At 60.4% G+C, this 114520-nt stretch carries 98 protein-coding genes, 3 pseudogenes and 1 other annotated feature (1 of these 102 only partly in view); of the genes and pseudogenes, 66 read left to right on the plus strand and 35 right to left on the minus strand.

The window, feature by feature from the left end:
* Positions 1-115 precede the first annotated feature (115 nt).
* From fabB to ACZ5WQ_RS03555, 6 genes are all read right to left on the minus strand, one after another.
* The gene (fabB, locus tag ACZ5WQ_RS03530; protein ID WP_464383141.1) at positions 116-1333 is read right to left on the minus strand and encodes a beta-ketoacyl-ACP synthase I; all 1218 of its coding nucleotides are present in this window, start codon (positions 1331-1333) and stop codon (positions 116-118) included.
* Between the two features lie 11 nt (positions 1334-1344).
* Positions 1345-1860, minus strand: coding sequence for a 3-hydroxyacyl-[acyl-carrier-protein] dehydratase FabA (gene fabA / locus ACZ5WQ_RS03535; protein ID WP_338213719.1), 516 nt, complete (start codon positions 1858-1860; stop codon positions 1345-1347).
* A 343-nt stretch (positions 1861-2203) separates the two neighbouring features.
* Positions 2204-3763, minus strand: a complete 1560-nt coding sequence (locus tag ACZ5WQ_RS03540; RefSeq protein ID WP_464383142.1) for a class I adenylate-forming enzyme family protein — start codon at positions 3761-3763, stop codon at positions 2204-2206.
* A 146-nt stretch (positions 3764-3909) separates the two neighbouring features.
* Positions 3910-5838: an ATP-binding protein gene (locus ACZ5WQ_RS03545; RefSeq protein ID WP_338213718.1), complete on the minus strand. Its 1929-nt coding sequence runs from the start codon at positions 5836-5838 to the stop codon at positions 3910-3912.
* The gene (locus ACZ5WQ_RS03550) at positions 5835-6707 is read right to left on the minus strand and encodes a hypothetical protein (protein WP_088275267.1); all 873 of its coding nucleotides are present in this window, start codon (positions 6705-6707) and stop codon (positions 5835-5837) included. The genes ACZ5WQ_RS03545 and ACZ5WQ_RS03550 overlap by 4 nt, the downstream gene beginning before the upstream one ends.
* Before the next feature lie 79 nt (positions 6708-6786).
* A complete protein-coding gene (locus tag ACZ5WQ_RS03555) occupies positions 6787-8979 on the minus strand; it encodes a TonB-dependent receptor plug domain-containing protein (RefSeq protein WP_464383143.1) in 2193 nt (730 codons plus the stop codon).
* Between the two features lie 135 nt (positions 8980-9114).
* Between ACZ5WQ_RS03555 and ACZ5WQ_RS03560 the strand changes: the two genes are divergently transcribed.
* The 7 genes from ACZ5WQ_RS03560 (at position 9115) to ACZ5WQ_RS03590 (ending at position 15092) form a co-directional block, all read left to right on the plus strand.
* On the plus strand, positions 9115-10167 hold the full coding sequence (locus tag ACZ5WQ_RS03560) for an NAD(P)H-dependent glycerol-3-phosphate dehydrogenase (RefSeq protein ID WP_088275263.1): 1053 nt from the start codon (positions 9115-9117) through the stop codon (positions 10165-10167).
* On the plus strand, positions 10164-10475 hold the full coding sequence (locus ACZ5WQ_RS03565; RefSeq protein ID WP_464383144.1) for a DUF4389 domain-containing protein: 312 nt from the start codon (positions 10164-10166) through the stop codon (positions 10473-10475). The genes ACZ5WQ_RS03560 and ACZ5WQ_RS03565 overlap by 4 nt, the downstream gene beginning before the upstream one ends.
* Complete coding sequence (gene sixA / locus ACZ5WQ_RS03570) at positions 10472-10942, plus strand: phosphohistidine phosphatase SixA (RefSeq protein WP_464383145.1); 471 nt, start codon at positions 10472-10474, stop codon at positions 10940-10942. The genes ACZ5WQ_RS03565 and sixA overlap by 4 nt, the downstream gene beginning before the upstream one ends.
* 111 nt (positions 10943-11053) lie before the next feature.
* Positions 11054-12742, plus strand: coding sequence for an AMP-binding protein (locus tag ACZ5WQ_RS03575; RefSeq protein WP_464383146.1), 1689 nt, complete (start codon positions 11054-11056; stop codon positions 12740-12742).
* Positions 12739-13170: a hotdog fold thioesterase gene (locus ACZ5WQ_RS03580; protein ID WP_228246260.1), complete on the plus strand. Its 432-nt coding sequence runs from the start codon at positions 12739-12741 to the stop codon at positions 13168-13170. The genes ACZ5WQ_RS03575 and ACZ5WQ_RS03580 overlap by 4 nt, the downstream gene beginning before the upstream one ends.
* Positions 13171-13288: 118 nt before the next feature.
* The gene (locus ACZ5WQ_RS03585; RefSeq protein ID WP_088275254.1) at positions 13289-14152 is read left to right on the plus strand and encodes an alpha/beta fold hydrolase; all 864 of its coding nucleotides are present in this window, start codon (positions 13289-13291) and stop codon (positions 14150-14152) included.
* 112 nt (positions 14153-14264) lie between these two features.
* Positions 14265-15092, plus strand: a complete 828-nt coding sequence (locus ACZ5WQ_RS03590; protein ID WP_464383147.1) for a DUF4892 domain-containing protein — start codon at positions 14265-14267, stop codon at positions 15090-15092.
* 5 nt (positions 15093-15097) lie between these two features.
* Here ACZ5WQ_RS03590 and ACZ5WQ_RS03595 read toward each other — a convergent pair whose 3' ends face one another.
* Positions 15098-17518, minus strand: coding sequence for a penicillin acylase family protein (locus ACZ5WQ_RS03595; protein ID WP_464383148.1), 2421 nt, complete (start codon positions 17516-17518; stop codon positions 15098-15100).
* 99 nt (positions 17519-17617) lie between these two features.
* Between ACZ5WQ_RS03595 and ACZ5WQ_RS03600 the strand changes: the two genes are divergently transcribed.
* From ACZ5WQ_RS03600 to ACZ5WQ_RS03640, 9 genes are all read left to right on the plus strand, one after another.
* A complete protein-coding gene (locus ACZ5WQ_RS03600; protein ID WP_464383149.1) occupies positions 17618-18610 on the plus strand; it encodes a patatin-like phospholipase family protein in 993 nt (330 codons plus the stop codon).
* 81 nt (positions 18611-18691) lie between these two features.
* Complete coding sequence (gene selD / locus ACZ5WQ_RS03605; protein WP_464383150.1) at positions 18692-19729, plus strand: selenide, water dikinase SelD; 1038 nt, start codon at positions 18692-18694, stop codon at positions 19727-19729.
* Entirely contained in the window at positions 19729-20838 is a 1110-nt protein-coding gene (mnmH, locus tag ACZ5WQ_RS03610; protein WP_269687591.1) for a tRNA 2-selenouridine(34) synthase MnmH, read from the plus strand. The genes selD and mnmH overlap by 1 nt, the downstream gene beginning before the upstream one ends.
* Positions 20839-20945: 107 nt before the next feature.
* Complete coding sequence (locus tag ACZ5WQ_RS03615; RefSeq protein ID WP_335598852.1) at positions 20946-21707, plus strand: SDR family oxidoreductase; 762 nt, start codon at positions 20946-20948, stop codon at positions 21705-21707.
* A gap of 167 nt (positions 21708-21874) precedes the next feature.
* Positions 21875-22342: a DUF4190 domain-containing protein gene (locus ACZ5WQ_RS03620; RefSeq protein ID WP_285676664.1), complete on the plus strand. Its 468-nt coding sequence runs from the start codon at positions 21875-21877 to the stop codon at positions 22340-22342.
* A 165-nt stretch (positions 22343-22507) separates the two neighbouring features.
* Entirely contained in the window at positions 22508-22795 is a 288-nt protein-coding gene (locus ACZ5WQ_RS03625; RefSeq protein WP_464383151.1) for a hypothetical protein, read from the plus strand.
* A gap of 23 nt (positions 22796-22818) precedes the next feature.
* Positions 22819-24249, plus strand: coding sequence for an IS1182 family transposase (locus ACZ5WQ_RS03630; protein ID WP_042858281.1), 1431 nt, complete (start codon positions 22819-22821; stop codon positions 24247-24249).
* Between the two features lie 282 nt (positions 24250-24531).
* Entirely contained in the window at positions 24532-24867 is a 336-nt protein-coding gene (locus tag ACZ5WQ_RS03635; RefSeq protein WP_464383152.1) for a carboxymuconolactone decarboxylase family protein, read from the plus strand.
* An 81-nt stretch (positions 24868-24948) separates the two neighbouring features.
* Complete coding sequence (locus ACZ5WQ_RS03640) at positions 24949-25950, plus strand: hypothetical protein (protein ID WP_335598850.1); 1002 nt, start codon at positions 24949-24951, stop codon at positions 25948-25950.
* A gap of 676 nt (positions 25951-26626) precedes the next feature.
* Here ACZ5WQ_RS03640 and ACZ5WQ_RS03645 read toward each other — a convergent pair.
* The 3 genes and pseudogenes from ACZ5WQ_RS03645 to ACZ5WQ_RS03655 all read right to left on the minus strand — a co-directional run.
* Positions 26627-27615, minus strand: a pseudogene (locus ACZ5WQ_RS03645) (IS3 family transposase); the annotation flags it as partial.
* A gap of 7 nt (positions 27616-27622) precedes the next feature.
* Positions 27623-28785, minus strand: a protein-coding gene (locus tag ACZ5WQ_RS03650; RefSeq protein WP_464383047.1) for an IS3 family transposase whose coding sequence is annotated in 2 segments (ribosomal slippage) — positions 27623-28530 and positions 28530-28785 — 1164 coding nt in all. Because the reading frame shifts where the segments join, the coding sequence is not laid out codon by codon here.
* Positions 28786-28849: 64 nt separating this feature from the next.
* A pseudogene (locus ACZ5WQ_RS03655) lies at positions 28850-28951 on the minus strand (transposase); the annotation flags it as partial.
* A gap of 70 nt (positions 28952-29021) precedes the next feature.
* On the opposite strand from ACZ5WQ_RS03655, the pseudogene ACZ5WQ_RS03660 reads away from it, so the two are divergent.
* Positions 29022-29471, plus strand: a pseudogene (locus ACZ5WQ_RS03660) (DUF6680 family protein).
* Here ACZ5WQ_RS03660 and ACZ5WQ_RS03665 read toward each other — a convergent pair.
* Positions 29453-30675 (minus strand): IS3 family transposase gene (locus tag ACZ5WQ_RS03665; RefSeq protein WP_228246832.1). Its coding sequence is split into 2 segments (ribosomal slippage): positions 29453-30390 and positions 30390-30675, totalling 1224 coding nucleotides; the frame shifts between segments, so codons are not numbered across the junction. The pseudogene ACZ5WQ_RS03660 and the gene ACZ5WQ_RS03665 sit on opposite strands and share 19 nt — an antisense overlap.
* Positions 30281-30397: a sequence feature (AL1L pseudoknot), on the minus strand. (Overlaps the previous gene by 117 nt.)
* A gap of 121 nt (positions 30676-30796) precedes the next feature.
* Positions 30797-32020 carry an IS256 family transposase gene (locus ACZ5WQ_RS03670; RefSeq protein WP_233048513.1) on the minus strand — a complete coding sequence of 408 codons (1224 nt, stop codon included), beginning with the start codon at positions 32018-32020 and terminating at the stop codon, positions 30797-30799.
* A gap of 87 nt (positions 32021-32107) precedes the next feature.
* On the opposite strand from ACZ5WQ_RS03670, the gene ACZ5WQ_RS03675 reads away from it, so the two are divergent.
* Complete coding sequence (locus ACZ5WQ_RS03675) at positions 32108-32980, plus strand: diguanylate cyclase (protein ID WP_464383153.1); 873 nt, start codon at positions 32108-32110, stop codon at positions 32978-32980.
* 28 nt (positions 32981-33008) lie between these two features.
* On the opposite strand, the gene ACZ5WQ_RS03680 is transcribed toward ACZ5WQ_RS03675, so the two are convergent.
* On the minus strand, positions 33009-33380 hold the full coding sequence (locus ACZ5WQ_RS03680) for a hypothetical protein (RefSeq protein WP_464383154.1): 372 nt from the start codon (positions 33378-33380) through the stop codon (positions 33009-33011).
* 128 nt (positions 33381-33508) lie between these two features.
* Between ACZ5WQ_RS03680 and ACZ5WQ_RS03685 the strand changes: the two genes are divergently transcribed.
* Positions 33509-33781, plus strand: a complete 273-nt coding sequence (locus tag ACZ5WQ_RS03685) for a hypothetical protein (RefSeq protein WP_338213705.1) — start codon at positions 33509-33511, stop codon at positions 33779-33781.
* Positions 33782-33947: 166 nt separating this feature from the next.
* Positions 33948-34625 carry a nitroreductase gene (locus tag ACZ5WQ_RS03690; protein WP_464383155.1) on the plus strand — a complete coding sequence of 226 codons (678 nt, stop codon included), beginning with the start codon at positions 33948-33950 and terminating at the stop codon, positions 34623-34625.
* A gap of 164 nt (positions 34626-34789) precedes the next feature.
* Here the strand turns inward: ACZ5WQ_RS03690 and ACZ5WQ_RS03695 are convergent, their stop codons facing one another.
* The gene (locus ACZ5WQ_RS03695) at positions 34790-35362 is read right to left on the minus strand and encodes a Smr/MutS family protein (RefSeq protein WP_088275421.1); all 573 of its coding nucleotides are present in this window, start codon (positions 35360-35362) and stop codon (positions 34790-34792) included.
* Here ACZ5WQ_RS03695 and ACZ5WQ_RS03700 point away from each other — a divergent pair.
* Together ACZ5WQ_RS03700 and prmB are read left to right on the plus strand one after the other, a co-directional pair.
* Complete coding sequence (locus ACZ5WQ_RS03700) at positions 35361-35504, plus strand: hypothetical protein (RefSeq protein WP_228247692.1); 144 nt, start codon at positions 35361-35363, stop codon at positions 35502-35504. The two genes, ACZ5WQ_RS03695 and ACZ5WQ_RS03700, sit on opposite strands and share 2 nt — an antisense overlap.
* Positions 35505-35507: 3 nt before the next feature.
* Positions 35508-36419 (plus strand): 50S ribosomal protein L3 N(5)-glutamine methyltransferase, encoded by a 912-nt coding sequence (gene prmB, locus ACZ5WQ_RS03705; protein WP_464383156.1) that lies wholly within the window; start codon positions 35508-35510, stop codon positions 36417-36419.
* Positions 36420-36437: 18 nt separating this feature from the next.
* Here the strand turns inward: prmB and ACZ5WQ_RS03710 are convergent, their stop codons facing one another.
* Complete coding sequence (locus tag ACZ5WQ_RS03710) at positions 36438-37217, minus strand: hypothetical protein (RefSeq protein ID WP_464383157.1); 780 nt, start codon at positions 37215-37217, stop codon at positions 36438-36440.
* Between the two features lie 102 nt (positions 37218-37319).
* Positions 37320-38093: a sulfite exporter TauE/SafE family protein gene (locus ACZ5WQ_RS03715; RefSeq protein ID WP_464383158.1), complete on the minus strand. Its 774-nt coding sequence runs from the start codon at positions 38091-38093 to the stop codon at positions 37320-37322.
* A 110-nt stretch (positions 38094-38203) separates the two neighbouring features.
* Between ACZ5WQ_RS03715 and aroC the strand changes: the two genes are divergently transcribed.
* From aroC to ACZ5WQ_RS03735, 4 genes are read left to right on the plus strand one after another with little or no spacing between them, the layout of a single operon-like run.
* Positions 38204-39295, plus strand: a complete 1092-nt coding sequence (gene aroC / locus ACZ5WQ_RS03720) for a chorismate synthase (protein ID WP_464383159.1) — start codon at positions 38204-38206, stop codon at positions 39293-39295.
* A 16-nt stretch (positions 39296-39311) separates the two neighbouring features.
* Positions 39312-40472, plus strand: coding sequence for an MFS transporter (locus ACZ5WQ_RS03725; protein ID WP_088275211.1), 1161 nt, complete (start codon positions 39312-39314; stop codon positions 40470-40472).
* Positions 40473-40485: 13 nt separating this feature from the next.
* Complete coding sequence (locus tag ACZ5WQ_RS03730; protein ID WP_464383160.1) at positions 40486-40956, plus strand: hypothetical protein; 471 nt, start codon at positions 40486-40488, stop codon at positions 40954-40956.
* A 60-nt stretch (positions 40957-41016) separates the two neighbouring features.
* On the plus strand, positions 41017-41202 hold the full coding sequence (locus ACZ5WQ_RS03735) for a PLDc N-terminal domain-containing protein (protein WP_088275208.1): 186 nt from the start codon (positions 41017-41019) through the stop codon (positions 41200-41202).
* A 51-nt stretch (positions 41203-41253) separates the two neighbouring features.
* Here ACZ5WQ_RS03735 and ACZ5WQ_RS03740 read toward each other — a convergent pair whose 3' ends face one another.
* Positions 41254-42027, minus strand: coding sequence for a ferredoxin--NADP reductase (locus tag ACZ5WQ_RS03740; protein ID WP_088275206.1), 774 nt, complete (start codon positions 42025-42027; stop codon positions 41254-41256).
* Between the two features lie 101 nt (positions 42028-42128).
* Here ACZ5WQ_RS03740 and ACZ5WQ_RS03745 point away from each other — a divergent pair, with 101 nt between their 5' ends.
* A complete protein-coding gene (locus ACZ5WQ_RS03745; RefSeq protein ID WP_464383161.1) occupies positions 42129-43022 on the plus strand; it encodes a LysR family transcriptional regulator in 894 nt (297 codons plus the stop codon).
* Positions 43023-43162: 140 nt separating this feature from the next.
* Here the strand turns inward: ACZ5WQ_RS03745 and ACZ5WQ_RS03750 are convergent, their stop codons facing one another.
* The 3 genes from ACZ5WQ_RS03750 to ACZ5WQ_RS03760 form a co-directional block, all read right to left on the minus strand.
* Entirely contained in the window at positions 43163-43699 is a 537-nt protein-coding gene (locus ACZ5WQ_RS03750) for a glycine zipper 2TM domain-containing protein (protein ID WP_088275202.1), read from the minus strand.
* 129 nt (positions 43700-43828) lie between these two features.
* Complete coding sequence (locus tag ACZ5WQ_RS03755; protein ID WP_464383162.1) at positions 43829-47050, minus strand: sensor domain-containing protein; 3222 nt, start codon at positions 47048-47050, stop codon at positions 43829-43831.
* A gap of 139 nt (positions 47051-47189) precedes the next feature.
* Positions 47190-48071 (minus strand): LysR family transcriptional regulator, encoded by an 882-nt coding sequence (locus ACZ5WQ_RS03760; protein WP_088275198.1) that lies wholly within the window; start codon positions 48069-48071, stop codon positions 47190-47192.
* A 148-nt stretch (positions 48072-48219) separates the two neighbouring features.
* Between ACZ5WQ_RS03760 and leuC the strand changes: the two genes are divergently transcribed.
* From leuC to ACZ5WQ_RS03845, 17 genes are all read left to right on the plus strand, one after another.
* Positions 48220-49647 (plus strand): 3-isopropylmalate dehydratase large subunit, encoded by a 1428-nt coding sequence (gene leuC, locus ACZ5WQ_RS03765; protein ID WP_464383163.1) that lies wholly within the window; start codon positions 48220-48222, stop codon positions 49645-49647.
* Positions 49648-49658: 11 nt separating this feature from the next.
* A complete protein-coding gene (gene leuD / locus ACZ5WQ_RS03770; RefSeq protein ID WP_285676645.1) occupies positions 49659-50303 on the plus strand; it encodes a 3-isopropylmalate dehydratase small subunit in 645 nt (214 codons plus the stop codon).
* 71 nt (positions 50304-50374) lie between these two features.
* Positions 50375-51457, plus strand: a complete 1083-nt coding sequence (gene leuB / locus ACZ5WQ_RS03775) for a 3-isopropylmalate dehydrogenase (protein ID WP_088275192.1) — start codon at positions 50375-50377, stop codon at positions 51455-51457.
* 80 nt (positions 51458-51537) lie between these two features.
* Positions 51538-52650 (plus strand): aspartate-semialdehyde dehydrogenase, encoded by a 1113-nt coding sequence (asd, locus tag ACZ5WQ_RS03780; RefSeq protein ID WP_088275190.1) that lies wholly within the window; start codon positions 51538-51540, stop codon positions 52648-52650.
* A gap of 102 nt (positions 52651-52752) precedes the next feature.
* Positions 52753-53772 (plus strand): aspartate-semialdehyde dehydrogenase, encoded by a 1020-nt coding sequence (locus ACZ5WQ_RS03785; RefSeq protein ID WP_160003155.1) that lies wholly within the window; start codon positions 52753-52755, stop codon positions 53770-53772.
* 178 nt (positions 53773-53950) lie between these two features.
* Complete coding sequence (locus ACZ5WQ_RS03790) at positions 53951-56896, plus strand: motility hub landmark protein FimV (protein ID WP_464383164.1); 2946 nt, start codon at positions 53951-53953, stop codon at positions 56894-56896.
* Positions 56896-57756 carry a tRNA pseudouridine(38-40) synthase TruA gene (gene truA / locus ACZ5WQ_RS03795; protein WP_464383165.1) on the plus strand — a complete coding sequence of 287 codons (861 nt, stop codon included), beginning with the start codon at positions 56896-56898 and terminating at the stop codon, positions 57754-57756. The genes ACZ5WQ_RS03790 and truA overlap by 1 nt, the downstream gene beginning before the upstream one ends.
* 60 nt (positions 57757-57816) lie before the next feature.
* Positions 57817-58431, plus strand: a complete 615-nt coding sequence (locus ACZ5WQ_RS03800) for a phosphoribosylanthranilate isomerase (protein WP_088275183.1) — start codon at positions 57817-57819, stop codon at positions 58429-58431.
* Complete coding sequence (gene trpB / locus ACZ5WQ_RS03805) at positions 58424-59641, plus strand: tryptophan synthase subunit beta (RefSeq protein ID WP_088275181.1); 1218 nt, start codon at positions 58424-58426, stop codon at positions 59639-59641. Before ACZ5WQ_RS03800 ends, trpB begins: the two co-directional genes overlap by 8 nt.
* 11 nt (positions 59642-59652) lie before the next feature.
* The gene (gene trpA, locus ACZ5WQ_RS03810; RefSeq protein ID WP_464383166.1) at positions 59653-60456 is read left to right on the plus strand and encodes a tryptophan synthase subunit alpha; all 804 of its coding nucleotides are present in this window, start codon (positions 59653-59655) and stop codon (positions 60454-60456) included.
* A gap of 66 nt (positions 60457-60522) precedes the next feature.
* Entirely contained in the window at positions 60523-61416 is an 894-nt protein-coding gene (gene accD, locus ACZ5WQ_RS03815; protein WP_464383167.1) for an acetyl-CoA carboxylase, carboxyltransferase subunit beta, read from the plus strand.
* A complete protein-coding gene (gene folC / locus ACZ5WQ_RS03820) occupies positions 61416-62708 on the plus strand; it encodes a bifunctional tetrahydrofolate synthase/dihydrofolate synthase (RefSeq protein WP_464383168.1) in 1293 nt (430 codons plus the stop codon). Before accD ends, folC begins: the two co-directional genes overlap by 1 nt.
* Positions 62701-63300, plus strand: coding sequence for an SPOR domain-containing protein (locus ACZ5WQ_RS03825; RefSeq protein WP_285676640.1), 600 nt, complete (start codon positions 62701-62703; stop codon positions 63298-63300). Before folC ends, ACZ5WQ_RS03825 begins: the two co-directional genes overlap by 8 nt.
* A gap of 68 nt (positions 63301-63368) precedes the next feature.
* Entirely contained in the window at positions 63369-63851 is a 483-nt protein-coding gene (locus ACZ5WQ_RS03830) for a CvpA family protein (protein ID WP_088275171.1), read from the plus strand.
* 48 nt (positions 63852-63899) lie between these two features.
* Complete coding sequence (purF, locus tag ACZ5WQ_RS03835; protein WP_269687568.1) at positions 63900-65405, plus strand: amidophosphoribosyltransferase; 1506 nt, start codon at positions 63900-63902, stop codon at positions 65403-65405.
* 47 nt (positions 65406-65452) lie between these two features.
* Complete coding sequence (locus ACZ5WQ_RS03840) at positions 65453-66667, plus strand: O-succinylhomoserine sulfhydrylase (RefSeq protein WP_088275419.1); 1215 nt, start codon at positions 65453-65455, stop codon at positions 66665-66667.
* 151 nt (positions 66668-66818) lie between these two features.
* Complete coding sequence (locus ACZ5WQ_RS03845; protein WP_088275167.1) at positions 66819-67097, plus strand: ComEA family DNA-binding protein; 279 nt, start codon at positions 66819-66821, stop codon at positions 67095-67097.
* 62 nt (positions 67098-67159) lie between these two features.
* Here ACZ5WQ_RS03845 and ACZ5WQ_RS03850 read toward each other — a convergent pair whose 3' ends face one another.
* On the minus strand, positions 67160-68578 hold the full coding sequence (locus tag ACZ5WQ_RS03850; RefSeq protein WP_285676639.1) for a methyl-accepting chemotaxis protein: 1419 nt from the start codon (positions 68576-68578) through the stop codon (positions 67160-67162).
* A 480-nt stretch (positions 68579-69058) separates the two neighbouring features.
* Here ACZ5WQ_RS03850 and rnd point away from each other — a divergent pair, with 480 nt between their 5' ends.
* Both rnd and ACZ5WQ_RS03860 read left to right on the plus strand, forming a co-directional pair.
* Positions 69059-70180, plus strand: a complete 1122-nt coding sequence (gene rnd, locus ACZ5WQ_RS03855) for a ribonuclease D (protein ID WP_464383169.1) — start codon at positions 69059-69061, stop codon at positions 70178-70180.
* Positions 70177-70470: a YcgL domain-containing protein gene (locus ACZ5WQ_RS03860; protein ID WP_228246520.1), complete on the plus strand. Its 294-nt coding sequence runs from the start codon at positions 70177-70179 to the stop codon at positions 70468-70470. The genes rnd and ACZ5WQ_RS03860 overlap by 4 nt, the downstream gene beginning before the upstream one ends.
* A gap of 162 nt (positions 70471-70632) precedes the next feature.
* Here ACZ5WQ_RS03860 and ACZ5WQ_RS03865 read toward each other — a convergent pair whose 3' ends face one another.
* Positions 70633-71034 (minus strand): NINE protein, encoded by a 402-nt coding sequence (locus tag ACZ5WQ_RS03865; RefSeq protein WP_088275153.1) that lies wholly within the window; start codon positions 71032-71034, stop codon positions 70633-70635.
* Positions 71035-71110: 76 nt separating this feature from the next.
* Here ACZ5WQ_RS03865 and ACZ5WQ_RS03870 point away from each other — a divergent pair, with 76 nt between their 5' ends.
* Genes ACZ5WQ_RS03870 through ACZ5WQ_RS03885 form a run of 4 tightly spaced genes read left to right on the plus strand, consistent with a single transcriptional unit; the run spans position 71111 to position 75035 of the window.
* The gene (locus ACZ5WQ_RS03870) at positions 71111-72472 is read left to right on the plus strand and encodes a YcjX family protein (protein WP_335599523.1); all 1362 of its coding nucleotides are present in this window, start codon (positions 71111-71113) and stop codon (positions 72470-72472) included.
* Positions 72469-73497 (plus strand): TIGR01620 family protein, encoded by a 1029-nt coding sequence (locus ACZ5WQ_RS03875; protein ID WP_464383170.1) that lies wholly within the window; start codon positions 72469-72471, stop codon positions 73495-73497. The genes ACZ5WQ_RS03870 and ACZ5WQ_RS03875 overlap by 4 nt, the downstream gene beginning before the upstream one ends.
* Complete coding sequence (locus ACZ5WQ_RS03880; protein WP_464383171.1) at positions 73484-74188, plus strand: hypothetical protein; 705 nt, start codon at positions 73484-73486, stop codon at positions 74186-74188. The genes ACZ5WQ_RS03875 and ACZ5WQ_RS03880 overlap by 14 nt, the downstream gene beginning before the upstream one ends.
* A 52-nt stretch (positions 74189-74240) precedes the next feature.
* The gene (locus ACZ5WQ_RS03885; protein WP_228246516.1) at positions 74241-75035 is read left to right on the plus strand and encodes an acyl-CoA thioesterase; all 795 of its coding nucleotides are present in this window, start codon (positions 74241-74243) and stop codon (positions 75033-75035) included.
* A 4-nt stretch (positions 75036-75039) separates the two neighbouring features.
* Here ACZ5WQ_RS03885 and cmoB read toward each other — a convergent pair whose 3' ends face one another.
* Both cmoB and cmoA read right to left on the minus strand, forming a co-directional pair.
* Positions 75040-76011, minus strand: a complete 972-nt coding sequence (gene cmoB / locus ACZ5WQ_RS03890; protein WP_338213555.1) for a tRNA 5-methoxyuridine(34)/uridine 5-oxyacetic acid(34) synthase CmoB — start codon at positions 76009-76011, stop codon at positions 75040-75042.
* A complete protein-coding gene (gene cmoA / locus ACZ5WQ_RS03895) occupies positions 76008-76748 on the minus strand; it encodes a carboxy-S-adenosyl-L-methionine synthase CmoA (RefSeq protein WP_285676632.1) in 741 nt (246 codons plus the stop codon). Before cmoA ends, cmoB begins: the two co-directional genes overlap by 4 nt.
* Positions 76749-77087: 339 nt before the next feature.
* Between cmoA and ACZ5WQ_RS03900 the strand changes: the two genes are divergently transcribed.
* Positions 77088-79076, plus strand: a complete 1989-nt coding sequence (locus tag ACZ5WQ_RS03900) for a type IV pilus assembly protein FimV (protein ID WP_464383172.1) — start codon at positions 77088-77090, stop codon at positions 79074-79076.
* Between the two features lie 230 nt (positions 79077-79306).
* On the opposite strand, the gene lon is transcribed toward ACZ5WQ_RS03900, so the two are convergent.
* The gene (gene lon, locus ACZ5WQ_RS03905) at positions 79307-81709 is read right to left on the minus strand and encodes an endopeptidase La (RefSeq protein WP_464383173.1); all 2403 of its coding nucleotides are present in this window, start codon (positions 81707-81709) and stop codon (positions 79307-79309) included.
* Positions 81710-81835: 126 nt separating this feature from the next.
* Here lon and ACZ5WQ_RS03910 point away from each other — a divergent pair, with 126 nt between their 5' ends.
* From ACZ5WQ_RS03910 to putP, 3 genes are all read left to right on the plus strand, one after another.
* Positions 81836-82603, plus strand: a complete 768-nt coding sequence (locus ACZ5WQ_RS03910; protein WP_464383174.1) for a helix-turn-helix domain-containing protein — start codon at positions 81836-81838, stop codon at positions 82601-82603.
* A gap of 347 nt (positions 82604-82950) precedes the next feature.
* Positions 82951-86106 carry a bifunctional proline dehydrogenase/L-glutamate gamma-semialdehyde dehydrogenase PutA gene (putA, locus tag ACZ5WQ_RS03915; protein WP_233049513.1) on the plus strand — a complete coding sequence of 1052 codons (3156 nt, stop codon included), beginning with the start codon at positions 82951-82953 and terminating at the stop codon, positions 86104-86106.
* A 171-nt stretch (positions 86107-86277) separates the two neighbouring features.
* Positions 86278-87753: a sodium/proline symporter PutP gene (gene putP, locus ACZ5WQ_RS03920; protein WP_228246509.1), complete on the plus strand. Its 1476-nt coding sequence runs from the start codon at positions 86278-86280 to the stop codon at positions 87751-87753.
* 68 nt (positions 87754-87821) lie between these two features.
* Here putP and ACZ5WQ_RS03925 read toward each other — a convergent pair whose 3' ends face one another.
* Positions 87822-89843, minus strand: a complete 2022-nt coding sequence (locus ACZ5WQ_RS03925; RefSeq protein WP_464383175.1) for a S9 family peptidase — start codon at positions 89841-89843, stop codon at positions 87822-87824.
* A 54-nt stretch (positions 89844-89897) separates the two neighbouring features.
* Between ACZ5WQ_RS03925 and ACZ5WQ_RS03930 the strand changes: the two genes are divergently transcribed.
* Entirely contained in the window at positions 89898-90284 is a 387-nt protein-coding gene (locus tag ACZ5WQ_RS03930; RefSeq protein ID WP_088275130.1) for an MFS transporter, read from the plus strand.
* Between the two features lie 4 nt (positions 90285-90288).
* On the opposite strand, the gene ACZ5WQ_RS03935 is transcribed toward ACZ5WQ_RS03930, so the two are convergent.
* From ACZ5WQ_RS03935 to cysK, 4 genes are all read right to left on the minus strand, one after another.
* Positions 90289-90870 (minus strand): TetR/AcrR family transcriptional regulator, encoded by a 582-nt coding sequence (locus ACZ5WQ_RS03935; RefSeq protein WP_088275128.1) that lies wholly within the window; start codon positions 90868-90870, stop codon positions 90289-90291.
* A 235-nt stretch (positions 90871-91105) separates the two neighbouring features.
* Complete coding sequence (locus ACZ5WQ_RS03940; RefSeq protein ID WP_083727464.1) at positions 91106-91312, minus strand: cold-shock protein; 207 nt, start codon at positions 91310-91312, stop codon at positions 91106-91108.
* A 283-nt stretch (positions 91313-91595) separates the two neighbouring features.
* Positions 91596-93311 (minus strand): bifunctional isocitrate dehydrogenase kinase/phosphatase, encoded by a 1716-nt coding sequence (gene aceK / locus ACZ5WQ_RS03945; protein ID WP_464383176.1) that lies wholly within the window; start codon positions 93309-93311, stop codon positions 91596-91598.
* A 113-nt stretch (positions 93312-93424) separates the two neighbouring features.
* The gene (cysK, locus tag ACZ5WQ_RS03950; protein WP_228246506.1) at positions 93425-94399 is read right to left on the minus strand and encodes a cysteine synthase A; all 975 of its coding nucleotides are present in this window, start codon (positions 94397-94399) and stop codon (positions 93425-93427) included.
* 274 nt (positions 94400-94673) lie between these two features.
* On the opposite strand from cysK, the gene ACZ5WQ_RS03955 reads away from it, so the two are divergent.
* Together ACZ5WQ_RS03955 and ACZ5WQ_RS03960 are read left to right on the plus strand one after the other, a co-directional pair.
* On the plus strand, positions 94674-95519 hold the full coding sequence (locus ACZ5WQ_RS03955; RefSeq protein WP_104739552.1) for an AAA family ATPase: 846 nt from the start codon (positions 94674-94676) through the stop codon (positions 95517-95519).
* 14 nt (positions 95520-95533) lie between these two features.
* Entirely contained in the window at positions 95534-96712 is a 1179-nt protein-coding gene (locus tag ACZ5WQ_RS03960; RefSeq protein WP_088275120.1) for a vWA domain-containing protein, read from the plus strand.
* Positions 96713-96904: 192 nt separating this feature from the next.
* Here ACZ5WQ_RS03960 and ACZ5WQ_RS03965 read toward each other — a convergent pair whose 3' ends face one another.
* Together ACZ5WQ_RS03965 and ACZ5WQ_RS03970 are read right to left on the minus strand one after the other, a co-directional pair.
* Positions 96905-97375 carry a MaoC/PaaZ C-terminal domain-containing protein gene (locus ACZ5WQ_RS03965; protein WP_088275118.1) on the minus strand — a complete coding sequence of 157 codons (471 nt, stop codon included), beginning with the start codon at positions 97373-97375 and terminating at the stop codon, positions 96905-96907.
* Positions 97362-98318, minus strand: a complete 957-nt coding sequence (locus tag ACZ5WQ_RS03970; RefSeq protein ID WP_464383177.1) for an alpha/beta fold hydrolase — start codon at positions 98316-98318, stop codon at positions 97362-97364. The genes ACZ5WQ_RS03965 and ACZ5WQ_RS03970 overlap by 14 nt, the downstream gene beginning before the upstream one ends.
* Before the next feature lie 245 nt (positions 98319-98563).
* Here ACZ5WQ_RS03970 and ACZ5WQ_RS03975 point away from each other — a divergent pair, with 245 nt between their 5' ends.
* The 9 genes from ACZ5WQ_RS03975 to ACZ5WQ_RS04015 all read left to right on the plus strand — a co-directional run bounded on the left by ACZ5WQ_RS03975 (position 98564) and on the right by ACZ5WQ_RS04015 (position 111366).
* Complete coding sequence (locus ACZ5WQ_RS03975; RefSeq protein ID WP_464383178.1) at positions 98564-100249, plus strand: long-chain-fatty-acid--CoA ligase; 1686 nt, start codon at positions 98564-98566, stop codon at positions 100247-100249.
* A gap of 259 nt (positions 100250-100508) precedes the next feature.
* On the plus strand, positions 100509-102197 hold the full coding sequence (gene fadD1 / locus ACZ5WQ_RS03980; RefSeq protein ID WP_338213563.1) for a long-chain-fatty-acid--CoA ligase FadD1: 1689 nt from the start codon (positions 100509-100511) through the stop codon (positions 102195-102197).
* An 83-nt stretch (positions 102198-102280) separates the two neighbouring features.
* Entirely contained in the window at positions 102281-106180 is a 3900-nt protein-coding gene (gene hrpA / locus ACZ5WQ_RS03985; RefSeq protein WP_464383179.1) for an ATP-dependent RNA helicase HrpA, read from the plus strand.
* 40 nt (positions 106181-106220) lie between these two features.
* Entirely contained in the window at positions 106221-107180 is a 960-nt protein-coding gene (locus tag ACZ5WQ_RS03990) for an alpha/beta fold hydrolase (RefSeq protein WP_269687548.1), read from the plus strand.
* Between the two features lie 14 nt (positions 107181-107194).
* Complete coding sequence (locus ACZ5WQ_RS03995; protein ID WP_088275107.1) at positions 107195-108316, plus strand: beta-ketoacyl-ACP synthase III; 1122 nt, start codon at positions 107195-107197, stop codon at positions 108314-108316.
* Complete coding sequence (locus ACZ5WQ_RS04000; protein ID WP_464383618.1) at positions 108316-108927, plus strand: RNA polymerase sigma factor; 612 nt, start codon at positions 108316-108318, stop codon at positions 108925-108927. Before ACZ5WQ_RS03995 ends, ACZ5WQ_RS04000 begins: the two co-directional genes overlap by 1 nt.
* A complete protein-coding gene (locus tag ACZ5WQ_RS04005; RefSeq protein WP_269687547.1) occupies positions 108921-109154 on the plus strand; it encodes an anti-sigma factor family protein in 234 nt (77 codons plus the stop codon). Before ACZ5WQ_RS04000 ends, ACZ5WQ_RS04005 begins: the two co-directional genes overlap by 7 nt.
* Before the next feature lie 284 nt (positions 109155-109438).
* A complete protein-coding gene (locus ACZ5WQ_RS04010; protein WP_233049525.1) occupies positions 109439-110488 on the plus strand; it encodes a porin in 1050 nt (349 codons plus the stop codon).
* 167 nt (positions 110489-110655) lie between these two features.
* The gene (locus tag ACZ5WQ_RS04015; RefSeq protein WP_228246498.1) at positions 110656-111366 is read left to right on the plus strand and encodes a DUF2057 family protein; all 711 of its coding nucleotides are present in this window, start codon (positions 110656-110658) and stop codon (positions 111364-111366) included.
* A gap of 334 nt (positions 111367-111700) precedes the next feature.
* On the opposite strand, the gene ACZ5WQ_RS04020 is transcribed toward ACZ5WQ_RS04015, so the two are convergent.
* From ACZ5WQ_RS04020 to ACZ5WQ_RS04030, 3 genes are all read right to left on the minus strand, one after another.
* Positions 111701-112897 carry a serine hydrolase domain-containing protein gene (locus ACZ5WQ_RS04020; RefSeq protein WP_464383180.1) on the minus strand — a complete coding sequence of 399 codons (1197 nt, stop codon included), beginning with the start codon at positions 112895-112897 and terminating at the stop codon, positions 111701-111703.
* Positions 112898-113046: 149 nt separating this feature from the next.
* Positions 113047-113952, minus strand: a complete 906-nt coding sequence (locus ACZ5WQ_RS04025; protein ID WP_233049528.1) for a YihY/virulence factor BrkB family protein — start codon at positions 113950-113952, stop codon at positions 113047-113049.
* A gap of 154 nt (positions 113953-114106) precedes the next feature.
* Positions 114107-114520, minus strand: the 3' end of a protein-coding gene (locus ACZ5WQ_RS04030) for a DNA-3-methyladenine glycosylase 2 (protein WP_464383181.1). It continues 498 nt past the right edge of the window; the window shows 414 of its 912 coding nt (coding positions 499-912); the start codon falls outside the window, past its right edge; the stop codon is at positions 114107-114109.

Below are 114520 nucleotides of genomic sequence, written 5' to 3' on the forward strand. Positions count from 1 at the left end.
CCGCTCCTGGCTGCGCAGCGTGCGTGGTTGTGGTGCAGAAGGTGGGGCAGGATGCCTGATCGGTGGGCAAAAAAAACCGCAGCGAAAGCTGCGGCTCTTTTTCAGCGGATCAGGATCACGCGTCGTTCCAGCGCTTGAGAATCAGGGTGGCGTTGGTACCACCGAAACCAAAGCTGTTGGACATGATCAGATCAACGGCTTGATCCAGACGCTCACGCAGAATCGGCAGATCGCCGGCGTTTTCGTCCAGTTCCTCGATGTTGGCCGAGGCGGTCAGGAAGTTGTCTCGCAGCATCAGCATGCAATAGATCGCTTCCTGTACGCCGGCAGCCCCCAGCGAGTGACCCGACAGGCTCTTGGTGGAGCTGATCTTGGGTGCCTTATCGCCAAATACCTCACGGATCGCCTTCAGTTCGGCAACGTCGCCGACTGGAGTAGAGGTGCCGTGGGTGTTCAGGTAATCGATAGTGCCTTCGACGGTCGCCAGCGCCTGCTGCATGCAGCGCACTGCGCCTTCGCCGCTCGGTGCGACCATGTCGTAACCGTCAGAGGTAGCACCGTAGCCAACCACTTCAGCGTAGATCTTGGCACCGCGGGCCAGAGCGTGTTCCAGCTCCTCAACAACGACCATGCCGCCGCCACCAGCGATGACGAAGCCGTCACGGTTGGCATCGTAGGCGCGGGACGCCTTTTCGGGCGTTTCGTTGTTCTGAGTGGAGAGGGCGCCCATGGCGTCGAACAGCATGGTCTGAGACCAGTGTTCCTCTTCACCACCGCCAGCGAAGACGATGTCCTGCTTGCCCAGCTGGATCAGTTCAGCTGCGTGGCCGATACAGTGCGCGCTGGTGGCGCAGGCAGAGGAGATGGAGTAGTTGACGCCCTTGATCTTGAACGGCGTCGCCAGACAGGCAGAAACGGTGCTGCCCATTGTGCGCGGCACGCGGTAGGGCCCGATCTTCTTGACGCCTTTCTCGCGCAGAATGTCGATGGCTTCCATCTGGTTCAGAGTGGAGGCGCCACCGCTGCCGGCAACCAGACCGGTGCGCACGTTGCTCACCTGATCGTCAGCCAGGCCTGCATCGGCGATGGCCTGCTGCATGGACAGGTAGGCGTAGGCGGCAGCATCACCCATGAAGCGCTTGACCTTGCGGTCGATGGCGGCATCAAGGTCGATGTCCACGGAGCCGGAAACGTGGCTGCGCAGACCCATCTCGGCGTACGAGGGATTGAAACGGATGCCGGATTTGCCCTCTTTCAGACTGGCAGAAACGGAGTCCAGGTCCTGGCCCAGGCAGGAAACGATGCCCATGCCGGTAATCACGACGCGACGCATAGTGATGATCCTCAGAAACTATCGGTAGAAGTGAACAGACCCACACGCAGACCTTCTGCGCTGTAGATCTCGCGACCATCGACGGCAACGCTGCCATCGGCGATGCCGAGGGTCAGGGCACGGTTCATGGTGCGCTTGATGTGGATGGTGTAGGTCACTTTCTTGGCGGTAGGCAGGACCTGACCGAAGAATTTCACCTCACCGGAGCCCAGTGCGCGACCGCGACCCTGGAAGCCCAGCCAGCCAAGGTGGAAGCCAACCAGCTGCCACATGGCATCGAGACCGAGGCAACCGGGCATGACCGGGTCACCTTCGAAGTGGCAGGCGAAAAACCACAGGTCAGGGATGATATCCAGCTCGGCAACGATTTCACCCTTGCCGTATTTACCGCCGGTCTCGCTGATGTGGGTAATACGGTCGATCATCAGCATGTTGGGGGCTGGAAGTTGTGCGTTTCCGGGGCCAAACATCTCGCCACGGCTGCATTTGAGCAGCTCTTCCCGGGTGTACGCATTCTGTCGTGTCATAGAGGCTCCTGCTCGTCCCCGTCTTCGGGGCACTATTGATTCGGCTTGTTCTGTGTCAGCAAGCATCCGAAAGTGCGCGCGGTCACTCATGATAAATGAGCTTGAAGGCGTTCGCTGTGCCATTGGCATGACCTGAGTCAAATCAATGCACGGTGTACGCTGCCTGCACTGCGCTTTCGGTTGGCTGCTGAGCGTTTTTTGCTCGCGTAAGCTCAGACTCAGCGCCTGCCAAGAAAGTCACAACATCCACGTTTTGCGTGTGATGAGGCGTTGAGGATACCCGCGAAGGCGGGTCAGGACAAAGTTTCTGTGTCCTGACCCGCCTGCGGGAGAGCAGGAAGGATCAGGCCAGAACGCCGTTCTCGGCCAGGAACTGGTCGCGCAGTTCGCGCTTGAGTACCTTGCCGATAGCGCTGCGTGGCAGCTCGTCGGTGATGATGACGCGGTTCAGGCGCTGGGTCTTGCCGACGCGCTCATTGAACCAGGCTTGCACTTGTTCGGCATCGACGTCACGGCCGGCAAAGGGCACGACGTAGGCCACCGGGGTTTCACCCCAACTGGTTGAGGCGACGCCGACCACGGTGACGTCTTGCAGGTCGGGATGTTTGCGCAGCTCGGCTTCCAGGTCGCTTGGGTAGATGTTGAAGCCGCCACTGATGATCATGTCCTTGCGGCGATCCATCAGGGTCAGAAAACCTTCTTCGTCGAAGCGGCCAACATCGCCGGTGCGGATGAAGCGCTTGCCGGTGCTGTCGTACCACTCGGCTTCTGCGGTTTTCTCCGGCTTGTTCAGGTAGCCGGCCATCATCGCCGGCGAGTGACCGACTACCTCGCCGATCTCGCCGCGCGGCAGCTCAACGCCGTCTTCATCGATAACCCGCATGTCGTGGCCGTCGAGTGGCATACCCACGGTGGCAAGCTTGTCAGGGTAGGTGTGGGCCGCCAGCATGCAGGAGCCACCACCTTCGGTCATGCCGTAGAACTCGATCAGGCCGCCCGGCCAGCGCTTGAGAATGTCGGCCTTGAGCTCGGCATGGAAGGGGGCGCTGGTGCTGAACTTCATGACGTAGCTGTCCAGGTCATAGCTGTCGAAGTCAGGGCGGGCCATGATGCGCTGATATTGAACCGGTACCAGCATGGTGTGGGTGATGCGGTGCTGTTCGGCCAGTTTCAGGTAGCGCTCGGCGTCAAACTTGGCCATCAGTACAACGGTGCCGCCCAGACCGATGCTCGGCAGGAAGGAGACCAGGGTAGTGTTGGAGTACAGCGGGGTGGAGATCAGGGTGCGGCAGTCCGGACCATAGCCGAACGGCAAGCCGCGCTGGATGTGCGACCAGCGCATGCCATGGGATTGCACGATGCCCTTCGGCTCGCCGGTGGTGCCGGAGGAGTAGATGACGTTGAAAGTCATCTCCGGTGTGATCTCTACCGCGGTCGGTACCGCCCCCGTTTCTGCCAGCCAGTCGCTGTAGTGCGTTTCACTGCCGCTGTTGTCCATGCTGATCAGCGGCATGCTGAGGCGATCCCGGACGCCGGCCATGGCGCTCTGGACGCTGGCATCGGCAAAATACAGTTTCGCGGCGGAGTCGGCGAGCATGCCCAGCAGGCTTTCCGGGGTGGATGAAGGCGCCAGCGGGGCGACGGTGACGCCGGCGCGCAGGGCGCCGACGAACAGCACCGCATAATTGATCGAGTTGCTGCCGCAGATGGCGATAGCATCGCCGGGCTCTACACCGTCGCGCTGCAATGCTGCCGCAACGCGGTTTGCTTCCGCGTCCAGCTGCCGATAAGTCATCCGTTGTTCGCCTTCGATCAGCGCGGGATGCTCTGCGCGATCCTTGCCATGAATGGCAATCAGGGCGGGAAGGGTGGTGTAGGGCGATTCAAGGGTAACGGTTGACATGATCTGGACGCTCGAGTTTGTTGGGTTTATTAGAGCAGACTGTCTGTGTCGGGATGAGACAGTCGTTTGCGTCAGCTAGTCTCCCGATTTGGTCAAGTCGAATCCAGCGTCCCGGGGCGCTTAATTGTTGATGAAATGTTAAGCGATCAGCTTGAATGATGGCTGTCGGTTTCTGTCCAGGCGGCCAATGCGCCAAGCAGCGCCGGGCGGCTGATCGGCTTGCTGAGAAAACCCTGCATGCCGGCGGCTTCGCAGTCCCGGCGGTCAATATCAAGGGCGCTGGCGGTCAGGGCAACACAGGGTGCAGCCATCCAGCCCTCGGCCCGGCAGTGGGCGTGATAGCGTCGGCAGACCTCCAGACCGTCGATGTCCGGCAGGTGAATGTCCATCAAGATGGCGGCGTAGCGCTCCGGGCGTTCGCAAAGCATCCGCAGGGCGCTTTCGCCGGTATCGGCGATGTCTAACAGGATATTCGTCTGCTTCAGCATGCCTTGGATGACCAGTTGGTTGACGGGGTTGTCTTCCACCAGAAGGACTGGGCGTTGATTGAAGGCTTGGCGGGGAAGTGCCGGTTCCAGCGATTGCCCTGTGGCGTGCCCGGTGGTTCTGAGCGGAATGCTGAACATGAAGGAAGAGCCTTCCCCATCGCGGCTTCTGGCCGTGAGGTCTCCCCCCATCTTGCGGGCGAAGGTACGGGCGATGGACAGCCCGAGGCCGGTGCCCCCAAAGCGCCGGGAGGTGCTGCTGTCGGCCTGCTGGAACGCGTCGAACATGCTTTCCAGACGGTCGGGTGAGATGCCGATACCGCTATCGATTACCGCATACTCCAGCCACAGTTCGTTGGTGCTGGTCATCCGCCAGCTGGCATTGACTTCAATTTGTCCCTGTTCGGTGAACTTCAGCGCGTTACCGACCAGGTTGACCAGAATCTGACGAATGCGTGTCGGATCGCCGATGACTTCCTCGCAGCTCTCGTGCCCGGTAAGGTTGCAGAGCAGGCGCAAGCCTTTCTGGCGCGCGGTGTGTTCGAAGACATTGATCGATGACGTGATCAGTTGGGGCAGGTTAAAGGCAATTTCTTCAAGTTCCAGCGCGCCGCGCTCAATGCGCGAGAAGTCGAGGATGTCGTTGATCACCTTGAGCAGATGGTCGGTCGACTCGCCGGCGATATGCACATACTCGCTCTGTTCGCTGTTCAGATCGGTGGTTTCCAATAACTGCAGCATGCCCAGAACTCCGTTCATGGGGGTTCGCAGCTCGTGGCTCATCATCGCCAGGAACTCGGATTTGGCGCGGTTGGCTGCTTCGGCTCCCTCGCGGGCGGTCACCAGATCCTGCATGGCCCGTTGCTGCTGGCTCTCGGCGCGCTCAAGGGTCGCTGCAAGGCTGTTGATGTTGTGCATCAAATGCCCGATCTCGTGTTCATCGGTAACGTCCAGACGGGTGTCCAGTTTGCCCTTGCGGAGTTGCGAGACGGCGTGCCCCATTCGCTCCATCGGGTCGGCCAGTACCTTGGCCAGACGGATGGCCAGCACCAGAGTTGCTGCCAGTACCAGTGCGGCAAGGGCGAGGGTTTTGAGCAGTATGCTTTGCTGGCGCTGGATGAAGGCTGCGTTGCTGAGGCCGACCTGTACCTGACCCAGGTAGCGTTGCTGTTCGTCCTGATACGCCGCCGGGGCATCAAGCAGGAACAGGTCGTTCTGCAGCGGGATGCGCTGGCGCATGATATCGGCGACAAATACCTGCAGCTCTGTCTCCTCGCTGTGGTCGCGGTTGAGTTTGAGCAGTTGCTTGCCTGAGCGGTCATAGACCGTTACTTCCCGTACATGCGGTACGTTCAGTGCGCCCGTCACCATACTTTCCAGCGTATCCAGGTTACCGCTGATCACACCGTACTCGGCCGCTGGGGCAAGCTGGTCGGCAATCAGCTGACCGGTCACCTGCAGCTCCCGGTTGACGTCGTCCAGGCGTGCGGTGGTGAAAAAGGTAAAACCGACCACGCCCATCAGCAGGGCGGGTAATGTCGCTATCAGGATCAGGCGACTGTATATGGTTCCACGTTGCAGAAAGCTCATTGCGCGTGCTCCAGCTCGGCCAGGCGTTGGGCGAGGGTGGCGTCGTCCGGCAGTGGGATACCCAGTGAGCGTGCTACCTGGGCATTACTGAGAACGGAGAAATGTTTTGGGTAGGAGCTGCCGCTGCCGGGCACTCCCTGCTTGATCAGCCAGGCGGTGCTGCGCGCCATGTCGTCGGGGCTGCTGTAAGTCGTGGTCAGGCTGCCCGCATCGATGAATGGTGCGCTGGGGCCGATCAGCACCTTGCTGCGTGAGTAACTTGTCAGCAGGATTGTCTTCAGGTTGTCTGCGTTGTAGATCAGCGAGTCATCGGTGCCGAGCAGGATGTCGCTGTCGGTAATGATGTCGACCAGCTTGCGGGTCAGATTCTGCTGGGGGTCAACCGTGACGCTTACCAGGTCGGTGTTCTGTTGCGCGGCGGCCTGGCGCCATTCTGGCAGCCCAGCCTGGGTTTGCTCGGTCAGCAGGATGCCGATGCGTCGTATACCGGGTACCAGCAGTTTGGCGAGAGCCACCTGGCGCGCGGGCTTGGGGTTGGCCAGCAGGGCGTGCATCGGCTTGTCTGCTGCGGCTGTGGCGAGCAGGCTTTCGGCAGTGACGTAGGTCGCAAGTGTAGGCAGCCCGTCGGGCTGCTGCAGGCGAGCCTCCAGGCCTTGCCGACCCATGGTGATGACGAGATCGGTACCTTCCGGTACCGCGTCGTTTACTGACAACTCGATGATTCGGTCTTCGGGCAGGGCATTGCCCAGTGACGCCATGAACTGCTGAGTCAGTGCCGAGGTGCCGGGCATGATCACGGCATACTGCTCGGCAATGGTAGCCTGCGCCGGCAGGCAACACACCAGCAGCGCCGCCAGCCAGCGTTTCACTCGCCTGCTCCTGAATGCACAAAAAAGCATGGTGACAGTCCGTGTCTTGTCAATCGGTAGGTTCGCTCCAAGCGCTTGCTCAAAACCTGAAGTCAGCTGTCAGATAAAACTGACTGGGGCTGTCGTACAGGTTCTCTGACCAGGTCAGTGCCTCGTCGTCCAGTCGATACTGCCAGTTTGCTGCAAGCTCCAGGCTGGTTCGGCCAATATCGAAACGCTTGCCGATTCGCCCATCAAGACGCTCGAAGCGGCGCTCATTGAGCATGTCTGACCCATAATAGATGAGGCTGGTGTCGATGCCGCCACCCCAGCTGCGCAGCCAGGCAGCTGACCCGCTGTTGCGGGCGGTAAGACGCTGGTCAAGGCGATTGCTGGCATAGAAGTCGACATAGGCATAGGTCAGGCGCAGGCGGTCCTGCCCGGTGAGGCGCCAGTCTGTCTGGGCTTCCACGCCGCTGAAGTGAGCGAAACTGCTGTTATCCGGCTGGAAGTTCACTACCTGCAGCGGCTGGCTGATCATGTTGTCGATTTCGTCGTAAAACGCCTTGATGTCGACGTTCAGGCCGATCCGGTGGAATGTGCCGTTATACCCCAGCTCCCAAGAGCGCATTTCCTCCTGCTCAAGGTCGCCCGGGCCTTTGGCCAGGGCGTAGTAGCTCTCACCGGTGGTTGGTGCGCCAGTCAGATTGCTGGGCTTATAGGTCCAGTAAGCGTTGTTTTCATACATGTCCGGTGAGCGCACTGCCTCGGAGTAGACAGCTCGCAGGCTGTGGGCCGGGGCGAGAAAGTAGTGCGCGGCCAGACGAGGGGAAAAGGAAAACCCGCTGAGTCGATCCTGCTCGGCCATGGCCCCGGCGTGCAGAAGCCAGCGCTCGCCCAGACGATATTCGAGGTTACCGAACAGCTGGCCAACCGAGTTTTCCACCTTGCCACCGAAGTAGGTTTCGGATTTTGCCTGATCGTAACGCAGGTTTGCCCCGAATACCGTTCGCAGGGCGTCGTTGATCTGCAGGGTGTTCTGAACCTCGGCCTCGTAGCGGGTTTCGCGCAGGTTTTCGTTCAGGTTGAAGCAGGTCGGAGGACCATTACGGATGGCGTTGTGCTGGGCAACGATGCTGTCGACCAGCGGCAGATAGGCCGGGTCCAGACCATCCCAATTGACCAGCCAGTCGCTATAATTTTCCCGAATGCCCCATACGCCGTTGCGGTTGCGCAGGATGTAGTTCATGCGCCGTGTATAGACATTGCCGATCAGATAGAGCTCACGCATTTCCGGCGAAAAAACAATGGGCGAGTCGCACGCCCGCATCTGGCTGAGCCGCTCCATATGCTGGGCGTAGGTGTTGACTTGAATCTGATGGTTCGGGCTGATGTCGTTTTTCCAGTTCAGCTGGACGAAATAGTCTTTGGCTGAAATATCGGAGTCGGTGCTCTGCTGCAGGTACATCTGCCGGTCGAACTCGTAGCTTGAGTCTATCGGCTCTGCCATCTCGGAGTAATCGTTGGCGCGCTGCTTGGTACCTTCCTTGGCGCCGAGTTGCCAGGTCAGGGTCTGGGTTGCGTTAAGGTTGGTGGTGCCGAGCAGATTTAAGGCGTCCAGCCGGCGCCCGTCGCGGTAGTCCGCGCCATCTTCATCAAAGTCAAAACCGTCATCCTGTTTGCCGAACAGGCTCAGACGCGCGTGCGATCCGGCAAAACTGAAGCCCTGGCTGGCGTAGACGTCGCTGACACCGCGGTTGCCGCGCGTGACTTTGATGCGGCTGCCCTGGCCGAACTCCGGTCGGCTGGACACGATGTTGATCACGCCCATCAGGGCATTGGCGCCATAGGCCGCGGTATTGGGGCCGCGGAACACCTCGATGCGCTCGATATCCTCAATAGCCAGCGGGATATCGGTCCAGTCAACAGTAGCCAGACCCGGGCGATAGACAGAGCGACCGTCTACCAGCACCTGCATGCGCCGGGCTTCGGTGATATTGGTGCCGTGATAATTGACGTTGACTACGTTGCCGCTGTTGTAGCCGACCATCATGCCTGGGACCAGGCGCATCAATTCAGGCACATCACGGGCTCCGGATGCGCGAATCAGTTGCTGGTCGATGACCGTCATGCTGCCGGGGACTTCGGCCGCGCTTTGCTTCAGGCGCGTCGCACTGAGTACCGTTGGCAGCTTCACCTCCCCCAGCAGCAGCGCGTCATCCAGCGCTTGAGCATGTAACGGGAGAATGGCACCCAGCAGGGCGATCGGAAGTGTTCGTCTGAAAGCAGGCATAGGTGGCGGCACTGTGCTCTTGTTGGTTTAAGCTCGCTCATATTACCCAGCCATCGCCCTTTTTACACAGCCAAATCGCGCGATCTGACGTGCTCGGCTTATACTGGCGCCAGATTCATTGTTCAAGGATGTTGCATGACCGACCGTAAAGCGCCCGTCTGCGTTCTGGGTGGCGGCAGTTTCGGCACCACGCTGGCCAATTTGATGGCTGCGGAAGGGGTGCCTGTCACACTTTGGCTGCGCGACCCGAATGTGGCCCGTCAGATTGTTGAAACCCATGAAAATCCGCGCTATCTGCCGGGCTATGTGCTTGACGACAGGTTGCAGGTTACCACCGACATTGAAGCAGCTATCGCTTCGGCGGACCTGGTATTTCTGGCTATCCCGTCCAGTGCGTTCCGCAGTGTGCTGCAGGACATCGGACCTCTGCTCGCCGGCAAACAGGTGGTCAGTACCACCAAGGGCATTGAGCAGCCCGGTTTTCTGATGATGAGTCAGATCGTCGAGCAGGAGGCGCCGCAGGCTCGGGTAGCTGTGCTGTCCGGTCCCAATCTGGCGAAGGAGATGGCGGCCGGAGAACTGACGGCTACCGTGGTGGCCAGTGAGGACGAGCAACTGTGCCGTGATGTGCAGGCGGTACTGGGTGGGCGCAACCTGCGGGTGTACGCCAGCCAGGACCGCTATGGCGTTGAACTGGGCGGCGCGCTGAAGAATGTCTATGCGATCATTGCCGGCATGGCATCGGCGCTCGGCCTGGGGGAAAACACCAAGGCCATGCTGATAACCCGGGCACTGGCCGAAATGACCCGCTTTGCCGTGCATATGGGTGCCAACCCGTTGACCTTCCTTGGTCTGGCGGGGGTGGGTGATCTGATTGTGACCTGCACCTCGCCGCAATCGCGCAACTTCCAGGTGGGCTTTGCCCTGGGCAAGGGCGAAACCCTTGAGCAGGGCGTGGCCCGGCTGGGGCAGGTGGCAGAGGGCGTCAATACCTTGAAGGTGCTGAAACAGAAATCGGAACAGGAGGGCGTCTACATGCCGCTGGTGGCCGGTCTGTACGCCATTGTCTTCGACAACCAGCCGTTGCCTGCCGTAATTGCCAAGCTGATGTCCGCCGAGCAGAAGAGTGATGTCGAGTTCGCTGCCGTGATGTCGACCGCGCCCATCAATCGTGAGGAAAATTCGTGAATTCGTTTATCGATAACCTGTGCAGCGCCGACCTCTGGTTGCGGCTGGTCTATGTGCTGTTTTTTGCTCTCGCCTGGCAGGTCGCCGAAGTGGCGATTGCGGTGATTGCGCTGGTCCAGATTGGCTACCGCCTGTTTACCGGAGCGCCCGACGCCGATTGTGCCGGCTGGGGCGACAGTTTTTCCCAGTATGCCTGGCAGACTGGGCGCTATCTGACTGGCGTGAGCGAGCAGAAACCCTGGCCGTTCAGTGACTGGCCTGCCTCAGGCGCGCGCTGGACGCGGCAGTCGGAGGATGAGGCTGAGTGAGAATCTGGATCATGCGCCACGGCCAGGCTGCGGCGCAGGCTGCCACCGACGCGGAACGTGCGCTGACGGTCGCCGGAGAAACTGAAGTGCGTCTGATGGCCTCGCTGCTTGAGGGGCAACCAGTGGACGGTATTCTCGCCAGCCCTTATGTGCGAGCCCAGCAGACCGCCGCACTGGTCCGCTCGGAGATTGGATTTGAGCGCGCAATAGCCACCGCACCCTGGCTGACGCCGGATGATGAGCCGAACGACGTGCTGCGCTATCTGGCCGAGCGACCGGAGCAGAACCTGCTGCTGGTCAGTCATCAGCCGCTCGTCAGTCAACTGGTAAGTCTGCTGTGCGAGGGGCATCGCCGTGCCCATGTGCCGATGCCCACCGCCGCGTTGGTCTGCATCGAAACCGACTTTGTTGCCGCCGGACTGGGATCACTGGTGCTGCAGCGCACACCGGCGGAGCAAGGCGCCTGATAAAGACGCTTGTAGGCCACCGCTTGCTGGGATAGTGTTCCCCCATTCGAGTGACGCACCGTCACCGCAATATGACGACCTATAACAATAACAATCCTCAAGGGACACGGCATGGGCGCACTGACAACGCAACCAGAGACCGCGCTGGAGTCTTTTTTCCGGCACGAAAGCCTGCGTCCGCGCAGCGACTTCCTTCTCGAGCCCGGGCGCGATGGCCAACTCGTCCGATACAGCTGGGCCGAGGTGGGCGATCAGGCCCGTCGCATTGCCCGCTATCTGCAATCGCTTGACCTGCCTGCGGCCAGCAACATCGGTCTGCTTTCAAAGAACTGCGCGCACTGGATCATCGCCGATCTGGCGATCTGGATGGCAGGGCATGTGTCGGTCCCGCTGCACCCTCACCTGACCCCCGATGCTGCCGGCAAGCTGATCGAGCACGCGGAGTTGCGCGCGCTGTTTATCGGGCCGCTTCCGGCCTGGTCAAAAATCGCCGATGCAGTACCAGACGGGGTTGCCTGTGTGAGCCTGCCAAACGGACCGAAAGGGCAGGGCCTGGCAGGCTGGGAGCAGCTGCTGACAACCTGCGAGCCACTTGCCGAGCCGGTTCTTCCGCGTCCGGAGCAACTGGCCACAATCATCTATACCTCCGGTACAACCGGCATGCCCAAGGGGGTTATGCTCAGCTTTGCCAGCATGTTTCTGGCGGCGACCAACTACCAGCGGCTTTTCGTCATTTCGGCAACTGACCGCATGCTCTCCTTTCAGTCTCTCAGCCACATTGGTGAGCGCCAGTTTATTGAACAGTCGTCGTTGCTGGGCGGGCAGCAGGTGTATTTTGTCGAATCCGCAGAGACCTTTGTCCGGGATGCCCGCTGTGCCCGGCCAACGCTGCTGTTTGGATCTCCTCGGGTATGGCAGCAATGCATGCGCGCGGTCGAACAGAGCGGGCGTGGGCGCTGGTTGAAGCTGGCTCTGCGCTTGCCTGTTATTGGCCCTTGGCAGGCGCGGCGCGTGCTGGCCTGGCTAGGATTGGACCAGGTTCGTTATGCCGTCAGCGGTGCGGCCCGCCTGGCGCCGGCGGTGCAGCAATGGTTTTCCCGTCTCGGTCTGGTCGTTGTCGAGGGCTATGGCATGACCGAAAACTGCGGCTATTCCCATCTGGGCCGGCCCGGCCGCCCCAAGGCCGGATATATCGGCTTGCCCAATCCCGGTGTCGAGTGCCGACTGGGTGAGCAGGGTGAGATTCTGGTGCGCAGCAAAACGCTGATGATGGGCTACTTCAAGGAGCCGGCGCGTACCGCCGAGGTGCTGAATGAACAGGGCTTCCTGCATACCGGAGATGTTGGTGAGATTGATCAGGAGGGGTTTCTGCGTCTTACCGGACGCGTCAAGGATATCTTCAAAACGTCTCGCGGACGCTACGTTGTGCCGGCACCGATCGAACAGGCGCTGATGGATCTGCCAGAGGTCGACGAAGCCTGTGTGGTCGGGCAGGATTTGCCGCAGCCGCTGGCATTGGTTCGGCTTGGCGACGGGCAATACGAGCGGGCTGATGTCGTACGACGCGCGCTGGCAGAGGCTTTGGAGCGTCTCAACGCAACACTGGCGAGCAGCGAGCGGTTGGGCTGCGTTGTCGTCGTTGATACCCCCTGGGATGTCGACGGCGGCTTTCGTACGCCAACGCACAAGCTGCGCCGGAACGTGGTGGAAGCCACCTGGCAGGCCCACTTTCACGATTGGCTGGTCAGCGGCCAGAGTGTTGTCTGGCATCAGTCTGAGCAGCGGCAGGAGACGACATGAGCAGTATCTGGAAAACCCCGATTGATCTTGAGCGGCTGAATGCGCCGTCACCCACCATCAACAGCCTGCTGGATATTCGTATCGAAGCTGCCGGCGACGACTGGCTCAGCGCCAGTATGCCGGTGGATGAGCGGACCCATCAGCCCTATGGCATTTTGCATGGCGGTGCCTCGGTAGTGCTGGCCGAGACCGTTGGCAGCATCGCGTCCTATCAGTGCATTGATACCAGCCGCTATTACTGCGTCGGCCTCGATATCAACGCCAATCATCTGCGCGCGGTGCGTTCCGGGCGTGTCACGGCGGTGGCCAAAGCCGTGCATCTGGGGCGAACCACGCATGTCTGGGACATTCGGCTGCATGACGATGCCGGCAATCAAACCTGTATTTCCCGCCTGACCATGGCCATTGTGCCGTTGAAAGCCGAGTAGCACAGGGCAAAAGTGCCAAATATGGGCATGCATTCACGCAGACGTGGGCGCTTGTCCGACGCGGTGCAGGCCGTTAGATTGCGTTCTGCTTAATTCCGCTACGGTCCCGGAGGCCCCCATGCCCATCAGCAGTCACGAAATTCGCTTCTCCCTGCCGCATATTGAAGTCGCCGGCAAGGTCTGGGGGGAGCCCGGCGGCCTGCCGGTGATCGCGCTGCATGGCTGGCTCGATAACGCGGCGACCTTTGATCGCATCGCACCGTCGCTGGAAGGGGTCTATCTGGTTGCGCTGGATCTGCCGGGCCACGGCCTCTCCGGACACATGCCGGCGACCGGCTACAGCCTCTGGCAGCAGGCTGCCACTGTGTTGCAGGTGGCTGAGGATCTGGGCTGGGAGCGCTTTGCCCTGCTTGGGCATTCAATGGGGGCGATTATCAGTGGCGTACTGGCCGGCAGTCTGCCGGACCGCATTATTGCCGCCGCGATGATTGACGGCCTGATGCCGTTTACCTCCGAAGCCGATGACGCTCCGCGGCAGATGGCGCGCTTCTTCAACTCCACGCTGCAGCTGGGCAACAAGCGCAAGCCGGTATACGACAGCGTCGAAAAGGCCGTGTCTGCCCGCGTGCTGGGCGGCACCACGCCGATCTCTAGGGATGCGGCCGCCGCGTTGGTCGAGCGTGGGCTGATGCCCCACGATGGCGGCTGGACCTGGCGTACCGATCCGCAGCTGATGCTGCCGTCGCCGCTGCGCTTTACCCAGCGTCATGCGTCTTCCTTCATCGAGAACATCACGGCGCCGACCTGTCTGGTACTCGCCAATCAGGGTGTCATGCACAAACACCCCGAGGTGCTGGCCCGCATTGATGCCTTCAAGCACCTGACCGTGCACCGGGTCGACGGCGGCCACCACCTGCATCTGGAAGAGCCGGCGCCGCAGGTCGCGGCGATTCTGAAAGACTTCTACACAAGCTTGAGCTGACCGCCAGGGCGTCACGCGCTATTCTCTGAGCAGGTTCATTGCGTTGCCGGCTTCTCGGCAACCAGTTCTGTGCGCTACGGCCGGGTGTGCCGGAGCGCGTCTAGGGAGACGCATGGCTTTATTGGTTCGTACTCTGCCGCTGTTGGTAGGTGGCTTCATGTTGGCGGGTGGCTCGGGGGCTCAGGCTGCGCAGGCGCTGGAGCAACTGGTGGTCAGTCCGTTTCCCCATTCCCGGATTGTCAGCGAAGGCCTCTCTGCACAGGTCGATCACCCGGTCGTGATCGGCAGTGTAAGGCGCATTAACAACCAGCTGCGCGCTGAACGTGAGATCCGCGTAAGCGGCGAGCTGGCGCAGGTCACCTGGGAGATCACCGACGGTTACCCACCCGAAGATGCATTTCGCCACGTTCTCGGTCAACTGGTCGAGCAACCCCACACCCTCCTTTACGCCTGCGACGGCCGTGAATGCGGCAGCAGCAGCCTGTGGGCCAATCAGGTTCTGCACAACTCGCAGTTATATGGTCCGGAGGACGGTCAGCGCTACCTGGCGCTGCGGCTGGATACCGAACCGCAGCGCTTTGTCTCGCTCTACTCTATTACCCGTGGCAACCGCCGCAGCTATCTGAATCTCGAGCAGACCACGCCGACTGCTGCGGTCGAACAGGCGCTGTATCCGACACCTTCGACGTTGCTCAAGGTGCTGCGCTCGGAAGAGCAGCTGACGCTGCCGGCGATGGCCGGAGACGCCGAGCTTATGGCCAGCTGGAGCCGTTTGCTGGTGCGCATGATGCGCCTGGACTCGCTGCTGCGGGTGCAGCTCGATGGCGCCGATGCGCCAGCGCTGGCAGAGGCCCTCAAGGCAGCGGGCGTGGCTGCGCAGCGCCTGACCCTGGGCAGCCCGGAACCGGCAGAGGGCGCGATTATCCGGCAGGTACGCTGAGCGTTTCAGCGCTGCCGGCTGGCAGGCTGCAGCAGCAGTCGATCCGGCAAGGCCTGAATCGACAGCCAATCGAACAACTGCGTGCGATAGCGGCCCTCATTGAACATCTCGGCCTGATCGTGTGCGTGATCATCCAGCGGGTTGCCGGCCTGCCCAAGCGGGTTGATGCCCAGGCTGGCATTGGGGTCCGACAGATCAATCAGGCGCCGGGTGGACGGGCCGGCCTTGATGCGGTAATGCTGTTCGCCGCGGTCGAAGGCCATGTTGTTGAGCGTCTCGTTGCCACCATTCACCGCTACCGGTTCGCTGTTCAGATAGCTGCCAAAGGGGAGGCGCTCGGCCAGTGCGTGCTGGTGCTGCAAACTGGCCAGGCGTGACCATTGCCACTGCCGGGGCTCCTTGCCAAAGTCGGCAACCAGACCCGCAATTGCGTTTTGCCAGGCGTGCTGAATAGCCGACTGGCGGCCATCAAGGCTTGGCTGCTGGCGGTTATCCCACCAGGGCGAGGTGGGTTTCCAGTACAGGCTGGCGAGGGTCTTCTCGGCCATGAAGGTGTTGCGGAAGAAGCTGTAGCGCGGCCCCAGTTCGTCGGCAAACAGAGCCTCCGAGAGCGCATCCTGCCAGCGCTGGAAGATGCTGGCCGCGGCGCTGTCCTGGGCGTAGCGCCCGTCCCAGCTGGCGAGCAGGGCGGCAGCAGCGGCTGCCGGTTCGCGCAGATCCTCGGGCAATTGCTCGGTGTCAAGCAGCGGCAAGGCATCGGCGACCATGCTCAGGGCAACCGGGCGTTGGTCGTCCAGCTGAAAGGCCTTGAAATCCGACAGGTCAAATTGATCCTTGCTCGCCAGTAGCTGCTCCAGCCGCTGGGCGCGATCAGTCGGGGCGTAATAACCGGGCAGCTTGCGCCGCGGATTGCGTTCCGGGTACGGGTTGTTGGTCGAGAACAGAATCCCGTCGCGCGGGTTGATGATCCGCGGGTTGTTTTCGAAAGGCTGATAGCCGAGGAAATCGTCACGGCCGGAGCCGCCATTGAGCAGCGAAAAGCCGTTGCTGCTCTGCGGCCAGCGTTTCAGTTTGCCGATCGCCCACATGGCAATGTTGTCGTCTACGTCGGCATACAGCAGGTTCAGGCCCGGCGCGCCGTGCAATGCCGCAGCCGCTTCAAACTCGCTCATGCTGGTGGCGCGGGTAAAGCCGTAAAAGGCGCGTGTCGAGTCGCTGTCGGGGTCGAGAAAACTCCAGAACAGGCTGACCGGCTGACGTTCCATACTGCCCGGCAGGTCGTTGATGATGGGGCCGTGGCGGCTGCTGCGAGTGCGGATCAGGCGATCTTCCTGACCCCGAATCTTGATCACTTCCTCATGAACCTTGAGCGGCTCCCAGTGATCAACCGCCCAGACCTGCTCGGGATTATCGGGGTTGGCGCGCTCGCGGTAGAAGTCGACGTCATCGTTCATCAGCATGGTCAGGCCCCAGGCGTGATGACGGGTCTGGCCGAGCAGCGGGAAGGGAATGCCTGCCAGAAAATGGCCATAGACCTCGCTGTCCGGCGTGCGGATGTGGGCCTCGTACCACACTGCCGGAGCGGCGAAGCCAATGTGCGGGTCGTTGGCCAGCAGCGGCGCACCGCTGGCACTGTGCTCGGCGTTGACGGCCCAGGCGTTGCTGCCAAGGAACTGGCCGCTCGGGAAGGTACGTTCGACCTGGCTGATCTGCTCCAGCATCGGTGTCAGCAGCTCGATATAGGGCTGACCCGAAGAGCGCACGGGCGGCAACTGGTCCGGCCAGCTGGGCACCAGATCGCGGTAATGGCGCTCGCTCAGAGTACCCCTGATACTGTCGACCAGGGCATCGGTCTTGAAGGCCTCGGCAAAGGAGTAGGCCATGTAGCCCATGGTGTTGGCGATGTCTTCGGTAGTGAAGTAGTCCGGTCGCGTCAGCAGCAGGCGGTACTCGACCGGCATGCCGCCGTGATCGATATATTGGTTGATGCCGTCCTGGTAGGCGTGAATCAGCCGAACGTGCGGGCTATCCGGCTCGGCGTCCAGGCGCGCCGCATAATCGCGCGCGTGGCGGCTGATGCCGAGTGAGCGGAAGAACCGATCGGTTTCGAATGAGTCGGCACCGAACAGTTCTGCCAGGCGCCCGCCACCGATGCGGCGCAACAGATCCATCTGGAACAGACGGTCCTGCGCGTGCACATAACCCAGCGCTCGGTAGGCATCTTCCTCGTTGGTCGCGTCGATATGCGGCACGCCCCAGGCGTCGTAAAACACCGCTACCGGCCCTTGCAGGCCCTCCAGTTGCAGCTCACCTTCGCGCTTTGCCTGAGCCGAATGCACTATCCAGAGCACCGTCAGTGCAGCTAAGGTCAACAGCACGACAAGACAGATCAGCAATTTCACAGAGCGGTTGGTACGAGCGTTCACGATGAGCCTTGTGCAGCAAAAAAGAGTTTCGGCATGATGATCACGCCGGTGGGCTGCGTCAATCAGGTTCAGCCGGGATTGTTAAGGAGTAACAGCAAGATGGCACAGAGAGTCGCCCTGGTTTTGGGCAGCGGCGGTGCGCGGGGCTATGCGCACATTGGCGTGATTGAAGAAATTGAACGCCGGGGTTACGAGATTGCCTGCGTTGCAGGCTGTTCGATGGGCGCGGTTGTGGGGGGGATCCATGCTGCCGGCCGGTTGGCCGACTACCGGGACTGGGTCTCCGGGCTGGATTATCTGGATGTGATTCGGTTGCTGGATATCGGCTTCGGCAATCTCGGCGCCATTCGCGGGGAAAGGGTATTCGGCCGTATTCGCGAGATTCTCGGCGAAATGGAAATCGAGGACCTGCGTATCCCGTTTACCGCGGTGGCGACCGACCTGACCAATCAGCAGGAAGTCTGGTTTCAAAGCGGCTGTCTGCATCAGGCGATGCGCGCATCGGCGGCGATTCCCAGCCTGTTCTCGCCGGTGAAGCAGGGCCATCGTGTGCTGGTTGACGGCGGTCTGCTCAACCCGCTGCCGATTGTCCCGGTTGTGTCGGCGCACTGCGATCTGATCATGGCGGTCAACCTCAACTCGATTGAAAGTACCCACTACCGCATGCCGGTCATCGAGCGCCCGGCGCCAATACGTCAGCAATGGGACCAGTGGATGGCGGCAATCAAGCCGTCCTGGCTGGGACGCAGGGTCGACGAGGCCGGTTCTGACGACGATCTCGCGCTGCTGGCGGCCGAAGGTGAAGCGTCGATGGAGCTGGTGCATTCACGCCGTCAGGATACGCGTGCGCCGGTGGAGGTGGAGCCACCACCGGGCCCGGCCAGCATGCTCGAGCTGGTGAACCTGTCGTTTGAGGCCATGCAGTCCTCGCTCACCCAATACAAGATTGCCGGCTATCCGCCAGATGTCATCTTCAATGTGCCCAAACGGCTGTGCCGGTTCTTCGAGTTCTACCGCGCGCCGGAGTTGATCGAACTGGGTCGCATGGTCGCCAGTGATACCCTGGACCAGTTCGAGCGTCGCCACTGCTGAGCGGCAGGAAAATAGGCTTGTGCCCCCTGTCGCTGCTAGAATCCGCCGATTGAGTTTGATGTCCCGTCGGTGGAGAGCAGCATGACCCAGACCATTCGTTTGACCGAGTACAGCCACGGCGCCGGTTGCGGCTGCAAGATTTCACCCAAGGTGCTGGACGAGATGCTCGCGGTCGGTCAGCCCGGCCCGGCGTTTGAGCGGCTCTGGGTGGGCAATGACAGCCGTGATGACGCTGCCGTATTCGGCCTTGACGCCGAGCAGGGCATTGTCAGCACCACCGATTTCTTCATGCCCATTGTTGATGACCCCTTCGATTTCGGCCGCATTGCAGCGACCAATGCGATCAGCGACATCTATGCCATGGGCGGCACGCCGATGATGGCCATTGCCATTCTGGGCTGGCCGGTCAATCTGCTGCCTGCCGCGGTTGCCGGCGAAGTACTGGCAGGTGCCCGCCAGGTGTGCGCCGAGGCCGGCATGCCGCTGGCGGGCGGTCACTCGATTGATGCCCCGGAGCCGATCTTTGGCCTGGCTGTGACCGGCCACGTGCTGCGCAGCCAGCTCAAGCGAAACGATCAGGCCAAAGCGGGCGCGCGGCTGTTTCTGACCAAACCGCTGGGCATCGGTATCCTGACCACCGCAGAAAAGCAGAAGAAACTGCGCCCCGAGGATGCCGGCGTAGCCCGTGATCTGATGTGCCGGCTGAACAGCCCGGGCCAGCGTTTTGCTGCACTGGAAGGGGTGCAGGCGATGACCGATGTCACCGGCTTTGGCTTGCTTGGCCACCTGACCGAAATGGCCGAAGGTGCCAACCTCAAGGCGCAGTTGCAGTTTGCCGCCGTACCCAGGCTGCCGGCGGTCGATTACTACCTTGAGCAGGGCTGTGTGCCCGGCGGCACGCTGCGCAATTTCGACAGCTACGGCCACAAGATCGGCGCCCTTGGCGAAGCCCAGAAGCAGTTGCTCTGTGATCCGCAGACCAGTGGCGGGCTGCTGGTCGCGGTTGCGCCTGACGGTGAAGCCGAGTTTCTGGCGCTGGCGGCTGATCTGGGGCTTGAGCTGGGCTGTATTGGTGAGCTGGTCGAGTACGATCAGGGCCCGCGCGTCGAGGTACTGTGATGCGCGACAACACCGAGGACTTTCGCTCACTGTTCCTCAACGATGTGCCGTTGATGGATGTGCGGGCGCCGGTCGAGTTTGATAAGGGAGCCTTTCCCCAGTCGGTCAACTTGCCGCTGATGGTCGACGTGGAGCGGCAGAAAGTCGGCACCATGTACAAGCAGCAGGGCCAGCAGGCCGCCATTGCGCTGGGTCACAGCCTGGTCTGCGGCAAGGTCAAGCAGGCGCGGGTCGACGCCTGGCTGGCGCATGTCAAGGCCAACCCCGAAGGCTACCTGTACTGCTTTCGCGGCGGCCTGCGTTCGCAACTGGTTCAGCAGTGGCTGGCCGACGCCGGCGTGCAGTATCCGCGGGTGGTTGGCGGCTACAAGGCCATGCGCCGCTTTCTGATCGACACCCTGGACGCTGCGGCGCTGGAATGCTCGCCGATTCTGGTGGCCGGCATGACCGGTACCGGTAAGACCGAAGTGATCACCGCGCTGGACAACAGCCTGGATCTGGAAGGGCGCGCCAATCATCGTGGTTCAAGCTTTGGCCGTCATGCCACGCCGCAGCCGGCGCAGATCGACTTTGAAAACCGGCTGGCGATTGACGCCCTCAAGCTGCGCGCCGCCGGCGTAACACAGATCGTGCTGGAAGACGAAGGCCGCATCGTCGGCAGTTGCTCGTTGCCGCTGACGCTCTACCGGGAAATGCAGGAAGCACCGCTGGTCTGGCTGGAAGACAGCTTTGAGAACCGCGTTACCCGTATCCTTGGCGACTATGTGGTCAACATGCTGGCCGAATACCGCGACCAGCAGCCGGACGACCCGGAAGCCGCCTTCGCTGCGTTTGAAACCTATCTGCTGGGCAGCTTGCAGCGCATCTACAAGCGGCTGGGCGGCGACCGCCACAGCGAGCTGAACGCGCTGATGGAAGCGGCGCTGGCCGAGCAGAAGCGCACCGGCGATGTGCATGCCCACCGCGGCTGGATCGAAGGGCTGCTGACCCACTACTACGACCCGATGTACGTCTATCAGCGCGAAAACAAGCGCTCCCGCGTGGTGTTCAGCGGTGATCAGGCGGAGATCGTCGCGTGGTTGCGTGACCAGCATCAGCGCCAGGCATGATGCATGAACAACAGGCCTGACTTTGGTCGAACCGTGACTCGCAGCGTTGCTACTATCCTGCGTGTCCGAGCGCCGGTGGGCGCTCTTCTAGAGTCAGGAGTTAACGTATGAGCATGGAGTTTTCCGGTAAGGTTGTTTTGATCACCGGCGCAGCTGCCGGCATCGGCAAGGCTACCGCTGAGGCCTTCGCCGCCGCAGGCGCGCGGGTCATCGCATCTGATATTGACGCTGAACAGGGCGAAGCCACCGCGCAAGCCATTCGCGCGGCCGGCGGTGATGCGCGCTTTGTTGCCTGCAACGTTGCCGATGCAGAACAGGTCAAAGCGCTGATCGCCGGAATCGAGGCCGATTACGGTCGTCTTGACTGCGCCTTCAACAACGCCGGTATCGAAATCGAACAGGGCAAGCTGGCCGATGGCGATGAAGCCGTGTTCGACCGCATCATGGACGTCAACGTCAAGGGCGTCTGGCAGTGCATGCGCTTCCAGATTCCGCTGATGCTGAAGAACGGTGGTGGCTCCATCGTCAATACCGCCTCTGTCGCTGCTCTGGGCGCGGCACCGAAGATGAGCATCTACGCTGCCAGCAAGCACGCAGTGCTGGGCCTGACCCGCTCCGTGGCTGTTGAATACGCCAAGCAGGGTATTCGCGTCAACGCCGTTTGCCCCGCGGTAATTGACACCGACATGTTCCGCCGCGCCGCTGCCATCGAACCGCGCAAGGCCGAGTTTGCTGCTGCCATGCACCCGGTTGGCCGCATTGGCCGCGCCGAGGAAATCGCGGCCGCCGTGATGTATCTGTGCGGCGCAAACTCCGGCTTCACTACGGGTATCGCGCTGCCGGTTGACGGCGGCAGTACCTGTATCTGAGCTGTCTGCTCTGCGTGGATGACAGCTACCAAGGTGGCTGTCATCGTATGCCTTCACCGTTCCATTCCTTATAATCGCCGAACGCGTCCGAGAGCATCAGGCGGATGCGGTGGTGGCGCCGTTGGTGTCGTACTCGACTTGGGTTTCAGGGGAAAGGTGTAAAGAATATGAAAGGGACAGTACTGGATTTCAATTCCATCAGTGGTGGCGGTGTGATCAGCTGCGAAGCAGGCAATCGATACACCTTTACGCGCCCCCAGTGGAAAAGCGCAGGTGTTCCAGTGCCCGGCGTCGCTGTCGACTTTGTCGCTGTTGGCAATGAAGCAACCGATGTGTACGGCGTTGCCAATGCTGCACCACAGGGCACGGCTGCACAGCCAGTGCAGCAGCCGCAGGTTGCGTCCACCTCCTCACTGGCTATCGTCAGCCTCATCGCGGGTATTGCCGGCTTGTTTATCTTCGGCTCGATCATCGCGATTATCTGCGGCCACATTGCGCGTTCGCAGATCAAAAGCAGCGGTGGTACCCAGACTGGTGACGGCATGGCGCTGACCGGCCTGATTCTGGGTTACATCGGCGTTGTGCTGTGGTTGCTTTGGTTTGTTGCTGTCGGGTTTATCGCCGCACTGTCCTGATGCTCTGATGCTGCCGGGTGCCTGCGTTTAAGTCCTTTCAAAGGTGTTGCGCGGGCATTAGGCTGGCAAGCAGACACTGGTCACGTGGTATTCCGGCTTGCCGCCTGCAGTCAACCCGACGCAAGATAGGGGTTCTGTCTCCAATCCCGATGCGAGTTCGAGCCCATGACTGCAAACCAGTATCTTTCCGAAATCGAACAACGCCTGCGCAAACACTTTTCAGCCTCACGTGATGGCTACAAACTTCCCGATCAGGACCGGCATCGCCTTGAAGGCTTTATGCAAGGCGCCATCTTTATGGGCTTTGCCAGCAGCCAGCAACTGGCCGACCTGATGGAGCGGGTGCACTTCTCGGTGTTCGGCAAAACCATCGCCGAGCGGCGAGAGGAAAGCGCTAGCCTCTGGCCCAGAGTGTGTAAAAACGCCCCGGTGAACCCTTGCTATGATTTCTGAAAATCTCATCGCAAGGGAAGCCCATGAAACGGTTTATCCAGGGTGAACACCGAGGTCAAAGCACCTTACTTCCCGAAAGCCTCGACGACTATGTCAGCGATACCAATCCGGTTCGGGTAGTCGACGTTTTCGTCGATGAACTCGACTTGGCCAAACTAGGTTTTGATGGGGTCATTCCAGCCGAAACCGGCAGACCTGCCTACCACCCTGCGATCCTCCTGAAGATTTATATCTACGGCTACTTGAACCGCATTCAATCGAGCCGACGTCTTGAGCGAGAAGCCCAGCGCAACGTCGAACTCATGTGGCTAACCGGGCGTTTGATGCCCGATTTCAAGACCATCGCCAACTTCCGAAAAGACAACAGCAAGGCCATTCGCGGCGTCTGCCGCCAGTTCGTTTTGCTCTGCCAGCAGTTGGGGTTGTTTGGCGAAAACCTGGTTGCCATCGACGGCAGCAAATTCAAGGCAGTGAACAACCGTGACCGCAATTTCACCAGCGCCAAACTGAAGCGGCGCATGGAAGAAATCGAGGCGAGCATCAGCCGCTATTTGGCCGCGCTCGATGCGGCTGATCGGCAGATTCCTAGCGCCTCTGCGCCAGACACTGCGAGCTTGGAAGAGAAAATAACCAAGCTCAGAGCGCAGATGAAAGAGCTTCAGGAGATCGAAACTCAGCTCAACGAGTCGCCAGATAAACAGGTTTCGCTGACCGACCCGGATGCCCGCTCGATGATGACGCGCGGCAGCGGTATCGTCGGCTACAACGTGCAGACGGCGGTCGATACGCAGCACCATTTGATCGTTGCTCACGAGGTCACCAACAGCGGTTCCGACCGTGACCAACTCAGTTCAATGGCGAAGCAAGCACGTGAAGCTATCGGCGCAGAAACGTTGTCGGTAGTCGCCGACCGAGGCTACTTCAAAGGCGAGGAAATCCTGGCCTGTCACGACGCAAACATCACCGCCTACGTGCCGAAGCCGATGACCTCCAGTGCTAAAGCAGAAGGCCGATTCAACAAAGATGCCTTCGTGTATGACGCGACGAAAAACGAATACACCTGCCCGGCGGGAGAGGCCCTGATCTGGCGATTCTCCAGCGTTGAGAAAGGCATGAATATGCACTGTTACTGGAGTTCTAAGTGCCAGAGTTGTGCGCTGAAAACCCAGTGCACACCAAGCACAAATCGTCGAGTAAGGCGCTGGGAGCATGAAGCAGTGCTGGAGGAAATGCAGCGCCGGTTGAACCAAGCACCGGATATGATGCGGGTTCGAAAACGGACTGTTGAGCATCCCTTCGGCACGCTCAAACAATGGATGGGCGCAACGCACTTCCTGACCCGAAAGCTGAACGGGGTGAGTACGGAGATGAGCTTGAATGTGCTCGCCTACAACTTGAAACGGGTGATGAAAATCATCGGCACCGAAGGCCTGTTGAAGGCGATGACGGCGTAAAAAGCCCCAGCTTTTGCTGCTCCAAGAGGTGCCAAAGCGCTTCATAAACGCTCTGACGCGCTATTGGCGCTGATCGCGGCTATTTGCTTGGGAAACCGCCTCGCCCAGGAGCACTGGGCTGAGGCACCCAAGATGCGAAAGTGTTTTTACACACTCTGGGCCGCAAGCGACCATCGACTACAACCACTACGACCAGCCGGCTTACGAACGCAAGGGCACTTGAGCGCCCCTGCGCCAACCCCAGCTATACCCTCAAATCGCAATAACAAGAGCACCAGACCAATGAGTGACTACCAGTCCCGCAGTGACAAGGCCTACACCAAGCAACTGATGCAGGCCGCCAACAAGGAAGCCACCGCCTTCCTCAATCTCAAGGCCACAGCCGAGCGCAAAGACGGCGCGATTCCAGAGAAATACCGTGAACTGATGTCTATCGCTGTTGCTTTGTCTACCCAATGCTCCTACTGCATCGATGCCCACGTCGAGAACGCGGTCAAGGCCGGAGCCACCAAGGAAGAACTGGCCGAAACGGTATTTATCGCCTCTGCGCTGCGTGCCGGTGCTGCGGTGGGGCATGGGTTGCTGGCGATGAAGTTGTTTGAGGAGCATTCGGGCTGAGCCAAACCACTCATCGCGCAGCGACTGTGCAAGGGATGCTGCCAATCTGGCCCGATACCTGATCAAGGAGCGAACAACGCGATGTACACAGACGAAGATTTGTACGCAGCAGTAAAGGACGGTGTGCTGGATGAAGCGGCAGTTGAGCGCTTCCGCAACTTTGTGTCAGGCCGCGCCCATACCCGCCTGGTGGATGAAGAGAACTTCCGGCTGATATCCGGCTTTAACGACATCTTCGTCAGCATTGCAGCGTTCATCCTGCTGGCGTCGGCGGGCTGGGTGTTTGGCCTGCAGTCGCCTGCGTTGGGCTTCTGTGTGGTTGCGCTGCTGTCGTGGGGGTTGTCGGTATTCTTCGTCAAACGCCGCAAGCTGGCACTGCCTGCGGTGCTGCTGTTGGCATCCTTTGTACTCAGTACGGTTGCGTTCCTGGTCTTCGCGCAGGTTGCGGCGGGAATAGAGAAAGACACCGCGATCATGCTTGCTACTGCCATCGGCGCTATAGCGGCCTGGGCGCATTGGCACCAGTTTTATGTGCCGATCACCGTCGCTGCCGGTGTCGCCAGCCTGCTTGCGTTCCTGCTGGCGCTGCTGATGCAGATTGAAGGCTTGCGCGAGTTCACCAACTACTTTCTCTGCTGCGCAGGGCTGGCCACCTTCCTGCTGGCGATGCGCTGGGACGCGCAGGACGTTGATAGAACCACCAGAAAGTCAGATGTTGCCTTCTGGTTGCACCTGCTGGCTGCCCCGTTGATCGTGCATCCGGTGTTTTCTGCGCTGGGTCTGTTTGACGGCAATGGCGGTCTGTTCGGCATCGCTGCCGTCATTGTCCTTTACCTGCTGTTGGCGGTGGTTTCCATCACTGTGGATCGCCGTGCATTGATGGTGTCGTCACTGATCTACGTGGTGTATGCCTTCGGCGAACTGTTCGAGACCTACGGCTCGCTCAGCTCCAGCCTGGCTATCTCCGGGCTGTTTATCGGCTCCATGCTGTTGCTGCTGTCAGCGTTCTGGCATCGCAGCAGAGAGATACTGCTGCACGTATTGCCACAGGTGGTGGGCAGATACGTACCGCCAACGAACTGAACATCCAGTCGGACTGCTCCCAGCTCAAGTGCGTGATCTACTGATGTTGGGTGCGCTCCAGCTACGTCAACCGGCTGGCCGGGCGCAGCCAGTGGAGCAGGGCAAATGCCCCCCCACTGGCCGCCGGACACCCGCCGCTGGCAGTGGGTTTGGCAATCTGCGGTTTGCGGGCAGAGCGGCGTACCAACGGAGCTTCACCTGTGTAACCCCACAGGGAATAAGTGCTTTACCCGTCAGGGAGACAGCGCTATTTTCTTTGTATGGCAAGCCGCCATGTCACGAGAGCCCAAGGATGGTGCCTATCTTCACTCCCTGTCTGTTCATCTATCAGCAACCTCGGTCGAGGCGGCTTACCCGCGCCTGCGCGCTCGACATTGGCGGGTAGGGGAGTGATTGAAGCGTGAACATGAAGCGGTCAAGCGAATACGGATTGGGTTGCGCTGCTGATCGTAAATTATTACTTATAAAGAGTTTTATTTTTCTAGCGGGGCGACGGGAGGTGTTGTTTTGAGGAAGTCACTCATATGCAGTTATGAAGCCGTCGGTTCAATCAGCTGTTAGCGATAAAACACGGAGAACAGTATGACTATAGCCGACTGGCTAATGATAGCAGCAGTGTTTCTTGGTCCCGTTGTGGGGTAATCCCCCCATTTTTAGTGCTCGCCAGAAGTAGAGGTCAGGCCACGAGAGCCAACTTCTGTTTCGGGGTGATGCCACCCAGGGCCATGTTTGGCCGTTCGTGATTGTATATCCATACCCAGCGCGTTGCATGCTCCTGCACCTCGGCAATGGACTCGAACAAGTAATGCCCCAGCCAGTCATAACGCACCGTGCGGTTGTAGCGCTCGACGTAGGCATTCTGCTGTGGATTACCGGGCTGGATACGCTCCAGTCGAATGCCGTGCTTTTCCGCCCATAGCACGAGCTTGCTGCTGATGTATTCCGGGCCATTGTCGCTGCGGATAACTTGGGGCTTGCCACGCCACTCGATCACTTGATCCAGTGCGCGCACCACCCGCTCTGCCGGCAATGACAGATCGATATCCATGGTCAGGGCCTCGCGGTTGAAGTCGTCGATCAGGTTGAACAGGCGGAAGCTGCGACCGTCGGCCAACTGATCGTGCATGAAGTCCATCGACCAGCAGTGATTGATTGCCTCCGGCACAGCCAGTGGCTCGGGCTTCTCTCGCACGATGCGCTTGCGCGGCTTGATCCGCAGGTTCAACTCCAGCTCCCGATATATCCGATACACCCGTTTGTGATTCCAGCGATAACCTTTCACGTTACGCAGATACAGGAAGCACAGGCCGAACCCCCAGTTGCGTTGGTTATGTGTGAGTCGGATTAGGTGATCGGCGATCTCGGCATTTTCTTCCGACAACCGTGGCTGGTAGCGATAGCAGGTCGTGCTGATGCCAAACGACACACACGCCAGTTTGATGCTGACCTTGCCTGAGGCAACTGCGTGTTGCGCCATCTCTCGTCGCCGAGATGGCTTCACCACTTTTTTGCCATCGCCTCCTGGATGATCTCGGCCTTCAGGCGCTCCTCGGCATACATCTTCTTCAGGCGACGATTCTCCTCCTCCAGCTCGCGCAGTCGAGCCATTAACGAGGCGTCCATGCCACCGAACTTGGCGCGCCATTTGTAGAAGGTCGCCGAACTGTAGTGGTCAACTGATCCCGGACACTGTTTTAAGTTTTTCTTCTGCCACTACCGGTGCGATCCCCCCATTGAAGGCATGGGGCCGCTCCTGATTGTAATATCCCATCAGGTAGCTGCTGATATCCTTCCGGGCAGCGGCCAGGCTGTGGTAGCCCATCGGCGGTATCCATTCCGTTTTCAGGCTGCGGAACAGACGCTCCATGGGGGCGTTGTCCCAGCAATTTCCACGACGGCTCATGCTCTGTACCAGGCGGTAACGCCAGAGCCTTTGCCGGAACTTGCGACTCGCATACTGCGACCCTTGATCCGAATGGAACATAACCCCGTGGGGGCGCCCACGCTGTTCCCAGGCATGATCCAGAGCCTGAACAACCAGATCTGCATCGGCGGTATCAGACATAGCCCAGCCGACCACCCGACGGGCATACAGATCCAGTACTACCGCCAGATAGCTCCAGCGCTGCCCCGTCCAGATGTAAGTGATATCACCACACCAAACCTGATCAGGCTGTGCCACATCAAACTCCCGATCCAGTCGGTTAGGGATATCCAGCCGCTCCACTGTTGCTCGTTTGTACGCGTGAGGCCCCGGCTGCTTGCAGACCAAGCCCAGCTCGCTCATCAGCCGGCGCACCTTGAAGCGACCGATGCCGACTCCCTGGTCGTTCAGTAAACCCTGTATGGTACGGCTACCTGCGGAGCTGCGGCTTTTGTTGAACAGCTCGTTAACCTGGGCCCTCAGGGCTACACGCTCAGCATCCACACGCTGGACCTTCTGGCGGTGTTCGTAATAACAGGAACGATTGATATCAAAGGCTGCGCACACCATGTCAACCGGGGCTTGCTCTCTCAACTGGTCAATCAGCGTGTACGTTTCCAGTCGTCCGACATCAAGAGAGCGGTAGCCTTTTTTAGGATGGTCTTCTCCATCTCCAACCGCCGGCAACGCTCTTCCAACTCCTGAATTCGCTGCTGCTCTGGCGTCATGGCTTTGCCTTTAGGGGTTACACCCTGCCGCTCCTCAGTGAGCTGTTTGACCCATTTGCGCAGGACACTTTCAACCACACCCAACGATAGGCTGGCTTGAGTAATGCTGTAGCCTTGGTCCAGCACCAGGCTGGCTGCTTCCTGTTTGAATTCAGGGGTAAAAGTACGTCGCTTTCTTGTCATCGAACACCTCTCAATGGCGAGTATTGTCGCCTAGTTGGTGTCCGGTTTCATTAGACCACTACAAACTGATGCCATGCTCGCGGCACAGTTCAGGCACGGGGCTGCCGGCTTCGGCCTGCTTGAGGATGGAGATGATTTGACTGTCCGAAAAACGCGATGTCTTCACGCAAAATTTCCTTGATCCAATTAGGAGAAAATTCTACTTCTGACGAGGACTGATTTCAGGGGGGATTACCGTGGCAGTACGACTAACTCGCTACCTTGATAACCAAAAGGAAATCAGGGAGAGAAAGGTCAATATCTTCCAAACGCTGATGGCCACGCGAGCATATACGGTTTCGTAGGCGCATGTGGAAGCGCTTAAGAGAATTGATCTAGAGTTTGATAAAAACAACAAAAAGGAAAGGGATGTCATTGATGCTTGGAAGGAGTACCTAGACCTACTCAACAATTCTACGATCCCTATAGATCAGTGGGGAGTAAAGCGCGTAGATCTGCTTGTTGAACTTCTTCATAAGATGGCTCGCGTTTTAAACTATGATTTCGATAAAACCCACATCAAGAATTCGTCTTATTCGCCTCGCGCGCACGGAGAAACTGAAGATGAGCAGGCAGCACTGAGACGAGGTGAATCACACCGGGTTTCATGGAGACCATTTCGTTTAAGTCAGGCGGCCATGGCCTGACCGGTGTGTTGCTGGTAGAAGTTTGCCTCAGCTTCTGCCGGCGGTATATATCCAATCGAGCTCAGTAGCCGTTGGTGGTTGTACCAGTGAACCCACTTCAAGGTGGCGATTTCGACGGCTTCGCGGCTCCGCCAGGACTGCCGGTAAATCAATTCCGCTTTGTACAAGCCATTGATGGTTTCCGCCAAGGCGTTGTCGTAGCTGTCTCCTTTGCTACCAACAGAGGGCTCTATTCCAGCCTCAGCGAGACGCTCCGTATAACGAATAGAGACGTACTGACTACCCCTATCGCTATGGTGGATCAGACTGTCCGTGTGGCTTGGCTGCCGGGCGTAGAGTGCTTGCTCCAGGGCATCGAGCACGAATTCCGTTTTCATGCTGTTGCTCACACGCCAGCCGACGATGCGTCGTGCGAAAACATCGATAACAAAAGCTACATAGAGCCAGCCCTGCCACGTTGATACGTATGTAAAGTCTGAAACCCAAAGCTGATTGGGACGGTCAGCATTGAACTGGCGCTGAACCTTGTCGAGCGGACAGACGGCTTTGCCATCAGGCACCGTGGTACGAACTACCTGGCCGCGCCGGACGCCCTGCAATCCCAAGCGGCGCATCAGCCGCGCAACGGTACAACGGGCAACGTGCACCTTGTCGCGCCTGAGTTGCTTCCAGACTTTCACGACGCCGTAGCACTGCATGTTGTCCTCCCATACACGCTTGATGTCCTCACACAGCAGATCATCCTGTTGGGCGCGAGTGCTTCGCCGCTCAGGCTGTCGAGCACGTGCTGCATGCAGGTAGTAACCGGACGGAGCGATCTGCACCACGCGGCAGATCGACTCGACCCCGTAACGGTCACGGTACTCGTCAACGAAGGCGTTCAGGGTTTGTTGCGGCGGTCGAGCTCCGCCTGGGCAAAATAAGCACTGGCCAGGCGGAGGATCTCGTTCGCTTTACGCAGCTCACGGTTCTCGCGCTCCAAGGCCTTGATACGATCCCGTTCCTCAGTCGTCTGACCGGGTCGCTGGCCGTTGTCGGTCTGGTGTTTGCGCACCCAGCCATGCAGTGTCTGCGGAACACAACCAATCTTGGGTGCAATGGATTCGATGGCTGCCCACTCGGATGGGTAGTCCTTCAAGTTCTCCAGAACCATGCGCACAGCACGTTCACGGACTTCAGGGGAGTAGCTATTGGATTTCTTCATGCCTCATTCTCTCAAGAGTTGAGGCCTCCACGAAACCCGGTGTGATTCAAGGACTGATAGAAGTGCTTGTCGGAAATCGGCCGAGGGTGTGCAGAATTCTGTGTAACCGGGGATGGGGTTACTACTGTGGCAGCCTGCCTTCGTAGCTGATCGTAAAGCGTGTCAGTGCCGCTTTCCAGTCACGGATCGGCATCGTCCATTTCTTGCTGATGTTGCGTAGCGCCAGATAGAACAGTTTCAGCAGCGCCTCGTCGCTGGGGAACGAGCCGCGGTTCTTGGTTATCTTGCGCAAACTCATGTTCACCGACTCAATGGCGTTGGTGGTATAGATCACTTTGCGGATCTCCGGTGGGAAGTCGAAGAACGGCGTGATCCGAGCCCAGTTGCGCCGCCAGGACTGACCAATTGGCAGGTAGTCGTCATCCCATTTGGTTTCGAACTCGCCAAGGCGCAGCTCAGCCTCGTCCGCCGTGCTGGACTGGTAAATCCGCTTCAGGTCAGCCGCTACCTCGGCGCGCCGTTTCCAAGAGACGTAGTTCAGGCTGTGCCTGACCATATGCACGATGCACAGTTGCACGCTGGTGTGCGGGAAGACAGCCTCGATGGCCTCGGGGAAGCCCTTCAGGCCATCCACGCAGGCGATGAAGATGTCCTGCACGCCACGGTTGCGCAACTCGGTCACCACCTGCAACCAGAACTTGGCACCCTCGCTCTGGGCGATCCATAGCCCGAGGATTTCCTTCTCCCCGGCCAGGTTGATGCCCAGCGCCAGGTAAACCGCCTTCACCCGCACGGCACCCTCACGCACCTTGGTGTGGATGCAGTCGAGGTAGACGATGGGATAGACCGCGTCGAGCGGCCGTGACTGCCAGGCCTTCACCTCATCGGTTACGGCATCGGTCACCGAGGAGATCAGACTGGGCGATACCTCGGCGCCATACATCTCCTGTAGGTGTGCCTGAATCTCGCGCACGGTCATGCCCCGTGCGTACAGCGAAAGAATCTTGTCGTCGAACCCCACCCAGCGGGTCTGGTGCTTCTCGACGATCTGCGGTTCGAAGGTGCCATGCCGATCACGCGGTATCTCAATGGGCAGCTCGCCGAACTCGCCCTTGAGCTTCTTGCGGCTAAAGCCGTTGCGGGTATTGCCAGACGAGTTACCGACCGGCTGATGCTTGTCGTGCCCCAGATGGTGAGTCAACTCGGCATCCAGCGCACGCTCAACCAGCTTTTTGGTCAGCTGCTTGAGGATGCCTTCGGCACCAATCAGGTCTTCAGGTTTTTGATAGTTGGCCAAGAGCTGATCCAGCAGCTCGTCGGTGATGGGATGTAGTTTCTTGCTCATCGTGTCTCCGGTTCGGAGCGACAGTGTCGCTCATTAGCCGGTTACACAAAAATTCGTACACCCCCGTCTCCGAAGAGAGTTACCGCATTGGATGCCTTGACCAATCATGAGTTGCAGTTGGGTATTCTTGAGCTGGATCACGCCATTTATCTTCACGATCAGTGGTTTAGAAACCTGCTCAAGGTTTTAATTGCGCACGTACCTGCGGAGCGGGCGGATCTGTGCGTTGATGCGCACCTGCATTGCTCCTTCGGCAAGTGGCTGGCGGGTGACGCTGCTCGCCTGTTTGATGACCGCGATGATTACGTTGCGCTGCAAAAGGCGCATGAGGTGGTTCAAAGCGAGGCTCGGAAGTTACTGCAACTGTCGGTGAATGGCCTGGTGATTCCGCCGGCGGAATGGGACTTTTTTGAGCGTTGCCGGGAGACGATGCGGTTATCGGTGCTGAGTGCCCGTGACCGGTTTGCCGAGGTTGCCAGCAACCGTGATCCGCTTACCGAAATTCAGACGCGGCGGGGGTTGCTGACTGAACTGCGCAAACAGCAGGCGCTGGTGGAGCGGGGCAGGCAGGCCTGTGCTCTGGCGCTACTGGACCTTGATCACTTCAAAAAGGTGAATGACACCTACGGCCACGTAGCCGGTGACGTGGTCCTGGTTGATGTGGTGCAGTGCGTCAAGGCGCATCTGCGGCCCTATGACCGCATTTATCGCTATGGCGGTGAGGAGTTTATCGTCTGCATGCCTGATACCACTGTGGAACAGGCGGGCGAGATCATGGATCGGTTGCGACTTTCCATCGCCCGGCTGGATTTCGAGTTTGCCGATATTCAGGTCACGGCCTCGTTCGGAGTGGCGGCGCTGGCGGGCTCAATGCCGGTCGAGGACGCCATCGGCCGTGCGGACAGGGCCATGTATGAAGCCAAGGCTGCAGGCCGCAACCGTGTAGTGCTTCAGCGCTGATGGAGTGCGGGCCTGCGCAGGGCTGGGGTCAGATTCCCAGATATCCGGCGATCAGGAAGGCCTCGCCGCGCCCTTCGTGCTTGCCGAAGTAGCTGACGGCTTCGCGGGTATCGTCTTCGATGAATCCCACTTCGCAATCGATGTCGTACTGCTCGGCGAGACTGTTGAACAGGTTTACCGGCGGGTTCAGGTGAAGCGGTTTCTTGACGTGCTGGCTGATGCCCAGCTGCCAGTCTTCGCAATCGTCGCTTTCACAGTCGTTGATCAGGGTTACCGTGGTCGCGGCGTTCTCATCAGCATAGGTCTGCAGGGCGGCTTGCAGCGCCGGCAGGTTCTGCCTGAGCTTTTTTTCCTGCTTTTCATCAAGACGGTCGCAGGCGATGAGGACGTATACAAACATGAGGCTTACCCGGGCTGGATTCGAGTGGCTACTCTAGCACAGGGCATTGCCTGGGTGCGGAGCATTGCCTGCGACTGCGTCATCGCTGATGATTGAGCCCCGTCATTCATGGATGAAACTGGTTGAGTATGTCCAAACCCGCTGCCGTTAACCCTTCTGCGCAAATGCGCCTGCTCAGCATGCTTGCCTCGCTGGTCTTTTCTGTTCCCACGGCTGCGCTGATCTGGCTGGGCGTCAACAAGGAGCTGGCGTACTGGGGTGGCTTCCTCGATAGCCGCTATCTGCTCGTCACTGTTGTTGCGTTTGCCCTGGCCGCGCTGTTGTTTCCGCTGTTGTTTCCCTCGCTGCTGGGCGCGATCTGGCGCTCGGTGCTGAAGGTGCAGCAGTGGTGGGGATGGTGATGGTGCCTGAGAGCGTCGTCAGCCTGTTCTGTGTTATCCAGCGATGTGATAGCCCGCCATTTCAACCTGCTGACCCGGGTCAGCTCTGCCGTCTGCTGTGCTAACGTCCGCCCCCAATGGCGCCGAGGCACGGGCTTCGGGCGGGACTTGTCGTAGGAGAACAACAATGAATTACGATGATGTGGTGCTGGGGCGACGCAGTATCCGGGCATTCAAGGCTGAGCCGGTTCCGCGCGCGGTGCTGGAGGAGGTTATTGGTCTGGCGATCCGGGCGCCGTCGTCGATGAACTCGCAGCCGTGGCACCTGCATGTCTTGACCGGCGAGCCGCTGGATCGCGTTCGCGCGGAGAATACCGAGCGCATGATCACCGGCGTAAAGCCCTCAAAGGAAACCCGCGATTCCGGGAGTTATGAGGGTCTGCATCGTCAGCGTCAGGTCGAGATTGCCGTGCAGTTGTTCGAAGCCATGGGCATTGCCCGTGACGACAAGGAGAAGCGTCAGGACTGGGTGCTGCGCGGCTTCCGCCAGTTTGATGCGCCGGTGTCCATCGTCGTGACCTACGACCGTCAGCTGCGCGAGGGCGACATTGCCCAGTTTGACTGCGGTGCTCTGGTGAACGGCCTGGTCAACGCGGCCTGGTCGCGTGGTCTTGGATGTGTGGTGAACAGTCAGGGCATCATGCACTCGCCGGTAGTGCGCGAGCATGCAGGCATTCCGGATGATCAGGTGATCATTATCTGTGTAGCGATGGGTTACCCGGATGAGAGTTTTCCGGCCAACGCAGTGGTGTCGCGTCGGCGCGAAGTGACGGATGTAGCGCGTTTTGTGGGCTTTGCAGAGTAGTTTTGGGTCGACACGCTGACGGTGGACTCCTTCTGCGGGTGTGTCCACCGTACAACGCTGTCCGCAGCCAAGGAAGCGCTTGCCAGGCTAAACAACCCACTGCATCTTTGCTTGCAGCTTGCAGCTTGCAGCTTGCAGCTTTGCTTCCAGCTTCCAGCTGCCTGTCAGTCATCCCTTCCTTCAAGCATGGTTCTGCGCAGCAATACATAGACCGAGCCCGTGCCGCCGTGGCGCGGTATGCACGAGGCGAACGCGAGGACGCTGTCGTGCTGGCGTAGCCAGGTGTTGACGTGGCTCTTCATCATCGGTTTGCGGCCATCGAGTCGGCGGGCCTTGCCGTGGGTGACGCGCACACAGCGGATTTCCTGTTTTACCGCTTCGGCCAGAAACGCCCAGAGCTGTTCGCGGGCGCGCTCGATCGTCAGACCGTGCAGGTCGATTGAGCCGTCAAACGGGATATGCGCCTGCTTCAGCTTGCGCAGTTGGGAGTCTTGCACGCCATTGGAGGCCCAGGCCAGTTCCTGTTCCGGGTCTACGTCAATCACGAACTGATCGGACAAACCATCGACCACCACCTCGTTCTGCCTGACGGTCGCGCGCTGGCGGCTTGCGGCAATGTTGGCGCGGTCGCGCGGCGGTTTGCCAACGTCGGCCTGCTGGTGCTTGATGGGCCTGGCGCCCTTGACGGCCTGCCGGAACAGGTCGAGATCGTCGTCGGAGAAAGAGTCCTGTGTCATGCTGCTGATCATCGCGCAAAAACCGAAGTGTAACAGCAGCCGGATGCAAATGAGCTGGCGGCGTTGTTACCGATTTTGCCCCGCCCGCTGGTCGTCGGCGCTCGGCAAGGTAGAATGGCGGCCTGAACCAGACAAGGATTGACCCATGAGCGAACACGCTGCACTGCAGAGCATCCAGGATCTCGTCCGTTGGGGCGTGAGCCGCTTCCATCAGGCCGAGCTTTTTTTTGGCCATGGCACCGACAACGCCTGGGATGAGTCGCGGCTGCTGGTCCTGCATGCACTTTACCTGCCCTGGGAGACCCCGCAGGACTATCTGCAGTGCCGGGTCACGGACGAGGAGCGCGATGCGGTGGTAGCGTTGCTTGAGGAGCGCATTCGTCTGCGTATGCCGGCGGCTTATCTGACCGGTCACGCACGCTTTGCAGGTCTGGATTTTATTGTTGATGACCGCGTGCTGGTGCCGCGCTCGCCGATTGCCGAGTTGATTGAAAGCCGCTTTGAACCCTGGCTGGAGCGCGACCCCGAACGCATTCTGGATCTGTGTACCGGCAGCGGCTGTATCGGCATTGCCTGTGCCTATACCTTCCCGGAGGCCGAGGTGGTGCTGGCGGATCTGTCGTCCGATGCACTGGCGGTCGCCGAGCAGAATATCGAGATGCACGAGCTGGGCGAGCGTGTCGAGGCGCGCTGGTCCGACGGGTTTGATGGGCTGGCAGGTGAGCGCTTTGATCTGATCGTCAGCAATCCGCCCTACGTGGATGCCGAAGATATGGATTCCCTGCCGGATGAGTATCGCCACGAGCCCGAGATGGGGCTGGCTGCCGGCGACGACGGACTGGATCTGGTGCGCCTGATGCTGGCGGAAGCGGCGGACTACCTGACCGAGGATGGCGTGCTGGTGATCGAGGTTGGCAACAGCATGGTCCATGTGATGGCCGAATGGCCCGAGGTGGATTTTGAGTGGGTCAAGTTCCGGCACGGTGGGCACGGTGTGTTTGTGCTGAGTGCAGAGCAGTGCCGTCATTTCCAGTCACTGTTTGCCGAGAGCCTGTAAGCATTCCTGGCGTCTGGCTCAGCGCAGTACGACCCACAGCAGCATCAACGCCTGAAAGATCGAGAAGGCGATCAGACAGCCGATGGCAAAGCGGTTGCTCAAGTCTGAGCGTTTGTAACTGGCGATGGCGGCCTGCAGCTGGTTGATTCGCCCTTCCTGTTTCTGATTGAGGGCTTCGGTTTCGCGCAGTTGAGCCAGCAGGGTGTTGATCTGCAGCGGCTGGATGCGTTCGGTGTTCCAGCTGCCTATCAGGTCGTTAACCCGGTTGGCCTGAGCCAGCGCCGCACCGGGCTCACCCTCGATCGGCGTGATGGTAAAACCGGCACGGCTGAGAATGGCGTCGCGTGCGCTGCGAGCGTCTTCGTTGGCAGAGTCGCTGTTGTGCAGGGCAATGGGGGTGACGGCGTAGTCGCCGCAATAGCGCTGACACCAGTGAATCAGCTGGGCGAGCATGAAAGTCGCCAGGCCACGCTGGGCAGGCACTATCTGCACGCCGTCCACCGGACCGAAGCGCACGCGCTTGCGCTTGTGGTCCACCAGTACTTCCATGCGGTTGCCCGTTTCCGGCAGCGGCTCTCCTTCAAAGCGTACCTGCAGGCGCAGCAATTCCAGCGAGGCGATACTCTCCTGGGTTACAACGATCTGTGCCAGGCGTTCGGGATGCACCAGAATGCGAGCCTTGAATACCGGCTTTAACTGGACCCAGTAGGAGTCCGACGGCTTGGCGCGGGCGAACGGATCCTTCGGGGCTGAGTGCTCCGTTGCAACTCCTTCATCCAGCGTGTCGGTTGGGCTCATTGGGTGTTCCTAGCATTTTGCGAATGCATTGTCGCGCATTTCACTCCGGGTTTATCGGCCGCGCAGCGCCATTCTGTAACATAAATACCTGCACGCAGCGGCTCATGCCAGCCAGTTGTGAACAGCTTCCCAGGCAAGTCGAATGGCGAGCAGGGTAAGTACCAGGTTGAAGATACGACCAAAATGCTGGTCGCTCATGCGTCTCAGCAGATGCAGGCCGAGCCATGTACCGCCTGCACCTGCCGCAATCATGGCCGCTATCAGGGCCAGCCAGTCGTGAAAGATGAAGCCGGCAGCCGTAAAGGCAAAGGCCTTGGGCAGATGCTGCAGGGTCATGGCGGCGGCAAAGGTGGCAACCGTTTGCAGCCGGCGGTGTGACTGCTGCTGTTTGATGAAGGCGGCAACCAGCGGGCCGGTGGCGCCAACAAACAGGCTGACAAAACTAGTGACGGTGGAGGCGAGCAGGGTGCCAACGGGGCCGGTGGCAACCTTGGGGATCGCCGGCCCCCAGCACAGCACCAGGATGAATGCGGCGATGCTGAGTTGAACCAGCTCCAGAGGCAGACGCACCAGCAGCAGGCTGGCGGCATATGCGCCGAGGATGACGCCGGGAGCAAACCAGGCGATTACTCGCCAGTTGACGTCTCGCCAGGTCAGCAGCACGCGATTGGCGTTGGAGCCCAGCTGGACCATGCCATGCACCGGGATAATGGCGGCTGCCGGCATCACCAGCGCCATCACGGCCAGCAGCATGACACCGCCACCGGCGCCCATGGCCGCAGTGACAGCGGAGGTCAGCGCGGCTGTCAGAATCAGCACCAGCGCCCACTGCGGGGCAAGGTTTTCGGGCAGCAGCAGCGGCAACAGCTCGCTCATTGGGTGGCTCCGGCAAAAGGGGGTAGCCTAACGGGCGGACTTCAGGCTGTCACCGCTATCGGCCAGCGGGTATACTGCCGCACTGCCCATGTTCAGCTCAGGTTCTTGGTATGTCTGGAAACACGCTTGGTACTCTCTTCACTGTTACCACGGCTGGCGAAAGCCACGGTCCGGCTCTGGTCGCCATTGTGGATGGCTGCCCTCCCGGCCTGCCGCTGTCGAGCGAAGACCTGCAGCGTGATCTGGATCGCCGCAAGCCCGGCACCAGCCGCCACACCACCCAGCGTCAGGAACCCGATGAGGTCGAGATCCTGTCTGGCGTATTTGAGGGCGTGACCACCGGTTGCCCGATTGGTCTGCTGATTCGCAACACCGATCAGAAGTCCAAGGACTACTCGGCGATCAAGGATCTGTTCCGTCCGGCCCACGCCGATTACACCTACCACCACAAGTACGGCCTGCGCGATTACCGCGGCGGTGGCCGTTCTTCGGCGCGTGAAACAGCGATGCGTGTCGCCGCCGGTGCGATTGCCAAGAAGTATCTGGCAACCCAGGGCATTCAGGTACGCGGGTACATGAGTCAGCTGGGTCCGATCGAGATTCCTTTCAAGAGCTGGGATGGTGTCAACGACAACGCATTCTTCAGCGCTGATCCGGACAAGATTGCCGAACTGGAAGCCTACATGGATCAGCTGCGTCGCGACCAGGATTCGGTCGGCGCCAAGATTACCGTCGTCGCCGAGGGCGTGCCGCCGGGGCTGGGTGAGCCGATTTTTGACCGTCTGGACGCGGAGCTGGCCTATGCGCTGATGAGCATCAACGCGGTCAAGGGCGTCGAAATCGGCGCCGGTTTCGCTTCGGTTGCCCAGCGCGGCACCGAACACCGTGACGAGCTGACTCCGCAAGGCTTCCTCAGCAATCAGGCCGGTGGCGTGCTCGGCGGTATCTCGTCCGGTCAGCCGATTGTCGCTAGCCTGGCACTGAAACCAACCTCCAGCATCACCACACCGGGCCGCTCGATCGACGTCAATGGTCAGCCGGTGGACGTGATTACCAAGGGCCGTCATGACCCCTGCGTTGGCATCCGCGCGACCCCCATCGCCGAGGCGATGATGGCGCTGGTGCTGATGGATCATCTGCTGCGCCACCGCGCGCAGAACGCCGACGTCAAGGTGACGACCCCGGTACTGGGCCAGCTTTGAGTCGGCACGGTCAGCCGTGAGCGCCGTCGCGGGTTCTCCGCTGCCGTACTGGCGGCTGTCCGGTTTCTATTTTGCCTACTTCGCCCTGTTGGGCGGAGTAGCGCCTTTTCTCTCACTGTATTTCGAGTCCCTCGGGTTTGAGCCCGCGCGCATTGGCGAGCTGGTTGCCATTCCGATGCTGATGCGCTGCATTGCGCCCAATCTCTGGGGTTGGCTGGGCGATGCGACAGGTCAGCGCCTGTTGATTGTGCGGGTGGGCGCGCTGCTGACGGCGCTGACGTTTGCCGGCATTTTCTGGCGGCAGGACTACTGGTGGCTGGCGGCGATCATGGCCCTGCACAGTTTCTTCTGGCATGCCGTGCTGCCGCAGTTCGAGGCCATTACTCTGGCGCATCTGGGTAGCCAGTCCTCCCGTTACAGTCAGCTCCGGCTTTGGGGCTCAGTGGGGTTCATCCTTACCGTCGTTCTGCTCGGCATGCTGCTGCAGCGCGAGGGGATGGGGGTTTATCCCATGGCCATGCTCGGCATCATGCTGTTGATCAGTCTGTGCAGCGCGCTGGTGCCAGCGCCACCGCAGCAACCTGCCGCTGCGCAGGAGCACGCTGACGGCTTCCTCCGGCGACTCTGGCGGCCGGGTGTACCGGCATTCTTCCTGTGTGTGGCGCTGATGCAGCTCTCGCACGGGCCGTATTACACCTTCCTGAGTATTCACCTGGAAGCGCTGGGTTATGGGCGCGGGTTGATCGGCGCGCTCTGGGCGCTTGGGGTGGTTGCGGAAATCCTGCTGTTTCTCGTCATGCATCGGGTGCTGGGTGTGTTCAGCCTGCGGGCGCTGCTGGTCGCCAGTTTCCTGATCGCGTCATTGCGCTGGGTATTGCTCGGCACCCTGGCCGATCATTTGTCCGTGCTGATTTTTGCCCAGATCTTGCACGCGGCCACCTTTGGCGCCTTCCATGTAGCCGCCATTCACTTCGTTCAGCAACGCTTTGGCGAAAGGTATCAGGGACAGGGGCAGGCGCTTTATGCGACGCTGGCGGGCGTGGGCGGTGCCTTGGGGGCGCTGTATTCAGGATATGCCTGGCAGGGCGTTGGCGCCACGCTGACATTCGGGGTGGCGGCTCTGGCAGCATTGGCTGCGGCGGTCATCCTGAGCCTGCGGCTGCGAGAAGCGGACTGAACACGGGGGATTGATGAGCATACTGGCAATATACGACGGTGGTGATCTGCAGTGCCCTCGACGGGTGCTGACCCATCTTGAGGATATCCAGTGCGCGCTGCAGGAGAGGGGGCTGTCGCTGACCATTGCAGATGCCGAGCCTCAGTCCGCCGCTGTCAGCCGCATACATGATGCTCATGGCATGCCGGCGTACCAGCAGGTGGAAGAGCAGCTCACCGAGGCGAACCTGTTTTGCTGCGGCGCTGTGGTGCGAACGGTGCAGGCTGGACGGCTGCGGTTATGCCTTGGTACCGGCGCTTGGGCAATGGTGATTGCGCTGCGCGCGGGTGACCGTATTTCTCTGCCTGCAGGCCTTGAGCAGGCCATCTTGCCCGCCGCCGGTATTGACTGCCGCTGGCAGGACAGCGCAGCCGAAGACTCGGCATTGACGTACCATCCGCTTGAAGCGCCAACACTGTCGGGCTTGTTGCCATTGGATATCTGACTTCCCCGCATGATCTATAGTGTGGTGGACACACCAACGCCAGGGGGGAAGGCAATGAACATGGGAACGGGTGGCGGTCTGCTTGGGCTGCTGATCTTGATCGGGGATATCTGGGCCATCATCAATATTTTGCAGAGTCGCTCCGAGATGGGCATGAAACTGTTGTGGATTCTGCTGGTGGTGCTGTTGCCACTGCTGGGGTTGATTATCTGGTTCGTCGCTGGCCCGCGCGGAAGCAGGGCATAGAAAAGGCCCCGGTGCGAAAGCACCGGGGCCTTTTTCGTTACACCTGGGGCTTTATTTCTCGACGAAGGCGCGCTCAATCACGTAGTGGCCCTGGTCGCCGTGGCGGGCTTCCTTGAAGCCGTTGGCGTCGAGAATTTCACAGCAGTCCTTGAGCATGCTCGGGCTGCCGCACAGCATGAAGCGATCCTGTTCCAGATCGAACTGCGGCAAGCCGATGTCGGAAAACAGCTTGCCGTTGCTCATCAGGTCGGTCAGGCGGCCCTGGTTGCGAAACGGCTCGCGGGTCACCGTCGGGTAGTAGATCAGCTTTTCACGTACCAGATCGCCGAAGTACTCGTTATTGGGCAGCACGTCGTTGATCAGATCCTGATAGGCCAGGTCGCTGACGTTGCGGCAGCCGTGAGTCAGGATCACCTTGTCGTACTGCTCGTAGGTTTCCGGGTCCTGGATGATGCTGATAAACGGCGCCAGACCGGTACCGGTGCTGAGCAGATACAGGTTGCGGCCCGGGATCAGGTGATCCAGCACCAGCGTGCCGGTGGGCTTGCGGCTGATCATGATCTGGTCGCCAGCATTGATGTTCTGCAGGCGCGAGGTCAGCGGGCCATCCGGCACCTTGATGCTGAAGAACTCCAGCGTGTCTTCGTGGTTCGGGCTGGCGATGCTGTAGGCGCGCATCAGCGGGCGGCCTTCGACTTCCAGACCGATCATGATGAAGTGACCGTTCTTGAAACGGAAACCGGGATCGCGGGTGGTCCTGAAGCTGAACAGAGTGTCTGTCCAGTGGTGCACGCTGAGTACTTTTTCGGTGTTGAAGCCTGACATGTCGCCTCCAGTGGTGAAGATCTCTTGGTCGGCGAGTCTACGCGGGGTTAATCTATCGGCTAAACGGATAATTCATATATGACTATTCGGGAAAACCGATTATGAAATACACCCTTCGCCAGCTTGAGGTATTCCTCGCCACGGCCTTCCATGAAAACCTGACGCGCGCAGCGGCCAGCCTGTCGATGTCGCAGTCGGCGGCCAGCAGTGCATTGAAGGATCTGGAAAGCCAGTTTGATGTGCAGTTGTTTGATCGGGTAGGCAAGCGATTGCAGCTGAACGAGCTGGGCGAAAGCATCAGGCCGCGGGCTGAGGCACTGCTTGAGCAGGCGCGCGGTCTGGAGAGTGCGCTGGCCCGGCACCAGGAGTTCGGTCACCTGCGGGTCGGCGCGACACTCAGTATCGGCAACTATCTGGCGGTCGAGATTATGGCACGTTATATGGGCGAGCAGGCCGGCGCGCGGGTCGAGCTGGAGGTGGCGAACACCGAGGCCATCGTGCGCAAGGTGGCCAACTTTGAGCTGGATCTGGGGCTGGTCGAAGGGGAGAGTCGACACCCTGATCTGGAGATGATCCATTGGCGTGACGACGAACTGGTGGTGTTCTGTGCACCGGATCACCCGCTCGCCGGCAAGCCCTGGCTGACCGACGACGATTTGCTAAGCGCTGCCTGGATCGTGCGTGAGCCCGGTTCCGGTACCCGCCAGCACTTTGAGTGGGCGATGCACGGCCTGCTACCCGAGCTGAATATCAAGTTGGAGTTGCAGCACACCGAAGCCATCAAGCGGGCGGTGGAGGCAGGGCTTGGTGTGGGCTGCCTGTCCGAGATTACCCTGGTGGATGCGTTCAAGCGCGGCCGGCTGGTACCGCTGCCGGTGCCCCATCGGGACTTTCATCGCCGGTTTTACTTCGCTCTGCACCGGCAGAAGTTTCGCAGCGCCGGGGTGGAGCGCTGGCTGGCGTTGTGCAGGGAAAGTACCGAGGGATTGGCGTAGGGCCGCCGCATGCCGAGGCCGGCTTTTTTGGTATGCCTTGGGGCGGCGGGTGCGTCATGTCGCGCCCCTGCGGTTTTCGTGGGGGCAGCAAAAAAGCCGCAACGCTTGCGCGCTGCGGCTTCGTTTACCGCCAGCAATGATCAGTTGCTGCTCAGCACCAGCTCGCCATCTTTTAGCGGGATGGTAGCGCCGGGTTTGTGGTCCATGCGCACGGTACCGGTTTCGTCACCGATGCGGTATTTGACGTTATAGCCAACCACTTCATCGTGGCTGTCGTAGACGGTCTCACAGCGGCGCTCGGTGGTGGTGTAGGTGCTGTTGTTCTGCATGTTTTCCTGGATGCGGTTGCCTGCGTAACCACCGGCTGCGGCGCCGGCTACAGTGGCAATCTTCTTGCCGTTGCCGCCGCCTACCTGATTACCCAGCGCGCCACCCACTACAGCGCCGGCGATCGTGCCAAGAATTCGATTCTGGTCCTGTACCGGCTTCTGCCGGGTGACGGCGACATCGTTGCAGACTTCGCGCGGGGTACGCTGGGTCTGGGTGATCTCGACAACATCAAGAACGTCAGCCTCGGTGGGAGTTCTGTCCGCAAAGGCGGTGTAACCGGCGATGGCGCCGCCGGCCGTGGCCAGAGCCGCGCCGACCAGAATGCCCGTCAACATAGACTTGTTCATGATGGATACTCCTTTATGTCTATGACTGTGTCCGCGATCTTGCGGTGTATGCGCATATGGACTGCTGTCGGCCTGATCCGGTTCCCGTAGCTCGCCTCGAAACGTCAGCTTTGTGACCGGCTTGGCGCTTCAGTGCTGTTGTGCAAAGCCGCCGCTTGCCAGCAGCTCGCGAAAGCGGTGCTCGTCCACCGGCGGGCTGAACAGGTAGCCCTGGAACTGGTCGCAGCCCTGGGCGTGGAGGAAGTTCAACTGGTCGCGGGTTTCCACGCCTTCGGCGATCAGATCCATATGCAGGCTGGAGGCAATGGCGATGATGGCGCGAATAATCTCGGCATCGTTGGCATTGCCGGTGCAGTCGCGCACGAACGACTGATCGATCTTCAGCAGGTCGACTGGCAGTCGCTTGAGGTAACTGAGCGAGGAGTAGCCGGTGCCGAAGTCATCAATGGAGAAATGCACGCCGTGCTGGCGCAGTTCGTTCATCTTGTCGATGGTGTCGTTGATGTTTTCAATGACGATACCTTCGGTGATTTCCAGGCTCAGGCAGCGTGTCGGGATGGCATGCTGGCGAATAGCACCCAACACGTCGCCCACGAAGTTGGGATGGCGGAATTGCCTGGGGCTGATGTTTACGCTGAGGCAGAATGTGTCCGGGTTGACCAGCTGATCTGTCAGCAGCCCGGCGATGCACTCGCAGGCCCGGGCAAGAATCCAGCGGCCGGCATCAAAGATCAGGCTGCTTTGCTCCAAGACGTCGATAAACGCTGATGGACCAATCAGGCCGCGTTCAGGATGCTGCCAGCGCAGCAGGGCCTCGGCACCGAGAATCGTCTGGCTGCCGTAGACTACCTGCGGCTGGTAATGCAGCCTCAGCTGGTTGTCACTGAAGGCCTTGCGCAGCTCCGACTCGATGGCCAGGCGTTCGCTGGCAGCGACCTGCATGGCCTGTTCGAAGAAGGCAATGCCGTCGCGACCGTCCTCTTTGACCCGGTAGAGCGCGATATCTGCGCGCTTGAGCAGGTCTTCGGCGCTGTCGCCATGTTCCGGGATCAGGGCAATACCGATACTGGCGCTGAGTCGCAGGGCGTGACCTTCAATCTGCATTGGCTCGGAAATGGTATCAAGCAACGCCTGCGCAGTATTGGCCACCTCCTGGCGCAAGGCTGTACCGCTGGAGTGCAGGCCGCTGAGCAGTACAACAAATTCGTCTCCGCCCAGCCGGGCCACGGTGTCTTCAGCACGGGCGCGGCCGAGCAGGCGGCGGGTGACCTCCTGCAGTACGGCATCACCACAGGAGTGCCCGAGCGAGTCGTTGATATGCTTGAAGTGATCCAGGTCGAAAAACAGCAGTGCGCCACGCAGAGCGTGGCGTTGATAGAGCGCATTGAGCTGACCCAGTCGATCACTTAGCAGCAACCGGTTTGGCAGGTTGGTCAGTGCATCGTGGTAAGCCAGATGTTTGACCTTGGCTTCAATGCGTTTGTGTTCGGTGACGTCTCGCGCCGTAAGCAGAACGCACTGCAGTCCCTCTACGTTCAGCGGCTGGGCAGATACGGCTACGGTCAATTCGCTTCCCGCGCGATTGCGCATGCCCAGCTCTCGATGGTAGACCCCGCCTTGCTGGTCCATCTGGTAAATCAGCTCCTCGAGCTGGCCTGGCTCCACCCAAAGGTTGAGTTCGTCTGCACTGTGTCCGATGGCGTCCTGCTCGCGATAGCCGGTCAGGCGGCAAAACCCGTCGTTTACCTCCAGATAACGTCCGGTCAGTTTCTCGCTGATGGTGATGGCATCTGGGCTGCCTCTGAAGGCCCTGGCGAACTTGTCCTCGGAGGCGCGCAGGGCGGCTTCCGCCTGGGTGCGTGCGGTAATGTCGCGGAAACTGAACAGCACGCAGGTCTGACGGTTGATGCGCAGGCGGGTGGTTGATGTCTCGCAAAGCAGCAGATGGCCGCTGCGTGTGGCGAAGGTGAAGTGTCTTTCGAGTAGCTCTTGCGCGCCCGTTGCGGCCTCGTTGAGTGCTGCGTCTGCCTCATGGTTGCTCCACAGGCCGGCTTGCTTGGGCGTGCGCCCGATCAGGTCGGGTAATGGATAACCGAAGGTTCGGGAAAAACTCTGGTTGACCTCGATAATCCGCTGGCTTTCGCAATGGATCAGGCAATAGGCGTCAGGCGCACTCTGGAACAGCATGGAAAACTTGGCTTCGCTCTCGGCCAGAGCGTTCTGGCTTTTGCGCTGATCAGTAATGTCCATAACCGTGCCGATGATGCGGGCAGGCTGCCCGGCAGAATCCAGGTGCAGGGTGGCTGTGGCCTGCAGCCAGCGTACGCTCTTGCCGTGCGGCACCCTGTAGGTTACGAGGTAGTGGGGTTGATGGCCGCGACAGATGGTAACCAGCGCGCGACGAATGGCCCGTTTGTCTTCGCTGACGATCCGTCTCAGAAAGGCGCGTGCCGATCCCTGCCACTCGTCGGGCGCAAGGCCGTTCAGTTCAGCGGCACGGGCGGAGCAATGCAGGGTGTCACTGCCCGGTTTCCAGTCCCAGATGCCCATCTGCGCGGCATCCAGTGCCAGTCGCAGGCGTTCCTGGCTATCTCTCAGGGCGCGATCCCGGTTTTTCAGCTGGCCGGTACCGTGCACCGTCACTATCAGTCTGCGCCTGTTCTGGTGCAGGACCGTTTCGGCATGCAGTGAAACGTCGCTGCTCTGGCCGCCAGGTAACCGGACTCTGAACTCCTCGCCCTCCAGTACCCCGCCATTGACCAGTCTGGCGTGCAGGCGGTCACTGACCGAGCGCGGCAGCAAGCCAAGCTCCGCGACGGTCCGGCCCTGACAGTCTTCATTGCCAAGCCCGCTGAGCCGTTCGAAGCTCGGATTGACCTGCAGGATGCGGCGGCTGTCCAGGTCCAGCATCAATTGCGGGACGTTGCTGCTGGTGAATTCGTCAGTGCAGGAGGGCAGTGGCGATATGACCGGAAGCAGGCTGAGCACTATGCGTTGCCGGCCGTTGCTGTCGATCCTGTCCATGCTCAGGCGGCACTGCTGCAAGTTGCCGTCACGACCCAGCAGGTTTATGGGTCGGTCGCGCAGGCAGCCCTCTTGTTCAAGCGCGCTGATCAGGGCGCGCCAGTGCGCCGGGCGACCCCAAAGCGGAAAGCGGGCGACGGGCTGGTTAAGAACGTGGTCCGGCTGCCATTGAAAGTGTTGGGTGAATGCCCTGTTGAGGTCGATGATCCGCTGAGAATCTGGTTCGATCATCAGGGCAGGGCAGGGCATGCCGTGAAACAGCAGATTAAAGGGCGTCTCTGACCCGTCTACGGCATCTGGTGAGTAAGTGCCTGTATTGCCTGGCATTGGTTTCTGATCCATTCAGTGGGGCCGTCTTGCCCCGGCGCCGCTTCAGCCCCGCAAATTGCCGGGCTGTTTGGCTGATTCCTTCCTTCCTTGAAGATAGCCGTGCGCATGCGGTTGGACAAGTAACCGAAAGTCGGAATCAGTCTGGATGCTGACGGGCGTCTCGGAGCAGTTCAATCAGCGCCCGGGCGGCATTGGACTGGGTGCGACCGCTGTGCCAGATGCAGCCGAGCTCACGCTGCAGGTGAACGCCCGGTAATGACAGGACGCTGACCTGGCTGTCCAGCATGCTGCGTGGGAGAACACTCCAGGCCAGGCCGATGGAGACCATCATTTTGATAGTCTCCATATAGTTGGTGCTCATGCTGATCTGTGGTTGTACGTGATGACGCTCGAACAGGTCGCTGACCACCTTGTGCGTAAAGGTATTGGTGCCGGGGAAAACAGCCGGATAGTCGGCCAGCTGTGCCAGATCGAGCGTTGGCTGGCGGGCCAGCGGGTGCTCCGGGGCGATGACAAAGTCGAGCGGGTCGTGCCAGATCAGCTCGCTCATCACCGGCGCCTCGACTTCGGGGGCAAGGGTGATCACAGCAAGTTCGATTTCGCCGTGGAGCACCTTGTCGTAGGCAACTTCGGAGTCGAGAAACTGGATGTCGAAGGACACCTGCGGATGGCGGCGGGTGAATTCGCGCAGCACCGGGGGCAGGCGATGCAGGCCGATATGGTGGCTGGTGGCAATGCTCAGGCGGCCGGAAACTTCGCTGGATAGATTGCTCAATGCCCGGCGCGTATCATTGAGCAGGCTGAGTACCTGTTCGGCACGCGGCTTGAGTGCCATGCCAGCTTCGGTCAACGATACGTGGCGGCCGATGCGATCAAACAGGCGCGCATCGAGTTGCTGCTCCAGCATGGCAATGCGCTTGCTGACTGCGGGCTGGGTCAGATGCAGCTGCTCGGCGGCACGGGAAAACGAACCGGTTTCGGCGACGGCAAGAAAGGCTTGCAGGTTGGCGGTGTCCATCTTGCATTCCAGTTGGTTATCTGTTTTATAAATAATATTCCTTTGTTTTATCTCTGGGTAAAATTTATTCTGTGCCCAGTGAAAGAGCCGCCGCAGGGCCTGCAGTTGCAGGGGACGGTGGCCACAGTCTGATGCCCAGGAGTAACCCATGTCTGCGAAAACGCTTTACGATAAGCTGTGGGACAACCATCTCGTCAAACAACGGGATGATGGTTCCGCGTTGATCTATATCGATCGTCACATTCTCCACGAAGTGACCTCGCCACAGGCGTTTGAAGGGCTGCGACTGGCTGGCCGCGAACCGTGGCGCATCGACGCCAATATCGCGACCCCGGATCACAACGTGCCGACTACCAAGGCAGAGCGCCAGGGCGGTCTGGAAGCCATCGCGGATGAAGTGTCGCGCATTCAGGTCAAAACCCTGGATGAGAACTGTGACGACTTCGGCATCCTCGAATTCAAGATGAATGACGTGCGTCAGGGCATCGTTCACGTTGTCGGCCCGGAGCAGGGCGCAACTCTGCCGGGCATGACCGTTGTCTGCGGCGACTCGCATACCTCCACCCACGGCGCATTTGGTGCGCTGGCGCACGGCATCGGCACCTCTGAGGTTGAGCATGTGCTGGCCACCCAGTGTCTGGTCGCCAAGAAGATGAAGAACATGCAGGTACGCGTTGAGGGGCAATTGCCCTTTGGCGTGACCGCCAAGGACATCGTGCTGGCGGTGATCGGCAAGATCGGCACCGCGGGTGGTAACGGTCATGCGCTGGAGTTCGCCGGCAGTGCGATTCGTGATCTGTCGGTCGAGGGCCGCATGACCCTGTGCAACATGGCCATCGAAGCCGGTGCCCGTGTTGGCATGGTCGCGGTTGATGAAAAGACCATCGAATACGTCAAGGGCCGTCCGTTTGCGCCGCAGGGTGCCGAATGGGACCGCGCGGTCGAGGCCTGGAAGGATCTGGTGTCCGACGCTGATGCGCACTTTGACACCATCGTTGAGCTGCGCGCCGAAGACATCAAGCCGCAGGTCAGCTGGGGCACCTCTCCGGAGATGGTGTTGGCCGTTGATCAGAACGTGCCGGACCCGGCCGTTGAGAGCGATCCGGTCAAGCGCGACTCCATCGTGCGCGCGCTCAAGTACATGGGCCTGACCGCAAACCAGCCGATCACCGAGATCAAGCTGGATCGCGTGTTTATCGGGTCCTGCACCAACTCGCGGATTGAAGACCTGCGCGCGGCGGCGGCTGTGGCCAAGGGTCGCAAGGTGGCATCCAGCGTCAAGCAGGCGCTGGTGGTTCCGGGCTCCGGTCTGGTCAAGGCGCAGGCCGAGAAGGAAGGGCTGGACAAGATCTTTATCGAAGCCGGTTTTGAATGGCGTGAGCCCGGTTGCTCCATGTGTCTGGCGATGAACCCGGACCGCCTGGAAAGTGGCGAGCATTGCGCATCCACGTCCAACCGCAACTTTGAAGGTCGTCAGGGCAACGGCGGGCGCACCCACCTGGTGAGTCCGGCAATGGCCGCTGCCGCAGCGGTGACCGGTCGTTTCATTGATGTTCGCGAATTGATGCAGGCCTGAGGAGTGCCCCGATGAGAGCTTTTACCCAACATACCGGCCTGGTCTGCCCGCTTGATCGTGCCAACGTCGATACCGACCAGATCATTCCGAAGCAGTTTCTGAAGTCGATCAAGCGCACCGGTTTTGGTCCGAACCTGTTTGACGAGTGGCGTTACCTGGATGTCGGTCAGCCGAATCAGGACAACTCCAAGCGGCCGATCAACGAAGATTTCGTGCTGAACTTCCCGCGTTACAAGGGTGCCAGTGTGCTGCTGGCGCGCGAAAACTTCGGCTGTGGTTCGTCCCGCGAGCATGCGCCTTGGGCGCTGGATGAGTACGGCTTCCGCACGGTGATTGCACCGAGCTTTGCCGATATCTTCTACAACAACAGCTTCAAGAACGGCCTTCTGCCGATCATCCTTTCGGACGAGGCGCTGGACGAGCTGTTCGAGCAATGTGAGGCCACCGAAGGTTATCAGCTGACGGTCGACCTGCAGGCGCAGACCGTAACCCGTCCGGACGGCAAGCAATATGCGTTCGAGATCGACGCCTTCCGCAAGCATTGCCTGCTCAACGGTCTGGATGATATTGGCCTGACACTGCGTGATGCCGATGCGATCAGCGCCTTCGAAGCCGGCCACAGGCAGCGTCAACCCTGGCTGTTTCGCGACGCCTGACACGGGCTGCACCTGAACAATGGGTGCACTGCGGCTGGCGCGGTGCACCATGAATGATTACGAGGAAACACATGAGCAAACAGATTCTGATCCTGCCGGGCGATGGTATTGGTCCGGAGATCATGGCCGAAGCGGTCAAGGTGCTGGAAGTGGCCAACAGCAAGTTCAATCTCGGCTTCGAGCTGAGTTTCGACGACCTGGGTGGTGCTGCATACGACCGTTACGGCGTGCCGCTGGCTGACGAAACCCTGGAGCGCGCCCGTGCCGCTGACGCGATATTGCTGGGTGCAGTTGGTGGTCCGAAGTGGGACACCATCGATCCTGCGCTGCGCCCTGAGCGTGGCCTGCTGAAAATTCGCTCCGAGCTGGGTCTGTTTGGCAACCTGCGCCCGGCGATTCTGTATCCGCAGCTGGCGCAAGCCTCGACGCTCAAACCGGAAGTTGTCTCCGGCCTGGATATCCTGATCGTGCGCGAGCTGACCGGTGGCATCTACTTCGGCAAGCCGCGCGAGCGCACCACGCTGGAAAACGGCGAGCGCATGGCTTTTGATACGCTGCCCTACAGCGAGAGCGAAGTGCGCCGCATTGCCAAGGTCGGTTTCGACATGGCAATGGTCCGCAACAAGAAGCTTTGCTCGGTCGACAAGGCCAACGTGCTGGCGTCCAGCCAGCTGTGGCGCGAAGTGGTCGAGGAGGTGGCCAAGGATTATCCGGAAGTCGAGCTGTCGCATATGTACGTCGACAACGCGGCCATGCAGCTGGTCCGTGCACCGAAGCAGTTTGACGTGATGGTGACCGACAACATGTTCGGCGATATTCTCTCCGATCAGGCCTCCATGCTGACCGGTTCAATCGGCATGCTGCCTTCGGCGTCGCTGGATGTGAACAACAAGGGCATGTATGAGCCGTGTCACGGCAGTGCGCCGGATATCGCCGGCCAGGGTATCGCCAACCCGCTGGCAACCATCCTGTCGGTATCCATGATGCTGCGTTACAGTTTTGCCCAGGTAGCGGCGGCTGATGCCATCGAGCAGGCGGTCAGCCAGGTGCTGGATCAGGGGCTGCGTACTGGCGACATCCTGTCTGAAGGGTGCCGCAAGGTCGGTACAGTGGAAATGGGTGATGCCGTAGTAGCAGCACTGAAAAACCTGTAATCTGTTCGACTATCCATTTACGCCCGGCTTCGGCCGGGCGTATGTGTCTTTGAATCTGTTACCCCACGGGGGTTGTTGTTATGAAGCAAGTTGGTTTGGTTGGTTGGCGTGGCATGGTCGGCTCTGTGCTGATGCAACGCATGCGCGACGAGAATGATTTTGCTGATATTGATCCGGTGTTTTTCACCACATCCAACGTGGGTGGCAAAGGTCCGGATATTGGCAAGGACATTCCTGCGCTCAAGGACGCTTTTGACCTTGAAGCTCTCAAGCCGATGGACGTCATCATTACCTGTCAGGGTGGCGATTACACCAGTGAGGTGTATCCCAAGCTGCGCGCCGAGGGTTGGAAAGGCTACTGGATCGATGCGGCCTCTACACTGCGAATGGAAGACGATGCCGTTATCGTGCTGGATCCGGTCAACCGTCGTAACATTGATCAGGCGCTGCGTGATGGTATCAAGACATTCGTTGGTGGCAACTGCACTGTCAGCCTGATGCTGATGGGTCTCGGTGGCCTGTTTGAGCAGGGGCTGGTCGAGTGGATGAGCGCCATGACCTATCAGGCGGCCAGCGGTGCCGGTGCCCAGAACATGCGCGAGCTGATCAGTCAGATGGGCGCAATCAACGCGTCCGTTGCCGATCAGCTGGCTGATCCTGCCAGTGCGATTCTGGAAATAGATCGTACTGTTGCCTCGACCCTGCGCAGTGACGCCTTCCCGGTGGACAACTTTGGTGTGCCGCTGGCTGGCAGCCTGATTCCGTGGATCGACAAGCAACTGCCAAACGGTCAAAGCCGTGAAGAGTGGAAGGCGCAGGCCGAAACCAACAAGATCATCGGTCGCAGCGGCCGTCCGATCCCGGTTGATGGTATCTGTGTGCGCATCGGTGCCATGCGCTGCCACAGCCAGGCGCTGACTATCAAGCTGAACAAGGATGTGCCGCTGGCAGATATCGAAGCACTGCTGGCCCAGCACAACCCCTGGTCCAAGGTGATTCCCAACACCAAGGAAGACACCCTGGTTGGCCTGACGCCGACTGCCGTTACCGGCACCCTGAGTGTACCGGTAGGGCGGCTGCGCAAGCTGAACATGGGTTCGCAGTATCTGTCGGCCTTCACTGTGGGCGACCAGTTGTTGTGGGGCGCGGCAGAACCGCTGCGCCGCATGCTGCGGATTCTGCAGGAAGGTTGATCGCAGCGCGTTTGGCGCGTGTGCGGTAACGATCAGGGCATCCCGTTTCGTCGGGATGCCCTTTGTGTTTGTGTAATGCGTGAAATAGATGAAGGGCAGGGTATGAGCAAAGCATCAGGTGTGGCGATTGTCGGTGTCAGCAGTCTGGTTGGCGACATGCTGGTCAACATGCTGGACGAGCATGAGCATTCGTTCTCCTCCGTTGCGCTGGTTGATGTCGACGACGAGGCGGGTGAGCGCCGCATGATCAAAGGCCAGAGTGTTCGGGTTGAGGCGCTTTCCGGCTTTGATTTTTCATCGGTTGCGGTTGCGATCGTCGCAGGCGAGCGGGAATTCGGCCTGCAGTGCATCGGTGCCATTCGTGATGCCGGTGCGCTGGTGGTCGATACGACAGGTCTGCTGGCGGGTCAGGGCGCCAGTGTTGTTGCAGAGGTGAACCCTCAGGCGCTGGCCGATGCGGCGCAGCGCCGTGCAGTATCTTGCCCGGATGCTCAGGTCGTGCAGAGTGCGCTGGTGTTGAAGGCGCTTGCCGGAATGTCGGATCTGCGGCGTGTGAGTATCTCCACCTATCAGTCAATGTCTACTCATAGCAAGGCTGCTGTGGAAGGGCTGGCGATGCAGACCGGTCGACTGCTCAATGGCCAGCCAATTGAGAAGGGCGGTGTCCTCGATAAGCAGGTGGCGTTCAACCTGTTGCCGGCCACCAGCGAAATCGATGCTTCCGGGGCGAGCCGCGAGGAGCGTGACCTGGTAAATGGCGTGATTGATGTGCTCGGGCTCAAAGATGTCCCGGTGCTGGCGAGCTGCGTGCTGGTGCCGCTGTTCTACGGTACCGCCCAGATGATGCAGGTCACGACCGCCGAGCCGCTCGACAGCAAAAAGGTGGGCAACATCCTGCGTCGGGTCAAGGGTATCAAGGTGCTGGACAAGGAGGGTCCGGGCGGCTTCCCGACGCCGGTAACCGATGCCACTGGCACGGATGAGGTCTGGGTGGGTCGGATTCGCCAGGATGTCACTGATCCGAACACCACACATTTGTGGATTGTGTCTGATAATCTTCGAAAAGGTGTCGCACTTAACAGTCTGGCAGTGGCCGGATTGTTGATAAAAGACTATTTGTAATCGATACTTGCTGGTGTTTTTGTATCAAGCAGGTTAGGTTTTGCAGGACAAAGACCGTTTGGGCATGGCGTTGCATTCGCAACTTGCTCGGGCCGGGTGGGGAGCCTTTGGCGTAAGCCAGTCCGAGCATGGGGTGCGTTGGGACGTGAGAAAACGATAAGAGCAAAGGATTACCGCTATGGTTCGCAAATTGGTTATCGCTGTCGCCGCAGCAAGTGCCGTGATGTCGTCCGGGATGGTTCACGCATTAGGGGTAGGCGATATCCATCTGAACTCCGCGCTGAATCAGCCGCTGGATGCAGAGATTGACCTTACTCAGGTTCGTGATCTGTCCGGCGATGAAATTCGCTCCATGTTGGCGTCGCCCGATGACTTCGGACGCGCCGGCATTGACAGAACCTTCTTTCTTACCGATCTCAAGTTTCAGCCGGTCATCAAGCCCAATGGCCGCTCGGTTATTCGCGTTACCTCCAGCCGCCCCGTCAATGAGCCGTTTCTGAACTTCCTGATGGAAGTGCGCTGGCCGTCCGGGCGGGTGCTGCGCGAGTTCACCATCCTGCTTGACCCGCCCATGTATCAGCCAACGCCGGTCGTCAGCAGCTCCACTATCTCTGCACCCGTGTCTTCGTCGGCACCGCAGGTTGCGGCGGCGCGACCCAGTGCGGCAGGTCTGGCATCAGCTGCGGCCGTTTCCGCTCCACCGGCCAGTGCTTCGTCTCCCACTGCCGCGGCGCCGGCACCGGCAGCGAGTTCAGGTACCCGAACAGGCCAGCTGACGACCACACGCTCCGACACACTTTGGGATCTGGCGTTGCGGGCTCGCCCCCAGGGCGCAAGCGTGCACCAGACCATGCTGGCGATTCAGGACCTGAATCCTAACGCCTTCATCAACGGTAATATCAATCAGCTCAAGGCGGGGCAAACACTGACCTTGCCGAGCGCCCAGCAGGCGACCGCTCGCAGCAACTCCGAGGCGATTGCCGAGGTCGCCGCGCAGAACAGTGCATGGCGCAATCGCCGGGCACCGACTGCTGCTCAGGCGCAGGCGCCTCAGCTCGATGCGCGTGAGCGCCAGTCGGCCGGTGCAGCACCCGAGGCCGTAGATGCTCAGGACTCACTGCGCCTGGTATCGGGCACCGAAGGCACGGCGGCAGAGGCTGCCGGCAGCTCCAATGCCGATGCCGGAGGGGCGCAGCTGCGTGATGCGCTGGATCGCACCAAGGAGCAGCTGGATGCCGCTGAGCGTGAAAAGGCGGAAATGACCGATCGCCTGAATGACGTTCAAGGGCAGCTTGAAACCCTGCAACGCCTGCTTGAATTGAAAGATGCCCAGCTGGCTGCATTGCAGCAGCAGGTCGCTGACGCGGGTGCGGAGCCGGCGGTAACAGCCGAGGAAGCTGCCGAGCTGGCCGACGTCGCGGAAGCAGAGGCGGACGCCGCAGCAGACGTCGAAAGCAGCGTAATGGTTGCAGAACCGGAAGCCGCGTCAGAGGCAACTTCCGAGGAGCAGGCTGCTGAAGACGTAGCTGCCGACGAGCAAGCCCCTGCCGAAACCGAGGCGTCAGAGCCCGCTGTCGAGGAGCCCGTTGTAGCGGAACAAGCACCAGAGCCAGTCGCCGAGCCAGAGTCTGTGGTCCCGGCTGAACCTGCGCCGGTTGCAGAGCCTGCGGATAGCGACCCGATGGCTGTTATCAAGGGGCTGATGCAAAATCAGATGCTGATGATCGGCGGGGGCGTTGTTGCGGTTCTGCTGCTTCTGCTGGTGTTGATGTCAATTTCGCGTCGCAACGCCCGTCGCGAGGAGGCAATGGCGGATAACTTCATTGCCGACGCTGCCGAGCAGGATGGTGATCAGCTCACTGACAGCGATGATTTCAATGTTGCTCTGGCCGACGCAGAGGGTATGGACGGGGCCGATGAGCTGGATTTGGCCGCTGACCCGCTGGTTGAAGCCGATGCTCTGATGGCTTACGGCAAGCTGCAGGAGGCGCGTGATGTGCTGGTGGCAGCCGTGGCGGCGGACCCGGCACGTGAGGAGCTGCGCCTGAAACTGATGGAAGTGAACGGTTTGCTTGAAGATAGTGCCGGCTATCTGGAGCAGCGTGCTGCCGTTACTGCGCAAAACCCGTCTTCCGCTCGCGTGGCTGAGCTGGATGCCCGTTTCCCGCTGATGGCCGCAGCCGCTGCCGGAGCCGCTGCTGCCGCAGCGCAGTGGGACGAAACGGATCTGGCCGATCTGGATCCGTCCGCTGCAGGTCAGAACGATCAGGCTGACGTCGACGCGGATATGGACTTTGATTTCAGCGAGTTTGATCTTGGGGACGCCAGCGATACTACCCCGTCCGCCGAGCTGGCATTTGACGAGCCGGTTGCCGAGCCTGAGCCTGCCGCGCCGGCAGCAGAGAGCTTTGATCTGGACTTTGATCTGGAAGACGGCAGTGCACAGCCTGTGGCTCAGGAAGAGGAGCCGACTGCCTCCGCGCCCTTGGAGCCAGAGCTGCCTGATAGTCAGGTTGACAGCATCAATTTTGACGAATTTGAGCTGGATGTTGATGATCTGGCGTTGCCCGCAGATGAAGCGGAGCCCGCAGCCGATTCGTCAACACCATCTCTTGAGGCGGATTTCGATCTGGCCATGACCGACGATCTCCAGGCAGAAGACTTGATGGCTGACTTTGCCGCACTGAGCGACGAGCCGGTCGAGGAGCCAGCGTCAACCGTTGCTGCCGAGCCACTGGATTTGTCCGCTGACGCTGACATCAAGCTGGAGGACGACGCGATCGAGTTTGAGCTGCCGGAGGATGTGGCGTTGCCTGAGGATATTGAGGTGCCCGCTGATACCGAGTTGTCACTGGATGATTTCGAGCTGCCGGAGATGGATGAGGTAGCTCCGGCTGTCGTTGAAGCAGAGGCGGCGCTGGCTACTGAATCGGACGAGGAGGACGATGAGTTCGACTTCCTGTCCGGCACCGACGAGTGTGCGACCAAGCTGGATCTGGCGAGGGCCTACATCGATATGGGTGACCAGGAAGGTGCACGCGATATCCTCAACGAAGTGATTGAAGAGGGTAATGACCAGCAGAAGCAGGAAGCACAGAGCATGATGGAGCACCTGGCTGACTGATGACAGAGTTTGATCTCGCAACAGCGGCCGCCCCTGAGGCGGCCGCTGTTGTTTCCAGAGTGGCGGCTTGTGTCGAGTACAAGGGTACGGCCTATCGCGGCTGGCAGCGCCAGCAGTCGGGTGTACCCAGCGTGCAGGAGGCCGTGGAGAAGGCGCTGGGGCGCGTGGCAAATCATCCGGTACAGGTTTTCTGTGCTGGCCGCACCGATGCCGGGGTTCACGCGTCCTGCCAGGTGATTCACTTTGACAGTGACGCGCATCGTTCGCCGCGAAACTGGATTCATGGAGCCAATGCCAACCTGCCGGCGGATATCTCGCTGAGCTGGGTTACGCCGATCGGTCTGGATTTTCACGCGCGGTTTTCTGCCGTTGCCCGGCGCTATCGCTATGTGATCTATAACGATCCCATTCGGCCCGCGCATCTGGCCCATGAAGTGACCTGGAACTACCGGCCGCTGGATATCCAGCGCATGCGTGTTGCCGCCCGGGCGCTGGTTGGTACGCATGACTTTACGTCCTACCGTGCGGTTGGCTGTCAGGCCAAGTCGCCAATCAAGACTATCCATCACCTTGAACTGCTGGAGTTCGGCCGTTTTATCGTGCTGGATATCCGTGCCAATGCCTTTCTGCACCATATGGTGCGCAATATTGCCGGGGTCCTGATGCAGATTGGTTGCGGCGAGCAGCCGGTGGAGTGGGCGCAGCAGGTGCTTGAGGTGCGCGATCGCGCGCAGGGCGGTCTGACCGCACCGGCTTACGGCTTGTATCTGGTCGATGTGACCTACCCCGAGACCTTTACTCTGCCTGAGCGATATCTGGGGCCGCACTTTCTGTCTGCACTCCCTGATGTGGCGAACTGACGCCCCTGATGTGATCTGCTAACATCGAGACCCTTAGGGGCAGGCCCTGGAGCAGGTTACATGGCGCGTATCAAAATTTGCGGAATTACCCGGGTCGAGGATGCGTTGGCTGCCGCTGAAGCAGGTGCCGATGCAATCGGCTTGGTGTTTTATGCACCCAGCCCGCGCGCCGTCACTGCCGTTCAGGCTGCCGATATCATTGCGGCGCTGCCGCCGTTTGTCACCACGGTCGGCCTGTTTGTCGATGCCGAGCCGGACTATGTGCGTGAAGTGCTGGGCCAGGTGCCGCTGGACGTGCTGCAGTTTCATGGTGATGAGTCCGATACCTATTGCCGCCAGTTCGGACGGCCCTTTCTGAAAGCGGTCCGGGTGCAGTGTGCAGATCAGTTGGCCGACGTTGCATCGCGCTGGCCTGGGGCCAGCGGAATCTTGCTCGACAGCTACAAGCCAGGTGTTCCGGGCGGGACCGGTGAGGTTTTCGACTGGACCCTGGTGCCGCTCAAGCGGGAATGGAATCTGGTGTTGGCCGGGGGGCTGACAGCAGGCAATGTGCATCAGGCGATCCGTGAGATGCGCCCCTGGGCGGTCGACGTCAGTGGTGGCGTCGAGGCAAGCAAGGGCATCAAGGATGTGGCAAAAATTAACGCGTTTGTACAAGAGGTGAAGCGTGTCTGACTCCAACCCCATCGATTATTCTGCGGTCCCTGATGCGCGTGGGCATTTCGGTCCCTATGGCGGCCGGTTTGTGTCCGAGACGCTGATGGATGCACTGGACGAGCTGGAGCGCGTGTATCGCAAGCTGTCTGCCGATCCCGAATTTCAGGCCGAGTTTGATCGCGATCTGGCCCATTATGTTGGCCGCCCGTCGCCGCTGTATTTTGCCGAGCATCTGACTGACAAGGTCGGTGGCGCGAAGATCTATCTCAAGCGTGAAGACCTTAATCACACGGGTGCCCACAAGGTAAACAACACCATCGGCCAGGCGCTGCTGGCCAAGTTTATGGGCAAGCCGCGGGTCATTGCCGAAACCGGCGCCGGTCAGCATGGTGTTGCCACGGCGACCGTGGCGGCGCGTCTTGGCCTCAAGTGTCAGGTCTATATGGGGGCCGAGGACGTGCGCCGGCAGGCGCTCAACGTCTATCGCATGAAGCTGCTGGGCGCAGAGGTCATTCCGGTGACCTCGGGTTCGCGCACCCTGAAGGACGCCATGAACGAAGCCATGCGCGACTGGGTTACCAATATCGATGACACCTTCTACATCATCGGTACGGTAGCCGGGCCGCACCCGTATCCTGAGCTGGTCCGTGATTTTCAGTGCGTGATTGGCCGCGAGGCGCGCCAGCAGTGTCTGGAACAGGCGGGCCGTCTGCCTGATGCGCTGGTTGCCTGCGTTGGTGGCGGCTCCAACGCCATTGGCCTGTTTCATCCGTTCCTCAATGATGAGAGCGTACGTATGTACGGCGTCGAGGCGGGTGGTCTTGGCATTGAGACCGGCGAGCATGCGGCGCCACTGAGTGCGGGCAAGCCTGGTGTGCTGCATGGCAACCGCACCTATCTGATGTCCGATGAGGCGGGGCAGATCATCGAGACTCACTCCGTGTCCGCGGGCCTTGACTATCCTGGGGTCGGCCCTGAGCACAGTTGGCTGAAGGATATCGGTCGGGTTGATTATGTTGATGCGACCGACGACGAGGCGCTGCATGCGTTCCGTGAGCTGACCCGTGTGGAGGGCATCATGCCCGCGCTGGAGTCCAGTCATGCGGTCGCCTACGGCATGAAGCTGGCGGCGCGCATGAGTCCTGATCAGATCGTGGTAATCAACCTGTCAGGTCGAGGCGACAAGGATATTCACACCGTCGCCGGTATCGACGGCATCAGCATTTAAAAGAGATATTCATGAGCCGAATTGAAGCCCGTTTTTCCGCTTTGCAGGCTGCTGGTCGCAAGGCGCTTATTCCGTATATCACTGCTGGTGATCCGAATCCGGCGGTTACACTGCCCCTGATGCATGATCTGGTAGCCGCCGGTGCCGATGTCATCGAGCTGGGTATTCCGTTCTCCGATCCGATGGCCGATGGCCCGGTGATTCAGCTGGCAATGGAGCGCGCGCTCGAGCATCACGTCAGTCTGAGTCAGGTACTCGAGATGGTTCGCCAGTTCCGCAGCCGCGATAATGAAACGCCGGTGGTACTGATGGGCTATCTGAACCCGATCGAGAAGATGGGGTACGAACAATTTGCCAAGTCCGCGGCAGAGGCGGGTGTTGACGGGGTGCTGACCGTCGATCTGCCGCCGGAAGAGGCGACAGACGTCGTTCCGCTGTTCAAGGCGCGGGGGCTGGATACCATTTTCCTGCTGGCACCGACCACCACGGCAGAGCGCGCGCGGCTGATTTGCGAACAGGCAAGCGGCTATGTCTATTATGTTTCACTCAAAGGTGTGACCGGGTCCAGTGCTTTGAACGTCACCGATGTAGCAGAAAAACTGGACATGCTGCGCATCGTTACCGATCTGCCGATTGGTGTCGGCTTCGGCATTCGCGATGGCGAGTCTGCAGCGGCGGTTGCCGGTGTAGCAGATGGCGTCGTTGTAGGCTCGGTGCTGGTCAATCAGATTGCCGCCAATGCGGACAATCCGGACAAGGCACGTGAGGCCATCGCTGCCATCGTGGCTGACATGCGCAGTTCAATGGACCGCTGAACAAGGCGCTGCCGCTCCTTCCGCAGGAGGGCAGGCTGACATGACAAATTCAGAGAAGGAAAGGCGATGAGCAACTGGTTGGTGGACAAACTGATTCCCTCCATCGTGCGCTCCGAAGCACAGAAAAGCAGCGTACCGGAGGGGCTGTGGCGCAAGTGTCCGTCCTGTGACGCAGTGTTGTACCGGCCCGAGCTGGAGAAGAATCTGGATGTGTGCCCCAAGTGCAGTCACCATCTGCGTATTGGCGCACGCCGCCGTCTGGACATTTTCCTCGATCCGGAAGGGCGTACCGAGCTGGGTGCCGAGCTGGAGCCGGTAGACCGTCTCAAGTTTCGTGACAGCAAAAAGTACAAGGACCGCCTGGCTGCGGCGCAGAAGGACACCGGCGAGAAAGATGCGCTGGTTGTCATGCAGGGCAAGCTCAAGGGGGCGCCGATTGTGGCCAGCGCCTTCGAATTCAATTTCATGGGTGGCTCGATGGGCAGCGTGGTAGGGGCTCGCTTCGTGCGTGGCGCTGAAGCCGCATTGCGTGATCGCGTTCCCTATGTGTGCTTCTCTGCTTCCGGCGGTGCGCGGATGCAGGAGGCCCTGTTCTCCCTGATGCAGATGGCCAAGACCAGTGCGGCGCTGGCCCGTCTGCGCGAAGAGGGCATCCCCTTTGTTTCGGTGATGACTGACCCGGTTTACGGCGGCGTTTCTGCCAGTTTGGCGATGCTGGGTGATCTGAACGTAGCCGAGCCCAACGCGCTGATCGGTTTTGCCGGCCCGCGTGTTATCGAGCAGACCGTGCGCGAAAAGCTGCCTGCTGGCTTCCAGCGCAGTGAATTCCTGCTGGCACACGGTGCGCTGGATATGATCATCGCTCGCAGCGATATGCGCGACCGCCTGGCCAGCCTGCTTTCCATGCTGACCGGCGCGCCGGCACCTGAGCCAGCTGCAGAGGTTGCCGACGAGGCCTGATGTCCCAGCGCAGTCTTGGCCAGTGGCTGGCCGTGCTGGAGGCCTTGCATCCCAGCGAAATCGATATGGGGCTGGAACGGGTACGTGAGGTCGCCGAGCGACTGAACGTGCTTCGTCCGGCACCTCGCGTTTTCACCGTTACCGGTACCAACGGCAAGGGGTCGACCTGTGCGGCCCTGGACTCGCTGTTGCGCACGGCCGGGCTGCGTACCGGTTGTTATACCTCCCCGCACCTGCATCGCTACAACGAGCGCATCCGTATCAATGGTGCGCAGGCCGATGATCAGTCGATCTGCGATGCCTTTGCTGCCATTGATGCAGCCCGTGGCGATATCTCCCTGACCTATTTTGAATTCGGCACCTTGGCCGCGTTCTGGCTGTTCCAGCGCGAGCGGCTGGATGCGGTCGTGCTTGAAGTGGGGCTGGGCGGTCGTCTCGACGCGGTAAATGTGGTTGATGCCGACGTGGCGGTTGTGACCAGCATTGGTCTGGATCATCAGGAGTACCTGGGATCAACGCGGGAATCGGTTGCGTTTGAGAAGGCCGGCATCATGCGTGCAGGGCATCCTGTTGTCAGTGGCGAACGTGACTTGCCGTCGCCCTTTACTGATGCAGTAGAACGGCTGGGATGTCGGCTGTACCAGCGCGATCAGGACTTTAGTGTTCAGAGTTTTGCTGATGGATCCTGGGTGCTTGACGGCATTGACGGGACTGGTAACCGCCGTCAGCTGCGCCTGCCTGCGGTCAGTCTGCCGCGCGATAACCTGGCTGTGGCATTGCAGGCGTTTTGGGCTGCCGGGTTCGATCTGGCTGATACCCTGATCTGTGCGGCGCTGCGGTCAGCTACCGCAACGGGACGTCTGGAGGCGCGCCAGGTTCTGTGGCAGGGAGCGGTGCGTGATCTGCGTCTGGATGTCGGTCACAACCCGCATGCGGCTCGTTTTCTGGCTTCCAGTCTGGGTGCCGATGCGGCGCGTCCGCGGGTAGCCGTATTTGGCCTGTTGTCTGACAAGGACCTGAACGGAGTTGCGGCAGAGTTGCAAGGGATATTCGAGCACTGGTTTACCGCCCCTTTGCCAAGCCCGCGCAGCCGCTCTGCCGAGGATCTGGTCCAGGGCCTGACCGCGGCTGGCGAGCCGGCTTCAGCCCATGCATCCATCGCCCGGGCGATTGAGAAGGCGCTGGAGCAAACCGACTCGGCGACCGAAGTTGTGATATTCGGGTCGTTTTTCTGCGTCGCCGACGCCATACTCTGGCTATCTGAACATGCCGGAGTAGCGCAGAATGGATGAGGGTCTGAAACAGCGCATCATTGGTGCGGTTGTATTGATCATTGCGGCTGTGGTGTTTTTGCCGATGCTGCTGTCTGGGCAGGACGAGACGGTACAGGTTGAGGTTGATGTGCCTGAGGCGCCGGTGCTGGCTCCGCAGGTAATTGAGCCCGTCGCGCCCGCGCCGCTGCCCGCGCCTGCGGAGGTTCCGGAGCTGCCTGTCGCGCTGCCGGACGTGCCGGTTGATTCTGCGCCGGCAGTCGTCCCATCCGCTCCAGTGCAGCCCGTTGCGCCAGCCCCGGCATCTGCGCCGGAGCCGGTATCGACGCCGGCTGCGCCCGCGCCTGCGCCGGTCGCGTCGGGTGACTGGGTTATCCAGCTGGGCAGTTTTTCCAGTGCCTCCAATGCTGACGGCTTGAGCAAGGAGTTGCGCGCCCAGGGTTACAACGCCTACACCCATAGCGTAACCGTGCAAGGCAAGACCAGCACCCGCGTATATGTCGGGCCGCTGGCGAGCCGTGAAGCAGCCAATCGCCTGCGCGATGAACTGGAGCGCAAGCGCGGCAGCAAGGGTTTTGTTGTGGCGTACGATGCCGATAGCGGTCGAGGCTGATTATGCAGTTTCGATGGGCCGCGCAGCTCTGCTAGAATGCCTGCCTTTGTAGAACAGGGTACTTCATCGTGTCTTTGACCTGGGTTGACTGGGCTATCGTCGCCATCATTGCAGTCTCGGCCCTGATCAGCCTGACCAGAGGCTTCGTCAAGGAAGCCCTCTCCCTGCTGACCTGGGTTATTGCCGGCCTGGTTGCCTGGCTGTTTGGCGGAGCACTCGCCGAGTTGCTTGTGCCCTATATTGAAACGCCTTCCCTGCGCGTCATCGCCGCGTGTTCCATTCTGTTTGTCATGACGCTGCTGCTGGGCGGGCTGGTCAACTATCTGATCAGCCAGTTGGTCAAGGCAACGGGTCTCAGCGGTACCGACCGCTTTCTTGGCATGGTTTTCGGCGCAGCGCGCGGTGCGCTGCTGGTGGTAGTCGCAGTCGGTCTGTTAAGCCTGGCCCCCGTTGAAGCGGATGCCTGGTGGCGCGAATCGGTGGTGATTCCCCATTTTCTGCTGGTCGCTGACTGGTCGAAAAATCTCATTCTGCAAATGGCGGGTCGCTGATCCGGCACTCCCGGACAGCGCCGCCCTTAATCGAGAAGGTACTCAGGCATGTGTGGCATTGTTGGCATAGTGGGCAAATCGAACGTCAATCAGGCGCTCTATGATGCCTTGACCGTCCTGCAGCATCGCGGCCAGGACGCCGCCGGCATTGTAACCAGCGATCAGGGGCGACTCTTCCTGCGCAAGGATAATGGTCTGGTACGCGATGTGTTCCATCAGCGTCACATGCAGCGTCTGGTAGGTCAGATGGGTATCGGACACGTTCGCTATCCGACCGCTGGCAGCTCCAGTTCTGCCGAGGCCCAGCCGTTCTACGTCAATTCGCCCTACGGCATCACCCTGGCGCACAACGGTAACCTCACCAACGTCGAGCAGCTGTCGCGCGAGATCTATGAATCCGATCTGCGCCACGTCAATACGACCTCTGATTCAGAGGTACTGCTGAACGTATTTGCCCACGAGCTGGCCGTACGCAACAAATTGCAGCCGACCGAGGAAGACGTCTTCGCCGCGGTCAGCCAGGTGCACAAGCGCTGCCGGGGTGGTTACGCGGTAGTGGCCATGATTACCGGGTACGGTATTGTCGGATTCCGTGACCCCCATGCGATCCGTCCCATCGTGTTTGGTCAGCGTCACACCGACCAGGGAGTCGAGTACATGATTGCCTCTGAAAGCGTTGCGCTCGACGTGCTGGGCTTCAGCCTCATCCGCGATCTGGCGCCGGGCGAGGCAGTGTATATCACCGAGGATGGTCGACTGTTCACCCGTCAGTGTGCCGAGAATCCGCAATATTCGCCGTGCATTTTCGAACATGTATATCTGGCTCGCCCTGACTCGCTGATGGACGGTGTGTCGGTCTACAAGGCCAGGCTGCGCATGGGCGAAAAGCTGGCAGACAAGATTCAGCGCGAGCGCCCGGATCACGACATTGACGTGGTCATCCCGATCCCGGATACCAGCCGAACCTCGGCGTTGGAGCTGGCCAACCAGCTGGGTGTGAAGTTCCGCGAGGGGTTCGTCAAGAACCGCTATATCGGCCGGACCTTCATCATGCCGGGTCAGGCTGCGCGCAAGAAGTCGGTTCGCCAGAAACTGAACGCCATTGATCTGGAGTTTCGCGGCAAGAACGTGTTGCTGGTGGATGACTCCATCGTGCGCGGCACCACCTGCAAGCAGATCATTCAGATGGCACGCGAGGCCGGTGCCAAGAATGTTTACTTCTGCTCGGCTGCACCGGCGGTGCGCTATCCCAATGTGTATGGCATCGACATGCCCAGCGCCCACGAACTGATCGCCCATGGTCGCACCACGGACGAGGTTGCTGAACTGATCGGCGCCGACTGGCTGATCTATCAGGATCTTGATGACCTGAAAGACGCCGTTGGCGGCGGCAAGGTCAAGATTGAACATTTTGATTGCGCGGTATTCGATGGTCAGTACGTCACCGGCGATGTCAACGAACAGTACCTGGATCGCATCGAGCGTGCTCGTAATGACGCGGCCAAATCGACGGTCGAGCGGGTCAGTGAAATCATCGGCCTGCACAACAACTGATGCCAGTCGGCAGCGCCAGCGCTGCCCTGTATGAACGAGGTTTTTGCATGACCGAACAATGGCAACCTGGCCGTCTGGACAGTGATCTTGACGGGGCTGGCTTTGACACCCTGGCGGTACGCGCCGGTCAGCGGCGCACGCCTGAAGCAGAGCATGGCGAAGCCCTGTTTCTGACTTCAAGCTATGTGTTTCGCAGTGCCGCTGATGCTGCTGCCTGCTTTGCCGGTGAAACCAGCGGCAATGTCTATTCGCGTTATATGAACCCGACCGTGCGCACCTTCGAAGAGCGGATTGCGCTCATGGAAGGCGGTGAACAGGCTGTTGCCACTGCCTCCGGCATGGCGGCCATCCTGACAACTGTTATGAGCCTGTGCTCGGCCGGTGACCATATTCTGGTGTCGCGCAGCGTCTTCGGCGCCACTGTCACGCTGTTTGAAAAGTACTTCAAGCGCTTTGGCATTGAGGTCGACTATGTACCTCTGACCGACACGGCCGCCTGGCGTGACGCCTGCAAGCCGAACACCCGGATGTTCTTTATCGAGTCTCCGTCCAATCCGCTGGCCGAGCTGGGCGACATTGGCGCGCTCGGCGCGATTGCCCGCGAGCATGGCGCGTTGCTGGTAGTCGACAACTGCTTTTGCACGCCGGCGCTGCAGAAGCCGCTGTCGCTGGGAGCCGACATCGTCGTTCACTCGGCAACCAAATACATTGACGGTCAGGGCCGCAGCATGGGTGGCGTGGTAGTAGGGCGTCGTGAGCACATGCAGGAGCTGGTGGGCTTTTTGCGCACTGCGGGGCCGACCCTCAGCCCATTCAATGCCTGGGTATTCCTCAAGGGCCTGGAAACGTTGCGTCTGCGCATGCGAGCCCATTGCGAGTCCGCGCAGCAGATTGCCGAGTGGCTGGAGCAGTGTCCGGAAGTTGAGCGCGTCTACTACGCCGGCTTGCCATCGCACCCGCAACACGCCCTGGCCAAGGCCCAGCAGAGTGCCTTTGGAGCGGTAGTGAGTTTTGAGCTGCGCGGCGGTCGTGAAGCTGCCTGGCGCTTCATCGACGCGACAAGAATGGTGTCCATTACCGCCAACCTCGGTGACGCCAAGACCACCATCACGCACCCGGCGACCACTACCCATGGCCGCCTGAGCGCCGAGGCACGCGAAGCGGCGGGTATCCGCGAGGGGCTGATTCGACTGGCTATCGGCCTGGAAGACCTGGCGGACATCAAGGCCGATCTGCAGCGCGGATTCGACGCCCAGCGCTGAGTTGTCTGCGCAGTTGCGTGCTTCGTCACATCAAGGCCGGAGAGTTAGCAGCTCTCCGGCCTTTTTGTTTTAGCGTCCTCCATGCCGCAGGGATAGTGCTGAAGCCGTGTTCCTTCAGTGCGGCACTTCTCACATATATGGAGGATGGAAAATGCGTCACTGGATTAGCATCTTGGGTGTTGTTCTCAGTCTCTGGCTGGTATCTCCCGCCTGGGCTCAGGAAGTGTCTGTACCAACGGTCAATATCAATACCGCCGGCGCGGCAGAGATCGCCGAGGTGCTGCAGGGGGTAGGGCAGGCCAAGGCTGACGCTATCGTTGCCTACCGCGAGGAGCATGGTGCTTTCGGGTCGGTAGCTTCGCTGGCCGAAGTGAAGGGGATTGGCGCCAGCACGCTGGCGAATAACGAGGGGCGGATTGTGCTTGAGTAAATAGGCCCGGGTTGGTGTTTCCGGGCAATGGCAGAGCGGCGCCGCAAGGCGCCGCCTCTGTTTCAGGTGCGGAGCTTGCTGACCGCTTCGGTCAGCTGATGGGCCAGTCGAGCCAGCTGGTCGCTGGTGTCGGCACTGTGCGCGGTCTGTTCTACGGTACGTTCGGTCACGTCCCTGATTTCGACCACGCTCTGGGTAATGGCATCCGCTGCCAGGCTCTGCTGCTCGACCGCCGATGCGATTTCGCTGTTGCCCTCGCTGATCTGACTGACGGCCGCAGCGATATCCTGCAGAGACTCACCGGCATCTTCAACCTGCTGGACCGAGTCATGGGTCAGCCCGGCGCTGGCCTGCATATCCTCGACAGCTACCTCGGTGCCGGTCTGCAGGGCTTCGATCATGCGCTGAATGTCATCGGTAGAGTGCTGAACGCGCTGGGCCAGGGCGCGCACCTCGTCTGCGACGACGGCAAATCCGCGACCAGACTCACCCGCACGTGCTGCCTCGATTGCCGCGTTCAGGGCCAGCAGGTTGGTCTGTTCGGCAATCTCGCGAATTACCCGCACTACGCCGCTGATTTCCTGACTGTGAGTTGACAGCTGGTGCATGTGCTCGGTGCAGCGGTCGATGCTGGTGACCAGGCCTGCGATGGTCTTGCGAACCTGCTGTACCTTGTCCCGGCCCTGAATGGCGAGAGCATTGGCCTGACTGGACTGATCACGGGAAATCGAGGTGCTGCCGGCAATATCCTGTACCGTCGCACTCATTTCGTTAACGGCGGCGGCGACCTGATCAGTCTCTCCCTGCTGCACTATCATGCCGTCGCGCATACGGGTCATGGTCTCGGCCAGTCCGCGGGCACGCTGATCCAGTTCCAGTGCTGCCTGGCGTACCGAGCCGACGACGGCCTGCTGGGACTCCTGCATGGCATTGAAGGCTCGGGCCATCGAGCCGACTTCATCGCGCGCACTGCCAGGCGCACGCAGTGTCAGGTCACCGGTGCTTTCCACTGCCAGCATGACGTCGCGCAGGGTGATGATATGGCGGGTGATGAACAGAATCAGCAGTTGCGAGAAGAACAGCACCATCAGCATCAGCGCTGCCACCACGATCGCATAGAGCGGCGCGCGTTCAAGTAACAGCGCGGTGAAGCCCTGCCGTTCCACGGCCAGAGCGCGGCCCTCTGCGGCTGACCAGGCGCCAATGTAGCGATCTTCGGCAATGCCGAGTCTGGAGGCCTCCAGCCAGCGCCCTGGTTGTGTCTGTGCGGCAGTCGGTGCTGTGATCCAGCTCAGGCCGTGCACCTTGCCGTCGGAGGGTTGTTCGCCGGCAAGCACGCTGGCCAGTTCCTGTCGGGTCTGTTCGATGCTGCGTTGCTCGACCCAGATGGCAACCAGTACGAGCATCAGCGTTGCTGCGAAAGCAACACCGTTGACTGCCCAGAACTTGTATTTCAGTGGCAGGTTCTTGAAGGCTTGCATGCATACTCCAGAGCATGTTGAAACAGGTGATCCTGACTGGCAGGCGGCACAGGGCCGTCAGTATGTGCCGTCACTCTGATATATCGGTTGATCCGGGTCAAACTTGAAGGGTTGTATGTAACACAGGCTTCGGCAGGGCGCTGGCGCTTCGGTTATACTGCGCGCAACTTCAGGGTCTGTTCCCGTGCGCCATGACCATGATGAAGCCGCTTTTGCGTCAAACTCTGTTCGGCAGTGGCGGCTGGTCCGCCAGTATAACCGCCGGAGGGTGACGCAAGCGCCGGTTCATCCTTCGGGCTGGCATCATAGTCAGCTGCGCGGCGCTGCGGGACCTGCCAAGGGAATAAACCATTGCCTGCGTCCTGGACTGCAGATCGCTACCCGACCGGGAGCATGTTCCGATGCTGCAAGGCGAGCGAACCAGACGGGAAAAGGCCCCAGAAAAGACAGCTTATGACCCCTGCGCTAACGCAACCCGTAATGATTGATGATGACGCCGAGTTGGCACGCTGCTGCGACCAGTGGCGTCGGCTGCCCTTCGTTGCCGTTGATACCGAATTTGTTCGCACCGAGACATTTTACCCGATTGCCGGTCTGATCCAGATTGGCGATGGCGAGCGCGCCACGCTCATTGATCCGCTGGGTATTGGCGACTGGACGCCCTTTGTCGCGCTGCTAGAGGATGCTTCTGTAGTCAAGGTCCTGCATGCATGCAGTGAGGATCTTGAGGTCTTTTCCAGGCTGTGCGGCGCGTTGCCCGCGCCGCTGTTCGATACCCAGCTTGCGGCAGCCTTTCTCGACATGGACTTTTCCATGGGCTACTCCCGACTGGTCAGTGCGCTGCTGGATATCGATCTGCCCAAGGATGAGACCCGCTCCGACTGGCTGCAGCGGCCCCTGAGCCCGGCCCAGATTGAGTATGCCGCCCGTGATGCCCAGCACCTGGCAGAGCTCTATCAGATTCTGGCACCGCGTATCGCCCAGGCCGGCGTGGCCGAGTGGCTGTTTGCCGACACCGCTGAGCAGGTCGCAGCTTCAGGTCAGATGATTGAACCAGAGCTGGCTTATCTGCAAGTCAAGCAGGCATGGCGGCTGAAACCGGCCGAGCTGGCGATCTTGCGCCCGCTGGCGGCCTGGCGCGAACGCGAGTCCAGGGCTCGCGACATCGCCCGTAACCGCTTGCTGCGTGAACGCACGCTGGTGCCGCTGGCGCAGCGCCAGCCCGATACCCTGCAGGCGCTGTCGCGCATTGAGGACATGCATCCTCGGACCGTGCGCCAAGAGGGTGAAACCATCTTGCAGCTGATTCGCGAGGGCCGCGCAGTTGCTCCCTCAGACTATCCCGAGGTGCTGCCCGAGCCATTGCCATCGGCTGCCAATCGGCTACTCAAGGCGTTGCGCAAGGTTGGGCAGGATGAAGCCGAGAAACGGGGTATCGCAGTCGAGATCATGCTGCGCAAGAAAGTACTTGAAACCATGGTACGCACGGGTTATCCCTCCGGCCCTTATCGACTGCCGGATGAGTTGACCGGCTGGCGTCGGGAACTGATGGGTGAAGCATTGTTGAAAGCCGCCAACGGTGCGGTGGAGGTAGCTGAATGAAAGTGTTGTGTTCGATCTTTCGGAGCACGAAAAAGCAGGGCATGTACCTGTATGTGCCCCGGGAAAAGGGCTTGAGCGAACTGCCCGAGGCGTTGCTGCAGTTGTTCGGGCGGGGTGAGCATGCGATGGATCTGGTGTTGCACGAGGAGCGTAAGCTGGCTCAGGAAGACATCCTTACTGTGTTGCAAAACCTGAAAGAGCAGGGCTTTCACCTGCAAATGCCGCCGCAGGAAGATGACTATATTCAGCATCTGCCGCCGGAGTTGCTGAATCGGAATGACCCGGTGTAGCTATCCTGGTTGAGTGCTCCCTGCAAAAACGCCGTCGTAACAGTGACGGCGTTTTTGTTTCCGGGACTCCGACAAGCCCTGGAGTACTTGGGAGGGCAAATCGCAAAACGACCCGGTGCAGCACTTACGCTGGCGGGAGAGGGTTTGTCGGGCAACCCCGGACTACCACTCGCGGCGCATGTTTTCGACGGAAATCTGCTCGTTCAGCGTCCAATAGTCGTACAGCACGCCAATCAGAAACAGGCCACCGGTGAAGAAGTAGATGATCGCCGTAACCCACTTGCCCATATACAGCCTGTGCGCGCCGAAGATGCCGAGGAACGTCAGCAGAATCCAGGTCAGGTTGAAGTTGATGGGGCCGGTGCGGAACCGACGATCAGCCTCACGGTCCATGCCAGGGATCAGGAACAGGTCGATGATCCAGCCGATGAAGAACAGCCCCAGGGTGAAAAACCACAGGGTGCCGGTCCAGGGTTTTCCGTAGTAGAAGCGGTGGGCCCCCATAAATCCGAATATCCATAGCAGGTAGCCGATTGCCTTGCTGTGAGTATCCGAATACGCCATGCGGGGGTGCCTCTCTGCAAAAGTGGGTGTGTAATACTGGTCATAGACCATAAACGATTTGTGGAGTGCCTGCAGCGTGCAAAATAAAAGTGCGAACTGGTTCAAGCAAGTGGCCCAGCGCGCAGAGACCCTTGGCCAGCAGCGGCTGCGTGTTGGTGTGACCGGCCTCAGTGGTGCGGGTAAAACCACCTTTATTACCAGTTTGATCAATCAGCTGGAGAATCATGGCAAGGGTCTGCTGGCCAGGCGCGCACCCTTTGACCGGCTGGAGTCGGTGCGCTGGCAGCGCGAGAACGTCGAGCAGCCATTCCCCTATCTCGACGCGCTGGCAGCCCTATCTTCCGCGCCTGCGCGCTGGCCGGACTCGACCAGTGACCTGTCACGGGTGGTGATTGACCTTCGCTTTCGCCCCCAGGGGCTGTTGCGCAGGGTGCAGCCGGTACGCCAGGTCCGCATCGACATTCTCGACTATCCGGGCGAGTGGCTGCTGGATCTGCCGCTGCTGCAGCTTGATTACGGGCAATGGTGCGAGCAGATGGCGCAGTGGCTTGAGCAGGAGCCGCGACGTTCGCTGGCCGGCGAATTGCGCCAGACACTGCTGAACATCGATCCGGCGGCGCCGGCGGACGCCGCGCAGCTGGCTGCGCTGAAGGACGCCTGGACCGAGTTTCTGCTGCGCTGCCGTCGCGACGCTGGGCTGTCGCGCAACCAGCCTGCCCGTTTTCTGCAGCCGGGAAGCGGGGTAGCCGAACAGATGCTGCAGTTTATTCCGCTGCTGAGGGCCAATCGGCACAGCAGCGAGAGCGATAGCAGCTGGTTTGGCGTCTGTGCGGCGCGTTTCAACTACTACCGCGATTATCTGGTACGTGGTTTCTATGACGAGCATTTCCGCCACCTGGATCAGCAGGTGTTGCTGGTCGATATGCTCGGTCCGATGGATGCCGGCGAAGCGGCGCTGGCTGATCTTCGCGATGCAATGGAAGCGGTGCTGTCGAGCTTCGATTATGGCCGCAGTGGCCTGCTGGCACGTTTGCTGCGGTTCCGCCCGCGTATTCGCCGGCTGGCCTTCTGCGCAACCAAGGTCGACAAGGTCAGCCCCGAGCAGCAGCGCTCGGTGCAGCAGTGCCTGGAGGACCTGATGCTGGATCGCCTTGCTGACGTGCGTCATGGCGGTGTGGAGGTTCTCGGTCTGCCGTTATCGGCTATCCGGGCAACCCGTCAGGAAGGTGAGAATCTGGTGGCCGGGCTGGAAGGGCAGGAAGGCTGGGTTCGCTACCGGCCGGGCAGCATTCCGGCACATCTGCCGCAGTCGCTGCAACTGAACAGTCCCGAGCTGTTGCCGCTCAGACCGCCACCGGGTCTGCATCGCAGTGAGCCGTTTCCCCATTACCGTATGGACGACCTGGTGGCCTGGCTGATTGAGGGGGCGCAACTGTGAGTACCGAACAGAAAACCCGCATCATTGATACCTGGCAGGGCGAGCAGCAGGGCGATGCCGAGCGTGCTACCGAGGTAGTAGGCAGCGCCGATACCATGCCAGATGCCTTTTCCGAGTCCGCGCAAGCGGCGCTGCCGTCAACCCTGAATGCGCCGCCTGACAGTCGCTGGCCTGGCAGGCTTGTTCGCCTCGCCCTGGCTGCCGGGCTTGGCGGCGCCGTTCTGCAGTGGGGGCAGTGGAGTTGGGCAGCGTGGCAATGGCAGCCGCTGTGGGGGGCGTTGGTAGGTGGCATTGGGCTGGCGCTGGCCGGTTCCGGGCTGCTGGCCTGGCGAGATTTGCGCCGACAGCGGCACCGTCTGAGCTCACTGGAGCAACTGCGCGCCGAAATGCAGCAGGCCATGGCTGAACACGATCAGCGGCTGGCAGTCGACTGGCTGGACCGCCTGCAGCGTGTCTACGCCGATACACCGCTGGCCGGCAACTTGCGCCAGGCGTGTGCGGGGCTGGACGGCTCCCACAGCGCGGAGGAAGTGGCCAGGCGGTTGAACCTGCAGTTCTACCAGCCAATCGACCAGCAGGCGCGGCAGATTATCCGTCAGGAGTCGGTTGCTACCGGCGTGCTGGTGGCGTCCAGTCCATGGGTCGCAATCGATCTGTTGCTGGTGGTCTGGCGAAATATTCGGCTGATGCAACGGGTGGCTGTCTGCTACGGACTGCCTATCGGTCGCTTCAGCCGCTGGCGCCTGGCGCGCCATGTGCTGCGTAATATCGCTCTGGCAGGCGGCACCGAAGTAGCCATGGGTGCATTGAGTGATTCGTTACTGTCGGGCTTGCTGGAAAAGGTCGCGGCGCGGATCGGGCAGGGTGTCGGGGTCGGGCTTTACAGCGCCCGGCTGGGGCATTTCACGCTGGATCTCAGTCGTGCGGCACCCTTGGCAGAAAAGCAGCAACTGGTCGAAGACAATCGGGGCATTATCAGGATGATGAAGGAGCGCCTGGGGCGCGGTATCGATGGCGGGTTATAAATCACGCCGCCGCTGGCTGGCAGAGCGCTGGCTGGCGCGGCAGCAGGACAGATTGGGGGAGCACCTCGGCAGGCTGCGTGATCAGTTGTTGCCGCTTGGCTGGCCCGAACGCATGGCCAGACTGGCTTCTATCGGCGACGGTGAAACCGTGCACTGGCGACCCCGTGACGGTTCCAGCAGTGCCGAGCTGCTGGTCTGGCTGGAGCGTCTGGAGCCCCGCCAGCGGCGCTGGCTGGCGAGCCTGCTGGATGCGCCAAGCGCCGGCCCAGTGACCCTGCTGGAGGCGCTGGAGCGTTTGCAGCTTGACTGGCGCAGCCAGCTCAATCCCCTGACACCCCATCGTGAATACGCCACTCAATTGCGGATTCTGGCCAGCTTGCTTGAGGTTGCTGCAGCGGCGGAATCAGCCTATCTGGATAACGAGCAGCGTATTTACCGGGCGGTCGACGAAAGTCTGTTCAGCTCGCTGCCGTTACGGCTGCGGGCCGAGCTGGCAAATCGATATCCGGTCGGGCAGGGGCACTATGTTCGCTGGTGGTATGAGCGATTGATGGCGCGCGCCGGGGAGCCAGACTATGACCTGGCCGGTGCCGGCCCGCAGGACTGGCCGGATATTCCGGCAGCCTGGATGGCGCTTGGCTGGTTGTGCGGTTTGCGGGTGAGTGAATCGGACGGCAATGCTGGTCAGTAACGGGCGGCTGGCCTAACATAGCCGGCTTTGTCACGGCTAGGCATCTTGTTTGATGAACTTCACCGCTCTGCTTCAGGCCTTTGATCAGTCCGCCAATGCATCCGTCACCATCCCGCCAGAGTGGGCTCAGGGCCGCGCCGGGTATGGTGGCCTTGTGGCTGCGCTGGTGCTGCGCGGTATGCGGGCCACGCTGTCCGACGCCCGGCCGGTGCGATCTCTGGCGATCACCTTTGTGGGGCCGGTGCAGCCGGGCGAGCCGGTCCAGGTGCAGACCGAAACCCTGCGCGAAGGCCGAGCCGTCACTCAGGTGCTGGGCCGGGCGGTGCAGAATGGGCAGACCATGTGCATCGTACAGGGCAGCTTTGGCGCGGGCCGTGAGTCCAGCGTCAACGTTGCGGCAGAGCCGGCACCCAGCGCGCCGCCGGCGAGCGAATGTCAGCGTACCCCGTATGTCGAAGGTGTCATGCCCAACTTCCTGCGCTATTTTGATACGCGCTGGACCTTTGGTGATTACCCCTGCACCAATAGCCGCAAGCGGGAAATGGGCGGCTGGATGCGCTTTGATGAAACCTTCGAGCAGTTTGACGAAGTGCACCTGGTTGGCCTGGTCGACGTTTGGCCACCTGCGGTGCTGCCGCACCTCAAGGAGCGGGCTCCGGCCAGCTCACTGACCTGGACCATCGAGTTCGTCCAACCGCAGCCAGCGATTGCCGGTGATGAGTGGCTGCTGTACAAGGCGACCATCGAACATGCCCGTGATGGCTATGGTCACTGCGCGGCGATGGTCTGGAATGCGGCGGGCGAGCTGGTTGCCATCAGCCGTCAGACCGTCACGGTTTTCGGTTGACGGCTCAGGCGGGACGCTCTGCGATCAGGGTGGCCCGCAGTGGTGCCGGGTAGCCTTCGATGGTCTTGCTGCTGTCGTTCGGGTCGAGGAACGATGGCAGCGAGTTGAAGCGCATCCACTCGGTACTGCGTTGCTCTTCCATGCTGGTCTGATTCAGATCAACGCAGCGCACGTTTCTGAAACCGGCGCGTCGCAACATGCGTTCGAGCATCGGGACTGACGGCAGGAACCAGACGTTGCGCATCTGCGCGTAGCGGTCTTCCGGCAGCAGGCAGTGGTTCTCATCGCCCTCTACCACCAGCGTTTCAAGCACCAGTTCGCCTCCCGGTCGCAGGCAGGCCTTGAGTTGCAGCAGGTGGTCAACCGGGGAGCGGCGATGGTAGAGCACGCCCATCGAGAACACGGTGTCGAAGGCGCTGGTCGGCTCCGGCAGGTCTTCCAGGGTGAAGGGTAGCTGCCAGACCGGCGCTGTCGGCAAATAGTGCTTTACCGCCTCGAACTGGTTGAGGAACAGCAGGTTGGGATCGACGCCGATCACCATGGCGGCGCCGGCGTGCCACATGCGCCACATGTAGTAGCCATTGCCGCAGCCGATATCCAGCACCCGACGTCCGCGCAGATCGATGTGCGGCGCGACGCGCTCCCACTTCCAGTCCGAGCGCCACTCGGTGTCGATATGCACCCCGAACAGGTCGAACGGCCCCTTGCGCCAGGGGTGCAACCCCTGCAGGGCATCGTGCAGTTGCTTTCGGGTGGCGTCCGGCAGCGCGGCGGCGCCGGTCAGCTTCACGCCCCGGCTGAAATCATGCTGCACGCCGTCCAGGGGCGGCAGGTTGCGCAAACTTTGCTGCCAGCGCTCCAGATCGCCGTGCTGCAGTTCGGCCAGGCGGGCTTGCAGACCCTCTGCCAGCGTCGTGTGCCAGCCGGCGAGCGGCGTGGATTTCAGGGTGTCGAGTAGCGGGGTGTAATCAATCACGTGTGGGCAATCATCGAGCAGAAGTTGAGGCACTGGAACCAGAGGTGGCTGTGGCTGAAGCCCGCGTCGCGCAGCCTCTGTTGGTGAACTTCCAGGGGATCAGGGCGCATCACGTTCTCGATTGCGGTGCGCTTCTGGGCAATCTCCAGCTCGCTGTAGCCATTGGCGCGCTTGAACGCGTAATGCAGCGATTCCAGCGCGTTCTGGGTCTGGCTGTCGGTGAAGTTGAGCTTTTCTGACAGTACCAGAACGCCGCCTGGCAGCAGGGCCTTGCGGATGCGCTGCAGTAGGGCCAGACGCTGGTGCGGGGGGATGAACTGAAGGGTGAAGTTCAGCACCACCATGGAACAGGGTTGCAGCCTCAGCGTGTTGATATCGGCGGTAACCACCTCGGCAGGAATCGCCTCTTCGAGCATGGCGTCCTGGGCACTGAGGTACTCCCTGCAGCGCTCGCTCATGGCTTCGGCGTTGTCGACCGCAATGATCCGGCAGCCGTTCTGGGGGAGGTGGCGGCGCATTGATTGGGTCGCTGCACCGAGCGAGCAGCCGAGATCGTAGATCAGGGTACCGGGCTGGGCGTACTGCCCGGCGATCACGCCAATGCTTTCAATGATAGTGGGGTAGCCGGGTACCGAGCGCTTGATCATGTCGGGAAAAACGCGCGCGACAGCATCGTCGAAGCGAAAATCGTCGACCTTGCTGATAGGGCTGGCGAACAGCTTGTCTACCTCTGACATGGCGGGACCCCGGGTGGCATCGTGAGGCTGCGCATTCTAACCCAACTCGTCTGCCTTGACAGGATGGAGTGCGGGTTGCTTGACTGCACAGTAGAGTGTGCGCTGTGTCACATGGCCAATTTATTGGCTTTTTGTGCTCATTCGGCAGTATTCATAGTGTTTTTTGACTGTTCGGCTGGCTTGCCATTCGTTTCCGTGCGGCTAGGTGGCATAATAGCGCGCTGGTAGCGTCGCGTTGGTGGGCGAGTTGCCGGCAACAGCAAGCTGATGTTCACAAGAGCAATGGACGCATTGAGTTCCCTGTGCCGATCGGGGCTCACAGTTAAATGAGGAAAGGGTATGGCTGTTAAACGCCAGATTGTCCGTGGTGCTGCCTCGCTGGCAGCATTGTATGCAGGTGTTGCTGGGGCGCTGGGGCTGGGGGAAATTCAGCTGGAGTCTGCGCTGAACCAACCGCTCAATGCAATTATCGAATTGCAGGGCTCGGAGGGGCTCGGACCTGACGATGTGATCGTCAGGCTGGCCCAGACGTCAGACTTCGATAACGCCGGCATCGACAAACCGTATTTCCTCAACGATCTGCGCTTCACGCCCGTGGTGCAGAATCGCCGCCTGACTGTGCAGGTGCGCTCAACCCAGCCGGTGCGCGAACCTTATCTGAATTTTCTTGTAGAGCTGCGTCGTCCCAGCGGACGCATGCTGCGCGAGTACACAGTGCTGCTGGATCCGCCGCTCTACAGCGCGGGTCAGTCCGCACCGGTTGAGCGTGCGCCGGTCGCCGCTGCGCCGTCGGCACCAGCTGCTGCGTCTCCGAGCCCGGTGCCGCGTCGGCAGGTCGTGCTGCCAAATCTGACCCCGCAGCCTGATGCCGATCAGTACACGACGGTTGCCGGTGATTCACTGTGGGCCATTGCAGAACGCAGTCGTCCCGCTGCGAGTGTTTCGGTTCAGGCCACAATGACTGCCATCCATGCGCTTAATCAGCAGGCCTTCGTTGGCGGCGATATCAATCGACTCAAGGTCGGCCAGGCGCTGGTCTTGCCGACGGCGGGGCAACTGGGCGTATCGGTTAGTCCGGCTCCGGCTTCGGAGGCTGCCCCGCAGGCAGCGCCGGAATCGACGCCAGCGCCATCCGCAGCTCCAGCAGGCGATAGCACGCCGCCGCAGATCGCTGACGAGATGATTGACGATGCTGCCGAGTCTATGGCTGCGCAAGGCCAGTCTGATGCCGGGCAAGGACAGGGCCGTCTGACCATCGACGAAGATGCGGTCAGTGACGCCGAAGCCGAGGCCGCCATGCTCGCATCCCGATTGAATGAACTTGAGGGGCGGTTCAACACGTTGTTGAGCGAGCTTGACAGCCGTGATCGTCAGATCGCCGCGTTGCAGGCCGAGCTGGATGTGCTGCATGCGGCCCGTCAGGCGGAGGAAGCCGCTGCCAGTCAGGGCCAGGCAGGCGGTACGCTGGGCAGTGGTAACGGTGGCGATACCGTCTCTCCGACCGGCAGTGATGATCCGCAAGCCGGCAGTGTGGCCGCCGAGCAACCGGTTGCGAGCGAGAAGGCCGATTCGTCGTTTGCCTGGTGGTCTGTACTGCTGGCACTGCTGGCGTTTCTGATCGGCTGGGTGGTCGCTCGCGTGCGCGGCAAGCCTGCCGGTAAGTCCGAGGTCGTGCCGCCGCGCCAGTCGATATCCGAAATCACCCGAGCTGAGCCACGGGGCAGCGCTGCGCCAGCTGCCGCCGCCGCTACTGTTGTCGCAACTGCGGCAGCCGTGGAAGACGAGACGCAGGACAACGTGTCCGGCATTGAGCTGTATATTGCCTACGGACGTTTTGCCGAAGCGCGTGACGCGTTGGCAAAGGCGATCAGCGAGGAGCCGGAGAATCTGGAGTTGCGCTACAAGCAAGCCAGGGTTTTGGGGGAGCTGGGTGATGCCGAAGGGTTTACTGAGCAGGCCGCCGCCATTTCTCAGCTGGGTGGCGACATGCAGCGCGTTGATCAGTTGCGCGCCCGCTTCCCGCAGCTGGACGCGGCGGTATCGCCGATCGATACGGTAGACGATGTACTGGATACCGAGCAGGCCGATAACGATCTGGCTGAATCCCAGCTCAATCTGAACGACTTCACGCTCGACCCTGACTGGGACCTGATTGAAGGCCTGACCCCCACGCCAGCGCGCAAGACCAGTCGGCTTGATCCGATTGCGCTTGACGACGAGGCGTTCGAGAGCAGTCTCCACGAGTTCCCGGAAATCGAGGAGCTGGATGATCTGGACGGGCCTCATGACCTGGTGCGCAGCCCCAGTGATGAGCAGGACAAGCGCTGAGATACGGCATGAACAGAAGGCGACCATTGCGGTCGCCTTTTTTATGTCCGGAGCAAACCAGGCGCGGCACATCGCTGCCTGCAGACGCGCTGGAGCGGGAGCGTCGGTGGATACGCTGCGCTTAATACACTCTGCGGAACAGGACTGTGCGGCAGGGTGGAGTAAGCCAGCGGTATCTTCGCCATCGATGTGCCAGAACAGAGTGAGCCAGCTACTGCGCACTGAACCCTTCAGTCAAACAAGCGCTTGGCAACGTCCCTGAAGTGGCTGGCAAAGTGCACGGTCATACCATCGCGCAGATACTCTGGCAGCTCTTCATAGTCGCCACGATTGGCCTCCGGCAGGATCAGTTCATGGATGCTCTGGCGCCTTGCGGCAATCACCTTCTCCCGAATGCCGCCAACCGGCAGCACGTGCCCGGTCAGGGTGATTTCCCCGGTCATCGCCAGTCCGCTGCGTGGCGGTTGCTGGCGAGCAAGTGACAATAGTGCACTGGCAATAGTGATGCCGGCCGACGGGCCATCCTTGGGTGTGGCTCCCTCGGGCACGTGCAGGTGAACGAAGGCTTCATCGAAGAACGCGCGGTCGGCCTTATAGCTGGCCAGGTTGGCGCACAGATAGCTGTAGGCGATTTCCGCCGATTCCTTCATCACGTCACCCAGCTGACCGGTCAGCTTGAAGCCACGGTTCAGCGTGTGAATACGGGTCGCCTCGACTGGCAATGTAGCGCCACCCATCGAGGTCCAGGCCAGGCCGGTGATGATGCCGGTGCCCTTGAGCTGCTTCTCGGTGCGGAAGGCAGGCGTGCCGAGCAGCCTTTTCAGGTCAGCGGGCTTGATGCTGATACGTGTATCCGGCTCCTCAAGCAGCGTCACCACTGACTTGCGTACCAGCTTGCCAAGCTGTTTGTCCAGATTGCGCACGCCGGCTTCGCGGGCATAGCCCTCGATCACCTCACGCAGAGCCTTGTCGCTGATGCGCAGCTGGCTCTTGCGCAGCCCGGTGCGCTCCAGCTGACGTGGCCACAGATGGTGCTTGGCGATGGCCAGCTTCTCCTCACTGATATAGCCGGACAGACGGATGACATCCATGCGGTCGAGCAGTGGCGCAGGGATGCTGTCCAGCGTGTTGGCGGTGCAGACAAACAGGACGTTCGACAGATCCAGACGCAGATCCAGGTAATGGTCGAGGAACTGGCTGTTCTGCTCGGGGTCAAGCGTCTCCAGCAGCGCTGATGCGGGATCGCCCTGATGGCTGGCGCCGAGTTTGTCGATCTCGTCGAGCATGATCACCGGGTTCATCACGCCCACGTCCTTCAGCGCCTGGACGAACTTGCCGGGCATGGCACCGATGTAGGTGCGCCGGTGGCCTTTGATTTCCGCCTCATCGCGCATGCCACCGACGCTGAAGCGATAGAACGGGCGGTCCAGACTTTCCGCAATGGAGCGTCCTATGCTGGTTTTGCCAACGCCCGGCGGGCCAACCAGCAAAATGATCGAGCCCGAGATCGTGCCACGGAAGGCGCCCACTGCAAGGAACTCCAGAATGCGACTTTTTACATCCTCAAGGCCGTCGTGGTCACGGTCGAGGATGCGTCTTGCCCGCTTCAGATCGATCCGATCCGGATGCACGATTCCCCAGGGCAGGGCGGTTGCCCAGTCCAGATAGTTGCGGGTAACGGCATATTCAGGCGAGCCGGTTTCCAGTACTGACAGTTTGTTCAGCTCCTCCTCAATCCGTTGGGCGGCCGCATCAGGCAGGGTCTTGCCTTCAAGGCGCTGACGGAACTGCTCTATGTCGGCTGTTCGGTCATCCTTGGTCATGCCCAGTTCTTTCTGGATGATCTTCAACTGTTCCTTGAGGAAGAAGGTGCGCTGATGCTCGCCGATGTTGCGATTGACCTCGGCGGTGATTTCACCCTGCAGGCGCGCTACATCGATTTCCTTGCGCAGCAGCACCAGCACCTTTTCCATCCGGCGCAGAATGCCGGTGGTGTCCAGGATGTCCTGCAATTCAGGCCCCTTTGCGGAGGTCAGTGCGGCGGCAAAGTCCGACAACGGCGACGGATCGTTGGGGCTGAAACGGTTGAGGTAGTTCTTCAGTTCCTCGCTGTACAGCGGGTTGAGCGGCAGCAGTTCCTTGATCGCGTTGATCAGCGCCATGGCATAGGCGCGCACCTCATCACGCTCGTCTGCGGGCGAGTGCGGGTATTCGACTTCTACCAGATAGGGCGGCTTGTGGCTGAGCCACTGGGTAATGCGAACCCGGCGCAGGCCCTGGGCAATAAACTGGATCTTGCCGTCTTCGCGCACGGCATGGTGAATGCGAACGGCGCAGCCGGTAGCCGGCAAGTGATCCGGGTCGAGTTCACCATCGGCAGGCATGGGGCCGTCGACGTAGAACAGGGAAAGTGCCTTGTGCTGAGTATTGGCGACCCGTTCTATGGTCTCGTGCCAGGGGGATTCATTAACCACCACCGGCATGACCTGGGCAGGGAAGAACGGCCGATTGTTTATCGGCAGCAAATACAGCTTGTCAGGCAGGTTCTGATCGGGCAGAACAAGCCCTGTACCGCGGGACTCTGCAGCATCCTCGGCGACGTGTTCAATGTAGTCGGTATCCTGATCGCTCATCGATTCACCTTTTACGGACAACTCTTGGGGATGAGATGGCGACGCCGGGCGACTATTTCAATAGCGGAAATTTGTTGCGTATTGTGGCAGCATGACATCGTTCTTCCCGGATCGATGAAGCCGTTGATGCGAACCCGCTTACTGGATCTTCCTGCACAAACCGCGATTCACGCCCATCCCGAGCACCAGCTGGTTATCGGGTTGAGCGGCTGCGCAGATTTTGAGGTGCAGGGTCAGGGCGGCGCCGTGAATCGCTTGCATGCCTGCATTGTGCCGGGCGGGGAGGCGCACGCGTTCTCCGGCCGTGGCCAGAATCATATGTTGATCATGGACTTGCCCGGCGCCGGAGAAGAGCTTGGGCTGGGCGATGACCTGGCACGCCTGTTTGAGCGGCCACGCTTTATGCAGCTTGATCACCGCATGCAGGGCTTGCTGGACTTTGCCCAGCATGCGTTGACCGAACCCGGACCGGATCAGGATGGCCTTAACTGGCATCTTGGGGGTGTCCTGCTTGCGGCGCTGCAACGGCGCCTGTCAGACGGGCTGCCTCAGTCTCCGCGCAGAACCGCTTTAACGCCCGCAGAGCTGCAGCGGCTAGACGCCTACATTCTGGCCAACCTGGACCATCCCATCAGTGTTGCCGCACTGGCGGCGCAGGCATGCGTGAGCAGCAGTCATTTTCATGCGCTGTTCCGTGAGTCGACGGGCATAACCCCGCATCAGCACGTGCTGTCGCTGCGTCTTCGCGAAGCGTCCCGACTGCTGCAGGAGACGGCAATGCCGGTAGCCGAGGTTGCCAGTCGCTGCGGATTTTCCAGCCAGAGTGCGCTCAGCCACGCTGTGCGCCGTTACTGGGGACAGACGCCTCGGGGGTTGCGTCTCGGCCGCGCCTGAATGTGTTGAATGGCGCAAAGCTGCGTGATTCCCTCTGATATTGCTGGTCAGTCTTGCCTTCCTGACGCCCCTGTATCTCAACTATTTGCGAGCTGAATGGCTCGCACTGCTTCCGAGATTTTGACAAAAATCCCAGAGCTTTCCGCAAGATTCCCTCCGCCTGCGCTTCTACAGTCGAGCATCGGGTAGTGTCGCTACCCGAAAGCGGGTCGGCAAGAGCCCGGCTAAATCACAACAAACGGGATGATTCGTCCGATACGCCTGAATGGTCTAGGGTTGTTACAGGCGAACTCATATGTTCGTGTGTCACATGCCGTGACGCCGGACACGTCCAGGAGCATGCCAGAATGTTTAAAGCCAGCGAGGTGCTGCAGGGCGATTTCCTGCGCAGCCAGCCAACGGAATTCCTGCACAAGGTCAGTGCCAATTACGCTGTTGATGAGGACAGCTATCTGCGTGAGTTGATCGAACTCGCGCAGGACCAGGATCTGAGTGCGATTACGCGCAAGGCCAGCCAGCTGATTGTGGATGTACGCAAGCGTGACAACGCGGTCGACAGTATCGACGCGCTGCTGCAGCAGTACAGCCTGGATACCCAGGAAGGCATCATGCTCATGTGTCTGGCCGAGGCGCTGCTGCGCGTGCCGGATGCCGATACCGCCGATGCGCTGATCCGTGACAAGCTCAACGCTGCGCAGTGGGACCGGCACCTCGGGCAGAGCGAGCATACGCTGGTGAACGCCGCGGCCTGGGGCCTGGTGATGACCGGCAAGGTGGTCAACATGGATCAGCGTCAGGATGGCACGCCGGGTACCGTGCTGGGGCGTCTGATCAAGCGCAGCGGTGAGCCGGTCATTCGCGCCGCCATGATGCAGGCGATGAAGATCATGGGGCGCCAGTTCGTGCTCGGGCGCACCATCACCGAAGCGTTGAAGAACGGCAAGCCGCAACGCGACCAGGGCTACACCTACTCCTTTGATATGCTCGGCGAGGCGGCGCTGACCCGTGCCGACGCCGAAAAGTATTTCCAGGACTACAGCAAGGCGATCGCCGCGCTGGTAGACGACAAATACAAGGGCCGCAGCCCGAAACCGACGATTTCGATCAAACTCTCCGCTTTGCATCCGCACTATGAAACCGCGCGCGAAGAGCAGGTGCTCAAAGAGTTGGGTGACAGTGTGCTGGCGCTGGTGCGGCAGGCACGCGTAGGCGACGTGGGTATTACCATCGACGCGGAAGAGGCTGACCGCCTTGAACTGTCGCTGAAACTGTTCGAACGCGTATATCGCCACCCGGATGTGCAGGGCTGGGGCAACTTCGGCCTCGTCGTACAAGCCTACTCCAAGCGCGCGTTGCCGGTGCTGTGCTGGCTGACGCTGGTTGCCCGCTCCCAGGGTGATCGTATTCCGGTACGTCTGGTCAAGGGCGCCTACTGGGACTCCGAGATCAAGTGGTCGCAACAGGCTGGCCTCAGCAGCTACCCGGTATTTACCCGCAAGGAGGCGACCGATGTCTCCTATCTGGCATGTGCCCGCTACCTGCTCAGCCCGCTGACCGAAGGCCATATCTACCCGCAGTTTGCTACCCACAATGCGCACACCGTTACCTGCATTCTGGAGCTGGCGGGTCGCCGCGAGTTCGAGTTTCAGCGCCTGCACGGCATGGGGGATGCGCTGTATGACACGGTGATTGAGCAGGCCAAGTGCCCGGTGCGCATTTATGCGCCGGTAGGAGCCCACAAGGACCTGCTGCCGTATCTTGTTCGCCGCCTGCTTGAGAACGGCGCCAATTCGTCCTTTGTGCACAAGCTGGTTGACCCGCGTGTACCGGTCGACAGTCTGACGACTCATCCGGTTAACGCGCTCAAGCGTCATGCCTCGCTGGCCAATCCGCGCATTCCGCTGCCGCCTGCATTGTTTGGTGACGCGCGCCGAAACTCCCGCGGTGTGAACATGAACATCCTCAGCGAATGGCTGCCGTTGAAGGACGAGTTGGACAAGTGGTGGGATGCCCGCTGGAGCGGCGCTCCGCTGGTTAACGGCAAGCGTCTGCAAGGGGAGGGGCGCCCGGTCATGTGTCCCTACGAGCTGAGCCATCAGGTCGGTGAGGTGGTCTGGGCCTCGGCCGATCAGACCCGCTCCGCGATTGATAGCCTGAGCAGCGCCTTTGTGCGCTGGAATGCGACCCCGGTTGATGAGCGTGCAGCGATTCTTGAGCGTACCGCCGACAAGCTCGAAGAACACATGCCCGAGCTGATGGCCCTGTGTACCCGCGAGGCGGGCAAGCTGTTGCAGGACGGCATCGATGAAGTGCGTGAAGCAGTTGATTTCTGTCGCTTCTACGCCATGCAGGCGCGCCAGCGCTTCGCTACCATCACCCTCCCGGGGCCGACCGGTGAAAGCAACGAGCTGTATCTGCAAGGACGCGGCGTGTTTGCCTGCATCAGTCCGTGGAACTTTCCGCTGGCGATCTTCCTCGGTCAGGTCAGCGCGGCGCTGGTCTGCGGCAACACCGTGGTTGCCAAGCCGGCCGAGCAGACCAGTCTGGTTGCCGTACGCTGCGTTGAGCTGATGCATGAAGCCGGCCTGCCGGGTGACGTGCTGGCACTCTTGCCGGGTGATGGGGCACAGGTTGGTAGCGTCATCACGTCCGACCCGCGTATCGCCGGTGTGGCCTTCACCGGCTCCACCCAGACAGCCCATGTGATCAACCGCGCGCTGGCCGCCCGCAACGGCGCGATTGCGCCGATGATCGCCGAGACCGGTGGTCAGAACGCCATGATTGTCGACTCCACTGCCTTGCCCGAGCAGGTGGTCAACGATGTGGTGCACTCGGCGTTCCAGAGCGCCGGTCAGCGCTGCTCTGCGTTGCGCGTGCTGTTTGTGCAGGAAGACATCGCCGAGCGAGTTATCGAACTGCTTAAGGGGGCGATGGCCGAGCTGCATGTGGGTGATCCTGCACGTCGAGACACCGATGTTGGCCCGGTGATCGACGCTGATGCCCGTGACGGGCTGCTCAAGCATATTCGAGAAATGAAACAGGCCGGACGTCTGATCGCCGAGACACCGGTACCCGAATCGCTGAACGGTCACTTCGTGGCGCCGGTCGCTTTCCGTCTCGACAGCATCAACGAGCTGAGCGAGGAGCATTTTGGCCCGGTTCTTCACGTTGTAACCTGGCGCGCACGGGATCTCGACAAGATCATCGATGACATCAACGCGACCGGTTTTGGTCTGACCCTCGGCGTACATACGCGTAACGAGGATACCGCAGAGCATATCGACGCACGGGTGCGCATCGGCAACGTCTACATCAATCGCAACCAGATCGGTGCGGTTGTCGGGGTGCAACCTTTCGGTGGTCAGGGCCTCTCCGGCACTGGTCCCAAGGCGGGTGGTCCGCATTATCTGCTACGGTTTGTCACGGAGCGTACGCGAACCATCAACACTACGGCGGTAGGTGGTAATGCCAGTCTGCTTTCACTTGGTGACGGGGAGCCCTGAGGCGGCGGCGACTGGCGAAAAGAAGCAACAGGGATGAATCAGCAGCACGGACAGTTCAGCAACCATAGATGCGTGAACCGGTTAGTTGGGTGACAATAGCTACCTGCTCGCGGATCGGGTTACCCCTGGCCCGCGAGAACCATTCACGAATCTCCAAGAGAGAGAATAAAAATGGAAGGTAATACTGCAGTCGTTACGGCGACGTTTATCGTGTACATCGGGGTGATGCTCGCACTGGGCTATATCGCCTACAAGCGCACCACCAACCTGTCGGATTACATTTTGGGGGGGCGCTCGTTGGGCCCGGGCACGGCGGCATTGTCTGCCGGCGCATCGGATATGAGTGGCTGGCTGCTGCTGGGCTTGCCCGGTTATGCGCTGTCAGCCGGTTACGAGGCATCCTGGATTGCCATCGGTCTGTTGCTGGGGACTTGGGCAAACTGGTTGATCGTGGCGCGCCGTCTGCGGGTTTACTCGCACCTGGCCAGTGACTCACTGACGCTGCCGGCTTACTTCGAGAACCGTTTCGAAGACAACAGCCGGATGCTGCGGGTTATCTCGGCCGTGTTCATCCTGTTGTTCTTCCTGTTCTACACCAGTTCCGGTCTGGTCGCAGCCGGCAAGCTGTTCGAGAGCACCTTCGGCTTTGGTTACGAGCTCGCCGTTGTCATCGGCACGCTGGCGATCATCTCCTACACCTTCTTCGGCGGGTTTCTCGCGGTATCCTGGACCGACGTTATTCAGGGTCTGCTGATGGCCGCAGCGCTGATTGTCGTGCCGGTTATGGCACTCAACGTCGTGGGTGGATGGGATGCAGTGCACGGAGCCATGGAAGCACGCAACCCTGAACTGCTGAACCTCTGGACCAACGTAGAAGGCGAGCCGTTGGGCTTTATCGCCATTATTTCCCTGCTGGGCTGGGGTCTTGGCTATTTCGGTCAGCCGCACATTCTCGCGCGCTTCAAGGCGATCGAGAGTGATGCCGCACTGCCGACCGCCCGCCGCATCGCGGTCCTGTGGTCCGGCGTGTGCCTGCTGGCAGCGCTGGTGATCGGCTGGATCGGCATCGGTTACTTCGGTGAAGAAGGGCTGGCGGACGCCGAGACCGTGTTCCTCGCCCTGGTTCAGGCGCTGATGCATCCGCTGGTTGCGGGTATCCTGTTGGCTGCGGTGCTGGCTGCCATCATGTCCACTGCCGACTCCCAGCTGCTGGTGTCGTCCTCTGCTCTGGCCGAAGACTTCTACAAGGCACTGTTCCGTCGTGATGCGTCACAGCAGGAGCTGGTCTGGGTTGGTCGCGCGGCGGTTGTGGGTATCGCAGCGCTGGCTCTGGTCTTCGCTTTCAACCCTGAAAGTACCGTACTGGGTCTGGTGTCCTACGCGTGGGCCGGGTTTGGCGCCGCCTTCGGGCCGGCGATCATTCTGTCGCTGTTCTGGCGCCGGATGAATCGCTTTGGTGCGCTGGCCGGTATCATTGTTGGTGGCGTTACCGTGGTGGTGTGGAAGCAGATCGATACCATCGGTCTTTACGAAATCATCCCCGGTTTCATCCTTGCCACCATCGCCATTGTGGTGGTGACCCTGATCACCCCGGCTCCGGAAGGCAAGGTAGCCGATCAATTCGACGACATGGCTTCACGGTTCTGATCGTCTGAACGTAAAAAACCGCCGCACCCACAAGGGCCGGCGGTTTTTTTATGCTTGCGCTGCAGTGCCTAACCGCTGCACACGGTCAGCAGGAAGGTGTATTCCTCGGCAATGTCGCGCATGGCCTGGTAGCGGCCGCTGGCGCCGCCGTGCCCCGCGCTCATCTGCGTGCGCAGCAGCAGCGGTGCCTGATTGCTGCGTGTGGAACGCAACCGCGCAACCCACTTGGCCGCTTCCCAGTACTGCACGCGCACGTCATGGTAACCCGCGGTCACAAACAGGGCAGGGTAGGCCTTGGCGCCAACATTCTCGTAGGGTGCATAACCCTTGATGCGTGCGGCAACCTCCGGCTCGTTGGGATCGCCCCACTCTTCGTATTCACCGATAGTCAGCGGCAACTCCGGGTTGTTCATGGTGTTCCAGACATCCACGAACGGCACGTCTGCTACGGCTGCACGAAACAGCTCCGGGCGCTGGTTGATGACATTGCCGATCAGCAGGCCACCGGCACTGCCTCCAGCAATGACCAGGTGGCCGGGATCCGTTTTGCCTTGCTCGATCAGTTGCTCTGCGCAGCGGATAAAATCACTGAACGTATTGCCCTTGTGCTCCAGCTTACCCTGCTGATACCAGTACTCGCCCATTTCTGCGCCGCCGCGAACGTGCGCTATCGCAAAGCGCCAGCCGCGATCCAGCAGTGACAACCGGGCGTGGGAGAACCAAGGGTCCATAGATGCGCCGTAAGCACCGTAGCCATATAGATAAAGCGGACCGCTGCCGCTTGCATCGCTGCGCTCGATCAGGCTGACGGGAATGCGGGCACCGTCGTCAGCAATAGCCCAGAGTCGTTCGACCCGGTAGGCCTCTGGATCGAAGGGGCCCTCAACCGGTGTTTGCTTCAGCACCGTTTGCTCGCCGCTCTTGAGATTCAGAGCGCGAATCTCGGCCGGTCGATTCAGCGACTCATAGCGCAGTCGAACCTGTGGGCTCTGGTACTCCTCGCCGGTCTGCACATGGAGGCTGTAGGCGGCATCGGGCATCTGTACCTGATACGCGTCTGCGCCAACCGGCAGGACATCCAGCCGGCAAAGGCCATCGCATCGATACTGGAGAATCAGCGCGTCGCGCTGTACCTCGACATCCTCCAGGGTATGCGCCGGATCTGCAGGGCACAGCAGCTGCCAGTTCGACTGACCCGGTGTGACCGGATCACAGCAGTAGAGACCAAAGTTCTCTCCCGCAATGTTGCTGCGAATAATGAACCCCTGCTCACCATGGTCTGCGTCGTATTCGTGGCCTGTCTGTCGAGCGGCCAGACACTCCAGAGCCGCTTCCGGTCGGTCCGCCGGCAGAAAGTGCACCTCACTGGTGTTCTTGCTGCTGCTGGAGACGCAGATAAAGTGTTCGGAACTGCTGCGATAGACCGAGAGATAGAACAGCGCGTCCGGCTCGTCAAAGACCCTGACCGGCTCTTCGTCTCGACGCAGACGCCAGAGGTGAGCCGGGCGTGCGCTGTCATCCAGACTGATGGCGAACAGCGTGCGGTTATCGTTGGCCCAGCACAGGTTGCCACCGGCATTCTCCAGTGGCAGGGAGTAGATTTCATCATTCAGCAATGAGCGAACGTAAAGCCGATATACCTCGTTACCCTGGGTGTCCAGACTGTAGGCCAGCCAGTGCTGGTCCGGACTGACGCTGAAGTCGCCAAGCTCGAGAAAATCTTCATTTTCGGCGAGCTGATTCAGGTCCAGCAGCAACTGCTCGGTGCTGGTGTCGATGTGCAGGCTCTGGTCGGCCGGCCGGCGGCAGCGGTAGAAACGCGGATATTCAGCGCCGGCCTCGGTGCGCTGATAATACAGCCAGGCGCCCTTGGGGCTGGGTAGGCCCAGATCGGTCTCCCGGATGCGCCCACGAATCTCCTGAAACAGCTGTTCGCGAAGCTCGGCATGGGGCGCCATCCAGGCGTCGGTGTGATCATTCTCTGCCTGCAGATATTGGATGACCTCTGGTGTGTCGCGCTGCTCGAGCCAGCGGTAGGGATCTTCACCGGATTCGCGGCGGGCGATGGGTTGGTGCAGTTCAGGACTCATGGGCTAAAAACCGTTATCATGGCGCGGTTGATTTGATCGGACGGATGGCAGGCAATGTTCAACGAAGCAGAATATCAGACGGTCTGGTGGATCTATCTGGCGACGGCGGCAGGGTGCTGGCTTGTCTGGTGGAAGCTGACTGCTCTGACCCGCTGGTGGCTTATTCGTGAGCCGCTTTGTCTGGCCATGGCGGTCTTGCTGTTTACACCGGTTTCCGTCGAGGCTGACGGGACCTGGATGGCTCCGGCCACCCTGATCTATCTGCTCGATACGTTTCTGTCTACCGGTGAGAACCAGTCGCGCGTGCTTGGCGAGCTCAGCCTGGTGATGACGCTGGCGTTTGCCTGCTATGTGCCGGTTGCGGCGGTCCGCCTTGCAGTCCAGCGTTGGTGGCGCCGGCGTCATCCACAGGAAGACGAGCCGGCCGCCGCCGACGCCTGATCCCTTATTCTCCGTTGCGAGCCTCATACATCATGCGTGCCAGACGCATGATCTGCTCCTGGAATTCGGTACGCTGAGCGTCGGTCATAGGGCACATGTTCAGTTGCTCGAACAGACGATAACCCCGTACCGAGAAAAACAGGATGGCCGCCTGGGCTAGCCCCAGGGGAGACTTCTCCAGAATATCGAACAGCCCCTGGACGTTATCCGAGCTGGTCTGCAGCAAGGCCGGATTGCTGGCGGCGGCAGCGAAAATGGCCGAGTCCAGGTTCTTTTCCTCGCTGGATTCGCTCATGTTGCTGAGCAGCAATGCCTTGAGTTCGCGCATAGGCTCGTCGGGCAATACGCTTTCATAGGCGCCCCAGCGCACGCGAAAACGCTCAAGACGGTATTCGATCATGGCGCTCAGCAGCGCTTCGCGGTCGGGGAACATTTGTTGCAGCGTGGCTTCATCAATTTTGCTGCGTTCGCTCAGGCTGGCGAAGGTCAGTTGCGACGCGCCCAATTCACTGACGATCGCTTCTGCGGCACGAAAAATGATGACCTTGAGTGCATCCGGGTTCTGACTGCTGGGCGTGGTATCCACTGGTAACCCCCTGTGACTGACGTTCCTGCTCGCGGCCGATTCTGCTCGGGCGAGGGTAAAACGAGGCTGTTAGACGTGTTGCATCCGCGGGATACCCCGGGCGGCAGCAGGGGTTTCGGATGGCTTTTATGCCGCATAGGGTACGCGGTCGGGACGGCGGAGGCGAGTAGTTTTTAGCATTCTGCAGGCAACAAAAAACCCGGCCTGAGCCGGGTTTTTTTATTCAGTTCTCGGATTAACCGATGATCTGAATGTTTGCAGCCTGCTTGCCTTTCGGACCAGTGGTCACGTCAAAGGACACCTTCTGGTTCTCAGCCAGGGACTTGAAGCCCTGAACCTTGATCTCGGAGAAGTGGGCGAACAGGTCGTCTCCACCGCCATCCGGAGTGATGAAACCAAAACCTTTAGTGTCGTTGAACCACTTAACTGTACCAGTTGCCATTTCAGATAATTCCTATCAAATTGAAATACTTGAGCTTGCACTCAATTAAAGCGTGGGAATCAAAGATCACGAGAATGACAAACTTACGTACTGAAAAGTGCGCTTGCAGCCTACAACTCTATCTCTTGAAAACCTACGCGCTCACTCTGCGCCTTTCAGGGGGACAAGTCAAGACCTCAACAAGACCCCGTCACGGCGCGAATAAACGAAATTGAGTATACGACAGATTCAGGAAATGGCACGTCTTTCAAGATTTTTTTTCAGTAAGCCGGAAATGCCCGTTTTACGCGCCTTGCGTGGCGCGTCGGTAGGGGTAGACATCCAGTACCTGGCCCGCGCGAATCTGCTCCTGCAGGCCTTGCCAGTACCTGGCGTCGAACAGGTCACCGTGCAATCTGGAGAACAGTCTGCGCTGGTGCAGATCGGCAAACAGGAAAACCGGAAACTCTTCGGGGAACACGTCATTTGGTGATACCGAATACCAGGGTTCCGACGCCATTTCCTGTTCCGGGTAAAGCGCTTCCGGAATGACTCGAAAGTTAACCTCGGTCAGATAACTGATTTCGTCGTAGTCGTAAAACACTACGCGGCCATGGCGGGTAACACCAAAATTCTTCAACAGCATGTCGCCGGGGAAAATATTGGCAGCGGCCAGTTCCTTGATCGCCTTGCCATAATCGAGCAAAGCGTCGTGAGTCTGCTGTTCGCTGGCATTTTCCAGATAGATGTTCAGTGGCGTCATGCGGCGCTCGGTCCAGCAGTGCCGGATCAGAATGGTATCGCCTTCCTCAATGACGGTTGACGCGGCGACCTCCAGCAGCTCTTGCAGGCATTCGGGGTCGAAGCGATCACGCGGAAAGCGAAAATCGGCAAATTCCTGGGTGTCTGCCATGCGACCGACGCGATCGTGACGTTTAACCAGTCGGTATTTCTCGATGACGGTAGCCCGTTCGATGTTCTTCGAGGGGGCAAATCGGTCCTTGATAATCTTGAAGACCGTATTGAAGCCCGGCAGGGTAAATACGCTCATTACCATGCCGCGTACCCCGGGCGCCATGATAAACCGGTCATCCGAACTGGCCAGGTGGGCGATCAGCGAACGGTAAAACTCGGACTTGCCCTGCTTGTAGAAACCGATGGCGGTATAAAGCTCGGCCAGATGCTTGCCGGGCAGCAGGCGTTTCACGAAGGCGATCAGCTCACTGGGTACCGCACATTCGACCATGAAATAGGAGCGGGTGAAGGAGAAGATGATCGAAACGTCCGACTCATCGGTGATCACGGTATCGACGCTGATGCCCTGGTGCTCGCGGTTGACCAGCGGCAGCACAAAGGGCCATTGCTCCTGTTGGCTGATCAGGCGTCCGACCAGGTAGGCTCCCTTGTTGCGGTAGAACACACTCTGCACCATCTCGGCGGTCAGTCCGCGATCCATCTGCGCCCAGTCAGGCAGCCCCTGCTGCAGCTCACTGACAATCATCTCGACATCCCGGGTCATGTCTTCCCAGGGCACATCGAAGCTGTATTCACTGAGAATCTGGTGGGCCAGCCCCTGCAGCGACCCCTCGGAGATGAAGCCACGGGTCAGGGAGATGCGTGAGGGCGGGCGGCTAACCGGCCGGGTGCTATGGACGAACATGGTTTCGTCGCTGATCTGGTCGTGCTGATGCAGGCTGCAGAATACCGAGTTGAACCAGGTCTCTGCGAGTTCGTCGTCAAAGCGCTGATCAATCAGGGTAATGTAGGAGAGGCGAATATCGGGCCAGGCCGCGACATTGCGCACCTGCTCGCCAAGTTCGGATGCGGCAAGACGTTCAGCGGTGTCCTGTACCTGTTCTTCGTAGGCGTTGATCCGCAGGGTAGAGGCTTCCTGAATGTCGTTCCAGCGGGCTTGCTCGAAGCGCGCTCGGGCGCCGGCGGTCAGGTCGCGAAAGATGCGACGGTAGCGGTCAAAGCCGGAAAGAATCTGCTGAGCTATCTGATCGGAAGCCTGGGACATGAGAGCGCCTGCGGGTAGGGGAGCGAATGCCCGCAGCATAGCCAGTCAGGGGCAGACTGGGAAGGGTGTGCTGCGATCCGCCGCACCGTGTCAGGGTGCGGCGGGCGCGGCTGTTACTGCACGGTTTCCTGATCGGTGAACAGGTCGCTGAACAGCATGGTGGACAGGTAGCGCTCGCCGGAATCCGGCAGGACGACGACGATGGTTTTGCCTTGCATCGCTGGCTCCTCTGCGACCCGCACTGCTGCCGCCATGGCCGCACCGCAGGAAATGCCGACCAGAATGCCTTCCTCGCGCATCAGGCGCAGCGCCATGTCCTTGGCTTCGTCATCACTGACCTGTTCAACGCGATCAACCATGCCCAGATCAAGGTTGGCAGGCACGAAGCCGGCACCAATGCCCTGGATCTTGTGCGGGCTGGGTTTGACCTCATCACCCTGCAGCGTCTGGGTGATTACCGGGGAGGTCGCCGGTTCAACCGCGATAGAAGTTATCTTCTTGCCGCAGGTCAGCTTGATGTAGCGAGAAATGCCGGTAATGGTACCGCCGGTGCCGACGCCGGCGACCAGCACGTCAATGCTGCCGTCGGTGTCGTTCCAGATTTCCGGACCGGTGGTCTTTTCGTGAATGGCCGGGTTGGCCGGGTTCTCGAACTGCTGCAGCAGAATGTATTGCTCCGGGTGCTGGGTGGCCAGCTCCTGTGCCTTTTCGATAGCACCCTTCATGCCCTTGGCCGGATCGGTCAGTACCAACTCGGCACCCAGCGCCTTGAGTACCTTGCGGCGCTCCAGACTCATTGATGCGGGCATGGTCAGCACCAGCTTGTAGCCGCGGGCGGCTGCAACGAATGCCAGGCCGATGCCGGTGTTGCCAGAGGTTGGCTCGACAATGGTCATGCCCGGCTTCAGGCGGCCGCTGGATTCGGCATCCCAGATCATGCTTGCGCCGATACGGCACTTGACCGAATAGGCAGGGTTGCGGCCTTCGATCTTGGCCAGAATGGTCACGCCCTTCGGGCCGAGGCGATTGATACGAACCAGCGGCGTGTTGCCGATGGCCTGGGAGTTGTCTGCGAAGATGCGGCTCATGGCACGACTCCTTGTTGTAAATGCTGCAGGGCAGGGGGGGGGATCAGGCCAATCAGCCTATGCCGGGCGCCGGCACCCGTCAATGCGATGCGCGGTGCTTTCGGGGGCGGTGGTGGCGCAAATCTCGTCGCCAATAATGAAGGGGTATCAGCCAGCCTTTGGTTGTGCCATGTCGCGTTTACAGTGAAAATCGTCGCAAGCTATAGTGCTTGATCCATTTTTCGTGCAATGCCTGGTCTCTATTACACCGGGCTCCGGCCCAAGGAACACTCAGATGAAGTTCGAAGGTACTCAGTCCTACGTCGCAACCGACGACCTCAAACTGGCGGTTAACGCTGCCATTACCCTGGAACGCCCGCTGCTGATCAAGGGCGAGCCGGGCACGGGTAAAACCATGCTGGCCGAGCAACTGGCCGAGTCCATGGGCGCCAAGCTGATTACCTGGCACATCAAATCCACCACCAAGGCGCATCAGGGGCTGTATGAGTATGACGCGGTAAGTCGTCTGCGTGATTCCCAGTTGGGCGTCGACAAGGTGCATGACGTTGCCAACTACATCAAGAAAGGCAAGCTCTGGGAAGCGTTCGAGTCCGAAGAGCGTGCCATTCTGCTGATCGATGAAATCGACAAGGCCGACATCGAGTTCCCGAACGACCTGCTGCAGGAACTCGACAAGATGGAGTTCTACGTTTACGAGACCAATCAGACCATCAAGGCCAAGCAGCGCCCGATCATCATCATTACCTCCAATAACGAGAAAGAGCTGCCGGACGCCTTCCTGCGTCGTTGCTTCTTCCACTACATTGCCTTCCCGGATCGCGAGACCATGAAGAAGATTGTGGAAGTGCATTTCCCGAAGATCGAGCAGACACTGCTGTCCGAAGCCATGGATATCTTCTTCGATGTGCGCAAGGTACCCGGTATTAAGAAGAAGCCGTCTACCTCCGAGCTGGTTGACTGGCTGAAGCTGCTGATGGCTGATCAGATTCCCGAGGCCGTTCTGCGTGACCGCGATCCGACCAAGGCGATTCCGCCGCTGTACGGTGCGCTGGTCAAGAACGAACAGGATGTCCAGCTGCTGGAACGCCTCGCCTTCATGACGCGTCGTCAGAACCGTTAAGAGGGAGGTGCCCGATGTTACTGGGCCTGTTCAATGAGATGCGGGCAGCCAAGGTACCGGTCTCGGTACGTGAGCTGCTCGACCTGATCAACGCGTTGAAGCACCACGTCGTGTTCGCCGATATGGACGAGTTCTACTATCTGGCGCGTACGGTCATGGTCAAGGACGAGCGGCACTTCGACAAGTTCGATCGTGCCTTTGGCGCCTATTTCAAGGGGCTGGAAAACCTCGATCAACTGATTGAGGCGATGATCCCCGACGACTGGCTGCGCAAGGAATTCGAGCGCATGCTGACCGAGGAGGAAAAAGCCAAGATCCAGACGCTCGGCGGTCTTGACAAGCTGATCGAGGAGTTCAAAAAGCGCCTCGAAGAGCAGAAAGAGCGCCACGAGGGCGGCAACAAGTGGGTCGGGACCGGCGGCACCAGTCCCTTTGGTTCCGGTGGCTTCAACCCTGAGGGTATTCGCGTCGGCGACGCCGGAAAGCGCCAGGGCAAGGCGGTCAAGGTCTGGGATCAGCGCGAATACAAGAACCTGGATGATCAGGTCGAGCTGGGGACACGCAATATCAAGGTGGCGCTGCGTCGCCTGCGCAAATTCGCGCGTCAGGGCGCTGCAGACGAACTGGACATTGACGGCACCATCGACCACACCGCCAAGGATGCGGGTCTGCTGAATATCCAGATGCGTCCGGAGCGGCGTAACGCGGTCAAGCTGCTGCTGTTGTTCGATATCGGCGGCTCGATGGATGCGCACATCAAGGTGTGCGAAGAGTTGTTCTCCGCCTGCCGTACCGAGTTCAAGCACCTGGAGTATTACTACTTCCATAACTGCGTCTATGAGTCGGTGTGGAAGAACAACATGCGTCGCACCAGCGAGCGCACCTCGACGCTGGACCTGCTGCACAAGTACGGTCCGGACTACAAGGTGGTGTTTGTCGGAGACGCGGCCATGGCGCCCTACGAAATCACTCAGCCGGGCGGCAGCGTAGAGCACTGGAACGAAGAGGCGGGCTACGTCTGGATTCAGCGCTTCATGGAGAAGTACAAGAAGCTCATCTGGATTAACCCGTATCCGAAGGATGCCTGGGAATACACCTCTTCAACCAAGCTGATTCGCGAACTGGTCGAAGACAAGATGTACCCCTTGACCCTGCAGGGCCTGGAAGACGGGATGAAGTACCTCAGCAAGTAGGCGGCGGCTTCGCCGCCGCAGCCAGAAGCTGCAAGCTATAAGCCACAAGCAGTCCCTGCAGGGGCTGCTTGTGGCGGCTGATTCGGCACATTCGCTTCCAGCTCCAAAACAAAACCCGGCACAAGGCCGGGTTTGTTTTTAGCTTGAGGCTTGCCGCTTGTAGCTTCCAGCGGCGGCAGCGAAAGCTGCCGCTCAGCCCAACTGCACCGCCGGCGCCTGCGGACGGTCGATGCTGACCTTCTCGGTGGGCGCCATTACGGTGGCGACACCATCCACAACCTGCTTGCCGTCCTGATTGATCACGCGGGTGGCGATTTTTACCCGGTTCTTTGGCAGTTTTTCCAGCACTTCCAGCTCAATGGTGATGTTGTCGCCCAGGCGTACCGGGCGCAGAAAGCTCAGTTCCTGGCCGATGTAGATGCTGCCCGGCCCCGGCAGTTCGCAGGCAATGGCGGCGGAGATCAGTGCGCCGGAGAACATGCCGTGGGCAATGCGACCCTTGAACGGGGTGGCTGCGGCAAATTCTTCGTCCAGGTGGACCGGGTTGACGTCGCCGGACACCGCAGCGAACAGCAGCAGGTCGCTCTCCTGTACCTGGTGGGCAAGGCTGGCCTTGTCGCCAATGTTGAGTTCGTCGTAAATGCGGTTTTCAAGCTTCTGCATGGCTGCGGCTCCGTTGTACGGGGGTGGGCAGGTGCCGGTCCAGCCAGCCGAGCAAATCGGAGATGACCTCATCCCGATTGATCTCATTGAAGGCTTCGTGCCGGGCACCCGGATAAAGCCGCAATTCTACCTGTGAAAGTCCGGCGGCGTGCAACCGTTGCTGCAGCTTTGCCAGGCCGTTTCCGGCGCTGACGGGGTCGCGCTCGCCGCCCAGTATCAGAATGGGCAGGTCGCGCCGTATCGACGCCAGTTGATCGGCTGTCGCAATACGTCCAAGCGCGTCGAACAGGCGCTGCCAGTAGTGACCACTGAGCACGAACCCGCAAAGCGGGTCAGCTACATAGCGGTCGACCTGAACAGGGTCCCGGCTGAGCCAGTCAAACGCAGTGCGGGGTGCACCGAAGGCGCGGTTGAAGCGACCGAACGAGAGTGTGCTCATGGTGTGTGCGGGCGCATCGGCACCACGCAAGCGGCTTTCCAGTGCTGCCATTACCTGGCCGATACGGCAGAGAATCCGGGGGTTGGCGTTGCTGCCGCTGAGCACTGCCAGATCGACGCAGTCGGAATGGGTGAGCAGCAGGCTTTGGACGACGTAGCTGCCCATGCTGTGCCCGAGCAGGATCAGCGGGTGCTCCGGCGCAGCGTCTCTGGCATGCCTGATCACTTGCAGCAGGTCGTTGGTCAATGCCTCCCAGCCGGCACCGGGGGTAAGTTGCCCACGAGCCATTTCGGGCGTACTCAGACCGTGACCACGCAGATCCAGCGCCCATACCTTAAGGCCGGTGGCGTTCAGTTGTTCCGCCAGTGCCTGATAGCGTGCGCCGTGTTCGGCCATGCCGTGACAGATGACGACGCTGGCGCGCACTGGCAATGCGCTGGGCCAGTGGTGAATGTTCAGGCGGGCGCCGTCAGGTGCAGTTAACGCCAGGGTGGAGTAGGGCATCGGTCAGTCGTCCTGTGCTTGTTGTTCTTGTTGTTTACGGGCAGTCGCTGCAGGCATGCTAGTGCCCGCGGGAGGAGCGGTATTCACAAATCAAATGAAACACTCCAGCATTTTGTATTTGCGCAAAGCCCTGTTAGCTTTGAGCCACTTTATCAGTAGTGCCAAGAGCTTCAATGCTCAATCGATGCCAACGACTGGCGTCGCCAATATAAGAAACTGCACCACCGGGGAATAGGAGAATAACAATGGATGCGTCCTTCTGGGCTGACAAACGGCCGGCGGGGATTCCCAACGACATCGATCTGACACAGTACAGCTCGATTATCGACGTCTTTGACCAGGCTTGTGTGAAGCACGCCAAGTTGGCAGCCTTCAGCAACATGGGGGTCACCCTGACCTACGCTGACCTGGATCGTCTGTCAGCCGCCTTCGCCAGTTATCTCCAGCAGCACACCGACCTTGAGCCCGGCGACCGTATTGCCGTGCAAATGCCTAACGTGCTGCAGTTCCCGATTGCTGTTTTCGGTGCGATTCGTGCCGGACTGGTGGTGGTCAACACCAATCCGCTCTATACCGCCCGGGAGATGCGTCACCAGTTCCAGGACTCTGGTGCCAAGGCGCTGATCTACATGAACATGTTTGGGCATCTGGTGGAGGAAGTGCTGCCTGATACCGAGATCAAGTACCTGTTTGAGGCGCGCATGGGTGACATGCTGCCCGGTCTCAAGGGCATGCTGGTCAACGCTGCGGTCAAGCACGTTAAAAAGCTGGTCCCGGATTACTCGTTGCCGCAGGCGGTACCGTTCAAGGCAGCACTCAAGCGCAGCAACGGCCGGCGCCCGAGCGGTGTTACCCGCACGCTGGACGACGTGGCAGTGCTGCAATACACCGGCGGCACTACCGGTGTTGCCAAGGGGGCCATGCTGACCCACGGCAACCTGGTGGCCAACATGCTGCAGGTGTACGCCAACATGCAGCAGCTCGACAGCAACGGCCAGAAGATCAACGGTGAGCCTGGCGAGGTGATCATTGCACCGCTGCCGCTGTATCACATCTTTGCTTTCACCGTGAACTGCATGTGCATGATGATCGCCGGGCACCATAACGTGCTGATCACCAATCCGCGCGATATTCCCGGCTTTGTCGCCGAGCTGAAAAAGTGGCAGTTCTCGTCGATTGTCGGCCTCAATACGCTGTTTGTCGCGTTGATGGATCATCCCGAGTTTGAAAAGCTGGATTTCTCTCGCCTTAAAAGTACCGGTTCCGGCGGCACTGCACTGGTCAAGGCCACTGCCGAGCGCTGGCAGAAAAAGACCGGCTGCGTCATTGGTGAAGGCTATGGCCTGACCGAGTGCTCACCCGTTGTGACCTCCAGCCCGGGCGATGGTTTGGCGCGTCTGGGCTCGGTTGGCCTGCCGGCACCGGGGACAGCCCTCAAGGTCATTGATGAAAACGGCAACGAGCTGCCTATCGGCGAGCGTGGCGAGCTGTGCGTCAAAGGCCCGCAGGTAATGAAGGGCTACTGGAATCGCCCGGAAGCGACTGCAGAGGTACTGGATGCCGACGGCTGGTTCCGTACCGGTGACGTGGCGATCATCGACGAAGACGGCTTTGTGTCGATTGTTGACCGCATCAAGGACCTGATCATTGTGTCCGGTTTCAACGTCTATCCCAACGAGATTGAAGACGTGGTGGCTGCCCATCCCAAGGTCGCCAATGCGGCGGCCATCGGCGTGGAAGACGAGAAATCCGGCGAAGCGGTCAAGCTGTTTGTTGTGCCCAGCGACAAGAGCCTGACCGTTGACGAGCTCAAGGCATACTGCCGCGCGAATTTCACCGGGTACAAGGTGCCCAAGCATTACGAGATTCGTGAGTCGCTGCCCATGTCGGCGGTTGGCAAGATTCTGCGTCGCGAGCTGCGCGACCAGTAATCCTCTGCCTGCGAGGGTGACCCGCCGGTCACTCTCGCAGGCGCTCAAAGCCAAGCTTCATGCACCCTGGATGCCTGTCCGGGGTGCTGGTCTGCCTCTGGAAAAGCTGCTAGTCTTCGGGCTCTTTGGCCCCTCGGGTGCGTCAAATAGACGCTTGCCTGGGGGCAGACTGAGTGTCGTGACAAGAGTGCTGAAAGCACCAAAAGACAACCGAACATACGATAAGACAGCAGCAATACCTGTTCAGGAGCCGGCCTACATGCTTGAAAATTTCTGGAAAGACAAATATCCAGCGGGTGTTTCCCCTGAAATCGATCCCGACCAGTACCCCAACGTTCTCGCCGTTCTCAAAGACTCCTGCCAGCGCTTCGCCAACAAGCCTGCCTTTACCAACCTCGGAAAGACACTCACCTACGGTGACCTTTACACTCTCTCGGGTCACTTTGCTGCCTACCTTCAGAAGCATAGCGGCCTGCAGCCGGGCGATCGTATCGCTATTCAGATGCCGAACGTTTTGCAGTATCCGATTGCCGTGTTCGGCGCGATGCGTGCCGGCTATGTGGTAGTCAATACCAACCCGCTTTACACCCCGCGGGAAATGGAACACCAGTTCAACGACTCCGGCGCCAAGGCGCTGGTCTGCCTGGCCAACATGGCGCATATGGCAGAAGAAGTAGTGCCCAAGACCGGCGTCAAGCATGTCATCGTCACCGAGCTCGGCGATATGCTGCCTCCGCTCAAGCGCGTGCTGATCAATGCGGCGGTCAAGTACCTCAAGAAGATGGTACCGTCCTACAACATTCCGGGCATGGTCCGCTTCAACGATGCCATGGCCAAGGGACGCAGCCTGAGTCTGGCAGAAGCCAGTCCGGCGTCTGGCGACATCGCCGTGTTGCAGTACACCGGTGGCACTACCGGCGTTGCCAAGGGTGCGATGCTGACGCACCGCAACCTGGTTGCCAACATGTTGCAGGCCAAGGCGCTGATGGGCTCGAACATGATTGATGGCGAAGAAGTCGTGATCTGCCCGCTGCCGCTTTATCACATCTATGCCTTCACCTTCCACTGCATGGCAATGATGGTCAGCGGTAACCATAACGTGCTGATCACCAACCCGCGTGATATCCCGTCCTTTGTGAAGGAGTTGTCCAAGTTCCAGTTCACCGGCTTTGTTGGCCTCAACACCTTGTTCGTTGCTCTGTGTAACGATGCCGCTTTCCGTGCGCTGGATTTCAGCAGGTTCAAGGTCACCCTGTCCGGTGGTATGGCGCTGCAACTGGCTACCGCCGAGCGCTGGAAGCAGGTTACCGGGTGCGATATCTGTGAAGGCTTTGGCATGACCGAAACCAGCCCGGTTGCTACGGTTAACCCGATCAGCAACATCCAGCTGGGCACCATCGGTATTCCAGTACCGTCCACCCTGTGCAAGGTCATCGATGAAGACGGCAACGAGCTGCCGCTGGGTGAGCGTGGCGAGCTGTGCGTCAAGGGCCCGCAGGTAATGAAGGGCTACTGGCAGCGTCAGGAAGCAACCGATGAGATCCTGGACGCCGAAGGCTGGCTGAAAACCGGTGACATTGCGATCATTCAGGAAGACGGCTACCTGCGCATTGTTGACCGCAAGAAGGACATGATTCTGGTATCCGGTTTCAACGTGTACCCGAACGAGCTGGAAGATGTCATGGCGACCCTGCCGGGCGTGGTGCAGTGTGCTGCCATTGGCGTGCCGGACGAGAAATCGGGCGAAGCGATCAAGGTGTTCCTGGTCAAATCTGCCGACTCGACCCTGACCGAGAAAGACGTGATCGCCCATATGCGCAGCAGTCTGACTGCCTACAAGGTGCCCAAGCACGTTGAGTTCCGCGACGCTCTGCCGACCACCAACGTCGGCAAGATCCTGCGCCGCGAACTGCGTGACGAAGAGCTGAAGAAACTCGCCAGCCAGTAAGCTGCACCGGTCGCTTCGATTTTGCGACAATACAGCCCCGCCCGGCACTGCCGGGCGGGGTTTTTTAATGCCAAGGATCAACCATGTCAGCCAAGCACTCCAATGCACCCGATTTTTCCCAGGTCATGGCCAGCGATCGTCATCGCCTGCAGCAGCAGTTTCAGCGCCTGCCCAAGGACGATCAGGGCAAGGCCGCTGCAGCCTGGCTGGAGCGCTTTAACGCTTCAAGCGAGAAGGTGGCCGAGCGCGCCCGGCTGATCCCGAAGATCATTTACCCGGACGCGCTGCCTATTGCCGACAAGCGGGAGCAGATCAAGGCCGCTATTGCCGACAATCAGGTGGTGGTGATCGCCGGCGAGACCGGCTCAGGCAAGACCACCCAGTTGCCGAAGATCTGTCTGGAACTGGGGCGCGGCACCCACGGTGTGATCGGCCATACCCAGCCGCGGCGACTGGCTGCGCGCAGCGTGGCATCGCGGATTGCGGAAGAGCTGGGCACTCCGCTGGGTGAGCTGGTCGGTTATCAGGTGCGCTTTACCGATCAGACCTCAGAGCGCTCGCTGATCAAGCTGATGACCGACGGCATTCTGCTGGCCGAAACCCAGAATGACCGTTACCTCAGCCGCTATGACACCCTGATCATCGACGAGGCGCACGAGCGCAGCCTCAATATCGATTTCCTGCTGGGTTACCTCAAGACCATCCTGGCCAAGCGGCCTGATCTGAAGGTGATCATCACCTCGGCAACCATTGATCTTGAGCGGTTCTCGGCCCATTTCGACAATGCGCCGGTGATTGAAGTGTCCGGTCGTACCTACCCGGTGGATGTCTGGTATCGGCCGCTCAGCGCCGAACGGGACGAAGAGGGCAACACGGTCGAGGAAGACCTAAGCATCGACCAGGGCATCGTTGCCGCGCTGACCGAGATTCAGCAGTTTGAGCGCAGTCAGGGCAAGTCGCCGGGTGACGTGCTGGTGTTTCTGCCGGGCGAGCGGGAGATTCGCGATACCGCCGAGTACCTGCGCAAGGCCAACCTGAAGCACACCGAGATTCTGCCGTTGTATGCGCGGCTGTCGGCTGCCGAACAGCAGAAGATTTTTTCCTCCCATGCCGGGCGGCGTGTGGTGCTGGCAACCAACGTGGCGGAAACCTCGCTGACGGTGCCGGGCATCGTTTATGTGATTGACCCGGGCGAGGCGCGCATCAGCCGCTACAGTCCGCGCTCCAAGGTGCAGCGGCTGCCGGTGGAAGCTGTCTCGCAGGCCAGTGCCAACCAGCGCAAGGGCCGGTGCGGCCGGGTTGCCCCCGGTATCTGTGTGCGGCTGTTCAGCGAGGAAGACTTCCTCGCTCGCTCGGAGTTCACCGACCCGGAGATTCGCCGCACCAACCTGGCCTCGGTCATTCTGCAGATGCTGCATCTGCGCCTTGGCCGCATCGAGGATTTCCCGTTTATCGAGCCGCCGGATGGCCGGGCCATCAGCGACGGTTTCACCTTGCTGCAGGAACTGGGCGCAGTTGATCGCAGCGGCGCAATGACTGATATCGGTCGCCAGCTGGCGCGCCTGCCGGTTGATCCGCGCATTGGTCGGATGTTGCTGGAAGGGGCTCGTCAGGGCTGCCTGGCCGAGCTGGCGGTGATTGCCAGCGCGCTGGCTGTGCAGGATCCGCGCGAACGTCCGCTGGAAAAGCAGCAGGCAGCCGATCAGGCCCATGCCCAGTGGAACGAGGAGGGCTCGGACTTTGCCGCCTTCCTGAATCTGTGGAACGGTTTTGAGAGCCAGCGTCAGGCACTGACCCAAAGCCAGCTGCGCAGCTGGTGCCGTCGCAATTTCCTGAATTATCTGCGTCTGCGTGAGTGGCGCGAAACCCATCGGCAGATTCGTCTCACCTGCCGCGACATGGGACTGGAAGAAAACAAACAGCCTGCGTCCGGCGAGCCGATACACAAGGCGCTGCTCGCGGGTCTGCTCAGCCACCTCGGCAACAAGACCGAGGAGGGCGATTATCTCGGCGCACGGCAACGCCGCTTCCTGCTGCATCCGTCCTCGGGTCTGGCGAAGAAAAAGCCGGCCTGGGTGATGGTCGCCGAGCTGACCGAAACCCGCCGTCTGTATGGTCGGCTGGCGGCAAAGATTGATCCGGTGTGGGTCGAGCCGCTGGCGGCGCACCTGGTCAAGACCAGCCACAGTGAACCGCACTGGGAGAAAAAGCGCGGTCAGGTCGTGGCCTTTGAGCAGGTCTCGCTGTACGGCCTGATCATCGTGCCAAAGCGCAAGGTGCACTTCGGCCCGATTGATCCGGTTGTCTCGCGCGAACTGTTTATTCGCCAGGCGCTGGTGGCAGGCGAGTGGCACGGCAGGGCGGCCTTCAACAAGGCCAACCAGCAGTTGCTCAGCCAGCTGGATGAACTGGAAGCCAAGGCACGCAAGCGCGATATCGTGGTGGACGAGGAAACGCTTTACCGCTTCTTTGATCAGCGCATCCCCGAGAACATCTACCAGCTGGCGAGTTTCGAGCGCTGGCTCAAGCGCAGCAGCGAGACCGATCCCAAGCTGCTGCACATGACCCGCGATGACCTGCTGCAGCGCGAGGCCAATGATGTCAGCGCCGATCTGTACCCGGATCTGCTGCGCTGGGAGAGTGTGGCACTGCCGCTCAGCTATCACTTCGAGCCGGGCCATCCGGCAGATGGCGTGACCGTGCGTATTCCTGCTTCGCTGCTGCGGCGTATCGACCCGCAGCGGCTCGACTGGCTGGTGCCCGGGCTGTTGTTCGACAAGTGCGTGGCGCTGGTGCGTGGTTTGCCAAAGGCCATTCGTAAGAACTTTGTCCCGGTGCCGGACTTTGTCCGCGCCGCGCTGGAGCGCATGCCGTTTGCCGACGGCAGCCTGACCCAGGCGCTCGGCCGCGAGCTGACGCGCATGACCGGTGTGCGGCTGGATGACGATGCCTGGGCTGATGTGGAGCTGGAAGACCATCTGCGCATGCGTATCGAGGTGGTCGATGCGGTCGGTAAGCCGATCTGTGCCGGCCGCGATTACAGCGCGTTGTGCGCCCAGATTGACGGTCTGCCGCTGCAGGCCGCGATGCCAGTTGCTGAAGACAAGCCCAAGGCGCCCGCCCAGGTGCCCGGCAGCTATGCGTTGCCGGAAACCCTGGTGCGCAAGCAGGCGGGTATTGCCGTCAACTTCCATCCCGCCTGGGTGGAGCAGGGCGAGGACGTGGTCGAACAACTGTTTGATGTGCCGCAGGTCGCGTTGCGTGAGCATCGATTTGGCATTCAGCGCTTGCTGCTGCAAAGTCCTCAGTTGAACGAGCAGGCGCGTTACCTGCGCCAGAAGCTGACCACCCTCAAGGACGCAGCCATCTACTACCGTGACCTGGGCACCCAGAAGCAGTTGACCGATGATGTGCTGCTGGGCGCGATTGATCGGGTGTTTTTGCCTGCCGGGGCACCATTGCCCCGCGATGCCGAGACGTTGGCTGCGCTGATCGAGGCCGGCCGCGGCGACTGGGTGCCGGCGTGCGAGCAGCTGGCGAGTCAGGTGCTGGCGATCCTCAAGCAGTGGCACGGGCTGCGCAAGCGCTTCAAGGGTAAGGTCGAACTGGCCCACGCGCTGGCCATGAACGATGTTCGCGAGCAACTGTCTGAACTGGTCTTCCCGGGCTTTGCGCGGCAGGTGCCGGGCGAATGGCTGAGCCAGTACCCGCGGTATCTGAGTGCGATCGAGCAGCGCCTCGACAAACTGCCGGGTCAGGTGCCGCGTGATCGCGCCTGGACCGATGAGCTGCAAGGTTACTGGCAGCAATACAAGGCCTTGAGTGAGCGCTTCCAGCGCGAAGGTCGCTGGGACCCGAGACTGGAAGAATGGCGCTGGATGCTGGAGGAGTATCGGGTGTCGCTGTTTGCCCAGCAGCTTGGCACGCGGATGCCGGTCTCGGGCAAGCGGCTGGCAAAACTGTGGCGGGAAATAACCGCCTGACAGCACGGCTGACAATGCACGGCGTGACGGGGTGACTGGAGTGATCGAGCCTATTCGGGTGGCAAGTGACAACGGCGGCCAATTGCAGCTGCAGCGCCTGGGCGCAGCGCCAACGTCGGGGCCTGTGGTCCTGTTGCTGCATGGTGCCATGTCCGACAGTCGGGTATTTTTGCCTGCCGAACACGGGCTGGCCCGTTATCTTGCGGAGCAGGGCTGCTGCGTTTACGTAGCCGATCTGCGCGGCCACGGTGACAGTCAGCCCGCGCTCGGTGGGCCGCAGCCGATTCGCATGTGGGACCTGTTGCAGGCCGATATTCCGGCCCTGCTTGAATGGCTGCGCTCCGAACACCCCGATCAGCGGCTGTTTGTCGTCAGCCACGGCTGGGGTGGCGTGTGGCTGGCGGCAGCGTTGATCCGCAAGCCCCAGTTGCTGGCCTCGATCTGCGGGCTGGTGCAGCTCGGCGTGCGCCGTCGAGCGCTGGCCGGTGGCCGTTTTACCCGCTTTGCCCGGCGCTGTATCTGGGGGGCGTTGGCGTCTGTTGCCGGTCGGTTCAAGGGGCGCATCCCGGCCTGCTCAATGGGACTGGGCAGTCACGATGAGAGCGTCGATGTTCACACCGTTTGCCTGGCCTGGGAGCGCGGCGAATGGCGTGATCTTGAGGATGGTTTCGACTATGCTAGCGCCTTGAAGAGTCTGGCGTGGCCCCCCAGCCTGTATCTGGCTGGCGATCGTGATCGCGTGTTGGGGCACATGCAGGATGTCAGACGGTTTGCCCACGAGTTGGGCAGACATGATGCACAGGTAATCTTGCTGGAAAAGGGCCGGGGTTGCTCGCGCCATTACGGGCACACCGATCTGCTCACCCATCCGCAGGCAGAGCAGGATCATTTCCCGCTGATTGCCGACTGGCTGGCTCAGCGCCAGCAACCTACGCACACACAAGAGCTGTTCCCTCGCTGTAGCGCAGCGGACGTTGAGGGAGCGGCGTACATTACATGAGAAGAGGACCGACCGTGCACAGAGTCGTGATCAGCGGAACAGGTTTGTTTACCCCGTCCGAGAGCATCAGCAATGAAGAGCTGGTTGCCAGTTACAATGCCTACGTAGAGCGTTTCAACGCTGAGAATGCCGCAGCTATCGAAGCCGGTAGCGTTGAACCCCTGGCGTGCTCCAGTACCGAGTTTATCGAGAAGGCATCGGGCATCAAGGCTCGCTATGTCATTAACAAGAGCGGCATCCTGGACGTGGATCGCATGGTCCCTTCCATTCCCGAGCGCAGCGACGACGAACAATCGCTGCTGTGCGAGATGGCCGTGAAGGCTGCCCATCAGGCGCTTGAAGCTGCGGGTCGCACACCGGCTGATATCGATGGCGTCATCGTTGCCTGCTCCAACCTGCCGCGCGCCTATCCGGCACTGTCGGTTGAAGTGCAGGAAGCACTGGGCATCGAGGGTTTCGGGTTCGACATGAATGTGGCCTGCTCCTCGGCCACCTTCGGTATTCAGAATGCAGCCAATACCGTTGCCCTCGGTCAGGCCCGCGCCGTGCTGATGGTCAACCCTGAAGTCTGTACCGGCCACATGAGTTTCCGCGATCGCGACAGCCATTTCATCTTTGGTGATGCCTGCACCGCGGTGGTTATCGAGCGCGCCGAAGATGCGGTCTGCGAACACCCTTACGAGATCCTTGGCACCAAGCTGCTGACCAAGTTCTCCAACAATATCCGCAACAACTTCGGCTTCCTCAACCGCTGTGACGAGTCCGGCATCGGCGCGCGCGACAAGCTGTTCATGCAGAACGGTCGCAAGGTGTTTCGCGACGTATGCCCGATGGTCGCCGAACTGATCGGTGAGCACCTGACCGAAACCGGTCTCGCTGTTGCCGACGTCAAGCGCTTCTGGCTGCACCAGGCCAACCTCAACATGAACATGCTGATCGCCCGCAAGCTGCTCGGTCGTGACCCCAGCGTAGAAGAAGCGCCAGTGGTGCTTGACCAGTACGCGAACACCAGTTCTGCCGGTTCGATCATCGCGTTCCACCAGCACCAGGCTGACCTGCCGGTCGGCAGCCACGGAGTGATCTGCTCCTTCGGCGCGGGTTACTCCATCGGTAGCGTCATCGTCCGCAAGGGCTGATCCGTGTGACCGACGAGCAGGATCTGATTCAGCGCCTGCTCGCCGGAGAACAGGGCGCGTACCGTCAGCTGGTATCCACTTACCAGGGGGGCATGCGGGCGGTCGCGACGGCGATTGTCGGAATCGCCAATGCCGAAGAAGTGGTGCAGGAAAGCTGGCTTGCGGTCGTGCGCAACCTCAACGGGTTTGCCGCGCGCTCAAGTCTCAAGACCTGGCTGCTTACCATCACCGCCAACACCGCAAAGTCGCGCCTGCGCAAACAGCGTCGCGAGGTCCTGCTCGACGACCTGACTGGGCCGCATGGCTCCATCGACGACCGACGCTTTGCATCTGACGGGCACTGGGCCGGGGAGCTGCCGCTCTGGCACAGCGACTCACCCGAAGCATTGCTTGACGAGCAGGCATTGCGTGATTGCCTCGAACATACCCTGAACTCGCTCTCCGAGCTGCAGCGCAGTGTGTTGCTGCTGCGTGAACGGCAGGGGCTCGAATTAACCGACATTTGTAACCTGCTGGACATCTCGCACTCCAATGTCAGGGTGCTGCTGCATCGCGCCCGTCTGAGTGTATTTGCGACGCTGGAGCATTTTGAGGTAACGGGCGAATGTTGACGTGCAAGGAGCTGGTTGGGCGGTCAAGCGATCTGCTGGATGGCGAGCTGAAGTTCAAGCAGCGCCTGGCGGTTGCGGCGCATCTGGCTGTCTGTCTGCGTTGCCGACGGTTCATTCGCCAGCTGCGGCTCAGTCAGCGGGTCATCCGCCAGCTGCCAGACGCCGATGTGGCGGAGCTGGACGCGTTGATCAAGGCAATGCAGGCGGTTCGCCGCGACCATCACTGACTCGTCAATCAGCGCTCGTACGTTTCCGACGGGTGTCGGCCGCGTCATCCTCGACTGCTCTGAACCCCTCTATCTCGATGCTTTCAAGGTAAAGCTGTTTCCGTCTTCCTGGCGGATGTGCTGCGTACGGAAAAAGTTCCCCTGTCATCGAATGTTCATGTCCGCGCAACTGATCTGAAATATGGCGCTGCCAGTATTCCCTCCAACACCGGGCGCCGCCCCATCCGGCGAGCCCCAATGTGTTGTTTCACTGTCAACGCAAAACATAACTGAGGGAAGACTCAATGACTCTGCGCAAGCACTTCGCTGGATTCGCCGTAACCGCACTGGCTGCCGCCATTCCGGCAGTCGCCATGGCCGATGTAAGCATCTACGGCCGCGCCCACGTATCCGTCGATTTCCTGGATGACGGTGCGGACTACTCCGAAACCAACCTGTCCAGCAACTCTTCCCGTCTGGGCTTCAAGGGTGACCACGAGATCAACCCGAACCTGACTGCCTTCTTCCAGATTGAGCAGCAGATCGACTTCGGTACCGACAACGGCAGCTCCTTCAACACCCGCGATACCTTCGTCGGTCTGAAAGGCAACTTTGGTTCCGCTCGCATGGGTCGTTTCGACAGCCCCTTCAAAGCAGCTCGCGGCCCGGCCAACCTGTTCGGCGATCAGGTCGGCGACATGCGCAACCTGACCCGCGTTGGCAACGCCCGCTTCGACGAGCGTTATGACAACACTCTGGAATACACCACGCCGGACATGAACGGCTTCTTCGCCAAACTGGGCTACTCCGTTCAGGAAAGCACCGTCAATGAAGACGACACCGACGACAGCGTGATCAGCGGCTCCCTGAACTATGCTGGTGACGCCCTGGAAGCGGCTCTGGCGTACGAAGCTGCCGACGAAGACACCGGCCGTGGCGAGCGCGACGGTATCCGTGCTGCCGCTGCCTACAAGATCACTGACGGCTTCAAACTGGTTGGTTTCTACCAGACTGTCGACTACACCAACCCGGCAGCGACTCAAGCTGTTCAGGACGCACTGACCTCCGACACTTACGGTCTGGGTGGCGAGCTGAAAGTCGGTTCCGCTACTGCGCTGAAAGCCATGTGGCTGACCCGCGACTCCGATGCCGACAACTTTGACAGCGACATGCTGGCTGTAGGTATCGAGCACAAGCTGGACAAGGCTGTTCGTGTCTACGCCAACTACGCCATGGTTGAAAATGACGAGAATGTTGCTCTGACTCCCTGGAGCCAGGCACGTACCGCCAACCCGGCTGGTGCACTGGGCGAAGATGCAACCGGCTTCTCGGTAGGCCTGCGTTACGACTTCTGATCCCGTCACCTGGCAGGACCGAAGTAACCCGAAGCCGGACTGTTTGAGAAAACAGTCCGGCTTTGTCATTAAAGTGAAACCCTGCAGTCTTAATCTCGTCGCCAGGTGGTCATAAAGTGTGATCACGACCGGATCTCAATGTTCACTTGTGCCAGGAGTTCTATCCCATGCGTCAACTGCTCTGTCTCGCCGCCGCCGCGCTGCTGTCCGCTTGCGCCCAGCAGGCTCCCGTCAAACTGTACTCAGGCGCCGAACAGCCTGCTTCGCAGGTCCTGGTTGTTGAAATGCCCAACACCCTTGAGGTCCTCAATATCAACGGTCAGCCTGCGCCGGAAGCCAATCGCATGGTCGGCAACAACCTGCGTCAGCTGGAGCTGCAGCCGGGCAAGTACCGCATCAATGCTTACTTTGAAAACGGCTACGACGTGGGTGGCGGTCTGAGCCACGAAATCGTCCGTACCCGCAGCGCGACCTTCACCATCGACGGTCAGGCCGGCGAGGTATGGCGCATTGAGTTCGATGAGCCGGGCAACCTGAAGCAGGCTCAGGAAATGGAAAATAACTTCGAAGGCGTTGCCGTCAATACCCGCACCGGCGAGCGTGTTGTCAGCGAACCGGGTCCGCGTTATGTGTCGCTGCTGGGCGAAATGTTCGGTTCTGGCACCATGGTCGCCACCCGGGATCACGGTATCGCTCCGATTGGCGCGGCTCCCCAGGCTACCGCGCAAGTGCCGATGGCCGTGCCGACTCCGTCGCAGGCTGCTGCGCCAGCCCAGACCCTGCCGCATGACGCATCGACCCTTGCTACCTTGAAGCAGATCTACCTGATGCTCAGCCCGGAAAGCCGTGACGCCTTCCTCGAATGGGCCGCTCAGTAATCGAGTAACACCCCGTAGGCTTGTGTGCTGCACCTTATTCCCCGCTCACGCGGGGATTTTTTTGTGCATGTGCCGCTAGGGTGGTCAATCGCGCAGCCTTGGCCACGCGTAGCCCGACCACGCGACGCAACCGCGCGGACACGCCTGCGGCTTGGTCCGCCCTGCGGTTGCTTGGCATTGATGGCTCGGGTCACAACCCGGCCGAGTAACCGAGAACGCCATAAAGAACCATTTTTTGTGCACGGGCCGGTAGGGTGGTCAGCGCGCAGCGTTGGCCACGCGGAGCCCGATCACGCGGTGCAGCCGCGCGGACACGCTTGCGGCTTGGTCCGCTCTACGGTTGCTCGGCATCGATGGCTTGCTGTACCTGGCGGTAAAAGGCCAAACGGTCCTTGCCCTGGGTGCCGCCTTGCCTGTCGGTGGCCTGCGGCCAGTTGCCGTTGGCGGCGATGACCAGCTGGCGGTTCGGGTCGATAAAGATGCTTTGCCCGAAAATGCCCTGGGCCATGTAGGCGCCGTCGTCGAGGGTCCACCACTGATAGCCGTAGCCGCGGCCCGGCACGCCGATATCCACCTGTTTGTGGGTGGCCTCGGTGATCCAGCCCTCGGGCAGTACCTGCTTTCCGCCGGCGATACCGCCGCCGAGCATGAACAGGCCGAAGCGCGCGTAGTCCCGGGTGGCGGCCTGCACGCAACAGCCGCTGATTTCATGGCCGGTGGAGCCGAGCAGCCAGGTGGCGTCCTGTTGCATGCCAAAGGGTTTCCAGATCTTTTCCGACAGATACTCCGCCAGCGGCTTGTTGGCGGCCGAGCTGGCAAGCACGCCAATCAGGTTGGTCTCGCCGGTTTTGTACACCCATTTGGTGCCGGGCTCGGCCTCGGCCTGCAACTGGCGCATATAGCTGACGGTCACGTCCATACCGGGCTCGCCTGTGTGCGAGTTGAAGCGGGCTACGTCCGAGTTCGGGTCGGCGTAGTCCTCGTTCCAGGCGACACCTGAGGTCATGGTCAGCAGCTGGGCTATGGTCACGTTGTCGTACGCTGAACCCTTGAGGTCCGGTATGTAGTCCGACACCATGTCGTCGATGCTTTTGATGTAGCCGTCCTGAATCGCGGCGCCGATCAGTGTCGAGGTAAATGACTTGGCGACCGAAAAGCTGGTCCAGCGCCCATCCGGGCCAAAGTCCATGGCGTACTTTTCGAGCCGTACCTTGCCGTTATGCACGATGATCAGTGCCGCGGCGCGCTGGGCGTCCATGTAGGCATCTACGTCCACACCCACATGCAGCGGCGCGCCGTTGGGCAGGGGGTATACGTTGTCACCTGCCTCGATTACCCGGGAGTCGCTCAGAACCGGCAGGCGATCCAGCGCCCTGAAACCGGCATCGCGCTGATCGTCGGACCAGAACAGCACATTGGTGCTGGTTGGCAGGTTCAGCGCCAGTCGGCGCATATCCTGGTCGGCCGTGACCCAGAAAACGCCGCAGGCGATTGCCAGCAGCACAATGATCGAAAGGATCCCTTTTTTCATGCGTGTACTCCATCTTTTATTGTTGTGGGCATAACTTACGGGAGTTGCGTGCAGGATGGGGGATTGCGCCGGCTGCATAAGCCCGCGTGATTCGGCAGCCGTCGCTTGCTAAATACCTGTGTGCGGCAGCCGAACTGGCCGCAACGGGGTCAGTCCTGCGGCGCCTTGGCTATCAACTCGCGCTGCACGCGCACCGCCGTGCGCTTGGGCCGCACTTCCAGACCACGGCCTTCCAGGTGCGCGCGGGTAAAGGCGGCACCAAACAGCAGGATCATCGAGGAATAGTTCACCCAGAGCAGCAGCAGGGCCAGCGAGCCGGCAGCGCCATAGGCCGACGCGGTAGCCGAGTAGGCCAGATAGAGTGCAATCAGGGAGCGGCCGGCGGCGAACAGTACTGCTGTAATAAAGGCGCCTACCAGCACATCACGCCACGACAGCAGCACATCCGGCAGAATCTTGAACATCGCCGCAAACAGCAGCGTGGTCAACGCCAGAGACAGGCAAAACTCCATCGCCACCATGGCCGGTGCCGGAACGGGCAGCCAGCTGTCGGCAAAGGCCATTACTGCACTGAAGGCGACAGACAGCGTCAGCGACACCAGCAGAATAAAACCGATAGCCAGAATCAGGGTCAGCGACAGCAGGCGACTTTTGATCAACAGCCAAAGGTTGTTACGCGACGGGCGCGGTGCCACGCCCCAGATCTGGTTCAGCGACTGCTGCATCTTGCCGAACACCGTGGTTGCACCAACGATGGTCGCCAGAATGCCAATCAACGCCGGCCAGATGCCGCTCTGATCTATCTGCGAATTGGCCACCGCCGTTTGAATTACCCCCGCCGCCTCAGGCCCGATAGTGCCCTCAAGCTGCGCAAATAGCTGCCCCTCTACCGCGCGCTCACCCAACACAAACCCCACCAGCGCCACGACCACCACCAGCACCGGCGCAATGGAAAACACCGTGAAAAACGCCAGAGCCGCGGCATAGATAAAGGCCTGGCTTTCCAGCCAGTTCTGCACCGCGGAGCGGAAAATATCGAACCAGTGTCTGATCATAGGGCGCTACTGCCGTGGGAACCGAAAGCCATTGTCGAGAAAGCCTTATGTCGCTGTTGTTGTGTGGGTCAGGGGCATTGTAGACATGCGCGGCGGATTGGGGCCAGCGGCAGGGGGCCAGGATGCCGACTTTGCACAGCCAGCACTATCGCTGTTAGTAGTCTTTGGCTTGGGTGTCGGCTGGCATGGCCCAGAGGTGGGCGGCGACCAGGGCTTTCCAGGAGCCGAACTGGGTGAGCCATTGTTGGGTAAAGGCTTGGTCCGGTGCTTCGGGCAGGTTGAGCAGTGCGCCGAGTCGTTTGCGCACGACGACGTCGCCGTGCATGGAGCCGTCGAGTACGCCGTAGCCGCGCAGCAGGATATAGCTCTGGGTCCAGGGGCCGATGCCTTTGATGCTGGCGAGGCCTTCGGCAATAGCTGCGGCGGGTGACGGGGTGGTGGCGGCCCAGGTGTCCAATGGCAACTGGTTGCTTTCTACTGCCTTGGCCAGGCGTATCAGGGTGGCGGCTTTGCTGGCGGACAGGCCGCAGCTGCGAAGGTCGTCTGGTGTCGCGCCCAGCAGTGCGTC

The sequence above is a fragment of the Halopseudomonas sp. T1L2 genome, assembly GCF_055397385.1.

Excerpts from the sequence above, each read along its gene's own strand:
- fabB (WP_464383141.1), bottom strand. The coding sequence starts at position 1,333 with ATGCGTCGCGTCGTGATTACCGGCATGGGCATCGTTTCCTGCCTGGGC.
- fabA (WP_338213719.1), bottom strand. The coding sequence starts at position 1,860 with ATGACACGACAGAATGCGTACACCCGGGAAGAGCTGCTCAAATGCAGC.
- ACZ5WQ_RS03540 (WP_464383142.1), bottom strand. The coding sequence starts at position 3,763 with ATGTCAACCGTTACCCTTGAATCGCCCTACACCACCCTTCCCGCCCTG.
- ACZ5WQ_RS03545 (WP_338213718.1), bottom strand. The coding sequence starts at position 5,838 with ATGAGCTTTCTGCAACGTGGAACCATATACAGTCGCCTGATCCTGATA.
- ACZ5WQ_RS03555 (WP_464383143.1), bottom strand. The coding sequence starts at position 8,979 with ATGCCTGCTTTCAGACGAACACTTCCGATCGCCCTGCTGGGTGCCATT.
- ACZ5WQ_RS03560 (WP_088275263.1), top strand. The coding sequence starts at position 9,115 with ATGACCGACCGTAAAGCGCCCGTCTGCGTTCTGGGTGGCGGCAGTTTC.
- ACZ5WQ_RS03575 (WP_464383146.1), top strand. The coding sequence starts at position 11,054 with ATGGGCGCACTGACAACGCAACCAGAGACCGCGCTGGAGTCTTTTTTC.
- ACZ5WQ_RS03580 (WP_228246260.1), top strand. The coding sequence starts at position 12,739 with ATGAGCAGTATCTGGAAAACCCCGATTGATCTTGAGCGGCTGAATGCG.
- ACZ5WQ_RS03585 (WP_088275254.1), top strand. The coding sequence starts at position 13,289 with ATGCCCATCAGCAGTCACGAAATTCGCTTCTCCCTGCCGCATATTGAA.
- ACZ5WQ_RS03590 (WP_464383147.1), top strand. The coding sequence starts at position 14,265 with ATGGCTTTATTGGTTCGTACTCTGCCGCTGTTGGTAGGTGGCTTCATG.
- ACZ5WQ_RS03600 (WP_464383149.1), top strand. The coding sequence starts at position 17,618 with ATGGCACAGAGAGTCGCCCTGGTTTTGGGCAGCGGCGGTGCGCGGGGC.
- selD (WP_464383150.1), top strand. The coding sequence starts at position 18,692 with ATGACCCAGACCATTCGTTTGACCGAGTACAGCCACGGCGCCGGTTGC.
- mnmH (WP_269687591.1), top strand. The coding sequence starts at position 19,729 with ATGCGCGACAACACCGAGGACTTTCGCTCACTGTTCCTCAACGATGTG.
- ACZ5WQ_RS03615 (WP_335598852.1), top strand. The coding sequence starts at position 20,946 with ATGAGCATGGAGTTTTCCGGTAAGGTTGTTTTGATCACCGGCGCAGCT.
- ACZ5WQ_RS03620 (WP_285676664.1), top strand. The coding sequence starts at position 21,875 with ATGAAAGGGACAGTACTGGATTTCAATTCCATCAGTGGTGGCGGTGTG.
- ACZ5WQ_RS03625 (WP_464383151.1), top strand. The coding sequence starts at position 22,508 with ATGACTGCAAACCAGTATCTTTCCGAAATCGAACAACGCCTGCGCAAA.
- ACZ5WQ_RS03630 (WP_042858281.1), top strand. The coding sequence starts at position 22,819 with ATGAAACGGTTTATCCAGGGTGAACACCGAGGTCAAAGCACCTTACTT.
- ACZ5WQ_RS03635 (WP_464383152.1), top strand. The coding sequence starts at position 24,532 with ATGAGTGACTACCAGTCCCGCAGTGACAAGGCCTACACCAAGCAACTG.
- ACZ5WQ_RS03640 (WP_335598850.1), top strand. The coding sequence starts at position 24,949 with ATGTACACAGACGAAGATTTGTACGCAGCAGTAAAGGACGGTGTGCTG.
- ACZ5WQ_RS03670 (WP_233048513.1), bottom strand. The coding sequence starts at position 32,020 with ATGAGCAAGAAACTACATCCCATCACCGACGAGCTGCTGGATCAGCTC.
- ACZ5WQ_RS03680 (WP_464383154.1), bottom strand. The coding sequence starts at position 33,380 with ATGTTTGTATACGTCCTCATCGCCTGCGACCGTCTTGATGAAAAGCAG.
- ACZ5WQ_RS03685 (WP_338213705.1), top strand. The coding sequence starts at position 33,509 with ATGTCCAAACCCGCTGCCGTTAACCCTTCTGCGCAAATGCGCCTGCTC.
- ACZ5WQ_RS03690 (WP_464383155.1), top strand. The coding sequence starts at position 33,948 with ATGAATTACGATGATGTGGTGCTGGGGCGACGCAGTATCCGGGCATTC.
- ACZ5WQ_RS03700 (WP_228247692.1), top strand. The coding sequence starts at position 35,361 with ATGCTGCTGATCATCGCGCAAAAACCGAAGTGTAACAGCAGCCGGATG.
- ACZ5WQ_RS03695 (WP_088275421.1), bottom strand. The coding sequence starts at position 35,362 with ATGACACAGGACTCTTTCTCCGACGACGATCTCGACCTGTTCCGGCAG.
- prmB (WP_464383156.1), top strand. The coding sequence starts at position 35,508 with ATGAGCGAACACGCTGCACTGCAGAGCATCCAGGATCTCGTCCGTTGG.
- ACZ5WQ_RS03710 (WP_464383157.1), bottom strand. The coding sequence starts at position 37,217 with ATGAGCCCAACCGACACGCTGGATGAAGGAGTTGCAACGGAGCACTCA.
- ACZ5WQ_RS03715 (WP_464383158.1), bottom strand. The coding sequence starts at position 38,093 with ATGAGCGAGCTGTTGCCGCTGCTGCTGCCCGAAAACCTTGCCCCGCAG.
- aroC (WP_464383159.1), top strand. The coding sequence starts at position 38,204 with ATGTCTGGAAACACGCTTGGTACTCTCTTCACTGTTACCACGGCTGGC.
- ACZ5WQ_RS03730 (WP_464383160.1), top strand. The coding sequence starts at position 40,486 with ATGAGCATACTGGCAATATACGACGGTGGTGATCTGCAGTGCCCTCGA.
- ACZ5WQ_RS03735 (WP_088275208.1), top strand. The coding sequence starts at position 41,017 with ATGGGAACGGGTGGCGGTCTGCTTGGGCTGCTGATCTTGATCGGGGAT.
- ACZ5WQ_RS03740 (WP_088275206.1), bottom strand. The coding sequence starts at position 42,027 with ATGTCAGGCTTCAACACCGAAAAAGTACTCAGCGTGCACCACTGGACA.
- ACZ5WQ_RS03745 (WP_464383161.1), top strand. The coding sequence starts at position 42,129 with ATGAAATACACCCTTCGCCAGCTTGAGGTATTCCTCGCCACGGCCTTC.
- ACZ5WQ_RS03750 (WP_088275202.1), bottom strand. The coding sequence starts at position 43,699 with ATGAACAAGTCTATGTTGACGGGCATTCTGGTCGGCGCGGCTCTGGCC.
- ACZ5WQ_RS03755 (WP_464383162.1), bottom strand. The coding sequence starts at position 47,050 with ATGCCAGGCAATACAGGCACTTACTCACCAGATGCCGTAGACGGGTCA.
- ACZ5WQ_RS03760 (WP_088275198.1), bottom strand. The coding sequence starts at position 48,071 with ATGGACACCGCCAACCTGCAAGCCTTTCTTGCCGTCGCCGAAACCGGT.
- leuC (WP_464383163.1), top strand. The coding sequence starts at position 48,220 with ATGTCTGCGAAAACGCTTTACGATAAGCTGTGGGACAACCATCTCGTC.
- leuD (WP_285676645.1), top strand. The coding sequence starts at position 49,659 with ATGAGAGCTTTTACCCAACATACCGGCCTGGTCTGCCCGCTTGATCGT.
- leuB (WP_088275192.1), top strand. The coding sequence starts at position 50,375 with ATGAGCAAACAGATTCTGATCCTGCCGGGCGATGGTATTGGTCCGGAG.
- asd (WP_088275190.1), top strand. The coding sequence starts at position 51,538 with ATGAAGCAAGTTGGTTTGGTTGGTTGGCGTGGCATGGTCGGCTCTGTG.
- ACZ5WQ_RS03785 (WP_160003155.1), top strand. The coding sequence starts at position 52,753 with ATGAGCAAAGCATCAGGTGTGGCGATTGTCGGTGTCAGCAGTCTGGTT.
- ACZ5WQ_RS03790 (WP_464383164.1), top strand. The coding sequence starts at position 53,951 with ATGGTTCGCAAATTGGTTATCGCTGTCGCCGCAGCAAGTGCCGTGATG.
- truA (WP_464383165.1), top strand. The coding sequence starts at position 56,896 with ATGACAGAGTTTGATCTCGCAACAGCGGCCGCCCCTGAGGCGGCCGCT.
- ACZ5WQ_RS03800 (WP_088275183.1), top strand. The coding sequence starts at position 57,817 with ATGGCGCGTATCAAAATTTGCGGAATTACCCGGGTCGAGGATGCGTTG.
- trpA (WP_464383166.1), top strand. The coding sequence starts at position 59,653 with ATGAGCCGAATTGAAGCCCGTTTTTCCGCTTTGCAGGCTGCTGGTCGC.
- accD (WP_464383167.1), top strand. The coding sequence starts at position 60,523 with ATGAGCAACTGGTTGGTGGACAAACTGATTCCCTCCATCGTGCGCTCC.
- folC (WP_464383168.1), top strand. The coding sequence starts at position 61,416 with ATGTCCCAGCGCAGTCTTGGCCAGTGGCTGGCCGTGCTGGAGGCCTTG.
- ACZ5WQ_RS03825 (WP_285676640.1), top strand. The coding sequence starts at position 62,701 with ATGGATGAGGGTCTGAAACAGCGCATCATTGGTGCGGTTGTATTGATC.
- purF (WP_269687568.1), top strand. The coding sequence starts at position 63,900 with ATGTGTGGCATTGTTGGCATAGTGGGCAAATCGAACGTCAATCAGGCG.
- ACZ5WQ_RS03840 (WP_088275419.1), top strand. The coding sequence starts at position 65,453 with ATGACCGAACAATGGCAACCTGGCCGTCTGGACAGTGATCTTGACGGG.
- ACZ5WQ_RS03845 (WP_088275167.1), top strand. The coding sequence starts at position 66,819 with ATGCGTCACTGGATTAGCATCTTGGGTGTTGTTCTCAGTCTCTGGCTG.
- ACZ5WQ_RS03850 (WP_285676639.1), bottom strand. The coding sequence starts at position 68,578 with ATGCAAGCCTTCAAGAACCTGCCACTGAAATACAAGTTCTGGGCAGTC.
- rnd (WP_464383169.1), top strand. The coding sequence starts at position 69,059 with ATGATTGATGATGACGCCGAGTTGGCACGCTGCTGCGACCAGTGGCGT.
- ACZ5WQ_RS03860 (WP_228246520.1), top strand. The coding sequence starts at position 70,177 with ATGAAAGTGTTGTGTTCGATCTTTCGGAGCACGAAAAAGCAGGGCATG.
- ACZ5WQ_RS03865 (WP_088275153.1), bottom strand. The coding sequence starts at position 71,034 with ATGGCGTATTCGGATACTCACAGCAAGGCAATCGGCTACCTGCTATGG.
- ACZ5WQ_RS03880 (WP_464383171.1), top strand. The coding sequence starts at position 73,484 with ATGGCGGGTTATAAATCACGCCGCCGCTGGCTGGCAGAGCGCTGGCTG.
- ACZ5WQ_RS03885 (WP_228246516.1), top strand. The coding sequence starts at position 74,241 with ATGAACTTCACCGCTCTGCTTCAGGCCTTTGATCAGTCCGCCAATGCA.
- cmoA (WP_285676632.1), bottom strand. The coding sequence starts at position 76,748 with ATGTCAGAGGTAGACAAGCTGTTCGCCAGCCCTATCAGCAAGGTCGAC.
- ACZ5WQ_RS03900 (WP_464383172.1), top strand. The coding sequence starts at position 77,088 with ATGGCTGTTAAACGCCAGATTGTCCGTGGTGCTGCCTCGCTGGCAGCA.
- lon (WP_464383173.1), bottom strand. The coding sequence starts at position 81,709 with ATGAGCGATCAGGATACCGACTACATTGAACACGTCGCCGAGGATGCT.
- ACZ5WQ_RS03910 (WP_464383174.1), top strand. The coding sequence starts at position 81,836 with ATGCGAACCCGCTTACTGGATCTTCCTGCACAAACCGCGATTCACGCC.
- putA (WP_233049513.1), top strand. The coding sequence starts at position 82,951 with ATGTTTAAAGCCAGCGAGGTGCTGCAGGGCGATTTCCTGCGCAGCCAG.
- putP (WP_228246509.1), top strand. The coding sequence starts at position 86,278 with ATGGAAGGTAATACTGCAGTCGTTACGGCGACGTTTATCGTGTACATC.
- ACZ5WQ_RS03925 (WP_464383175.1), bottom strand. The coding sequence starts at position 89,843 with ATGAGTCCTGAACTGCACCAACCCATCGCCCGCCGCGAATCCGGTGAA.
- ACZ5WQ_RS03930 (WP_088275130.1), top strand. The coding sequence starts at position 89,898 with ATGTTCAACGAAGCAGAATATCAGACGGTCTGGTGGATCTATCTGGCG.
- ACZ5WQ_RS03940 (WP_083727464.1), bottom strand. The coding sequence starts at position 91,312 with ATGGCAACTGGTACAGTTAAGTGGTTCAACGACACTAAAGGTTTTGGT.
- aceK (WP_464383176.1), bottom strand. The coding sequence starts at position 93,311 with ATGTCCCAGGCTTCCGATCAGATAGCTCAGCAGATTCTTTCCGGCTTT.
- cysK (WP_228246506.1), bottom strand. The coding sequence starts at position 94,399 with ATGAGCCGCATCTTCGCAGACAACTCCCAGGCCATCGGCAACACGCCG.
- ACZ5WQ_RS03955 (WP_104739552.1), top strand. The coding sequence starts at position 94,674 with ATGAAGTTCGAAGGTACTCAGTCCTACGTCGCAACCGACGACCTCAAA.
- ACZ5WQ_RS03960 (WP_088275120.1), top strand. The coding sequence starts at position 95,534 with ATGTTACTGGGCCTGTTCAATGAGATGCGGGCAGCCAAGGTACCGGTC.
- ACZ5WQ_RS03965 (WP_088275118.1), bottom strand. The coding sequence starts at position 97,375 with ATGCAGAAGCTTGAAAACCGCATTTACGACGAACTCAACATTGGCGAC.
- ACZ5WQ_RS03970 (WP_464383177.1), bottom strand. The coding sequence starts at position 98,318 with ATGCCCTACTCCACCCTGGCGTTAACTGCACCTGACGGCGCCCGCCTG.
- ACZ5WQ_RS03975 (WP_464383178.1), top strand. The coding sequence starts at position 98,564 with ATGGATGCGTCCTTCTGGGCTGACAAACGGCCGGCGGGGATTCCCAAC.
- fadD1 (WP_338213563.1), top strand. The coding sequence starts at position 100,509 with ATGCTTGAAAATTTCTGGAAAGACAAATATCCAGCGGGTGTTTCCCCT.
- hrpA (WP_464383179.1), top strand. The coding sequence starts at position 102,281 with ATGTCAGCCAAGCACTCCAATGCACCCGATTTTTCCCAGGTCATGGCC.
- ACZ5WQ_RS04005 (WP_269687547.1), top strand. The coding sequence starts at position 108,921 with ATGTTGACGTGCAAGGAGCTGGTTGGGCGGTCAAGCGATCTGCTGGAT.
- ACZ5WQ_RS04010 (WP_233049525.1), top strand. The coding sequence starts at position 109,439 with ATGACTCTGCGCAAGCACTTCGCTGGATTCGCCGTAACCGCACTGGCT.
- ACZ5WQ_RS04015 (WP_228246498.1), top strand. The coding sequence starts at position 110,656 with ATGCGTCAACTGCTCTGTCTCGCCGCCGCCGCGCTGCTGTCCGCTTGC.
- ACZ5WQ_RS04020 (WP_464383180.1), bottom strand. The coding sequence starts at position 112,897 with ATGAAAAAAGGGATCCTTTCGATCATTGTGCTGCTGGCAATCGCCTGC.
- ACZ5WQ_RS04025 (WP_233049528.1), bottom strand. The coding sequence starts at position 113,952 with ATGATCAGACACTGGTTCGATATTTTCCGCTCCGCGGTGCAGAACTGG.